General features: G+C 59.3%; 100 protein-coding genes and 7 pseudogenes (2 of these 107 cut by a window edge). 52 read left to right on the top strand and 55 right to left on the bottom strand.

What is annotated here, in order from left to right:
• The 6 genes from B0G81_RS43315 to B0G81_RS43290 form a co-directional block, all read right to left on the bottom strand.
• On the bottom strand, positions 1-410 hold the beginning of the coding sequence (locus B0G81_RS43315; RefSeq protein WP_134144078.1) for a LysR family transcriptional regulator. 499 nt of this gene lie to the left of the window's left edge; 410 of the gene's 909 nt are visible here — the first part of the coding sequence; it begins with the start codon at positions 408-410; the stop codon falls past the left edge of the window.
• 481 nt (positions 411-891) lie between these two features.
• Positions 892-2,013, bottom strand: coding sequence for a porin (locus tag B0G81_RS43310; RefSeq protein WP_243856945.1), 1,122 nt, complete (start codon positions 2,011-2,013; stop codon positions 892-894).
• Positions 2,014-2,107: 94 nt separating this feature from the next.
• A complete protein-coding gene (locus B0G81_RS43305) occupies positions 2,108-2,410 on the bottom strand; it encodes a zinc ribbon domain-containing protein (protein ID WP_134144077.1) in 303 nt (100 codons plus the stop codon).
• The gene (locus B0G81_RS43300) at positions 2,407-3,573 is read right to left on the bottom strand and encodes a thiolase family protein (RefSeq protein WP_134144076.1); all 1,167 of its coding nucleotides are present in this window, start codon (positions 3,571-3,573) and stop codon (positions 2,407-2,409) included. Before B0G81_RS43300 ends, B0G81_RS43305 begins: the two co-directional genes overlap by 4 nt.
• A gap of 14 nt (positions 3,574-3,587) precedes the next feature.
• Positions 3,588-4,913 (bottom strand): MFS transporter, encoded by a 1,326-nt coding sequence (locus B0G81_RS43295; RefSeq protein WP_134144075.1) that lies wholly within the window; start codon positions 4,911-4,913, stop codon positions 3,588-3,590.
• 144 nt (positions 4,914-5,057) lie between these two features.
• Positions 5,058-6,683 carry an ATP-dependent acyl-CoA ligase gene (locus B0G81_RS43290; protein WP_134144074.1) on the bottom strand — a complete coding sequence of 542 codons (1,626 nt, stop codon included), beginning with the start codon at positions 6,681-6,683 and terminating at the stop codon, positions 5,058-5,060.
• 285 nt (positions 6,684-6,968) lie between these two features.
• On the opposite strand from B0G81_RS43290, the gene B0G81_RS43285 reads away from it, so the two are divergent.
• The 3 genes from B0G81_RS43285 (at position 6,969) to B0G81_RS43275 (ending at position 10,225) form a co-directional block, all read left to right on the top strand.
• Positions 6,969-8,351: an IS4 family transposase gene (locus tag B0G81_RS43285; protein WP_134144121.1), complete on the top strand. Its 1,383-nt coding sequence runs from the start codon at positions 6,969-6,971 to the stop codon at positions 8,349-8,351.
• 86 nt (positions 8,352-8,437) lie between these two features.
• A complete protein-coding gene (locus tag B0G81_RS43280) occupies positions 8,438-8,875 on the top strand; it encodes an ISAs1 family transposase (protein ID WP_243856944.1) in 438 nt (145 codons plus the stop codon).
• Between the two features lie 519 nt (positions 8,876-9,394).
• Entirely contained in the window at positions 9,395-10,225 is an 831-nt protein-coding gene (locus B0G81_RS43275) for a transporter substrate-binding domain-containing protein (RefSeq protein ID WP_166679232.1), read from the top strand.
• Between the two features lie 138 nt (positions 10,226-10,363).
• Here the strand turns inward: B0G81_RS43275 and B0G81_RS43270 are convergent, their stop codons facing one another.
• The 3 genes from B0G81_RS43270 to betC all read right to left on the bottom strand — a co-directional run bounded on the left by B0G81_RS43270 (position 10,364) and on the right by betC (position 13,755).
• Positions 10,364-11,197, bottom strand: a complete 834-nt coding sequence (locus B0G81_RS43270; RefSeq protein ID WP_120293611.1) for a transporter substrate-binding domain-containing protein — start codon at positions 11,195-11,197, stop codon at positions 10,364-10,366.
• Positions 11,198-11,388: 191 nt separating this feature from the next.
• A complete protein-coding gene (locus B0G81_RS43265) occupies positions 11,389-12,102 on the bottom strand; it encodes a GntR family transcriptional regulator (protein WP_166679231.1) in 714 nt (237 codons plus the stop codon).
• Between the two features lie 102 nt (positions 12,103-12,204).
• Positions 12,205-13,755 (bottom strand): choline-sulfatase, encoded by a 1,551-nt coding sequence (gene betC / locus B0G81_RS43260; RefSeq protein WP_134144072.1) that lies wholly within the window; start codon positions 13,753-13,755, stop codon positions 12,205-12,207.
• A 418-nt stretch (positions 13,756-14,173) separates the two neighbouring features.
• On the opposite strand from betC, the gene B0G81_RS43255 reads away from it, so the two are divergent.
• The 10 genes from B0G81_RS43255 (at position 14,174) to B0G81_RS43210 (ending at position 23,642) form a co-directional block, all read left to right on the top strand.
• The gene (locus tag B0G81_RS43255) at positions 14,174-15,304 is read left to right on the top strand and encodes a porin (RefSeq protein ID WP_134144071.1); all 1,131 of its coding nucleotides are present in this window, start codon (positions 14,174-14,176) and stop codon (positions 15,302-15,304) included.
• A gap of 352 nt (positions 15,305-15,656) precedes the next feature.
• A complete protein-coding gene (locus B0G81_RS43250; protein ID WP_134144070.1) occupies positions 15,657-16,487 on the top strand; it encodes an amino acid ABC transporter ATP-binding protein in 831 nt (276 codons plus the stop codon).
• Positions 16,488-16,497: 10 nt separating this feature from the next.
• A complete protein-coding gene (locus B0G81_RS43245; RefSeq protein WP_134144069.1) occupies positions 16,498-17,169 on the top strand; it encodes an amino acid ABC transporter permease in 672 nt (223 codons plus the stop codon).
• An 8-nt stretch (positions 17,170-17,177) separates the two neighbouring features.
• Positions 17,178-17,843, top strand: a complete 666-nt coding sequence (locus B0G81_RS43240) for an amino acid ABC transporter permease (protein WP_134144068.1) — start codon at positions 17,178-17,180, stop codon at positions 17,841-17,843.
• A gap of 30 nt (positions 17,844-17,873) precedes the next feature.
• A complete protein-coding gene (gene dapA / locus B0G81_RS43235; protein ID WP_134144067.1) occupies positions 17,874-18,752 on the top strand; it encodes a 4-hydroxy-tetrahydrodipicolinate synthase in 879 nt (292 codons plus the stop codon).
• Positions 18,703-19,038, top strand: coding sequence for a proline racemase family protein (locus B0G81_RS43230; protein ID WP_134144066.1), 336 nt, complete (start codon positions 18,703-18,705; stop codon positions 19,036-19,038). Before dapA ends, B0G81_RS43230 begins: the two co-directional genes overlap by 50 nt.
• Positions 19,035-20,327, top strand: coding sequence for an FAD-binding oxidoreductase (locus B0G81_RS43225; RefSeq protein WP_134144065.1), 1,293 nt, complete (start codon positions 19,035-19,037; stop codon positions 20,325-20,327). The genes B0G81_RS43230 and B0G81_RS43225 overlap by 4 nt, the downstream gene beginning before the upstream one ends.
• A gap of 12 nt (positions 20,328-20,339) precedes the next feature.
• Positions 20,340-21,821 (top strand): aldehyde dehydrogenase family protein, encoded by a 1,482-nt coding sequence (locus B0G81_RS43220; protein ID WP_134144064.1) that lies wholly within the window; start codon positions 20,340-20,342, stop codon positions 21,819-21,821.
• A 12-nt stretch (positions 21,822-21,833) separates the two neighbouring features.
• Positions 21,834-22,865, top strand: a complete 1,032-nt coding sequence (locus tag B0G81_RS43215) for a proline racemase family protein (RefSeq protein WP_134144063.1) — start codon at positions 21,834-21,836, stop codon at positions 22,863-22,865.
• A gap of 15 nt (positions 22,866-22,880) precedes the next feature.
• Positions 22,881-23,642: a GntR family transcriptional regulator gene (locus B0G81_RS43210; protein ID WP_243856943.1), complete on the top strand. Its 762-nt coding sequence runs from the start codon at positions 22,881-22,883 to the stop codon at positions 23,640-23,642.
• Positions 23,643-24,319: 677 nt separating this feature from the next.
• Here the strand turns inward: B0G81_RS43210 and B0G81_RS43205 are convergent.
• Both B0G81_RS43205 and B0G81_RS43200 read right to left on the bottom strand, forming a co-directional pair.
• Positions 24,320-24,706, bottom strand: a complete 387-nt coding sequence (locus B0G81_RS43205; RefSeq protein ID WP_106285643.1) for a hypothetical protein — start codon at positions 24,704-24,706, stop codon at positions 24,320-24,322.
• 312 nt (positions 24,707-25,018) lie between these two features.
• The gene (locus tag B0G81_RS43200) at positions 25,019-27,856 is read right to left on the bottom strand and encodes an AAA family ATPase (protein WP_134144062.1); all 2,838 of its coding nucleotides are present in this window, start codon (positions 27,854-27,856) and stop codon (positions 25,019-25,021) included.
• Between the two features lie 172 nt (positions 27,857-28,028).
• Between B0G81_RS43200 and B0G81_RS43195 the strand changes: the two genes are divergently transcribed.
• Complete coding sequence (locus B0G81_RS43195; RefSeq protein WP_166679230.1) at positions 28,029-28,556, top strand: conjugal transfer protein TraD; 528 nt, start codon at positions 28,029-28,031, stop codon at positions 28,554-28,556.
• 259 nt (positions 28,557-28,815) lie between these two features.
• On the opposite strand, the gene B0G81_RS43190 is transcribed toward B0G81_RS43195, so the two are convergent.
• Both B0G81_RS43190 and B0G81_RS43185 read right to left on the bottom strand, forming a co-directional pair.
• A complete protein-coding gene (locus B0G81_RS43190) occupies positions 28,816-30,252 on the bottom strand; it encodes a chromosome partitioning protein ParB (protein ID WP_134144060.1) in 1,437 nt (478 codons plus the stop codon).
• The gene (locus B0G81_RS43185; protein WP_166679229.1) at positions 30,249-30,791 is read right to left on the bottom strand and encodes a ParB/Srx family N-terminal domain-containing protein; all 543 of its coding nucleotides are present in this window, start codon (positions 30,789-30,791) and stop codon (positions 30,249-30,251) included. Before B0G81_RS43185 ends, B0G81_RS43190 begins: the two co-directional genes overlap by 4 nt.
• 224 nt (positions 30,792-31,015) lie before the next feature.
• On the opposite strand from B0G81_RS43185, the gene B0G81_RS43180 reads away from it, so the two are divergent.
• From B0G81_RS43180 to B0G81_RS43155, 7 genes are all read left to right on the top strand, one after another.
• Positions 31,016-31,429, top strand: a complete 414-nt coding sequence (locus B0G81_RS43180; protein WP_134144058.1) for an antirestriction protein — start codon at positions 31,016-31,018, stop codon at positions 31,427-31,429.
• A gap of 52 nt (positions 31,430-31,481) precedes the next feature.
• A complete protein-coding gene (locus B0G81_RS43175; RefSeq protein WP_134144057.1) occupies positions 31,482-32,315 on the top strand; it encodes a DUF932 domain-containing protein in 834 nt (277 codons plus the stop codon).
• Between the two features lie 65 nt (positions 32,316-32,380).
• Entirely contained in the window at positions 32,381-32,707 is a 327-nt protein-coding gene (locus tag B0G81_RS43170; protein ID WP_106285634.1) for a hypothetical protein, read from the top strand.
• A 20-nt stretch (positions 32,708-32,727) separates the two neighbouring features.
• Positions 32,728-32,877 carry a hypothetical protein gene (locus B0G81_RS44105; RefSeq protein ID WP_166679228.1) on the top strand — a complete coding sequence of 50 codons (150 nt, stop codon included), beginning with the start codon at positions 32,728-32,730 and terminating at the stop codon, positions 32,875-32,877.
• 160 nt (positions 32,878-33,037) lie between these two features.
• Complete coding sequence (locus tag B0G81_RS43165; protein ID WP_106285632.1) at positions 33,038-33,400, top strand: single-stranded DNA-binding protein; 363 nt, start codon at positions 33,038-33,040, stop codon at positions 33,398-33,400.
• 689 nt (positions 33,401-34,089) lie between these two features.
• Positions 34,090-34,800 (top strand): hypothetical protein, encoded by a 711-nt coding sequence (locus B0G81_RS43160; protein ID WP_134144056.1) that lies wholly within the window; start codon positions 34,090-34,092, stop codon positions 34,798-34,800.
• Between the two features lie 27 nt (positions 34,801-34,827).
• A complete protein-coding gene (locus B0G81_RS43155; protein ID WP_134144055.1) occupies positions 34,828-35,088 on the top strand; it encodes an XRE family transcriptional regulator in 261 nt (86 codons plus the stop codon).
• Between the two features lie 257 nt (positions 35,089-35,345).
• Here B0G81_RS43155 and B0G81_RS43150 read toward each other — a convergent pair whose 3' ends face one another.
• A complete protein-coding gene (locus tag B0G81_RS43150; protein ID WP_134144054.1) occupies positions 35,346-35,987 on the bottom strand; it encodes a DNA methyltransferase in 642 nt (213 codons plus the stop codon).
• A 786-nt stretch (positions 35,988-36,773) separates the two neighbouring features.
• Here B0G81_RS43150 and B0G81_RS43145 point away from each other — a divergent pair.
• The 14 genes from B0G81_RS43145 to B0G81_RS43080 all read left to right on the top strand — a co-directional run bounded on the left by B0G81_RS43145 (position 36,774) and on the right by B0G81_RS43080 (position 52,055).
• Positions 36,774-37,592 (top strand): LuxR C-terminal-related transcriptional regulator, encoded by an 819-nt coding sequence (locus tag B0G81_RS43145; RefSeq protein WP_134144118.1) that lies wholly within the window; start codon positions 36,774-36,776, stop codon positions 37,590-37,592.
• A gap of 228 nt (positions 37,593-37,820) precedes the next feature.
• Positions 37,821-39,212: an MFS transporter gene (locus B0G81_RS43140; RefSeq protein WP_243856942.1), complete on the top strand. Its 1,392-nt coding sequence runs from the start codon at positions 37,821-37,823 to the stop codon at positions 39,210-39,212.
• A gap of 97 nt (positions 39,213-39,309) precedes the next feature.
• Positions 39,310-41,007, top strand: a complete 1,698-nt coding sequence (locus B0G81_RS43135; protein ID WP_134144053.1) for an FAD-dependent oxidoreductase — start codon at positions 39,310-39,312, stop codon at positions 41,005-41,007.
• A gap of 29 nt (positions 41,008-41,036) precedes the next feature.
• Positions 41,037-41,216, top strand: coding sequence for a hypothetical protein (locus tag B0G81_RS43130; protein ID WP_134144052.1), 180 nt, complete (start codon positions 41,037-41,039; stop codon positions 41,214-41,216).
• Between the two features lie 82 nt (positions 41,217-41,298).
• The gene (gene hmgA, locus B0G81_RS43125) at positions 41,299-42,594 is read left to right on the top strand and encodes a homogentisate 1,2-dioxygenase (protein WP_134144051.1); all 1,296 of its coding nucleotides are present in this window, start codon (positions 41,299-41,301) and stop codon (positions 42,592-42,594) included.
• A 21-nt stretch (positions 42,595-42,615) separates the two neighbouring features.
• Positions 42,616-43,884 carry a fumarylacetoacetase gene (gene fahA, locus B0G81_RS43120; protein ID WP_134144050.1) on the top strand — a complete coding sequence of 423 codons (1,269 nt, stop codon included), beginning with the start codon at positions 42,616-42,618 and terminating at the stop codon, positions 43,882-43,884.
• A 13-nt stretch (positions 43,885-43,897) separates the two neighbouring features.
• On the top strand, positions 43,898-44,584 hold the full coding sequence (gene maiA, locus B0G81_RS43115; RefSeq protein ID WP_134144049.1) for a maleylacetoacetate isomerase: 687 nt from the start codon (positions 43,898-43,900) through the stop codon (positions 44,582-44,584).
• Positions 44,585-44,868: 284 nt separating this feature from the next.
• Complete coding sequence (locus B0G81_RS43110) at positions 44,869-45,678, top strand: site-specific integrase (RefSeq protein ID WP_134144048.1); 810 nt, start codon at positions 44,869-44,871, stop codon at positions 45,676-45,678.
• A gap of 107 nt (positions 45,679-45,785) precedes the next feature.
• On the top strand, positions 45,786-47,033 hold the full coding sequence (locus tag B0G81_RS43105) for a site-specific integrase (protein ID WP_134144047.1): 1,248 nt from the start codon (positions 45,786-45,788) through the stop codon (positions 47,031-47,033).
• Entirely contained in the window at positions 47,030-47,968 is a 939-nt protein-coding gene (locus tag B0G81_RS43100) for a tyrosine-type recombinase/integrase (RefSeq protein ID WP_134144046.1), read from the top strand. The genes B0G81_RS43105 and B0G81_RS43100 overlap by 4 nt, the downstream gene beginning before the upstream one ends.
• Positions 47,965-48,786 (top strand): tyrosine-type recombinase/integrase, encoded by an 822-nt coding sequence (locus tag B0G81_RS43095; RefSeq protein ID WP_134144045.1) that lies wholly within the window; start codon positions 47,965-47,967, stop codon positions 48,784-48,786. Before B0G81_RS43100 ends, B0G81_RS43095 begins: the two co-directional genes overlap by 4 nt.
• A gap of 94 nt (positions 48,787-48,880) precedes the next feature.
• A complete protein-coding gene (locus B0G81_RS43090; RefSeq protein WP_134144044.1) occupies positions 48,881-50,119 on the top strand; it encodes a site-specific integrase in 1,239 nt (412 codons plus the stop codon).
• Positions 50,116-51,060 (top strand): tyrosine-type recombinase/integrase, encoded by a 945-nt coding sequence (locus B0G81_RS43085; protein ID WP_134144043.1) that lies wholly within the window; start codon positions 50,116-50,118, stop codon positions 51,058-51,060. Before B0G81_RS43090 ends, B0G81_RS43085 begins: the two co-directional genes overlap by 4 nt.
• The gene (locus tag B0G81_RS43080) at positions 51,057-52,055 is read left to right on the top strand and encodes a site-specific integrase (RefSeq protein ID WP_134144042.1); all 999 of its coding nucleotides are present in this window, start codon (positions 51,057-51,059) and stop codon (positions 52,053-52,055) included. The genes B0G81_RS43085 and B0G81_RS43080 overlap by 4 nt, the downstream gene beginning before the upstream one ends.
• Before the next feature lie 10 nt (positions 52,056-52,065).
• Here B0G81_RS43080 and B0G81_RS43075 read toward each other — a convergent pair whose 3' ends face one another.
• The 9 genes and pseudogenes from B0G81_RS43075 to B0G81_RS43030 form a co-directional block, all read right to left on the bottom strand.
• Positions 52,066-52,944, bottom strand: coding sequence for a tyrosine-type recombinase/integrase (locus B0G81_RS43075; RefSeq protein WP_134144041.1), 879 nt, complete (start codon positions 52,942-52,944; stop codon positions 52,066-52,068).
• Positions 52,941-53,849, bottom strand: a complete 909-nt coding sequence (locus B0G81_RS43070) for a tyrosine-type recombinase/integrase (protein ID WP_116120079.1) — start codon at positions 53,847-53,849, stop codon at positions 52,941-52,943. Before B0G81_RS43070 ends, B0G81_RS43075 begins: the two co-directional genes overlap by 4 nt.
• Positions 53,846-55,093 carry a tyrosine-type recombinase/integrase gene (locus tag B0G81_RS43065; RefSeq protein ID WP_208328661.1) on the bottom strand — a complete coding sequence of 416 codons (1,248 nt, stop codon included), beginning with the start codon at positions 55,091-55,093 and terminating at the stop codon, positions 53,846-53,848. The genes B0G81_RS43070 and B0G81_RS43065 overlap by 4 nt, the downstream gene beginning before the upstream one ends.
• Positions 55,094-55,252: 159 nt before the next feature.
• A complete protein-coding gene (locus B0G81_RS43060; RefSeq protein ID WP_116146006.1) occupies positions 55,253-56,059 on the bottom strand; it encodes an IS5 family transposase in 807 nt (268 codons plus the stop codon).
• 63 nt (positions 56,060-56,122) lie between these two features.
• A pseudogene (locus B0G81_RS43055) lies at positions 56,123-56,302 on the bottom strand (transposase zinc-binding domain-containing protein); the annotation flags it as partial.
• A gap of 21 nt (positions 56,303-56,323) precedes the next feature.
• Positions 56,324-56,701 (bottom strand): annotated as a pseudogene (locus B0G81_RS43050) (tyrosine-type recombinase/integrase); the annotation flags it as partial.
• A 332-nt stretch (positions 56,702-57,033) separates the two neighbouring features.
• A complete protein-coding gene (locus B0G81_RS43045) occupies positions 57,034-58,734 on the bottom strand; it encodes a hypothetical protein (RefSeq protein WP_134144039.1) in 1,701 nt (566 codons plus the stop codon).
• 486 nt (positions 58,735-59,220) lie between these two features.
• A complete protein-coding gene (locus B0G81_RS43040) occupies positions 59,221-60,912 on the bottom strand; it encodes a DNA repair protein (RefSeq protein ID WP_208328660.1) in 1,692 nt (563 codons plus the stop codon).
• Positions 60,913-61,865: 953 nt separating this feature from the next.
• Positions 61,866-62,150, bottom strand: coding sequence for a hypothetical protein (locus B0G81_RS43030; protein ID WP_134144037.1), 285 nt, complete (start codon positions 62,148-62,150; stop codon positions 61,866-61,868).
• A gap of 87 nt (positions 62,151-62,237) precedes the next feature.
• Between B0G81_RS43030 and imuA the strand changes: the two genes are divergently transcribed.
• From imuA to B0G81_RS42995, 7 genes and pseudogenes are all read left to right on the top strand, one after another.
• A complete protein-coding gene (gene imuA / locus B0G81_RS43025) occupies positions 62,238-62,945 on the top strand; it encodes a translesion DNA synthesis-associated protein ImuA (protein WP_243856941.1) in 708 nt (235 codons plus the stop codon).
• Positions 62,875-64,344 (top strand): DNA polymerase Y family protein, encoded by a 1,470-nt coding sequence (locus B0G81_RS43020; RefSeq protein WP_243856940.1) that lies wholly within the window; start codon positions 62,875-62,877, stop codon positions 64,342-64,344. The genes imuA and B0G81_RS43020 overlap by 71 nt, the downstream gene beginning before the upstream one ends.
• A gap of 6 nt (positions 64,345-64,350) precedes the next feature.
• Positions 64,351-66,925: pseudogene (locus tag B0G81_RS43015) on the top strand (error-prone DNA polymerase).
• A gap of 46 nt (positions 66,926-66,971) precedes the next feature.
• Positions 66,972-67,406 (top strand): annotated as a pseudogene (locus B0G81_RS43010) (hypothetical protein); the annotation flags it as partial.
• Between the two features lie 63 nt (positions 67,407-67,469).
• Positions 67,470-68,786 carry an IS701 family transposase gene (locus tag B0G81_RS43005; RefSeq protein WP_134135296.1) on the top strand — a complete coding sequence of 439 codons (1,317 nt, stop codon included), beginning with the start codon at positions 67,470-67,472 and terminating at the stop codon, positions 68,784-68,786.
• A gap of 106 nt (positions 68,787-68,892) precedes the next feature.
• A pseudogene (locus B0G81_RS43000) lies at positions 68,893-69,435 on the top strand (SOS response-associated peptidase family protein); the annotation flags it as partial.
• A 101-nt stretch (positions 69,436-69,536) separates the two neighbouring features.
• On the top strand, positions 69,537-70,232 hold the full coding sequence (locus tag B0G81_RS42995) for a helix-turn-helix transcriptional regulator (RefSeq protein WP_134144034.1): 696 nt from the start codon (positions 69,537-69,539) through the stop codon (positions 70,230-70,232).
• Between the two features lie 45 nt (positions 70,233-70,277).
• Here B0G81_RS42995 and B0G81_RS42990 read toward each other — a convergent pair whose 3' ends face one another.
• On the bottom strand, positions 70,278-70,523 hold the full coding sequence (locus B0G81_RS42990; protein WP_134144033.1) for a hypothetical protein: 246 nt from the start codon (positions 70,521-70,523) through the stop codon (positions 70,278-70,280).
• A gap of 227 nt (positions 70,524-70,750) precedes the next feature.
• Here B0G81_RS42990 and B0G81_RS42985 point away from each other — a divergent pair, with 227 nt between their 5' ends.
• The 3 genes from B0G81_RS42985 (at position 70,751) to B0G81_RS42975 (ending at position 72,750) form a co-directional block, all read left to right on the top strand.
• Positions 70,751-70,948, top strand: a complete 198-nt coding sequence (locus tag B0G81_RS42985) for a hypothetical protein (RefSeq protein ID WP_134144032.1) — start codon at positions 70,751-70,753, stop codon at positions 70,946-70,948.
• 70 nt (positions 70,949-71,018) lie between these two features.
• Positions 71,019-71,969: a tyrosine-type recombinase/integrase gene (locus tag B0G81_RS42980; RefSeq protein ID WP_134144031.1), complete on the top strand. Its 951-nt coding sequence runs from the start codon at positions 71,019-71,021 to the stop codon at positions 71,967-71,969.
• Between the two features lie 442 nt (positions 71,970-72,411).
• Positions 72,412-72,750 carry a hypothetical protein gene (locus B0G81_RS42975; RefSeq protein WP_134144030.1) on the top strand — a complete coding sequence of 113 codons (339 nt, stop codon included), beginning with the start codon at positions 72,412-72,414 and terminating at the stop codon, positions 72,748-72,750.
• 461 nt (positions 72,751-73,211) lie between these two features.
• Here the strand turns inward: B0G81_RS42975 and B0G81_RS42970 are convergent, their stop codons facing one another.
• The 14 genes from B0G81_RS42970 to B0G81_RS42905 form a co-directional block, all read right to left on the bottom strand.
• Positions 73,212-74,216: a hypothetical protein gene (locus B0G81_RS42970; RefSeq protein WP_134144029.1), complete on the bottom strand. Its 1,005-nt coding sequence runs from the start codon at positions 74,214-74,216 to the stop codon at positions 73,212-73,214.
• A 100-nt stretch (positions 74,217-74,316) separates the two neighbouring features.
• Positions 74,317-75,453, bottom strand: coding sequence for a hypothetical protein (locus tag B0G81_RS42965; protein ID WP_134144028.1), 1,137 nt, complete (start codon positions 75,451-75,453; stop codon positions 74,317-74,319).
• Between the two features lie 51 nt (positions 75,454-75,504).
• Entirely contained in the window at positions 75,505-77,379 is a 1,875-nt protein-coding gene (locus B0G81_RS42960; RefSeq protein WP_134144027.1) for a hypothetical protein, read from the bottom strand.
• Positions 77,380-78,119: 740 nt separating this feature from the next.
• Entirely contained in the window at positions 78,120-79,040 is a 921-nt protein-coding gene (locus tag B0G81_RS42955; protein WP_166679227.1) for a hypothetical protein, read from the bottom strand.
• A gap of 2 nt (positions 79,041-79,042) precedes the next feature.
• A complete protein-coding gene (locus B0G81_RS42950; protein WP_134144025.1) occupies positions 79,043-80,968 on the bottom strand; it encodes a hypothetical protein in 1,926 nt (641 codons plus the stop codon).
• Complete coding sequence (locus B0G81_RS42945) at positions 80,965-82,176, bottom strand: metallophosphoesterase (protein WP_166679226.1); 1,212 nt, start codon at positions 82,174-82,176, stop codon at positions 80,965-80,967. Before B0G81_RS42945 ends, B0G81_RS42950 begins: the two co-directional genes overlap by 4 nt.
• 45 nt (positions 82,177-82,221) lie before the next feature.
• Positions 82,222-83,022, bottom strand: a complete 801-nt coding sequence (locus B0G81_RS42940) for a Dam family site-specific DNA-(adenine-N6)-methyltransferase (RefSeq protein WP_166679225.1) — start codon at positions 83,020-83,022, stop codon at positions 82,222-82,224.
• Between the two features lie 369 nt (positions 83,023-83,391).
• Positions 83,392-83,703, bottom strand: a complete 312-nt coding sequence (locus tag B0G81_RS42935; protein ID WP_134144022.1) for a hypothetical protein — start codon at positions 83,701-83,703, stop codon at positions 83,392-83,394.
• A gap of 59 nt (positions 83,704-83,762) precedes the next feature.
• Positions 83,763-84,041 (bottom strand): HU family DNA-binding protein, encoded by a 279-nt coding sequence (locus B0G81_RS42930; RefSeq protein WP_134144021.1) that lies wholly within the window; start codon positions 84,039-84,041, stop codon positions 83,763-83,765.
• Between the two features lie 279 nt (positions 84,042-84,320).
• The gene (locus B0G81_RS42925) at positions 84,321-85,160 is read right to left on the bottom strand and encodes a hypothetical protein (protein WP_134144020.1); all 840 of its coding nucleotides are present in this window, start codon (positions 85,158-85,160) and stop codon (positions 84,321-84,323) included.
• Positions 85,161-85,181: 21 nt separating this feature from the next.
• Positions 85,182-85,538, bottom strand: coding sequence for a hypothetical protein (locus tag B0G81_RS42920; RefSeq protein ID WP_134144019.1), 357 nt, complete (start codon positions 85,536-85,538; stop codon positions 85,182-85,184).
• Between the two features lie 389 nt (positions 85,539-85,927).
• A complete protein-coding gene (locus B0G81_RS42915; RefSeq protein ID WP_243856939.1) occupies positions 85,928-86,818 on the bottom strand; it encodes a hypothetical protein in 891 nt (296 codons plus the stop codon).
• Between the two features lie 23 nt (positions 86,819-86,841).
• Entirely contained in the window at positions 86,842-87,057 is a 216-nt protein-coding gene (locus B0G81_RS42910) for a hypothetical protein (RefSeq protein WP_121325512.1), read from the bottom strand.
• 5 nt (positions 87,058-87,062) lie between these two features.
• Positions 87,063-88,139, bottom strand: coding sequence for a DNA-binding protein (locus tag B0G81_RS42905; protein WP_134144017.1), 1,077 nt, complete (start codon positions 88,137-88,139; stop codon positions 87,063-87,065).
• A gap of 242 nt (positions 88,140-88,381) precedes the next feature.
• Here B0G81_RS42905 and B0G81_RS42900 point away from each other — a divergent pair, with 242 nt between their 5' ends.
• Complete coding sequence (locus B0G81_RS42900) at positions 88,382-90,013, top strand: NAD-dependent succinate-semialdehyde dehydrogenase (RefSeq protein WP_243856938.1); 1,632 nt, start codon at positions 88,382-88,384, stop codon at positions 90,011-90,013.
• Between the two features lie 10 nt (positions 90,014-90,023).
• Entirely contained in the window at positions 90,024-91,421 is a 1,398-nt protein-coding gene (locus tag B0G81_RS42895) for an aminotransferase (RefSeq protein WP_208328659.1), read from the top strand.
• 81 nt (positions 91,422-91,502) lie between these two features.
• Here the strand turns inward: B0G81_RS42895 and B0G81_RS42890 are convergent, their stop codons facing one another.
• From B0G81_RS42890 to B0G81_RS42835, 12 genes are all read right to left on the bottom strand, one after another.
• On the bottom strand, positions 91,503-91,979 hold the full coding sequence (locus tag B0G81_RS42890; RefSeq protein WP_134144015.1) for an Lrp/AsnC family transcriptional regulator: 477 nt from the start codon (positions 91,977-91,979) through the stop codon (positions 91,503-91,505).
• A 286-nt stretch (positions 91,980-92,265) separates the two neighbouring features.
• Positions 92,266-93,762: an IS5 family transposase gene (locus B0G81_RS42885; protein WP_243856640.1), complete on the bottom strand. Its 1,497-nt coding sequence runs from the start codon at positions 93,760-93,762 to the stop codon at positions 92,266-92,268.
• Positions 93,763-93,885: 123 nt separating this feature from the next.
• Positions 93,886-94,665 carry an ATP-binding cassette domain-containing protein gene (locus B0G81_RS42880; RefSeq protein ID WP_134144014.1) on the bottom strand — a complete coding sequence of 260 codons (780 nt, stop codon included), beginning with the start codon at positions 94,663-94,665 and terminating at the stop codon, positions 93,886-93,888.
• A gap of 15 nt (positions 94,666-94,680) precedes the next feature.
• Complete coding sequence (locus B0G81_RS42875; RefSeq protein ID WP_134144013.1) at positions 94,681-95,394, bottom strand: ABC transporter permease; 714 nt, start codon at positions 95,392-95,394, stop codon at positions 94,681-94,683.
• Positions 95,391-96,080: a histidine ABC transporter permease HisQ gene (hisQ, locus tag B0G81_RS42870; RefSeq protein ID WP_134144012.1), complete on the bottom strand. Its 690-nt coding sequence runs from the start codon at positions 96,078-96,080 to the stop codon at positions 95,391-95,393. Before hisQ ends, B0G81_RS42875 begins: the two co-directional genes overlap by 4 nt.
• Before the next feature lie 27 nt (positions 96,081-96,107).
• Complete coding sequence (locus B0G81_RS42865; protein WP_134144011.1) at positions 96,108-97,196, bottom strand: succinylglutamate desuccinylase/aspartoacylase family protein; 1,089 nt, start codon at positions 97,194-97,196, stop codon at positions 96,108-96,110.
• A 209-nt stretch (positions 97,197-97,405) separates the two neighbouring features.
• Positions 97,406-98,176, bottom strand: a complete 771-nt coding sequence (locus B0G81_RS42860) for an ABC transporter substrate-binding protein (RefSeq protein ID WP_134144114.1) — start codon at positions 98,174-98,176, stop codon at positions 97,406-97,408.
• 185 nt (positions 98,177-98,361) lie between these two features.
• Positions 98,362-99,534 carry an aminotransferase class V-fold PLP-dependent enzyme gene (locus B0G81_RS42855; RefSeq protein ID WP_134144010.1) on the bottom strand — a complete coding sequence of 391 codons (1,173 nt, stop codon included), beginning with the start codon at positions 99,532-99,534 and terminating at the stop codon, positions 98,362-98,364.
• Between the two features lie 20 nt (positions 99,535-99,554).
• Complete coding sequence (locus B0G81_RS42850; RefSeq protein ID WP_134144009.1) at positions 99,555-100,829, bottom strand: dicarboxylate/amino acid:cation symporter; 1,275 nt, start codon at positions 100,827-100,829, stop codon at positions 99,555-99,557.
• A gap of 66 nt (positions 100,830-100,895) precedes the next feature.
• Positions 100,896-101,744, bottom strand: a complete 849-nt coding sequence (fghA, locus tag B0G81_RS42845; protein WP_134144008.1) for an S-formylglutathione hydrolase — start codon at positions 101,742-101,744, stop codon at positions 100,896-100,898.
• An 80-nt stretch (positions 101,745-101,824) separates the two neighbouring features.
• The gene (locus B0G81_RS42840) at positions 101,825-102,421 is read right to left on the bottom strand and encodes a glutathione S-transferase (protein WP_134144007.1); all 597 of its coding nucleotides are present in this window, start codon (positions 102,419-102,421) and stop codon (positions 101,825-101,827) included.
• A gap of 39 nt (positions 102,422-102,460) precedes the next feature.
• Positions 102,461-103,570 (bottom strand): S-(hydroxymethyl)glutathione dehydrogenase/class III alcohol dehydrogenase, encoded by a 1,110-nt coding sequence (locus tag B0G81_RS42835; protein ID WP_134144006.1) that lies wholly within the window; start codon positions 103,568-103,570, stop codon positions 102,461-102,463.
• A 573-nt stretch (positions 103,571-104,143) separates the two neighbouring features.
• Here B0G81_RS42835 and B0G81_RS42830 point away from each other — a divergent pair.
• On the top strand, positions 104,144-104,986 hold the full coding sequence (locus tag B0G81_RS42830; protein ID WP_134144005.1) for an IclR family transcriptional regulator: 843 nt from the start codon (positions 104,144-104,146) through the stop codon (positions 104,984-104,986).
• 154 nt (positions 104,987-105,140) lie between these two features.
• On the opposite strand, the pseudogene B0G81_RS42825 reads toward B0G81_RS42830, so the two are convergent.
• Positions 105,141-105,413, bottom strand: a pseudogene (locus B0G81_RS42825) (integrase core domain-containing protein); the annotation flags it as partial.
• 84 nt (positions 105,414-105,497) lie between these two features.
• Between B0G81_RS42825 and B0G81_RS42820 the strand changes: the two are divergent.
• A pseudogene (locus B0G81_RS42820) lies at positions 105,498-106,674 on the top strand (tyrosine-type recombinase/integrase).
• 330 nt (positions 106,675-107,004) lie between these two features.
• Here the strand turns inward: B0G81_RS42820 and B0G81_RS42815 are convergent.
• The 4 genes from B0G81_RS42815 to B0G81_RS42800 are packed head-to-tail and all read right to left on the bottom strand — an operon-like array spanning position 107,005 to position 112,229.
• Positions 107,005-108,612, bottom strand: coding sequence for a hypothetical protein (locus B0G81_RS42815; protein WP_134144004.1), 1,608 nt, complete (start codon positions 108,610-108,612; stop codon positions 107,005-107,007).
• Positions 108,609-109,601 (bottom strand): ATP-binding protein, encoded by a 993-nt coding sequence (locus B0G81_RS42810; RefSeq protein ID WP_106285509.1) that lies wholly within the window; start codon positions 109,599-109,601, stop codon positions 108,609-108,611. The genes B0G81_RS42815 and B0G81_RS42810 overlap by 4 nt, the downstream gene beginning before the upstream one ends.
• A 4-nt stretch (positions 109,602-109,605) precedes the next feature.
• Complete coding sequence (locus tag B0G81_RS42805; protein WP_208328658.1) at positions 109,606-111,591, bottom strand: hypothetical protein; 1,986 nt, start codon at positions 111,589-111,591, stop codon at positions 109,606-109,608.
• Entirely contained in the window at positions 111,588-112,229 is a 642-nt protein-coding gene (locus B0G81_RS42800) for a hypothetical protein (protein WP_134144003.1), read from the bottom strand. The genes B0G81_RS42805 and B0G81_RS42800 overlap by 4 nt, the downstream gene beginning before the upstream one ends.
• A 572-nt stretch (positions 112,230-112,801) precedes the next feature.
• Here B0G81_RS42800 and B0G81_RS42795 point away from each other — a divergent pair.
• From B0G81_RS42795 to B0G81_RS42785, 3 genes are all read left to right on the top strand, one after another.
• Positions 112,802-113,563: a cyclodeaminase/cyclohydrolase family protein gene (locus B0G81_RS42795; protein ID WP_166679224.1), complete on the top strand. Its 762-nt coding sequence runs from the start codon at positions 112,802-112,804 to the stop codon at positions 113,561-113,563.
• Entirely contained in the window at positions 113,560-114,009 is a 450-nt protein-coding gene (locus B0G81_RS42790; protein ID WP_106285506.1) for a hypothetical protein, read from the top strand. The genes B0G81_RS42795 and B0G81_RS42790 overlap by 4 nt, the downstream gene beginning before the upstream one ends.
• Before the next feature lie 142 nt (positions 114,010-114,151).
• On the top strand, positions 114,152-115,343 hold the 5' portion of the coding sequence (locus B0G81_RS42785) for a hypothetical protein (protein ID WP_243856937.1). 65 nt of this gene lie beyond the right edge of the window; the window shows 1,192 of its 1,257 coding nt (coding positions 1-1,192); it begins with the start codon at positions 114,152-114,154; its stop codon lies beyond the right edge, outside the window.

Raw genomic sequence — 115,343 nt, 5'->3', positions numbered from 1 at the left:
GCAATGGGAATCTGTTGTACTGAAAGCCTGACGGCAGGTGCGGTTTGCTGAAGCTTCGTGCATAAAATCGGCAGAAATACCTGTTCACCGACATCGGACATCGATAGATGAAACTCCCGGCAGCTCGCGGCCGGATCAAAGCGGTCGCCGTGACGGAAAACCTCGCGCAGCGAAGAGATCGCCCGGTTGACAGGCGCCGCTAGCTCCGTCGCGGTGGGCGTAGGTAGCATCTCCCCGGTCGTGCGCACGAAGAGCGGGTCGTCGAAGAGTGAGCGAAGCCTCCCGAGCGAGTAACTGACTGCCGGCTGTGACAGACCTAGCCGCTGCCCGGCACGCGTCAGACTGCGCTCCTCCAGAATCGCCTGAAAGACACGCAGAAGGTTCAGGTCAACGTCGTTGAAGTCCACCACAATGGATTCCTCGCTCGGAAAGATCACTCGCGTGACAGATTGACGCCCGTACCTGTTCCGAACGCCGAGGGCGGCCCCCAATCAGGGACCTCCTGCAATGGGAAATGGCGGGCCGACGCACGCCGTTATTGTAGGCGCACCGAGCGATTGCAGGGCCGTATGATCGGACAACGAGCGCCTGGTTGCAAACAGGCGTGTGCCGATGATGCCGACCGGTTGTCCGCGCCAGGATATCCGTGCGGCAACCGTATCACGTGGCATCGCTTTGCTGATTTCTACGCAATTCGCAGCATGGGAATGAGGCTCGCCAATGCATTTCGTCGTTTTCGCAACATGACCGACGAGTCGCGACTCGGGTCATGCTGACTTTTTCATTGCGAGCAGGCGTGGAAGCGCAGGCCTTCTTCGCTCTCATTCCAACGAATGATACGCGCTAGCGTCGTCGATCGACGCTAGCGCGAATGCCTCCTCACGCGAAAACTCAGAATTTCTTCCGGATCCCGATGCGCACTGCCACCTGGTTGACTGAGTTCGATGCCGCCAGCACAGGAGCGAGGTCGGCAACCGCACCGCCTCCCGCTCGCATATAGGTCGCGCTGGCGTAGACATCGGTCGTCTTCGACAGGAAATAGTCCGCGCTGGCGTCCGCCTCGTGGTAGTGCGGCGCTTGCCCGGTTGCGGACACGTTGCCTTCGGTGTAGCTGTACGCAACACCGAGTTGCAATGTGGGCGTGACCATATAGCTGCCCACGATTTCGGCGATGTTGAAGGTCACGTGGCCGCCGATCTTCGCACCCAGGGCGGGGTCGAGATTGCCGAACTGTGTGTGAGTCCAGTCCGCCGCAACGCGCGCAGGTCCCATGGTATAGGCCGCGCCTACACCGAACACCTTGTAGCTGCCCGCCGCGAGACCGTAGTTGCCGTCCACCGTGTTCGAGGCGGTCCATACGCCATCCGGCACGGCCGTGGCCGGGTGGTCGATGGACGTGTACGCGCCGACGAGCTGAAGGTTGCCGGTCGCGTATTGCAACGCGAACGACTTCGCACTGTTGCTGGCGAAATTGCCCGCGACGCCACCGAAGCTATATATTCCGACGCCCGTGAGGCCCGCGAAGGTCGGCGACACGTACTTGACCGCGTTTTGCAGACGAAAGTCGATACCGTTGTTGTCAAGGTCCCCCGGGTGCGGGAACAGAATCCCGCCGGGCAACGTTCCGTTGGCCGACAGCGCGCCGATATAGTCGCCGATCGCTTCGCCCTGGCGGCCGAGCGTCAGCGTACCGTAACCGTCGTTCGACAGCCCTACATAGGCGAGACGCCCGAACTCACGCCCGCCCTGGCTGAGCGCGCCGGTGTTGATGTTGAAACCGTTCTCGAGCCGGAACAGCGCGGAGCTGCCGCCGCCGAGATCCTCGACGCCTTTCATCCCCCAACGATCGCCCTGCGAGATGCTGCCTTGCATTTGCCATGCGCTGTGACCGCCCTGGTTGCTGGACCAGGTAAGCCCATTGTCAATGATGCCGTAGATCGTCACGCTGCTCTGCGCATGCGCAGCCTGGCATATTGATAGTATACCTAATGAATAGACGAGCAGCTTTTTCATAAAATCTCCAATTCCCGGTTTGCGTTTTTAGAGTGGTGTAAAGAAACGGCTAGTATCACCGCGCGCCGCCGCGAAAACGGCGCGCGGCAACATGTCAATCGCGGCGAGCGACGATTCGGTGCTGTGCATCCAATGCGAGATTGACCGTATCGCCAATCTCCGCCGGCGAGTCGAGGCGCGCGACGACAATCGGACCGGCTTGCGTGGCAACGCTTGCCAGCGGAACGCCGCCGCTGCTATCCGCACCCACTCGATACCGGACGACCGTCGCCGCCGTCACGGTGCCGCTCTCCGCGTCGAGCGCCGACCATTCGGCGCCGCCACAGGACGGGCACAGGTAGCGAGCCGGAAACAGCGTGGCGCCGCATTGCGTGCAGCGGAAAACTTTTATGCTCATTGCGCGCCTCGATCGAAAACTTCCAGCACCACCGCATTGGCACACATGCCGTAGCGATACTCGACCATGCCGTAACCGCTGACAAGCGCTCGCCGAGCATCCGCGATCTGACGCTCGCCGGCCTCGCCGCGCAACTGCGTCACGGCCTCGACAAGCCCATGCATTCCGCCGGCCGCGCCTGCCTGCCCTGCCGACAATTGTCCGCCCGACGTATTGACCGGCAAGGCTTCCGACGCAATACGTGTGATTAGCCCGCGCATGTCCCCGTCCGGTGCAAAGCCGAGGTCGGCGAGTTGAACAAGCACCATCACCGGATAGTCGTCGTACACGGAAACCAGATCCATGTCGGCTGGCGTCATGCCCGCGTCGCGCCACAAAGTCGGAGCCAGTTCCGCGAGCGAAGTCTGCAGTCCGTCCGCCATCTGATGATCGGGGTTGTAGCCGCACCGCAACGCGCGCACCGCGACATGCCGGCCGTGCTTCGCGAGATCCGCCCGTGTGAGGACGATCGCGTTCGCGCCGCTGACCACCGGGACGCAGTCGAAGCGTCCTAGTGGTTCGGCTATGAGCGGCGCGTTCAGATACGCGTCGACGGTTAGTGGCGCACGATAGACCGCTTGCGGGTTGCGCGACGCCCACGCGCGCTGCGCAACGCACAGCGCGCCGTAATCCTCACGCGACAGAGCGTGACGCCGCGCGTGCAACTGCGTCATCATGGCGAATAGCGCGTTTGGGCCACCGCTTTCGAGGGGGCGCAGCCAGGTGCGCGTCGTCAGGTTGTAATGGTCGACGAGTTGTTTGAAATCCGCCGGTTCGAAGCGATCCCCCGATACGAGCACAATCACGTTGGCGTCGCCACACTGGATCGCGCGCACCGCATGCTGCAACAGGTTGATCGCGCTGGCGCCGCCGTGGCAATCGTCCATACACCAGCGCGGCGAAAGTCCAAGGCGCCAGGCAACGTCGATCGCGTGGTCTGGAGCGAGGGTAAACGACGCAACGCCCAGCCCGTCTACTTCATGTGCGGCGAAGCCCGATTGCGCCAGGGCCGCGGCGAAAGCCTCGGCGAGCAGATCGCCTGTCGTGCCTTCGGGAGCCTGCCGGCGATAGGGCACTTCCACCCCGCCGCAGACCAACACCCCTGTATAGTCGCGTGACTGCATGGTCGGTCTCCCCTTTAGCGCGCCACGCGGTGCGCTGTTTCCCGCGCACAAAGCAGCGCCACGACGGTAATCGCGCCCATCACCATCAGCATCAGCGCGACAGGCCACGCCGCGTGGTACTTCGCGAGCAGCGCGGTGGCGACGAGCGGCGAGAGTCCGCCCGCGAACACCGAGGCGATTTCGTGCCCCAGCGCCATGCCCGAGTAGCGAACCTCCGTGCTGAACAGTTCACCCATCAGACTCGGCTGGGTGCCGATCATCGCGCCATGACAGACGCCGTTGGCCAGCAGGAAAGCGAGCCAGATGAGGCCAGGCACCTTCGTGTCGATCAACCAGAAAAACGGCAGCGCGATAATGATGAGCCCCACCGCGCCGATCATGTACACGGGCTTGCGGCCGATGCGATCGGATAGCCGGCCCCACACCAGCATCATGCCCAGCTCGACGGTCATCGACACCATCACCCCCGCGAGCATGATCGAACTCGGCACGCCGATGAACTTCCCGTACACCAGCGAGAACGCAAGGAAGATATAAGAGCCGCCGTTCTCGGCTACACGCAGGCCCATTGCGATCAGCAATTCCTTCGGATGACGGCGGATCGCTTCGAGTACCGGCGTGTGGGTCGTCTTGCCCGCGGCCTCGGCTTTCGCGAATTCAGTGCTTTCCGGCAACGTCGAGCGGATATAGACGCCGACGCCGAAGATCACGATCGACAGCAGAAAAGGGACACGCCAACCCCAGCTCATGAACGCGTCGTGCGGCAGCTTCTGCACGACGAAAAAAACCGCTGCCGACAGCACAAATCCCCCGCCCACGCCGATCTGACTCCACGACGCGTACATACCACGCTTTTCCGGTGGTGCCGACTCGCTGATCATCAGCACGCCGCCGCCCCATTCGCCGCCCGACGCGACACCTTGCAGCACACGCAGCACCAGTAGAAGCGCCGGCGCCCACAGCCCGGCCTGCGCGTAGCTCGGCAGCAGGCCGATCAGAAATGTCGCGCCGCCCATGATCGACAACGTCCACACGAGCGCGCCCCTGCGTCCGTAGCGATCGCCGATGTGGCCGAACAGCACGCCGCCGAACGGCCGTGCTGCAAAACCAACGGCAAAGCCCGCGAATGCGGCGAGCGTGCCGATCAGCGGGTCAGTGCCTTTCGGAAAGAACAGTTCACCGAATACCAGCGCCGCTGCCGTGCTGTAGAGAAAGAAGTCATACCATTCAAGCGCATTACCTGCGACTGACGCCATTACGATACGCCGCAACGACTTCTGATCGGTCCCACCGCTGACGGCTCGTGAGTCAGGAGAGGGAAAGGTTTGCGTGCTAGCCATACTGCCTCCGGTGTGCCGCTGTGCAGCACAAAATTGAGTTGGTGCGACGATCTGTATGCTGTGGAACGGCTGTGCGTGTGCGGCTCGTATCGCGCGAGCGCGGCAGGCAAATGGCGTGGAGGGGTCAATCGACAGGCTGTGTCGCTAGGAACGCCTGAGCCGGTATCCGGATTTCTCGAGGTCCCACGTGTTCTCCGTCACGCCGGCCTCGCGCAATTTGTACTTCTCGATCTTGCCGTTTTCCGTTCGGGGCAGTTCTCGCACGAAGTCGAGAAAACGCGGCACGGCGAAGTACGGCAGACGTGGCTCGCAGTACTGGATCAGATCCAGTGGCTCCAGCGTCGCGTCGTCGCGCAGCACGAGCGCGGCCATCACTTCGTCTTCAGCCAGTTCGGAACGCACCGCGAACACCGCGACGATTTCAACTGACGGATGGCTCAGCAAAACCTGTTCAACTTCGTAAGACGAAATGTTTTCGCCGCGCCGCCGGATCGCATCCTTCTGCCGATCGACGAAACGGAAATAGCCGTCAGCTTCGCGTACGACGCGGTCTCCGGTGTGAAACCATAGATTGCGCCACGCTTCGACCGTCTTCTCCTCCATGCCGAAGTAGCCGCTCGCAAACGCGCAGGGTCTGTCAGCCCGCACAATCAGTTCGCCGGCCTCGCCGTCCGGCACGGGATGATCGTGTTCGTCGACGACCCGCGCTTCGAAACCCGCTGTCAGCTTGCCCATGAAGCCGGGACGCTGCGCGTCGATGTCGGCGCCGATCACAAAGTTCGTTTCCGTCGAACCGTAACCGTCCAGCAATGCGATGCCGCACCGTTCGGTAAATTCACGCTGGAACTGGCCCGGCACGCCCGGCGCAAGCGCAATGCGTACCCGGTGTGCGCGTTCGTTCGCCGACACCGCGCGGCCGAGCAGAATCGGCACCATCGCACCCAGCACGGACGTGATAGTCGCCTGGGTCTCGACCAGCGCGTCGAAGAAGCCGCTCGCCGAAAAGCGGCGATCGACGACCAGTTCGGCATCGCATGTCAGAGCCTGAAAGAAGAAATTCAGTGCGTTCGTGTGAAAAAGCGGCAAGCAGGTATAAAGCACGTCGCCGGCCGTGACACCGAGATAGTCGGCCGTATGCTTGCCCCACCAATAGAACTGCGCGTGCGTGCAGATCACACCCTTTGACAATCCCGACGTCCCCGATGTGTACAGAATCGCAAACGGATCGCTGTCGGCAAGCTCCGCAACTGCGGCCGGCTCGCCCAGCGGCGGCAACAGCACGAACCGAACTCCGTGAGCCGGTGCCGCGCTCTGCGTCTCGCCGATCAACCATACCGATTCGACCGGCAGAACGCCGGGATCGAGTGCGAAAACGGCGTCGACGAGGTGGCCTTCGGCAACGACCAGCCGAGCGCCCGAGTTGCGCAGAATGTGTTCGAGCTGCAAACCGCGCGAGGCCGTATTGATAGGCACCGCGATCGCACCGAGCCATGCGCATCCAAGCACGATTTCCATGAACTCGCTGCGATTCGTGCAAAGCAGCGCGACCCGGTCGCCGCGCCCTACTCCGTGGGCGGCCAGTGAACCCGCACGGCGCGCAGCGATATCGAGCGCCTCGGCGCCGGTCCAGTGCGTTAAGCGATCCGAGAAAAGCACCGCGTTCGGGTTACGCGCCGCGCGCGCTGCCAGCATGGCAGGCAGCGTGAATGCCGCCGCGTTTTTCCCTGGCGCCTGACTGTTGACTACAGCCGGGAGGTGGATGTTGCTCATGTCTTCCCCGCCTGAATGATATGCAGACGAGTCTATGTTTCGCGTCGAATATGTGTCAAATCCATCAATTTTGCCCCTCCAATCAATCTGGTGGATTTTGCACGGGTCTATTGGGCGTTGCTGCGGTTGCGGAAATTTATCGCGGTAGGAATGTCCATTGCTGGACACCCCCCGCACATCTCAGGATTCCCCACAACTTTTTGTGTGGCAGGAGTGAATGATCGCTTGTAAACGGTCGGCGTCGATGTTAACTTTGGCCCATTCTGTTCGCGACGGCAGTTGGAATTGGTCGACGGAAACGATACTGACGACTGGGCGAGTGCCGAATTCAGCGAGGCGAATCTGGGGGACGCGCGCCTTGCACAACGTCTTGTTGCGTTGGCTCGCCGCCTCGCGCACAGTCCGCAGGGTTCGTTTCCCCAGTCACTCAAGCCAGCCGAACTGAAGGCCGCCTACCGCTTCTTCGATAATGAGCAGGTGGACACAAACGGGATCCTTGCGCCTCATATTGCACAAACGCTCGATCGCATGAGGCAGGTGCCGGTCGTGCTGGCAATTCAGGACACAACGGAGTTCAACCTGTCGCATCTGCCCGCGACTGAAGGCCTGGGTCGCGGCACCGGCAACAATGAGCAAGGCTTCCTGATGCACAGCCTGCTGGCGGTCACGCCCGAGGGCTTGCCGCTAGGGGTGCTGGGCATGAAGACCTGGGTGCGCCCCCAAGAGGTGTTCGGCAAGAGGGCCCCTGCGGTTACGCGCCCGATCGAACAGAAGGAAAGTAACAAATGGCTTGAAGGAATCGACCATCTCGCGGCACTCAAGGTACGTTGTACGCAGACGCGGTTTGTCTGTGTTGGAGACCGCGAGAGCGACCTGTACGAGCTATTTGTCGCCGAACGCCCCGACGGGGTGGACTGGTTGATCCGCGCAGTACACAACCGCGTGGCGCGTCACCCGCAAGGCTACCTTTGGGAGGCTGTTCTAGCCACCCTGCCTCTTGGCGACACTGAACTGCGGGTGCCAGCCAGGGGCACACTTCCTCAGCGCACAGCACGGCTGACTTTGCGTTGTGCGAGCGTGCGACTACACTCTCCAAGAGCGCGCGCCAGCCGCCGAAGCCTGCCTGAGATTGACGTCTTTGCGATTCACGCCATTGAAGATAACCCCCCGGATGGCGTTGAACCGCTTGAATGGATGCTGCTGAGTTCGGTGCCCACGACCTCGCTTGATGAAGTTCTCGAACGGCTGGCCTGGTACGCACGGCGCTGGACCATCGAGACGTGGCATCGCGTGCTCAAAAGCGGCTGCCGTATCGAGGCGCGCCAGTTCGGCACGCTCGACCGGTTCGTGAGAGCGACAGCTCTGTTTGCCGTCATCGCGTGGCACATCCTGTATGCAACACTGCTCGCGCGAACTGATACGCAGCTATGCTGCGAAGTACTGCTTCAACCCGTCGAATGGCAGGCGCTCTATTGCCACACCCACCGAACGACGCAACTGCCAGAGCAGGTTCCGACGCTGCAGCAAACCATCGTGTGGATAGGTATGCTCGGCGGTTATCTGAATCGTAAGCATGACCGGCCACCAGGACCGACCGTCATATGGCGCGGGTTTCTCGTCCTTCACGAAATTACGAAGCTGTATCAGCTCTTCAAGCAAAGCGGATAGCACGGCCTCTCAACTTTGTGGGTAAACCTGAGCCCGCACATAGGTGAGTAGCCCACGGGAATCAGCCTGCCTTGCATGAAGCAATCGTGCAGCTGTTCGATGCACAGCGCACACAGCCTCTGCGCAGCGTGCGCTTCGTTGAGCACTGTCAGACAGGCAGGAAAGTGCACGGAAGAATCGAGACGCGCCGGTGCGTTGCGACCGACATGATTGACTGGCTGGATGAGGACGGTAAATGGGCCGGCCTGCGTTCGGTGGCGATGGTTGAGGCCACCCGCGAGATCGACGGCCGCGTTTCGCTGGAGCGGCGGTACTACATCAACAGCCTGCCCGCTGACCCGAAACGGATCAACGAGACGGTGCGCGCTCACTGGGCCATCGAAAACAGCATTGGGTGCTCGATGTCGCCTTTGGCGAGGATCAATGTCGTGCCCGGGTGGACAATGCAGCACAAAACTTCGCGATCCGGCGCCGCATCGTGTCGAATCTACTGCGCGCTGACAAAGCCACCAAGGTCGGCATAAAGAACAAGCGGCTCAAGGCCGGATTCGATGCACACTATCGGGCTCGACTTCTTGGAATGCTGGTCTCCTGATGCGATTGCCTTGATTTGCTCCCTTCTACACCTACCTCGCTTTGACCCCTTCTGCTAACGGCACGCTCTGTCTGCCGTGCTCTTCAACGCTTGTCTAGAGGTTTCTCAACGGCCCTCACGCGACGCATACCCCGCAACGCCGACCACAACAGCCCGCAAAAGGTTGTGCCCCGCGCCGCCCGCCAACGGTCAAAGCGAAAACCTATGCGGCCATCAAAGAGAGTGCGCGGCATGATATTTCATATGACAAAAGATGCATGCCCTGCGGTTTTCCGGACTTCGGAAGCGTTGTGAAATCAGTTTGCTGTGCGACCTGGGGCAATCGCCTGTTGACACAAGGAATTTTGAATTCATAGACTGCGTGCACCGCTGCACACATATAAACACACATACTTGTGTGGTAGACGTGTATACGCGCGCGGAGTCTTACCCCTAACGGAGATTCAAAATGCTCAAGCTGTCCCGATTTTCGCTTCGCGCAATCGCGTCGCTCGCAATTGTTGGTTTTGCGGTCGCCAGCGCCCCGGTACACGCCGACGACTCCTGGCAGAGCGTGAAAAAAGCGGGCGTTCTCCGCTGCGGTGCGGCAGTCGCGCCCCCGTATGTCATGCGCGACCCAAAGACCGGCGAGTACAGCGGTTTCTTTTCTGACCTGTGCCGCGACTTCGGGCAGAAGGTCTTGAAAGTGAAGGTTGAATTCGTCGATACCAGCTGGGACAACATCGTCGCGGGCCTGCAGTCGGATAAGTGGGACCTGTCCATGGCGTTGAACGACACGCCAGAGCGTGAAAAAGCAGTCTCGTTTTCGTCGCCGGTGACGCCGTACAATGTTTCGTTCGCCTACAACAAGAACAATCCCAAGATTCCCAAGGGTGCCAAGGGCGTGTCCGATTTCGACAAGCCGGGCGTGACGGTTGCTGTGATGTCCGGGTCTGCACAGGACAAAGCAATTTCGGCTTTGCTGAAGCAAGCTCAGATAATGCGGCTACCTGGTAACGACGACACGCGCATGGCGTTAATGTCCAAACGGGCTGACCTTCTGGCTGATGCCAACATCACCAACATGCTTCTGACGGAGTCACACCCGGACTGGGCCGGCGCTATCCAGCCGTCTCCCGCAATTGCGCAGCAGGAGGTCGCTTTCGGCGTGCGTAAAGACACGACGGCCGGTGACATGAAGGTGCTAAATTCGTTTATCAACGACCAGGTCAAAACCGGCGCCGTCGACAAGTTGGTCAAGTCGTCCGTGCAACAAATGCTTGCTGCAACGGCCAAGTAGGAAGTCGACCGCGGTCGGTAGGCTCGCAGCGAAGCAGTTGCGAGCCAGTCAACCGACCCTTTCCAGTCCAGAATCATTCCGTCGCCGTGATGCCAAGGCTGGTCCGTTCACATGGACAGACCAGCCGGCATTGCGGCCTCACTTTGCTGCTTCCAGCATCTGCTGGATTGCCCCCTTCACGAGTTTGTCGACCTGGCCCGTCTTGACCTGCTGTTCAATGAAAGTATTGAGCACGGCAACGTCGGCCGCTGGGGTGTCTTTCCGAATTCCGAAGGCGACGTCCTGGTGCGCGAGCGGCGGATTCGGATTGAAGCTGGCAGCCCAGTCCGGGTGGGCTTGCGTCAGTAGCATGTTCGTGATGCTCGGGTCCGCCACCATGTCCACACGCCGGGATAGCAGGGCGAGTCGCACTTCGTCGTCGCCCGGCAACCGGACGATGTTAGCCTGCTTGAGTGCTGCGCTAATCGCCTTGTCCGCCGCCGTTCCAGACATCACCGCAACGGTCACATCTTTTCGGTCCATGTCCGCCAACGTCTTGACCCCGTTCGCAAACTTCGGATTCTTCTTGTTGTAGGCGAACGAAACGGTGTAATCAATAGCCGGCTTCGAGAAGCTGATGGCTTCGCGGCGTGCAGGCGTGTCGTTGAGTGCAAGCGACAGGTCCCATTTCTCGGACTGCAGGCCAGCGACGATGTTGTCCCACGTCGTGTTGACGAACTCGACTTTGACCTTCAAAACGTTCTCGCCAAACTCGCGGCACAACTCGCTGAAGAAGCCGTTGTACTTCCCGGTCGCCGGGTCGCGCATGACATATGGAGGGGCTGTAGCCGCGCCGCAACGCAGCACGCCGGCCTTCTTCACGCTCTGCCAGACGGCAGTATCGTCAGCCCTCGCAAAAGGGCTATGCAAGGAAATCGCTGCAAGGAGCGCCGCGAACGCGACGCCGATAATCGAGGGGGAAGTGCGTAGCATTACAGCCTCCGGGAGACTCGTCGTCTTCGAAAATTCTGCCAACAATGATGTTGCACAGAACAGGTTTGAAATGTGGGTATAACTGTAGTATTCCTAACATTATGTAAATCATTCTTGCTGCTATCGCCCTGTCCTTCCCTTTACGGGAGAGGCCGGACGCGAATCAGATAACATTAACCTGGTTCACCATCTCACGGAACATAGACAGATTTGCCCAGGTCGATGGCCGCTATCTGGTCGGTTCGCATGAACTCCAGAAAGCTCTCCCGAAACTGTCGCGTCTGGTCAAGTGCGAGATTGTCCGCAAGGTCGGGCTCACCAGAGCGAACGGCCTTGAGCATCAGGTCGTGCTGCTGGTACAAGTGGGTCGCCAGGTGCGACTTGCCGAGATGCTCGATGTGAAGGTTGAACATACGTCGACGCTCGTCCAGCAAACGCTCGTAGAACGCCGCCAGATATGGATTGCGACCTGCACGTGCGACAGCCATATTGCATGACTTGTTTGCCGCTGAAACCAGCAGATAATCTTCCGTCGCAATGCACTCAAGCAGATATCCGTTCGTTGACGCCATTGCCTCCAAATCATCGTCTGTCCGGTTTTCTGCGGCGAGTCTGCAGTTCAGACGGTGGGCTACGCCAAGCGCTTCCACGTACTTGGGGAAAGCCTCAAGGTCGATAGGCGAAACAATGGTGCTTCTGTTTGACAGCACGGCGGCCAGACCGTCCCCAACGAGTCGTATCAGCGCCTCCCTGATAGGTGAACGGGAGAGCTGAAACCGGTCAGCAAGGGTCGCCTCGTCGAGAAGTCGTCCCGGGCGCTGGACAAGATTCAGAATCTCGTCGCGCAAGGTGTCGTATACAACTTTTGAGCTCGGCCCCTTACCGCGGCGGTCGTCGTCGTTCACGTTGCTATTCATTTGGTCACAGATTCCTGGCGAAGCAGTGCAGCGCGAGCGCTGGCTTCGAATCTTCGAACGGGGAGCGACGGGCGCAATCCACTCCTCGACTCAATCGCTGTCGGGAAGTCGAAGGTACGAACGCTGTTCGACCTCCGGGAAATACTCCCCGCGCCGGACAAATTTCGTATGTTCGCGAATGGCGTTGGGATATGTTTCCCAATCCATGACCTTGCCTGTCTGCAATGCGCGCAAGATGAACTGACGGGTACGCTGGCTTGCGACGACCTCGTCCCGCAAGTGACCAAGGTCCCAGGTCTTCGACAAAATCCGCTTGAGTTCCTCGAAGACGGCACGGTAGTCCGGGTTCTCGGCCAGATTCAGCCGCTCGCCGGGGTCGTCCGCCAGATTATAAAGCTGCGGCGGATAGGCTTTCGAATACACGAGCTTGTAGTCGCCCTTGCGCACCATCACCCGAGGCGCTTTCGTCCCGCCATCAAGGTGCTCTGCGAGCACAACCCGCTCAGGCTCGTCCTTACACATAAGGGGGAGAAGGCTACTGCCCTCAAACGGGGTAACAATTGCGTCTTCGCTTCCGGTTGCGATATCGACCAGGGTCGGCAACACGTCAACAAGCGAGACCGGCGCCTTTACTCGGTTCAAGCCCTGTTTGCGGGGGTCGAAATAAAGGAGCGGAACGGAGAGCGCCGGGTTGAAGAGATTCTTTTTGAACCACAAGCCTCGCTCGCCAAGCATATCTCCATGGTCCGAAGTGAACATCAGGATGGTGTCTTTCGCCATCCCTGTCGCCTCCAGCGCCGCACGAATCTCGCCCACGCGCTTGTCGATGTACGAAATCATCGCGTAGTAGCCGTGGCGCGCCCGCCGATATACGTCTTCGGTGACGTTGAACTTGTCGAGGCCGTAGTGGAAGAAGAGTCCGCGGCTGTGCGGGTCCATCTGCTCGAGAGGAATCTTCGCAACACGAGGCGCATCGATGTCCTCATCTTTGTACAGGTCCCAGAACTCTGGCGTCGATACGTACGGGTCGTGCGGCTGCGCGAACGAAACCGTCATGAATAGCGGCCGTCCATCACCATAGCGGCGCCAGTCATAAATCTGCTGAACAGCTCGACGCGCCACCTCGTCGTCGTAGTCAATTTGCAGGGACCGCGCGACGGCACTTGCATCTGCGACTGTCTCGACGCTCGATACACCCTGAGTCTTCACATGCGTAGTCGGCTTCTCCGGGTCGCCCACTTCGTCGTAGGTCAACGGCGTCCAACTGAAATCGGCCGGATAAATCTCAGTCGTGAGTCGGTCTTCGAAACCGTGATGCTGGTCGGGACCCACGAAATGCATTTTTCCGGACAGACAGGTGTAGTAACCAGCGTCTCGCAAATAGTGCGCGAACGTCGGCACTGCTGCCGGGAATTCAGCTGCGTTGTCGTACGCGCCAATTCTCGAAGGAAGCCTTCCAGCCATCAGTGCGAAGCGGGACGGGGCACACAGCGGATAAGGACAGTAGGCGTTCTCGAACACCGTGCCTTCGGCGGCAAGGCGGTCAAGGTTGGGCGTTTTCGTGACCTTATTCCCGTAGGCCGACAACGCGTAGGCAGTCATCTGGTCGGCCATGATGAAGACAATGTTCGGCTTTTTCATTCACACGATTCCTGTTCAGCGGCGAATGTCGCTACTGCGAGGCGAGATTTGGGCTGGCCCGCGGCGACGCTTGATTAGAAGTTTGTCGAAAATAAAACGACAATGCAAGCGGTTTGTCATACGCCCACGACAATTCTGCTTATCGTTAACCATGGTTTTACCGATATTTTTGGGTGTCTGGCCTCATTCTGTGTTTTTGGTGGCTTGACCTTGTCGAAAATACGGCGACATAATCGGTTCACTGCACACTGCTTTGTATACAGTTAGTGCGGTTAGTTGGTGAGCTGGCGACGTGAATGGGGAGTCGCCATCAATCAGCAGATGACGAGCGCAGCCAGTGGCGGGTGATTCGCCAGGCTGCGTGAATAAAGGCGTTAGACAACCCAGGTTCGTTGCATCCTACAATTAGGAATCCACAATGAAGACTTCTAGGCTTGTCGCGGCAGCAAGTACATTGCTCCTCGCGAGTGCTGCTCAAGCACAAAGTAGCGTGACCCTCTACGGCATCATCGACGCGGGGTTCAACTACGTCAGCAATCTCAAAACCGGCAACGGGGGTCATGCGTTCACCCTATCCGACGGACCGCCGCAGGCGAGCCGCTTCGGGCTTAAGGGTGCTGAAGACATTGGTGGCGGCAACAAGGTCATCTTTACGCTCGAAAACGGATTCAGTGTTACGAACGGCAACCTGGGCCAGGGCGGCAGAATGTTTGGACGCCTCGCGTGGATTGGAGCGACCGGCCAGAACTGGGGCAAGTTGACGATGGGGCGCCAGTACGACCCGGTGGTCGACTATCTTTATCCGTTGACTTCGTGCGGGACGTACGGCGGCGGCTACATGTGCCATCCGTTCGATAGCGACAACATCGGCAACGACTTCCGTACGAACAACTCGGTCAAGTACACAAGCCCAACCTGGAACGGCCTCACGTTCGGCACGATATACGGCTTCAGTAATCAGGCTGGCGGGTTCAAGCAGAACCGGTCGTTCAGCGTTGGAGGCTCGTATGCAAACGGTCCGTTGTACCTGGCCGCGGCCTTTGAGCAATTGGACAATCCGGGCAAAAACACGGACGGCGCGGTCTCTTCAACTGCCGACGCACCTTTCGTGGCTGGACGGCAGCGAATTTACGGGGCGGGCGGTACGTACACTATCGGCAGCCTGAAACTGGCTGCGTCGTGGGCACGCACTGTGTTGGACGGAATAACGTCGGGCCCCATCGTCTCGAGCTATCTCCGGCTCGACAACTATGAAGTGAATGCCACGTACACGATTACGCCCCAACTGTCGCTCTCGGGCGGCTACTTCTTCACGAATGGCAAACAGGCATCAGCGACCGGGGACCTTAAGCCGAAGTGGCACGAAGCCAATCTGATGCTCGACTACAACCTGTCGAAGCGAACTGACGTCTTTGCCATGGGAATTTTTCAGAAAGCCGCTGGCGATGCGACCTTCGCGACCATCTACGCAATCGGACCGACCTCCACAGAAGCACCGGGTAGCGCTCGTCAAACCGTCGTCCGCCTCGGCATTCGCCACAGGTTCTAACCCGGCGTACGTCGCACATTCTAAGGCTGTCACCGGGCGCTTTAACCGTCGCCCCGTCTGTGACTATTGTTCAGTCATACGGGGGTCAGCGCCCACCGCACTGACTATCGGACTCACGTGGCGCTAGTAGTCGTTCCTGCAGCGCGCGAACGGTACAAAGAAAGCGTGCGGGATTTCCCTGACCACGGCATTTGTTGGTTGACAAAGAGAATTTTGACTTCCTACTATGTGTACATAGTTGCACACATTTAGCCACACAGCACTGCATCCGATTCGACCTCGGTCTTTCTGGCGGCGAACGTGGCACCACCGCATCGAAGCGTCCGCGGGGCGCATTGCTGGAGACTTTTCAATGTTGTCACCTCAAACCATGGCCCTTAATCCGAACCGGCAATCTGCTGGCTACGACCTTCCCGTTCAAACCACTGGCGACTTCGTGCAGTTCCGCCAGGTCTACAAATCCTACGGCGAGAACCTGGTCGTCATGGACCATCTGGACCTCGACATGCGAGCCGACGACCGGCTCGTCATCATTGGTCCCAGTGGCAGCGGAAAAAGCTCCCTCCTGCGCGTCATGATGGGCCTCGAAGGCATGCAATCCGGCGAAATCGGCTTCCAGGGTCAGACGTACATCCGCGGTGAGAAGAGCGGCGGCAAGCGCATCGACGTGCGCTTGCAAAAGCAGATTGGGATGGTCTTCCAGCACTACACGCTCTTTCCCCATCTTTCCGTGCTGGGCAACCTCATCCTGGCGCCGATGAAGACCGCAGGGATGTCGAAGGCCCAAGCCACCGAGCGAGCCCGCATGTACCTCGCTCGCCTGGGTCTCGAAAGCAAGCTCAACGCATACCCAAGCCAGCTCTCCGGCGGTCAGAAGCAGCGGGTGGCAATCGCTCGTGCACTCATGCTCGAACCCAAGCTGATGCTGTTCGACGAAGTGACGAGCGCGCTGGACCCCGAAATGGTCGTCGAAGTGCAGAACGTGATGATGCAGCTGGCCGAGCAGAAGATGGCCATGATTATCGTGACCCACGACATGCATTTTGCCCGCGACATTGGCACGCGCGTGGTCTTCTGCGCCAGCGGAAAAATCGTCGAACAAGGGGCGCCGGCCCAGATGTTCAAGTCGCCGAAGGAAACCCGCACGCGCGAATTCCTCGAAAAAGTCCTGCATCTCGACTGAAGGCGAAGCCATGAACTATCACTTTGACTTCAGTTTTCTCGAAGGCAACATCGGCCAGTTGCTTTCAGGACTGCGAGTGACTCTCGAGCTGGCAATCGCGTCCAACGCCATTGGACTCACCTTCGGCTTCCTGCTCTGCCTGCTCGCAATGAGCCGCCTGGTGTTGCTTCGCTGGCCGGCACAGCTTTTCATCGAGTTCTTCCGTTGCACGCCGGCGCTTTTGCAGATTGTCTGGTTCTTCTACTGCATCCCGATGCTCTTCGACGTGTTCATTGACCCGCTCACCATGGGGGTCCTGGCACTCGGGCTGAACCTGACCGCCTTCAATGCAGAGGCCTATCGTGCCGGAGTTCAGGCAGTGCCGAAGGAGCACCTTGATGCATGCGTAGCGCTGGGCTTGCGTCCCTGGCAACGGACTATTTACGTTGTGCTGCCGCAGGCGCTGCGAAACGCAATGCCCGTCCTGATGACCAACGGTATCGGCAGCTTGCAGCAGAGCGCTTTGGTGGCAATCGTTGCGGTAGCGGACTTGATGTACGTCGGGAAGAGCCTGGCAACTGAGGCCTACCGTCCTTTGGAGACGTACTCGGTTATTGCGCTCATCTATTTCGCTCTCACTTTGCCCATCTCGAAGCTGGTCCATGTTGTTGAGCGTCGTCAAGACGCGGCCGTTCAGCGTTGAGGTTCACGATGACTTTCGATTTTTCTTCCATCCTCCCCTACTGGGCCGTGCTTCTCAAGGGCCTCGGTATCACGATTGCCTTCACGAGCAGCTGTGCAGTTATGGGCAGTGTTGCCGGCTTCATTCTTAGCTTGCTACGGATGTCGACGAACCCGTTCATCAAAGGTGTGACAACGTTTTACGTGCAGTTCTTCCGAGGCACGCCACTGCTCATTCAGCTCTTCTGGGTGTTCTTCTGCTTCCCTGTTGTGTTTCACGTGGCAATTCCGCCCTACGCGTCGGTGGTCATTTCTCTGACTATGTACATGGCGGCAGTTACCAGCGAAACCTTCCGCGGAGCACTGAAGTCGATTTCGTCCGAACAACACGACGCGTGTATCGCATTGAGCCTGCCGCCGCAAGCGAAGATTCTCTACGTGATTTTTCCGCAAGCGCTGCTGCGCGCTATCCCGCCGTTGCTCTCGAACATCGTCAGCCTCTTCAAGGAGAGCGCGCTGATTTCGTCGGTCGGTATCGCTGACCTCATGTTCGTCGGCCAGAGCATTTCGAATGCAACCGCACGCCCGGTGGAGTTCCTGACCGCAGTTGCAATCATCTACTTCCTTGTGGCGTTCCCCTTGACCCGTCTGGTTGGCTTTATCGAATCGCGCTTTCTCAGACGCTTCGCCTATTAACTTACCTGCTGAACAGTTGGAGAAACTCAAATGCAAATGAAAGGCATCCTGCCCGCACTCGTCACGCCGTTCAACGCAGCTGGCGCAGTCGACCACGACACGCTCGCGAACATTCTCGAATTCCAGTTGAAGGCCGGCGTCAACGGCTTCGTGCCCCTCGGCTCGACGGGTGAATACTACGCCTTGACGCATGACGAACGTCGCGCGATTCTCAAGACGGTCCTCGAGGTCGTCGGTGACCGCGGCATGCTCATTGGCGGCGCAAACGGCTCGTGCACGCGCGAAGTCATCGAACAGGTTCAACTCGTTCGCGACGCTGGCTACAAAAACGTTCTCATCGCTCCGCCGTATTACGCTCTGCCGTCGCAGGAAGAACTCATCGGTCACTACGATGCGATTCTGAAGGCAGTTCCGGACGTCGACATTGTTCTCTACAACTATCCGGTTCGCACGAACGTGGAAGTCGGCTTCGGTGTGCTGGAGGCGTTCAAGGACCATCCGCGCGTCATCGGCATCAAGGAAAGCAGCGGCAACCTGCTCCGCGCAATCGAAATCGGTGAGAAGTACAAGGACAACTATCAACTATCCTGCGGTTCCGACGACCAGGCCCTTGACTTCTTCCTTTGGGGCGCGAGCAGCTGGATTTGCGGCCCGGCGAACTGCTTTGTGAAGCCTGTCGTGGATTTCTACAGCAAGTTCACCGCGGGCGACATCCGCGGCGCCCAGGAAGTGATGCGCTCGCTCTTCCCCGTCATGGCGACCATGGAAGCTGGCAAGTTCGTGCAAAAAGTGAAGTACGGCTGTGAGCTTGCTGGCTTCAAGGTTGGTGCGGCCCGCATGCCCCTCCAGCCGCTCACGGATGAAGAGAAAGCCGACTTCCGCAAGGTCTTCGAAGGCGCTCAGGCGTAACGCGAAGCCGGCGAAGCGATTCGTCGGCACTCTTTCCGGGCAACTCGATGGCACACGGCGGCAGGCACGCGGCCATGTCGGCCTTGGACAGCTTTTTCGCCATCAGAGCCGGATTGGAAGTTGCTTCACCGGTCGGGTGGAAGCAACAACAAAATTAAAAAGCGGTCTGGACGCGGTCCTCCCCAGTGTTGAAGGACGTGCGTGGATTACGGGGCGAGCGGACCACTATGTTGACGACTCACAGCCATACGCTCATGGCTTCAGCTTGCAGGAGTATGTGAATTGAACGCAGTTCCTCGCGAGTTTTCTTCGCGTAACCCACTTCCCTCCAACGAGGAGTCCGCTGTCGTCATTGGGGGCGGTATCGTTGGTGTGTGCTGCGCGCTATATCTCCAACGCGGCGGCTACGCAGTCACGCTCATCGACCCGGCGGTCCCGGGAAACAGCACGGCGAAGTGGAGTTGCGGCCAGATGGCGGTGAGTGAAATCATTCCGCTGTCGAAGCCGGGCATCCTCATGAAGATTCCATGCTGGCTGATAGACCAGAAGGGGCCGCTTGCGCTTCGCCCGAGCGCTCTTCCGGGAATCATTCCGTGGTTCTTCCGGTTCATGATGAACGCAAGGCACGCGAAGATTGTTGACATCGCGCAGGCCATGGCGACACTGACGCACGACGTCTACGATGACTATGCCCCGCTGCTCGACGCTTGTGACGACAAGACCCTGATGGGCGAACGTCCCATCCTGGAAGTCTTCGACGACCCGAAAGGACTGACTCACGAATTGCCCTACCTCGAACTTCGCCAGTCGCTTGGATTCAAGTCACAACGCATTAACGCGCAGGAAATCGGTGACCTTGAGCCTGCTCTTGCCGGCAAGTTTTCACATGGCCTCATCTTCCCCGACTGGCGTGCAGTCAGCGACACGATGGGTTTCATCGCCGCGTTGACCGGAAGCTTTATCGCGCAAGGGGGCCGGCGAGTTCGAACCGAAGCGAAAAGCATCGACGAGTCCAACGGTCGTGCGACCGGGGTCACGCTCGCCAATGGAGAACGGGTTGCAGCTCAACACGTTGTGGTCGCCGCAGGTACGGGCGTGAGGCGTTTCTTTAAATCGCTCGGCGTAAGCGTCCCGCTTGAGGGTATTGCTGGCTACCAGGTGGTTGTCACAAATCCAGGCGTCGAGATTCGTCACTCCACCATTTACGCGGACGGTGGTTTCTGCTTCGCACCGATGACACGGGGCTTGCAGATTGGCGGCACTATCGAATTCGCCGGAGACGGCGCAAAGCCGAACTTCAAGCGTGCGGACATCATCCTCGAGAAAGCCAAGCGGGTGCTGCCAGAGTTGCAGACATCGCAGGTTGAGTACGGGGTTGGATACCGTCCGTTCCTTCCCGACACGAAACCCATCATCGACCGGTCCCGGAGACTTGGAAACGTCTTCATGGCGTTCGGTCATGGGCAACTGGGCCTTACCCTCGGCGCGACGACTGGCAAACTCATCGCAGACATGGTCGCCGGACTGCCTACCAAGCAAAATCTCGCGCCGTTCAGCGCATACCGCTTCTCCTGAAGAGACGAATACATGGAATCGTACGAACGACTTTTTATTGACGGCCAGTGGGTGGCGCCAGTCAAAAACGGAACCTTCGACACTATCGACCCGAGCAATGAACAGGTCATTGCGAAGGTAGCGGCTGCGACAGCGGAGGACGTAGACCTTGCGGTCAAGGCGGCTCGCAATGCGTTCGACGAAGGGCCGTGGGCGCGGACGAGTGGCGCCGGCCGCGCGGTTATTCTTCGCCGCATCGGCAAGGGCATCAGGGACCGCCTGCAGGAGCTTGCCGAAATTGAGGTCCGGGATAACGGCAAGCCACTTCCTGAAGCACTTTGGGACCTGGGCGATGCGGCAGGCTGTTTCGAATACTACGCAAACCTGGCCGAGCAGCTTGATGAAAGCGCTGAGAAACCCGTCACGCTCTCTGATGACCGCTTCAGCTCGATTACGCGCAAAGAGCCTGTCGGCGTTGCCGGCGCCATCATTCCCTGGAACTTCCCGATGCTGATGGCGGCCTGGAAAGTCGCCCCGGCATTAGCAGCGGGTTGCACGATGGTCCTGAAGCCGTCCGAGCTTACCCCGCTCACAGCACTCGAGTTGGCCAACATTGCAGCTGCTGCTGACCTGCCGCCGGGCGTCCTGAACGTTGTTACGGGGCTCGGCGCAGACGCAGGTGCGCCGCTGTCCGAGCATCCCGACATCGACAAGCTCGCCTTCACGGGCAGCGTTCCCACGGGTAGCCGCATCATGAAGGCCGCCGCGCGCGACATCAAGAACATCAGCCTTGAGTTGGGTGGCAAGTCACCCTTTATCGTCTTCGATGACAGCGACATCGACGCGGCGGTTGAGTGGATTATGTTCGGTATCTTCTGGAACCAGGGTGAAGTCTGCTCCGCGACTTCCCGCGTACTCGTGCAGCGTGGAATCTATGACCGACTGCTCGGGCGTCTGAAAGCGGAGACCCAGAAACTTACCATCGGTAATGGCCTGCAGGACGGCGTCCTCCTCGGACCAATTGTCAGCAAGGGGCAGTATGACAAGGTCCGCGAGGCTGTCGAGCGTGGGACGACCGAAGGCGCACGACTCGTGGTCGGTGGCGGCCGACCTGCCCACCTGGACAAGGGCTACTTCATGGAGCCGGTCGTGTTCGCGGACGTTCCCGCTGACAGCTGGGTCTGGAATGAGGAAATCTTTGGACCGGTTGTCTGCATCCGGCCGTTCGACGACGAAGCTGAGGCGGTGCGTTCGGCGAATAACTCTCGCTTTGGCCTTGCAGCGGCGGTTATGTCGCGCGACAGCGCGCGCTGTGAACGCGTCGCGAGAGCATTGCGCGCCGGTATTGTATGGATTAACTGCAGCCAACCCACTTTCACCGAAGCTCCGTGGGGCGGTTACAAGCAAAGCGGCATCGGCCGTGAGCTTGGCGAATGGGGATTGAACAACTATCTCGAAACCAAGCAAATCACGCGTTACGACAGTGCCAAGCCCTGGGGCTGGTACATCAAGTAAGGTCTGTCAATCATGCGCTGGAAGAAGACTCTGCAAATCGTTGACGTACACTGCGAAGGCGAAATTGGAAAGGTCATCACCGCTGGAGTCGTCGGAATCCCCGGTGAGACAATGCTCGACAAGATGAACTACATCAACGAGGTTGACGACAGCCTGCGAAGACTTGTTGTCCTTGAGCCGAGAGGCTGCCTCCAGATGTCGGTGAACCTGCTATTGCCGCCGACCCGACCTGAGGCTCACGCAGGCTTCATCGTGCTACAGGCCGACAAGGCACATCCGATGTCCGGCAGCAACGCCATCTGTGTTGTGACGGCTTTGCTGGAATTGGGCATGCTGGAGATGCAAGAGCCCGAAACAACTGTCGTTCTCGACACCCCCGCGGGTCTTGTAACCGCTCACGCGGACTGCAAGGACGGTCGATGCACAGGCGTATCGCTCGACATGGTGCCCTCGTTCGTCGAACAGCTCGACTTCACCGTTGAGACCTCGAAGTTCGGGAAAATCAAGGCAGATATTGCTTTCGGCGGAGTCTATTACGCGCTCGTGGATGTCGATCAGGTCGGATTGCAGATTGCGCCGGAAAACGCACGAGAACTCGCTGAACTTGGTGTTGCGCTTAAGGGCGTAGTCAATGGGCAAATCAAGATTCAGCACCCGCTATTTCCAGAAATAAACGAAGTCGCGTACGTCATGTTCCGCAACCGCGTGAGCGATGAGCTTTATCAGACCTGTACGACACTTCCGCCTGGCCGCGTTGACAGGTCGCCGTGCGGGACGGGAAGCTCCGCCAATCTGGCGACGCTGTCAGCCCGAGGCCTCGTCGACGTTGGTAGTCGGCTGAAGTCGCGCTCGACCATCGGGGGCGAGTTCAACGTCGAGATGCGCGGGAAGACTGAAGTCGGTGGCAAGGCCGCTGTTTTGCCGCGGGTCCACGGCCGCGCCTGGGTTTACGGAATCCAGCAGATTGGTGTCGACCCGAACGACCCTCTGTCCGCCGGTTTCATGCTGAGTGATACGTGGGGGTCGGGTTTCCCGGCCGTCTGAGGTGGAGCGCGCACGATGATAAACTTGAATGCGCGCCCCTCCTTGGGGGCCCACAACGACGGCGGTGAAACGATGAGCAAAGGAACGGAGACAGAATCCACTGTCCGCAGACACGGCGGACGATACGTTTATGAGGAATTGCGAAAGCAGATTCTTACTTTGCAGCTCAAGCCCGGCGCGCCCCTGGACGAAGTTTCGCTGGCCGCTCAGTTTGGGCTTTCGCGCTCGCCGGTGCGGGATGCGCTTGCCCGTCTCATAAGCGAAGGTCTCGTCACGATTCTGCCGAATCGCACTACGCTCGTCACACCGTTCGAAATCGAAGAATTTCCGAAGTACATCTCGGCGTTAGACCTTATCCAGCGCGCCGTCACCCGCCTCGCCGCACAACATCGAACGGAAGCTGACCTCAAGCATATCCGCAAGGCGGACGAGGACTATATGCATGCGGTCGAAAGCGGCGATTTTCAGGCGATGTCCGAGACGAACAAGGCCTTCCATATGGCCATTGCGCATGCGGCGAACAATCCCTACTTTGTTGGCTATTACGAGCGCCTGCTAGGCGAAGGCCAGCGGCTACTCCACCTGCACTTCGACTATACCGTCACGTCGCCGACAGCGACCAAGCTCGGGCGCGACCACACCGAACTTATCGAGGTAATTGAGCGCAAAGACGCTGGAATGGCCGAGAAGTTGGCGCACGAGCACACCATGTTGTTCCAGAAACGCTTTCTCGACTACATGCGACAGAACATGACTGAATCGATGGCTATTCTCTAAGACATCCCTTGACGGCAGCTGTCTATGTCGAATGCTCCGGCATTCTGGCAGCATGGGACACCAAAGACGAAGCCGCGCCCCCGTGCTTTTGAGCGCGTCGTCCAGTTTTCGCCCGGAGAAAGCCGCTCGTCGTATATCGCGTGACCCCTTCGACTTTCTTCTCAGCCTCTACTCCCGATTGCACCTGTGCGCCGCAGACCGGCGAATTCGCACGCTGCTTACCACAATCGGATGGAGCGGCGTCGGGTGGCGCAGATCGCTGCCGGGCCGCGCACCGCGTTGACGGGGAAATGATGATCCACGCCCGGTCCCACCCCGGCGTCGTGCAAGGTAAGGAGAGTTACCGATGCCATGTCGATGCGGACACGTGCCCCCTCACAAGGGTGCGCGCCCACGATCAGTGAGGATGTGTTTACGAAAAACGTGCGCGCAAATAGCACTCTTAATATAAGTTTTCTTGCATTAATAGCGAGGTTGACACAAATCAAATGATCAACCTTTTAAGCATTCCTAATATATAACACCGATGCTCAAGTGTTCAACGACGTTAGCGCTCCGCCTTGTGCGCATCTGAACGTGGTGAGCGGTGGCCTCGCGCTGCTAACGATCACTATTCACACCCAGGGATGTCGTAGCCTGAACTCATACATCCACAAGCCGGTGCAGCGGCGCGAGAGTTACTCCTCGACGACGATAGGCGAGCTTTCCGTTCCCGCGAGAAAATCCCTGAGCAGCCCTTCGGCGTGACGTACCGCATGCAGTGGTGCGCGGGCAAGTTGCGCGTCATACAACGCTATCAGTTCTTCAAAGTCACCGATGACGTCCGGCGTCAGACGCCATTCGCCCGTCTCATGTGCATGCGCCAGCGTCACCTCCACAGCGCACTCGGCGACCTTGAAGTGCTCGGCTGGATGCTTTCCGTAGCCCGCGCGTTGCAAAAAATAAGCAAGATAGACGGCGCGCATCAGTTCGTTGATCAGGTGACTATTGGCCTGGCACTCACGACATGCGACCAGCGCCAGATGCAGCCTCAGGGACTGTTCGCTAGCAGACGCACGATCCATCGGTAGTAACAGCGCCTTTGTCAGCGGCCGGCGTGGCTGGCTGGCCCGGGAGCGGCTTCGTTTGACGGACATCTATTGGGAATGGAGGTGTGAAAAGGTAGTCTGATTATAGCGAAGCTGTTTGGCGGTTCACTTCGGTGGTCACGCCACCGGCTTATGCGTCCAGGTATTGGAATCGGAGTGTATCCGCAAAAAGTTGTAAAAAAGCCGTGCTCCTGAATGTGCCAACCGGTCCGCAGCAGTTCAATTAATCCGGATTTCCCGCAAATCATCCCGCGCTTCAGTTTTACTTTGTAATTCCAATAACCGAAGTCATTTACCGATTTCCGGACCGCCTCGACCGCGCGATTCTGACCTTTCACGCAATGAACTGCTTGGCTCGACCATCTGACCCGCCGCCTCGCGGAGCTGCGCTTTGAACTCATTGCGCCGGTCCTGCCGCTCCTCGGGTGTCATGTCGGCAAAACGTCGGGATGCTCCGCTTCCGGGCGTCGGTTGCGAGAGCCCGGCGGCCTCATCATTGATTCCTGAGCGCTGTGCCCGCGCAGCTCTCACCTCGTTGACGAGCGCTGCTGCCCGCGCGGCGCCGCTGAGCTCAACGAGTGCGTGCCACGCGCGATCATCCCGTTCCACCACGTGGCGAATCTCGCGACGCATCGCGGAATCGGCCCTGTCCAGTTCCGCGCCCGTCCGCTTCAGCGCCGCGCGATCTTTCGCCGGTACCGGCCTGCCCGCCCGGGTTGCGGCCACCGCCGCAGAGAGGGCGTCGGCATACTGCCTGACGGTACGATTGAGGGTCTTTTCCGGGCGTTGTGGCCGCGGTGCGTTAGAGTACTCGACGCGTCGCTGGTTCAACGTGTGCCGGTAGCCCAGCTCCGGCTGGCGGTCACGCTCCGGTCGCAGCTCATGCTGTGCGCTGAACGATTTTTCGTCGGCGCGCGCAAGACTGCGCATCAGCGCCTCGCCATCCGCGAACTCGTCCCGACCAGCCGCCACCACCAGCTTTTCCTTGTGCCGCGTCATCGCCACATAGGCCAGCTCGGCATGCATGCCCTTCGTGGCCAGCACGTACGCGCGATCGACCGTCACCCCCTGGCTCTTGTGGATCGTCAGCGCGTAGCCGTGATCGAAATGGCCATACTGCGCGGTATTGACCGCGAGTTGCCGGCCATCATCGAGCCGCACCTGCAGGACGGCGCCGGCCGCTGTCCTGTCACCCGCCGCATCGATCCGTTCGACAGTTGCCAGCGTTCCGTTCTTCACCTGCATCACGTACTCGTTCTGCAGGAACATGATCCGTTCACCAGCGGCGATCGCAATATGCCGGTCTCCCGTCCCCACGATCGGCACGGTCTGTTCATCACCGAGCTCGCCAGCGATCCGCCGCAATTCGCGCACGCGTGCATTCAGCGCGCACCGCTCGTCGTTGGTGTGTGTCAACAGTAGCTGGGACAGGCCGGGGACTTTCCGGCGATCGTCCTGCCATTTAGCAATCAGCTGCTCGCGTGCGTGAGCAACGGTCGAAAATAGCTGCACGCCACCGCGCTCCGCATACGCGGACACCGCCGATTGCACGTCGTGCCGGGCCAACGCCGACGTGGCTTCGCGCTGCCAGGCCTCCTTCTGTCGCATGATTCCGGTCAGACTTTCGAGTTGACCGGCGGCACCCGCTTCGCGCGACACCGCGCGAAAAGCATCGCCTGCGTCGACCGCATGCAGCTGCCACGCGTCACCGACCAGGCGCACACGCGCGCCGGCCTCCTGCGCGTGGCCCAGCAGTTTTTCCATCTGCCGTGAGCCGACCATGCCGGCTTCGTCGACCACCAGCACCGTTTTCGGATCGAGCGTGACCGTACCGCGTTCGATACCCGACAGCAGGCTGTGCAGCGTCCGGCTGGCGATGCCGGTGTCGCGCTGCATGTCGTCCGCCGTCTTGCCCTGCAGCGCCGCACCCATTACGCGCGACCCATCCACCTCGAGCGCTTCGCGCGCCGCAGCAAGCACGTAGCTCTTGCCGGTCCCGGCCGCACCATTCACCACCACGAGCTGGGCACGCCCGGCGAGCGCCACAAAAGCGGCCTCCTGTCCTGGATTGAACTTCCGGGCTGCGCGTACCGTTTCGCGCACCACAACGTCGCCCGCTATCCCGTCAGCGGTACGACTCATCGTGCGTGCGCGTTCGACCAGGCGCAACTCAATCGCGCGCAAATCTGTTGACGTGAACCATTCGCCCTGACGACCGGAATCGCTGAGCGCGAGCAGTTCCTTCGAATTCATCAGGCGGGCATAAACCTGCCGGAACTGTTCCGCCCCGTCGGTGTTGCGGAACACGAACTGCTCGACATCGCGCCGTGAGAAGGTGGATTGATGGATCGTCAGCGCGGCGACGCCGATCGCCGGATTGATCAGCAGTCGCTGACCGTTGCGGAAAGCGCGCTGGCGATTCTCTTCCAGCACACTGGCCATCACGCCACGCTCGCCCGCATAGCGCGCCACGCCCACCTTGACGGACGGTTCCAGCTCAATCCCCAGCGTCCGGTAACTGCGGTGGTCAATGCGGGCCTCGATGCCCGCCTGTGCCATAAAGTGATTGGCGGTGACCGCCCACTCTTCGCGCACGTCGCGAACAAACTGCCGGCTGCTCAGATAGCGATCCTTGCCGGCACCGCCCTTTTCCGGGTCCGCCGCGTTCCAGCGCCTGAAATAATGCTCCGGATCGCGCGCGATGCCGTCGTTCACCCGCTCCGTAAACATGATGTGCGCGTGTGGCTGTTCCAGCCCGTCGCTGGCGGCCGGATTGTGGATCGCCCAGGTGTACGCGTGGCGCTCGCCGAGCGTGTGTTCAACAAATTCACGCACCAGTGCGACGCGCTGTTCGTCGTCCAGTTCTCGCGGAATCGATACCTCGATTTCGGTGTACGGCCGGCCATTGACCCGTTCATGGGTGTCCGCGGCCTGCCAGAAGAGGCTCGCGTCATGCGCGGCCCATGCCGGCATATTGCCGCTCTCGGTCATCTTCAGGTCGCCACGCGCTTCGAACTTGCCGCCGCGGGAAATGTAGGCGTAGTGATCCTCCCGCGCAATGTACTTCGCGTGCTCGCCAGCGGCGGCTTTCCTGCCTGCTTTGACGCTCAGATGGTACGTTGGCATGGGCGGTGTGCTTTCGTCTTACCATAAGCTGTTTCCATGCTAGCATGGAAACGCGGAAGCGCACTTTGACCCGCCCTGCTCACCAGGGCCTGCGGCGTCCCCCTCCCTGCTGGCCGCTTTTGCATTTTTCATGATCCGGAATGGTGTCACAGGCAGGGCCGATGCCCGGCCTGTGCTGCCGCTCGATGCAACGTCAATCTGCTTCAGGAGAAAGATGATGGCAAAGAACGAATGGCTCACGGAACACATTCAGTACATCCAGGGTTTGAAGTCCCCTACGGCCACGCAGACCCTGCTGGTCGAACTCGCGACGATCCCGGCTCCCACCGCGCAGGAGTCCCGCCAGCTGGACAAGCTGGTCCGGCTTGAAAAGATCAACCAGAAGGCAGACTCGATGAAAGCGGAAGCCGCCCGCATGTTGAGTGAGCGACGCGAAAACCAGCGCAGGGCCCACACGCGCGAACTGATCGAACTCGGCGGCATCGTCCCGATGGTCGATTTTCCGGTGGATCGCGGCACGCTGACCGGCGCGTTGCTGTGGGCGCTCGATCAGTTCAGGACGGACGGTGACTTGCAGCGCACGCTGAAGAAGCGGGGCGACGCATTCATCGCCGAGCGGGAAAATGACAAGAAACCGGAGACACAAGCCAGCGCCGGGGTAGCGGCTGAAGCGGCTACGGCGGAGAAGGCGCCCGCGTAACGGGTCGTATCGAACCGGATCGCCCCTGTGCTTTGCTCCGGGTCGGCGTTGTCAACGATCTGCGGCGCGGCGAGGTACCTGCCGACTCGCGCTCCTCGTCAGAATGCGACGGCGCGCGCAACATGCGGGAGCGGATTGGACGCGTGAAAACGGGCTTGCCGGACGACGGAGCTTCAGATCCGCACTACGAAAAACGGGCCGCGCGACTGGCGGCCCGGCAGGTGTCGCCCGGACCACCTGGCCCGGGCTTTGTGTGACGTTAGCGTGTTTTTCCGCGCTTCGTTTCGCTCATTGCACGGTTCCTCAGCACTTCCGGCAACCAGCCGCTTTCTGCCATCCGGAGCTCGGCAGCCGCAGCGGCATCGCCCTTCTTCATGCCTTGCAGTTCTGCCGCTGATTCCAACGAAACGGCTTCGCTCACCACGTCGATGATCCGTGCTTTGGAGACGTGATTCAGGTAGCTTTGCTGCGTTGGCTTCCAGTAGAACGCCATATCAATCTGCATCACGTCGGCGAGCGCGCTGATCGGGTGGGCACTATCAGTCGCGCTGATACCGTCGAGCGTCGCGGCCACGCAAAATGCGAACAGGCTCGCCATGACGTCGGTTTCCTGATTGAGCAGCCAGGGCAACAGGTCGTCCACTTTTTTCGGCAGCAGTTTCACCCATTTCGCGCGGTCGGCTTCGATCTGTTCAAAGGCCACACTCGATTCCATGTCGTCGGCCTCGCGCACCAGCGAATCGCGCGATTTGTGCGCGTCGATCTTCACGGCGCTCCCGGCATAAGCGAAGTGATAACGCTCGTCGAACACGGTGGGAATTACCCGGTTCATTAGCGCGGCCAGTGCTACGACAGGGCGGCGGGAAAGTTCAGCCTGCACCGCAGCGGTCCGGTGCGCCGTCAGACGGCGGCACAGCTTTTCGCTGTGCACTGGCTTTTCTTTGGCCTGCGGTACGGTGGCCGTCATGTCTCCCTCGCCATCGTTCGCGCCCTCCTCCGGATACACACGTGCCACATCCTCGCGCTTGACCAGTCCGCGCTCGATGTTGAGCTCCCCCTCCTGGTCTATCGTGATGAACACCCCGCCCAGTTTCATGTCGTCGTCCGCCCAGGTCTCAAGCCGCTCCCCGAACGCGTCGACCTGGTCGCTCAGCGCATACGCTTGCTGTTCCAGTTGCTCGCGTCGTTCGTCATCCTCGACCACTTCCCCATCCTCGCAACCGTTCAGCTTTGCGTCGGCCTCGTCGCGTTTCACGATGAGCGCATCAAGCTCGGCCTGCTCGTCAGCCGTCAGTTCGCGCGAAAATGAGGGCAAGCGGCCATACGCCATGACTTCGCCATAGTCGCGCTTCGTTCGCGTTTCGACCCAACCCCATCCTTCCGCTGCGACTTCCTGCGACGCGGCGACCAGCCGTTCGGCGGCCAGCCGGTGCAGCAGGTCCGGGTCGGCAATATACCCGGCATTCTCCGCATCACTGAAAAGGTCCCGCCTTATGTAACCGCCTGCGGCCGCATAAGCGTCCAGCCCGACAAATCGGGCGAGGTGGCTGCGGCTCGCGTCAATCTCGGTGCCGGTGATCGCAGCACGCAATTCCCGCGGTTCGCGTTGCCATGCCTCGCTCGCCTCCAACCACACGCGCTCCTGCAAATCGTGATCGTCGGCCAGCGCCAGCGCTGTCACCTGCTCGATATTCATTTCGTCGTTGCGGAACAGGTCAAGCAGCTTGGTGAGACGTTCGCCAGTTTCAGACGCCGACGTACCATCAGATGTGAAATCCTGAAAAGCGCGGCGATGTATTCGACGCTCCGGCCTTCCTCAGCCAGCATCCGGAACGCCTCGCACTGGTCCGCCGGATGCATCGTTTCATGCTGGTTTTCCAGCAGTGACGCGGCAACGGCTTCGGCCTCGCTGACTACCTTCACCGGCACCGGATGGTCTGATGCAATCTTGCCCTGCGCGAATAGCAGGTCGAGCGCAGCCAGACGACGCTGACCGGCGCATACGCCAAGTTTCGGTTTCTTCGCGCGCGAGCCCTTTATGGCGTGCACGACCAGGTTCTGCATCAGGCCTTTGGCTTCAATCGTGATCGCCAGTTCTTCAATTCCAGTCGGGGCTTTCCTGCGGACGTTTGACGGCGACCTGCAAAGCAGCCCGTAAGGCACATATTCGATTCTCGTTTCATTGCCGAAATTCGTTTCGAGTCCAGTTTCGGTAATTCTGTTTTCAACAGACACAGTCACGGTTTATCTCCGGTTTCGGACCACAACGGAATGTCGGGCCACGTCTTAATAATAGGTCTTATAGACCGCAATACAAGGAATATTCAGATTGATATTGTTAACTGATATTTATGGGTAATTGATATTATTGATGAGTTATTTTTGATATGCGGGTCTTTTAGACCTAATATATACACGTGGCCCGACATTCCGTTGTGGTCCGAAACCGGAGATAAACCGTGATTGATAACGAATTCAAGGTGTCGTCGAACGTCGTTCCGGAAGAACTGCGCCTTAACTTCCTCCCTCACTACCTTGGGGCGCACTACCTGCAGGGTGAGGCAATGGTGTACGACTGGGCGCGCCGTCTCTGCCGCGCCTACAACGGCGGATCATGGAACTTCTTCCAGCTGTCCAACGGGGGCTTTTACATGGCCCCTGAACGGTGCGGGCAAATGCACGTCCGGTGGCACATGAACGGCTACAACGACATGATGGGAGCCGACGCCTTCGGCATCGTCGTCACGCTGTTTGCCTTGTGCCACCTGCTGGAGAAGTGCGGCGATGACCGGATCGCCGACCACTACCACGCGCTACGCGCCTACGCGGCGCATCACGTGGAAGCCGCCAACATCCTCCGCGCGATCGACTAACCGACCCGCCCCGGCCTGCGGGCTGGGGCTGATCCCGACATTGGGGAACAGCATGGACACCACTTACCTGGCAAACCGCTTCAGCCGCAACGCAGTTGGCACACGTTCGGATCGCCCGCTGACGAATGACGAGATTGCAGAGGTTGCCCCGTCGATCTTCGCGCTATCCGCGCACGAAAGCCGCTCTGAACGGTACACCTACATTCCAACCAGCGATGTACTGGACGGCCTGCGCAAGGAAGGTTTTCAGCCCTTCATGGCCTGCCAGACCCGAGTGCGCACTGACGACAAGCGCGTCCACACCAAACACATGGTCCGCCTGCGCCACGCCGACCAGATTACTGGCCGTGAAGCCAACGAAATCATCCTTCTGAACAGCCACGACGGCACCAGCAGCTACCAGATGATCGGCGGCATGTTCCGGTTTGTCTGCCAGAACGGCATGGTCTGCGGAGACACCGTTGGCGATATCCGCGTGCCCCACAAGGGCGATGTGATCGGCGAGGTGATCGAGGGGGCATTCAGGGTGCTCGACGGCTTCGAGTCGGCGACCCGGCAGCGCGAAGGGATGGCCGGTGTGGCGCTGACCGACGGCGAACAGACCGCTTTCGCGCGGGCCGCGCTTGCGCTGCGGTACGACGACGACAAGCCAGCGCCCATCACTGAACGACAACTCCTGACACCGCATCGCATGGAGGATCGCTCTCCGGACCTGTGGACGACGTTCAATCGCGTGCAGGAAAACATGATCAATGGCGGCTTGCGTGGTCGCAATGCGAATGGCCGGACCACCACGACCCGCGCCGTGACCGGCATTGACCAGAACATCCGACTCAATCGCGCCCTCTGGGTCCTTGCTGACGAACTGCGCCGCCTGCGCGGCTAACGGGTACGCCCCGACCCGCCGGTCGGGGCCTGCTCTCACGACATCAAATACGATAGGGACATCAAATGGATACCGTTCATATCCGGCCAACGTGGCTGACCGCCCTCTTCCCCCTGCTGGCTGTCTGGCAGTATGGCGACCGGTCGGTAGTGCGCGCCGAACTGCTGCGCATGGCGCTGTCGGCCGACGCGGCCGCAAGGTCAGCCGAAGCGCTCACCCGCATTGCGAACATGCTTGACCGCGATGGTCACGCGATCGAGATGCACCGCGACGAACTCCGTGCAATCGCCCGGACCGCCCTGTCCGAGTTCGACCGGGTGCCACCGCGCGCCCCGCTGCCGACCTCCGCCGACGCGGATCTTTACCACGCCTGTTCCGTCCAGCCCTGCTGACATCTTCCGGAGATCACACCATGCATGAAGCAACCGACACAATGGTTCACGGCGTAGACGGCGCGCTCGCGCTGCGCCGGGGTATCGCCGCGCTCGCCCGTCTCGACGTGTTCGATGAAGATGGCGACATCCTGCTGTTCAGCGCCCCTGCCGACTGGTTGCCCGGATAGATCAATGTCGCCGTCCAGGCCTACCAGCGCGGCGCCAGCCACGGTGAACTGCATGGCGAGCGCAAGGCGCGCTATGATCCGGCGGGCGCTCGGCATTCACCAGTAGCACAGCATGTTCCGCATGCCCCCATCCCCGCGTAGACATATAGGAGTACGCATCATGAACCAGCTTTTCTTTACCGGCCGTGTTGCTGCAACCCCGGTCCTCTCGAATCACGGTGATTCAAAGGTGGCAAAATTCACTCTGATTTCCAACGAGTATGCCGGTCGCGACGAAAGCAGCGGCGAAGCGAAAGAGCGTCAGCTGCGGATCCAGTTTACTGCGTTCGGTTCACGCGGCGAGGTCATTGCCAGAAACGTCCTGAAGGGCGATCAGTTGATCGTTGAAGCGAAGCTGTCGAACAACGACTACCTGGACGGCCAGGGTGTCGAGCGCTACGGCTACAACTTCACTGTTGATAACTTCGAATTCGGCGCACCTGGCGAACTCAGGCGGGCGCAACTCGCGCGGCGTCAGGAATAATCCACGTCGGCACCGGTTCATGCTGGGGCCGTTGACCAGAACAGGCGATGACGTGGCAACCGTGGGCGGCGGCGATATTTCGTACGGCCTCGCATCTGCCGGGAAATGGCATGAATTGCGTGCCCGTCCCAGCCGTCCGGAAAGGTAGCCCCTTCCTGCCAAGCCCTGTGCCCGGCTAACCGCAGGCGTCACGCGCGCGCCGGCGCGCCCGGATCGAGGCGCACGGGGACCCGCGCCAGCAGGCGTGGGGAGAGCGCCGGCGAGGCGCAATAGCGCCGGGACGATCCGGTACGGCACAAACAGACCGTGGCCGGGGTCGTCAAGCAGCCGCAGGCTGCGTGTTTCCCCCGCGGCGAAGCCGTGGGGGCTGGACCCAGGACCGGTACGGCCTGAGCTGTCGTACGATCCGGTACAGGAACTGAATCATCAGGAGCAGATATTGGAAGGCTGAACGCTTTACGCCCGCGCCGAGGGACTGGAGCGTCCTAAGGCACATAGGGTTGTGGCCTGGCGCGAACGGCAGCAACGCACTGGCGTTGACTACAGCGGCGTATATTTCTGCGGTATGGTTTCAGGGCTTGCACTGCTCGAAGCCCTGGATGCGACGTTGTCGTTCGGCGTCGCCTCTTCTATCACCGAACACGGATGTAAGGTCGAAGCCCCCCACTCCGGACAAGCAAGGTAACACCATGAGCATCCCGCCCCGCCCGAAAACACACCGGATTACCAGCGACGTGCCCGAGCACCTCCTCGAGGCGTTCCAGCACACCATCACGGAGTTTTTTGCGAACGCGCACGGCGGCCAGACCCCGGCGCAGCGTGCCGCGGAGATTCGCGCCGGCGATCGTGACCGTGGCCTCGATTCGCTCCTGCAGCTCGTCGACGTGGCCGAAGGTGACACCGTACAGGCAGAGGCCGTCGCAGAATTGCTCGCAGGCCTGTACAACGGGACGGACTACCGTTTCGATCTCACAGCGTTGCGGGCACTGGACGACGATCTTTTCGAGCACTGCCTGGCCGTACTGCGGCTCGATCATCGTCCGGACGTTGAGGTACATCAATATTTCCCCGACGGACAGCAGCGATGGCAGCAGATAATCTCACGCTGGAATCTTGACAAACGTCCAGCGCCAGAACCGCCGCCGGTTCGCGGCGAACGCTATCAGGCGCGCTATGTGACGCATTCTGAAGCGCCCGGCTATCGCGACATCACGCTGGTTGTCGCGATCGACGGTGACCCGGCCCACGAGTTGCCGATCGAGCTGCACTTTTCGGCTGCAGATTCCGAAAGCATGGCTCGCGACCTGGTCGATCTGCATCGCCGAGCGTGGACGCCTCGTGAGCACCGCGTCGCCCCGCTCGACGCGAAAGAAGGCGAGCGGCGACCTCAGTGGCTTTAAAATTCGATCGCGAGCAAAGGAGCGAACATGACAATAGAGGTTCAAATAAAGATTCGCCCGGAATGCCTGCAACCGGCCGTCAGCTGGATGGAGCCTACCGGGGCGGAGATACAGGAAGTGATTCGCCTGGCGGGATTCTCCGGCAGGCAGGCCGCTGATTTCCTGGGGCTCGCAGACAAGAGCGGCCGCCAGCTTAGACGCTGGATAAGCGGGGACGCAGGCATTCCCTATTCGGCATGGGCGCTGCTCTGCGCTGCGGCCGGGTTAGGCCAGATATGGGAGTGCTGAATTCGATCCTGATCGCCGTTACGCCCAGCATCACGACGGAATGCCTGTGGACTGATACTGCCAGGCAATTCGACGAAGACGATATTCACGTAGAAGCACATGGCACGCACGTTGATCGATCCTCGTCTGAATCGAGGTCGGATAGCCAGGAGCAGGAAGACGCTGGGAGGCAGTGGCGTCGGGATCCACGACAGATTCCAGTCCATGATGAGAAACCGTCAATGGCGCCCGTGACGCAACGTCGCGGGCGCGGAACGTCATTCAGCAATTACATCGCACTTGTTCAGGCGGGCTTGCGCAGCGGCATACCACGTCGCGTCCAGATCGATGCCAATGTATCGGCGATCCAGTTGCTGCGCGGCCACGCAGGTCGAGCCGGAACCTGCGAACGGGTCGAGTACGACCTCGCCGGGTTGAGTAAAAGCCTCGATGAGAGGCCTCAGGCAGCCCAGAGGCTTTTCGGTCGGGTGATGGCGGTTGCCGGAGTACTTCCATGGAATGACGTCAGGCACGGGCAGCATTGGCACCGCGGGCGAACCTTTTGCAAGGAGGTAGGCGGATTCGTGCTGATATTTGACGAACCGCGCTCTGGATGCGTACGGCTTGGCGAACACGATGTGCCCCACGATCCGGAAGCCGGCGCGCTTCCATGCGTCAAAAAACAGTTCGGTCCGGGTCCATCCATATAAGCTCGCGCACAACGCATCATTTTTGAGTACGCGATACGTTTCAGCAAAAGCGGGTGCAAGCCAGTCCGCATGAACATCAGTCGCGATCGAGCGCCCGCTACGATCGTCATAGTTAACCAGGTATGGCGGATCGGTGAGGACGAAGTCGACGATCGCGTCTGGAATTTCCGGCAAAACGTCGAGACAGTCGCCGTGCATGAGATAGCTCATCCTTGCTCTCCAGGAAGTTAAGGGAGTGGGTAGCAAGGCGACGCGTGCGGCCACACAGTTTCACTGCCCGGCGCTGGCGAGCGCCGGGCGAGTTCCGGCGGTCAGGGGACCGTGGAATAAATGGGAGGCAGGCCGTAGGCAGGCACCGTTTATGCCGCGAAAGCCCTTGAAGGGGTGGGCTGCCGTGCGACACTCGGTGCGCGCGCCAGCACACACCGTCCGCCGGATCCCGGCCCGCGATTGTTGGCGACGGGTAGTGAAAGCTCCCTTGAAACAACCAATTTTTTTAGGAAACCTCACTTGATTCTGACGATGCCGCCCGGACACGCGGGCGGTGGTGCGTTGCTTTTTGACATGAGATAGACGGATGTGACCGTGCAGCGGGCGTTCAAATGGATACGCATCCTCTACCGCTGCTGGCAGACTGGGACACGATACGACGAAAGCGTCTATCTAAACGCGCTGAGGGGGCGAGGCTCACCCCTTCTTGCAAACCTCACGGTTCCCCTTCTCAAAGCTTGACTGAGTGACTCAGGGCGTGAAGCGGCCGCACAACTCACGTCGACATAACTGACCGCTTCCGGATTCCAACGGGTCATCCGATCCACTCACTCATCGACAGTGCTCAACCAGGACTCGCGATGGTGCCAATGCTCGAGAGTATTATGGGTATGATCGCATCGTGTTGTCCGCCTGTTTTATCCGAAACATTCGGCGAGAACGAAAGCGAATGATGCCTCCGTGCAGCGCGTAGAATCGTCTTATTCGAACTCTCCAAAGCCAATCATGCGCTCATGGCGGATCGAACGTCCCATTCTCTCAGGAAACCTGGATCTTTCGCGGGCGACGAGCCTGGTATCAGCCATTGGGTCCGATGATGCCAACGCGTTTGCCGCGGAAGTCTTGAAGTTACTAGGGGATGCCGCGGGCATCTCGCAGTGCACCGTATTTGCGTACGAATTCAACAATCGCCCTCGAACGGTCTCCGTGGCAGACCACCGCGGCGGCCGATTCCTGCGCAATGTGGCGGATACATATGCCAAGACCTTCTACGCGCTGGACGGCAACCAGACGATTATCTCGGCGGCCCGTCCTGAGAAACTCGATTCAGCGGTCCTCCTCCACCAGCAAGCCATCGAAGACATCTCGCATGAGGGATATCGAGCCGCCTGTTATCACCAACCTGACGTGTCGGGCCGACTCTCCCTTTTACTGCAGCCGTCGCAGGACATCTGGCTCTCCGTCAATCTCTACCGCGACCGCAGGCGCGGAAATTTTCACCCGAGCGAAATCGCGCTGATCGAAGCCTTTTCCCCGCTCATCGCTCAATCCGCCAAACACCATTACGCGCTGTGCGGCCAAATTCAGACCGGCATTCCGCAGTTGATGTTGGCGCGCGTCCGTGGGATCTGCCCGGATTTATCGAAGCGAGAACTCGATGTGCTCTGCGGTGTTTTGGAGGGCCGCACCGCGCAGGAAATCGGCGAACTGATGGGCGTCAAGGCGTCCAGCGTCGTGACCTATCAGAAGCGCGCTTATCGCCGCCTTGGCATCTCAAGCCAGCGTCAGTTGTTCGCCCTTTGCCTGGCTCCAGGTAAAAGCTGATCCCGCGCTGCCCCTTCCATCCGACATCGGCCGCTTATGCGGTCGCCTAGCGCCAAGGGTTTCCCCTAGTCCTTTCGTCCTCCAAGTCGTACCCAATTTGGGGACAGCGCCTGTCGGGGGTACTCGCATACTCCAGTCATCGCCATACCTCGCCTCCCTGACGAGCCTGACGCGATTGCATTGAGTGCTGTGGCACTCGACATAGACTTGATTCTGGAGACGACTCACATGGAAACGACTCCGTTGGCTGACCGTAGCCCACTTCCTGGCGGCCCGGAAAACGGTTCTGGATCGGGCGCTTCAACGCAAGAGCAGCATGTCATCGCCAAGGTATCTCGACACCTGCTCTGGTTTCTCTTCATCCTGTTCTTCGTCTCGTTTCTGGATCGAATCAATATCGGATTCGCTGGACTAACGATGATGAAAGATCTTGGTCTTTCGGGAGTCCAGTTCGGTCTGGCCACGACGTTGTTCTATATCGCCTACATTGCGTTCGGCATTCCGAGCAACATCGTTTTGGCACGGATCGGTGCGCGAAAATGGATCGGGACCATCATGATTGCATGGGGTCTGGCCTCCACGGCGACCATGTTTGCGTCGAGTCCGGGCACGCTTTACCTGCTGCGCATTTTGGTCGGCGTGACGGAGGCCGGCTTTCTGCCGGGCATCCTGCTTTACATGACATACTGGTTTCCGAGTGCATATCGCGCGAGAGCAAATGCCATGTTCATGATCGCGATGCCGGTGACGGCCGCGGTCGGCTCTGCGCTCTCGGGATACATCCTGGGATTGGACGGGACGCTCGGACTCAAAGGGTGGCAATGGTTGTTCTTTCTGGAAGGCTTGCCTTCGGCGATCCTGGGCCTGGTCGTATTCGGTTATCTGCGCGACGGCCCTGAAAAGGCAACCTGGCTCAGCACCGATGAAAAGCGCACGCTCTCGCAGACGCTCGCTGCCGAGCACAAAGCCGATCCCGTGCCGCGCACGCCGGCCACTGAAGAGAAAAGCCTGTTCAGCGAGCTCTTCTCGCCGACCGTCATCAAGTTCGCACTCGCTTATTTCTGTCTCGTCAACACGCTCGCCATGGTTGCCGTGTGGACGCCGCTGATCGTAAAGAGCTTCAGCGCCGACGCGAGCAATCGCACCGTTGGTCTCCTGGCTGCGATCCCGCAAATCTGCACGATTGTCGCAATGATCTGGTGGGGAAGGCGCTCCGATCGCAAGCAGGAACGCAGATGGCATCTGATGCTGCCGATGCTTTTCTCCGCTGCTGGCTGGCTCTGCACGGCCTACTCGACGCTGCCGGTGGTCCAAATGGTGGGCATCTGTCTAGCTTCGGCGGGATCGTACACCGCCATGTCGATCTTCTGGACGACCCCCGATCACGCGCTGAGCTTCCGTGCCCGTGCCGTCGGCATCGCGGTGATCAACGCCACCGGCAACATAGGCTCGGCCTTGAATCCACTGGTGGTGGGCTGGTTGAAAGATCTGACGCATAGCTTCTCGGCCGGATTGCTCTATGCAGCAGCACTGCTCGTAATTGGCGCCATCGTGGTTGCGGTGTTGCCGATTCAGGCTAAGCGCCCGCGCCATGCCGAATTATCAAATAACGCTAGTTAGTGCTTGTCGCCTTTGCGCAAGCCAGACGATGGCGGGATGCCAGCAATGAAAACCGGTCCCGCATGGTCCCCATGCATATTAGTTCCAGGAGCAAACGATGGAATTCAAGACTTATCCCTTCACTGCGAAAAAGTACGCTGCCGCCGTGCCGATGCTTGACAACGGCATCGAGACGAAACGACACGCAGTGACGATCGTTGGCGGTGGGCCAGTCGGACTGGCAGTGGCGCTCGGCCTCGCCAATCATGGTGTTCCTTCTGTTTTGATCGAAGCCGACGATTCCGTTTGCTATGGGAGCCGGGCCATCTGTATCTCGCGCCGGAGCCTCGAAATCATCGAGCGCCTGGGTGCAGTGGACGGATTTCTGAAGACAGGGCTGCCTTGGGCCGGTGGGCGCAGCTTCTACCGCGACACCGAAGTGCTGCATTTCAAGATGCCGCAGGACGACAACCAGAAACTGCCGCCCATGGTGAACCTTGCGCAATATCACATCGAGCAGTTTCTCCTGGACGCTGCGCAACGGAGGTCTGACCTTATCGATATTCGTTGGCAGACCCGGGTGAGCGCCATCGATTCTCGCCCAGACGGCGCCACGCTCCGCCTCGTGACGCCTGAAGGCGACTATTCGCTCGACACGGACTGGGTCGTCGCCTGCGATGGCGGACGCAGCGCCATTCGCGACGCGTTAGGTCTGCAGCTCAAAGGAACGAGCTACGAGGGCCGCTATGTCATCGTCGATATCGAGCTCGAGAGCGACCGGCCGACCGAACGTCTTGCCTACTTCGATCCGTCGTCCAACCCGGGCTCCACCGTGCTGGTCCACAAACAGCCTGACAACGTTTGGCGCATCGACTACCAATTGCGTGACGGTGAGGACGCCGAAGAAGCGGTGAAGCCGGAAAACGTCATGCCGCGGGTGCAAAGTCTGTTGGACATGATGGGCGAGCGCGGCGCTTGGTCGCCTATCTGGATCACGATCTACAAGGCTAATGCCCTGACGTTGGATAGCTACCGACACGGGCGCGTACTTTTTGGCGGCGATGCAGCCCACCTGGTCCCGATCTTTGGAGTGCGCGGCGCGAATTCAGGTATTGACGATGCGGACAATCTTGCGTGGAAGCTCGCCTTCGTGGTCCGCGGCCTGGCGTCCGAAGGATTACTCGACAGCTATTCGGACGAGCGAGTCTTTGCTGCCCACGAAAACCTCAGGCATGGCACCAAGAGCACAGAATTCATGGCGCCGCCGTCATTCGCCTTCGAGTTGATGCGTAAAGCCGTGTTGAGTCTGGCGATCAAACATGAACGCGTGCGCTCTCTGATCAACCCGCGGCAGACATCGGCCATCACTTATACGGCGTCGCCGCTCAATACCTCTGAAGCGGAGCCGGGCGCATTTGTGACAGGTCCCGTGCCGGGGGCTGCCCTCGCGGAGTGTCCGTTGACGATTGTCGAAGGCGGCAACGCACGAGAAGCTTATTTGACAGACCTAATCGCCCCCTGCTTCACAGCGTTGCACTTTAGCGAAGACGGTCGGGTCCCTGAAGGATTCACCGAACTCGGCGCGGCACTTCGAAATGAGAAGCTGCCTTTCAAGCTTATCCCTGTGACGCCGCATCTGCACCCTGAGACCACGAACGATCACAACTGGGACCATACGGGTCGGCTGTTTGCCATGTACGGCGCGAAACCCGGCACCGTCTATCTGGTTCGCCCGGACGGTCATGTACTGGGACGCTGGCACGCGCCAGCCGCCGCTGACATTGCGGTAGCAATCCACGACGCACTCAACACGTGAGCACGACCAACCTGATTAAGGAGAACGCCATGACCGACAGCGACCTCGATAACGTCTATACCCGACTGTGCAAGGCCATGACCCAAGTGGGCGAGGCAAACACCCCACTGTTTCTCGCGCGGTTCGCGATGCTCGCGATCGATACGATTGACAATTCGGCCATCGCACTGAACCTGATCGACGATGCAAGCGAAGGGATGCCTGAGTAAGTGCATAAGCGGAGCCCCCATGCAAGCGAGGCCTTATATCCGTGCTTCTGGCGCCCAATGTCCTTCGTGAGAGATCGAAACCATGACACTCAACTATCAAACCGGCTTCGCCAATGAATTCGCTACCGAAGCCCTGCCCGGCGCGCTTCCGGTGGGGCGTAACTCTCCGCAACGAGCGCCTTATGGCCTGTACGCCGAGCAACTCTCGGGCACCGCATTCACTGCTCCGCGCCACAGCAACCGTCGTTCGTGGTTATACCGGATTCGCCCGGCGGCCATGCACTTGCCGTTCGAGCGTATCGAGAACGCGCGCCTGCTAAGCCGCTTCGACGAAGTACCGACACCGCCAAATCAGTTGCGCTGGGATCCCCTCCCGATGCCCGATGCGCCGACCGATTTCGTGTCGGGCCTGGTGACCATGGCCGGCAATGGTGCGCCCGACGCGGGCAGAGGATGCGGTATCCACCTCTACGCCTCAAACTGCTCGATGACCGAGCGTTTCTTTTACAACGCCGACGGCGAGTTGCTCATCGTGCCGCAGCAAGGACGGCTGCGCGTAGCAACCGAAATGGGTCTGCTGGAGGTCGAACCGCAGGAAATCGTTGTCATCCCGCGAGGCGTACGTTTCCGGGTGGAATTGCCGGATGGTGAAGCACGCGGGTATGTTTGCGAGAACTATGGCGCGCTATTCAGGCTGCCGGACCTTGGCGTGATCGGCTCCAACGGTCTGGCTAACCCGCGTGACTTTCTCACCCCGGTTGCATCGTATGAAGACCGCGAAGGCGAGTTTGAGCTGGTTGCAAAGTTCCATGGCAATCTCTGGCGCGCCCATATCGACCATTCCCCGCTCGACGTGGTTGCGTGGCACGGCAACTACGCGCCTTACAAATACGACTTGCGTTGCTTCAACACGATCGGTTCGATCAGCTACGACCATCCTGACCCATCGATTTTCCTGGTGCTACAAGCCCCAACCGACACGCCCGGCGTCGACGCCATCGACTTCGTTATTTTTCCGCCGCGCTGGCTCTCGATGGAAAACACTTTCCGTCCGCCGTGGTTCCACCGTAATTTCGCCAGCGAGTTCATGGGGCTGATTCATGGCGCCTATGACGCAAAGGCAGAAGGCTTCGCGCCGGGAGGTGCATCCCTTCACAATTGCATGAGCGGCCATGGCCCGGATGCCGATACGTTCGCCAAGGCGAGCGAAGCGGACACGACTCGGCCTGATCGGGTCACGAATACCATGGCGTTCATGTTCGAAACGCCCGCCGTGATTCAACCTACGCGCTACGCACTCGAATCGTCCCAACTGCAAGGCGAGTACTACCGATGCTGGCAAGGCCTGAAAAAGCATTTCAACCCGTCACAGGTCTGAATTCGCACAAGGAGAAATCGCATGTCATTGATCAATGAATCGCACGACCCGGCTCTGAAGAGTTGGGTGGAGCAGGCAAACCAGCGGGGAAGCGATTTCCCGATCCAGAACCTTCCATTCGGTCGTTATCGACGCATTGGCACGGACGAGGACTTCAAGATCGGTGTCGCAATTGGCGACCAGATCCTGGATCTGCAAGGCACACGCCTGATCGACAGCCCGGACATGAACGCGTTGATGGCACTCGATACGGCCGCGCGACTGGGTTTGCGTCACGACATTTCTCGAGGGTTAGCGCAGAGTAGCGCGCAACAGCAGGCATGGTCGAAGCTGCTCATCGAGCAGAGCGCGGTGGAGATGGCAGTGCCTTGCCGGATCGGAGACTACACGGATTTTTACACGGGAATTCACCACGCCACGTCCGTCGGCAAGCTGTTCAGGCCCGACCAGCCTCTGATGCCGAACTACAAATGGGTGCCGATTGGTTACCACGGCCGGTCTTCATCCATTCGCGCGAGCGGCCAAACCTTTCGGCGGCCACGCGGGCAGACCAAGGCGCCGGACGCCGTGCAACCGAGCTTCGGTCCCAGCGGAAAACTCGACTACGAACTCGAACTCGGCTATTTCGTCGGCCGTGGCAACGAGTTGGGGCAACCCGTCTCCATCGACGATGCGGAGAGTCGTCTGTTCGGGGTGACATTGCTTAACGACTGGTCGGCGCGCGATATCCAGGCGTGGGAGTATCAGCCACTCGGCCCGTTCCTGTCGAAGAACTTCGCGTCGACCGTCTCGCCTTGGCTGGTCACGACCGAGGCGCTCGCGCCTTTCCGCGCGCCATTGACGCGTCCGGAAGGCGACCCGCAGCCGCTTCCTTACCTGGATGGCGACTTCAATCGCAAGACAGGAATGTTCGACATCATGCTTGAAGTCCTGATACTGACGGAGCGCATGGCCAAGTCCGGTCTCGCACCCGAACGCCTGACGCTGGGCAACGCCGGCACCGCGGCCTACTGGACGGCGGCACAACTGCTCACGCACCACACGGTCAACGGCTGCAATCTCCAGTCCGGCGATCTACTTGGTTCGGGCACGTTGTCCGGTCCCGCAGCGGACGAAGCCGGCTCGCTGCTCGAATTAACCGAGGGCAGCAAAAAGCCGATCAAGCTGTCCAACGGCGAACAGCGGACCTTCCTGGAGGACGGCGACACGCTGATTATGCGTGGCTGGTGCGAACGTCCCGGTGCGGTCCGCATCGGTCTCGGCGAAGTCCGTGGCACCGTGCTGGCATAAGAACAAACCATCGATGAGAGAGTCCATCAAACCGGAAGCCGCAGTCTCAGAACGCGTCGTTTACACGTATTTCCGCAGTTCTGCGGCATACCGAGTGCGCATTGCGCTCAACCTGAAAGGTCTCGACTACCGCGCAGTGCCGGTTCACTTGCTTCGTGATGGCGGACAGCAACATCAGCCCGAATACCGCGCGGTTAATCCTTTCGGGCTCGTGCCTAGCTACCGCGAGGACGGTCGAACCATCCGTCAATCGTTGGCCATCATCGAATACCTCGACGAATGCCACCCCGAACCGCCATTGCTGCCCGCCACCCCTTTTGGGCGCGCCGAGGTAAGGCAGTTGGCGCTATCGATCGCTTGTGAAATTCATCCGATCAATAATCCGCGGATTCTGAAATACTTGGAGCGCGAGCTACACGTCGATGAGGCTGCAAGGCTTGCATGGATGCGACACTGGATCGGGACCGGGCTTCAGGCGCTGGAAGCTCTGCTGGAGGACATGGGTTCATCCGGGCGTTTCTGCCATGGCAATCAACCTACGTTGGCAGACTGCTGTCTCGTACCTCAACTATTCAACGCACGTCGGTTCGAAGTCGATCTTTCTAAAATTCCGCGTTTGATAGAAATCGACGACGCCTGCGGCGCCTTGCGGGCCTTCCAAGACGCACATCCGAGCAAGCAACCAGACGCCGCGATGTAAAGTCTGGTCGGCGAGCCTTTCGACAGCGCGAAATGGGCGGCCTTATGTTTTGCGCCTAATTTCTAGGTAGTTTGTGACGTGAAGTTTCGCCGTTTCGTCACTGCCGGTTGCGTCTGACATCATGATCAGGCGTCTGGAGAGTAAGGTCTGACTCGGTTCGCAGAACGAAACCGCTCGCGCGGTAGGGGGCTGCGGTCCGACGCTGGAGGTCAGGGAGGGGCCGGTCGCGCGGTTTATGTTGGCGAATGAGGCAATCCGCCTCGTTCTTCAACAGGAGCCGCATCATGACCTCCTCTCAACCGGCCGTCAGCCCGTTGCGCCAGCGCATGATCGACGACATGCGTATGCGCCAGCTTTCCCCGAAGACGCAAGCCAACTATCTGCGCATCGTCCGCGAGTTCGCCCGATACCTCGGGCGCTCGCCTGATACCGCCACGGTCGAGGACCTGCGAACCTACCAGCTGCATCTGGTCGATCATGGCACGTCACCGATATCACTGAACGCCGCGATCACCGGGCTGAAGTTCTTCTTCGAGACCACGCTCCACGAGTCCGAACTGATGGCCCGGATGCAGCCCGTGCGCGTGCCCCGTACGTTACCGGTCGTGCTCAGCCCCGATGAAGTACGGCGGCTCATCGCCGCCACAGGCAACCTGAAGCACCAGACGGCTCTCTCGGTTGCCTACGGCACCGGGCTGCGCGTCAGCGAAGTGGTGGCGCTGAAGGTCACAGACATCGACAGCCAGCGCATGACGCTGCGTGTCGAGCAGGGCAAGGGCCGCAAGGATCGCTACGCGATGCTCTCACCGGTGCTGCTCGAACGCCTGCGCGTCTGGTGGCGTGTGGCCCGTGCCCAGGGCAGGATGCCCGACGGCGGGTGGCTGTTTCCCGGGCTCGACCCCATCGATCCCCTCACGCCGAGGCAACTCAACCGTGCCATCCGTGCGGCCGCCGAGGCCGCGCAGATCGACAAGCGCGTGTCGATGCACACGCTGCGCCACAGCTTTGCCACGCACCTGCTCGAACAGAAGGTCGACATCCGCGTGATCCAGGTGCTGCTTGGCCACAAGAAGCTGGACTATGTCCCGCGTTGAACTATGTCCCGTGATTGGTGGGAGCGTCAGCCGATAGTGGATTTCCGGCATGGTCGCTAGACATTGGCATTCTCCCTTGTAGGCACTTTGCCTGAAAGGAGAAGCTCGTGGAACATTCTTACGAGAGCGCGGACGCGCTGGTCCGCGCCGTCCGAAGCGGAACTGCGGAACCCCTTGTAGAGTTCGTTGGCTCGCTGATCAAGCAGCAATACGCGCTCAGCTACGTATGCCAACTGGCACAGCACGCACTTGCATTTGAACGCTGGTGCGAGGATCGTCGCATTTCCTTCCATGCCTTGAAGGACGACGACATCGCACGGTATCAGCGATTTCGCTCGCGACATCGATCGCGATGCTTCGAGACGCGACGCCGTGAACTGCACGCGTTAGAACTGTTGATAGACTACTTGCGTGACCGTGGAGTATGTCCGGCCGCGCCAGCACACGCTACTGCCGCTGACGTGGTTGTCGAGGAGTTCGTGCGGTCCTTACGGCGCGATCAGGGGTTAGCCGTTATGACCATCGAGTCCTACGCGAGGATGGCCCGCAAATTCCTGGTGTGGCGTTTCGGTCACGGAGATGTCTGTCTGCGTGACGTTCGCGCGGTCGACGCATACGCCTTCATTCAGAGCGAGGCAAAGCGCATGGGGCCACCTGCCCTTAAGACCGTTGTCACGGCATTGAGGTCTTTCCTTCGTTACGCGCAGTTCCGTGGAGAAGTCACGGCAGGGCTCGCCTTGAGCGTGCCCGCGGTGGCAGGCTGGACGAGTACGCCCCAAATCCCACGGGCCATCTCGGCCGAACACGCACAGCGCGCAGTTGACAGTTGCGACCGTCAGACTCCGGTGGGGCGACGCGATCGCGCCGTGCTGCTGATTCTGGCACGACTGGGGCTACGAGCCTGCGAGATCGTCAGGCTGACGCTGGACGACGTCGACTGGGACCACGCCCAATTGCGTGTGTGTGGAAAGGGCGGACGGGAGAGTTTCCTGCCATTGACCGCCGACGTGGGCGAGGCGCTCGCCGCCTATCTCAGGCATGGGCGTCCCACGAGTCCAGACCGGCATCTCTTCCTTCGATCCGTCGCGCCGATACGCGGGCTGATGGAAGGTTCTGACGGGATCGGCACGATTGTGCGCCACGCCCTCATTCGTGCCCAGGTCGACGCGCCGCACCACGGCTCTCACCAGTTCCGACATGCCCTGGCTGTCCGCATGTTACAGCTCGGCGCGTCGCTGCCTGAGATCGGACGGGTGCTTCGTCATCGTAGCCCGCAGTCCACCAGCCTTTATGCGAAGGTCGATCTCTGCAAACTCCGAACGTTAGCCATGGCCTGGCCAGGGGGTGTGCGATGAACACACTTCGCGAGGCACTCCAGGAGTACTTTGAACTGCGCCGCAGCCTGGGCTTCAAGATGCGCGATGCCGGTTTGCTGTTGCCCCGGTTCGTCAGTTTCATGGAGGCGCGGCAAGCCGAGCATATCAGCACCGGTCTCGCTCTCGAGTGGGCGCAACATCCGTCGGTGCAACCCGCAGAATGGGCCAGGCGCCTCTGTTTCGTGCGCGGCTTTGCCCGCCACCGCAGCGCCACCGACAGCCGTACGGAAATTCCGCCGGTCGGCCTCTTGCCCCATCGGTCTACTCGAGCCAGACCTTATTTATACACAGAAACAGAAGTACAGCGCTTGCTGGAAGCGGCATTGGTACTGCCGGTTGCCTGGCCGTCGACGCCGCTGCGGCCCTGGGTGTTCCATTGCCTGATCGGCTTGCTCAGCGTCACTGGCCTGCGTATTAGCGAAGCGCTTAACCTGGAGCTTGGTGACGTAGACCTTGAAGAGGCCGTGCTGATGATTCGCGGTACCAAGCTCGGTCGATCGCGCCTGGTTCCCATTCATCCGACAACCTGTGCCGTCATGGCTGACTACCTCAGGCGCCGCCAGCAGTTCCTCGGTCGCCAGGTCTCGTCCTATGTCTTCGTCACGAATCGCGGAACCCGACTCGACATGGGGCGCGTTCATCGGACGTTCTACGCGCTGTCGAGGCAAACGGGACTGCGTGCCGAAGGCGCAAGCAAGGGGCCGCGGCTACATGACTTCCGGCATCGCTTCGCCGTTGAAGTGCTGACACATTGGTATCAGTCCGGACAGGACGCATGGCGCCTGTTGCCGGTGTTGTCGACCTATCTTGGGCACATCTACGTGGCCGGCACATACTGGTATCTGAGCGGCTCGCCCGAATTGATGGCGCAAGCGATGGCTCGCCTGGAACGCCGTTGGGGAGAGTCACCATGACGAGGGAACCCAGCTTCGCCACCTTACTGGAGAAGTTCTTCATCCAGCGCCTGATGCACCAGCGTCAAGCCAGCGTTCACACAATTGCTTCGTACCGCGACACATTCCGGTTACTACTGGAGTTTGTACAGCGACGTCGGCATAAAGCGCCATCAACTCTTGCGCTGGAAGACATTGATGCGCCGCTGGTCATGGACTTCCTCGATGAACAGGAGCAGGTGCGTGGCGTCACGGCTCGAACGCGTAACCTGCGCCTGACTGCAGTGCACTCGTTCTTCCGGTACGTGGCCTTCGAGATGCCATCACACGCTGCGCACATCCAGCGAGTGCTGGCCATCCCGGCCAAACGGTTTAGCCGCGCATTGGTCCCCTTCCTGAGCCGGCAGGAGGTCGATGCATTGCTGGCCGCACCTGACCAACACACCTGGTCAGGTCGCCGCGATCACGCCCTGTTGTTGCTGGCGGTTCAGACGGGGTTACGCCTGTCTGAGCTGACCGGCCTTCGGCGCGAGGACCTCCACATTGGCGCTGGCGCACATGTCCGCGTGTTCGGTAAGGGGCGCAAAGAGCGTTGCACGCCGTTGAGCAAGAACACTCGTGCCGTCTTGGCCGCGTGGGTTCGGGAGCCGCCGCGGGCCGCGAATCAGCCGCTGTTCCCAAATGCACGTGGGGGCCGGCTGAGCGCACACGGCATGCACTACCTGCTTCGCAAGTATGTCGTGGCCGCAGCAGACAGATGCCCGTCGCTGACGAACAAGCGCGTGAGCCCGCATGTCTTGCGACACTATGTGCCCTTCCTGACTATGTCTTGTAGTTGAACAATAGCCCGCATTTCGTGTGCAAATGCGTGTTGTGAGATAGAGATAGTCTTGATTCCTTCCAGCAGCCCCGGCGTCCGGGAAGGAGTCCATCATGAAGTGCACGATTCGTGACCATATCGTTTTGTCTCGCTCTCCAGGGGGACCGATCGCGGCCCATATCGTCGCCTTTGCGAATTCGATAGCTGAGCAGGGGTATAGTGTGCAGTCACTGCGGTACAAGGTTCGGCTCGCTGCCTCTTTTAGCCGCTGGCTTGAACGAACAGGAATTGATTTGCGCAGCGTCTGCCCTGATCACGCAGTGCGATATTTGCGCTATCGTGCTCGGCGTGCACGACCTTGTCCTGGGGATCGTGCCGCGCTCAGACACCTCATTGACTTTCTGGATCGTGAGGGTTTGATTTCCAGGCAGAAGATACCGGCGCGACGACCTACCCCTGTCGAGTCCTGCGTACAAGAATACGAGGAGTACCTGCGCGAGGCACGCGCCCTGGCCGAAGCAACGATCGTCAACTACGTGCCGTTCATCAAGGATTTTCTCGAAGACTGCTTTGGCGGCGGTCGCGTCAGGCTCTCGCACTTGCGGGCGGGCGACGTAGTGAGATTCGTGCAACGTCAGGCGGCACGGCTGCATTTGAAGCGTGCCAAGCTCATGACCACTGCGCTGCGATCCTTTTTACGCTACGCCTGCTATCGGGGCGACATTACGCTCGATCTGGCCGCTGCCGTTCCGGTCGTGGCCAACTGGTCGATGCCGTCAATCCCCCGTGCGATTCCACCAGAACAGATACGGCAATTGCTGGCCAGTATCGACCGACGGACCGCCGTCGGTCGTCGTGATTACGCCATTGTGCTGTTGCTTGCGCGACTTGGGTTGCGTTCTGGAGAAGTGGCATATCTCAAACTTGAGGATATTGACTGGAACACCGGACATTTACGCGTGCGCGGCAAGAGTGGTCAGCATAACGGGCTGCCTTTACCCACCGATGTCGGCAAGGCGATTGCCGCATACCTTCAATACGGGCGACCGCATAGCACGAGTCGTCGTGTATTTTTGCGCGCAAAGGCGCCCGTCACTGGCTTCCGCGGCGCAAGTGGCGTGGGCTCTATCGTTCGGCATGCGCTCCAGCGCGCCAGCATTGATGCGCCAACCATGGGCGCACACCAGTTTCGTCATGGGCTGGCCAGCGAGATGCTGCGCCATGGCGCGTCACTCGGCGAGATAGGTGAACTGTTGGGACACCATCATCCGCAGACCACGACGATCTACACGAAGGTCGACATCAAGGCATTGCGTACACTGGCCGTTCCGTGGCCAGGAGGTGTGCGATGAACACGCTCCGGCAGGCCGTTCAGGAGTATCTCAGCCTGAGGAGAAGCCTGGGATTCAAGCTTGAAGAAGCCGGCAAGGTCTTGCCGGATTTCGTCGCGTTCATGGAACGGCACCGCGCTTCCTGCATCACCCAGGCATTGGCTCTCAGGTGGGCCCAGCAACCTTCAAACGTCCAACCTGCAAACTGGGCGCGACGCCTAAGTTTCGTGCGCCAGTTCGCACGTCATCGTAGCGCGACCGACCCACGCACGCAGATTCCTGCACCTGGCCTGCTGCCCTTCGCGCCGAAACGTGCCCGACCCTACCTGTACTCGGACGGCGAGATTCGCAGGTTACTCCATGCCGCGCTCCAAATACCTTGCCGCTTCCAGCGTGATGAACTGCAACCATGGACCTATCATTGCCTGTTTGGCTTGTTGAGCGTATCGGGCATGCGTCTGGGTGAAGCGCGCAATCTGGAGCTTCAGGACGTGGATCTGGCAGCGGCAGTATTGACCGTTCGCGGTGCCAAGTTTGGCAAGTCCAGACTCATCCCCCTGCATGTCTCGACCTGCAAAGTACTTGCCGACTACATTGCGCGCCGCGAACGCCATTGGGCGAATCGACGGGTGTCCTCCTATCTGTTCGTTTCCAACCAGGGGAATCGTCTGGACGGCGGCGAGATTCATCGCCACTTCTATGCGTTGTCCCGGCAGATAGGCTTGCGGGGTCCAGCGGACAGTCATGGCCCACGTCTGCACGACATGAGGCACGTGTTTGCAACAAATACGCTTGTACGCTGGTACCGTTCAGGACAGGATCCCGAGCGCCGCCTGCCCATCCTGTCAGCCTACCTCGGTCATGTCCACGTCGCCGATACCCAATGGTATCTGAGCGCGTCGCCGGAACTGATGCGCGAGGCTATGCGCCGACTCGAGCAGCGCTGGGAGAACCGGTCATGAACGCGTTACCCGCCTTTGCTCCGCTGCTGGAGAATTTCTTTACACAGCGCCTGATGCAGCAGCGCCAGGCGAGTCCTCACACGATCTGCTCCTACCGCGATACCTTCCGTCAATTTCTGAAGTTCGCGCAACAACGTCTGCACAAGCAGCCCGCACGTATGAATTTCGAGGAAATCGATGCCCCTTTGATCGTTGCATTTCTGGACGACCTGGAGAAGCGTCAGGGCTTGAGCGTTCGCAGCCGGAATCTGCGCCTCACAGCGATTCACTCCTTCTTTCGTTACGCGGCGCTCGAGACACCAGCGCATTCCGCGCAGATCCAGCGGGTACTCGCCATCCCCAGCAAGCGTTTTACCCGCACCCTGGTGCCGTTCCTGACACGTCCCGAAGTCGATGCCTTGCTCGCTGCGCCGGATCAGCGCACCTGGTCTGGCCGACGTGATCACGCCTTCATGCTGGTCGCCGTGCAGACAGGCCTGCGCCTCTCCGAGATGACCGGGCTCAAACGCGATGACCTGATTCTCGGAGTTGGCGCACACATGCGCGTGATCGGCAAGGGGCGAAAGGAACGCTGCACGCCCATCGCCAAATCTACACTCGCTGTATTGAAAGCGTGGCTGCGAGAACCGCAGCGCGGTGACGGTGATTTGCTGTTTCCCAGCGCAAGGGGAGAACGCCTCACTGTCCATGGCGTGCAGTATCTGCTAAACAAGCATCGCGAAATGGCGTCCGGAGTTTGCCCGTCGCTGAAGCAGAAACGGGTCACCGTTCACCGTTTGAGACACACGATGGCCATGGACCTTCTGCAAGCGGGCGTTCGTCGTTCTGTGATTGCGCTGTGGCTCGGACATGAATCGGTGGAAACCACGCAGATCTATGTCGAAGCGACACTCGCAATGAAGGAGGAAGCTCTTGCGAAGACATCTCCGCCCCGCGGCAGGCAAGGACGCTACCGGCCGGCAGACCAGCTTCTCGACTTCCTGAATAGCTTGTAGGACCGGAAAACTATGTCGGGTGAATGGCCGGGTACATCGCCGCCCAGCACACACTGCCAAGGTGATCAAGGAACCCATCCGTATGACCCGACATAGTCAGGAAGGGCACATAGTGCCTCAAGACGTGCGGTGATACCTGCTTCTTCGACAGCGAGGGGCACTTATGACTAGCCGTCGCAGTGTGGCATTTAAGGACATACGCGAAACCCCAACGGCTCATCGCTTCGCCCCGTGCATTAACGAACAGTTCCGGTACTGCGACACTTCCCCGTATCACCATCCAGGCACGCAACGCGTTAGCGGTCGTTTTCCACAGGGGCAACGCGCGCTCCCGCCGGCCCTTGCCGTGAACACGGATGCTCAACGACGGGAGGACAACATCGGCGGTATGCAATCCCGTCAGCTCCGATACACGCAGGCCGCCGCAGATGGCCAGATGCAGCATCGCCCGGTCCCGAATACCCTCGCGCGTTGACGGATCTGGCGCATCGAGCAGAGCCCGAACCTCATCCTCGAGCAGATATGGCACCAGACGGGAATCGGTTTTCTTATAGGGAATGCCCAGGATTCGTCGCGCTTGCTCAAGAATCGCGGGCTCGCGATACTCAAGGAAGTGGAAGAATGACCTGATTGCAGCCAGCCGGACATTACGCGTCTCAGGCGAATTGTGGCGCGCGTCTTCGAGATATTCCAGGAAGTCGCTGATCAGCCTCGCATCGAGCTGCTCCAGTGCTAGCGACGAGGGCGTCACCTTGAGTCGCCTGGCGGCGAACTCGAACAGAAGCTGGAAGGTGCAAGCATAGGAGTCGCAGGTGTGTTGGCTGGCGCCTCTCTCATGGGCAAGGTTTTGACGAAGGAATGCAACAATGTGCGGCGCGATCGGCATCATTTCTGTTCTCCGGTGAGAAACCCCTCTGCGGCGACAGCAATGTCGCGCAGGAGCGCGGGCGTGGCCTCGAGATACCAATAGGTGGCGTTGATGTTGACGTGTCCCATGTAGGTCGCAAGGGCCAACATGTGCCGCCCGACCCGGTCTCGGCCTTCCGGGCTTGCCTCCAGTGCCCTGACGGCGAACGTGTGTCTGAGCTCATGCAAGCGGGGACGGTGGCCGTTGTGGGTGGTGCCGATGCCGGCAAACTTCAGCAGCTTCTGGAACATCCAGTAAGTAACCGTGTATCTGAGCGCGTGACCGTCGTCATCAACGAACACATGGTCGTCACCCGGGCAGGCTCGTCGCCGCAGTGCTAAATACCTCTGCAAACCCGCCACCGCTGTCTCGTGCAGTGGAACTAGACGGGTCTTCTGGAATTTGCTCTTTCGAATCAGCAGTCCTTCGGAAGTCATGTCGGCAAGGCGCAGGTTCAGGGCCTCCGAGATCCGCATGCCCGTGGCTAGCAGCAGGGCAATTAATGTCGCATACGTTTGTGGTTGCAACGTGCCCCGAGGGCCCGATTGCAAGGCTGTGTTTATCAAGCGCTCAATGTCAGCGCAGGTGTAGATGAACGGAACGCGACGCGTCTTTCGGTAACCAAAGTGGCGGGCGGGTGGTAGTTCATGGTTTTGATCCTCCATACGCATGTACCGGGCGAACCGACACACGGTCTTTAGCCTTGCGTCACGCTGGGCCACCGACGCAGCCTCGCCGGCCCAGTCGATTGCTGTCTGCGTGCAAACGTGCATTTCACCGCGTTTGACAGCAAAGCACGCGAAACTGCGCAACAGGTAGTCTGCGTTCAGCAGTTTGAATCCGGCGGCACGCCGCGCGGCAAGATAGGACTCCACGGCCGGCATCATTTCGCCACCTCCGGCCATGGCCGAGCGATTTGGCTGAGCAGCGCTACGTCGACCTTGGCGTAATACGCCGTGGTATCAATGCCGCGATGCCTCAGGATCAGGCCAACCTGGTCGAGGGGAAGCCCGTGGCGCAACATCTCAGTCGCCGCCGTGTGGCGCAGCAGATGTGCACCTTTGGCGGGCGAACTCACCCCGGCCCGTTTTAGTGCGCGCTTCACTATCGAAGATATGCCGTCGCTTGAGATATGCGGCTTGACGGGTGCGATGTTTCTAACAAAGACATGGTCGCTGCCGGCAACCCGAGGTCGCGATTCGAGATACCGCAGAAGTGCCTCGCCAGCATCCTGCGGCAGCGGAAGGCGAACTTCATAGCGCCCCTTTCCCAAGACACGTAGCGTCCCGGAGTCCCACTCCATATCGCTCAAGCGAAGGTTCGCCAGGTCACCTGCGCGAACCCCAAGTCGCACAAGCAGGAGGACGATCGCACGATCGCGAAGACGCCTGCGTGAATCGTCATCGCATGCGGCGATCAGGCGGTCAACTTCGTCAGCGCTCAGACACCTTGGCAGTGACGCCAGGCGCCAATGCGCCAGCGACGGAACCGCCTGATCGAGACCCGGCCGACACAGATCGTGAACCCCGAGGTAGCGTAAGAAGGCTCGCGCGCTAGTGACCCGCTTTTCAGCGGTACCAGCACCACAACTGCAGGCACTGTTCAGCAGGAACGTACGTATCTGCTTCGGATCCCACTGGCTGGCGTCATCGCCAAGCACTTTCAGCATCACTGCGGCATCACGACAGTAGAGCCGAATGGTTGGATCCTTCGCACCCCGGTGCTTTTGCAACCATCGCCGGAAACCACCTACGATTGCCGGTTCCCGAATCTCTGCAATCGAAGGCTTGTCGTCCGGGCAGACGCCGATCTCGATCAGGTATTCGCGAAAGCGTTTGGCGCCGAAATAGACGTGGTGGCCGGTCCTGCCACCTTTTACTTCCGGGCAAGTGCAAGTTGGCAGATGACGAAAGAAGGTTTCCGGGGTTTGTGGACCAGTATCGGCCAGGGTACCGCCGTGTGCCAGCATGAAGCGACCAAGATGGTCGGCAGCTCGCAGGTAACGTATGGCACTGGCCGCGGAATATCCGTCTCGTTCAAGCGCGTCAGCAAAGTCGTCAATGAAGACTCCGCTGGGTCCCGAGCGCAGGCGTTTCAAGGTTTTGGGTGCTACCAGGTAGGTGTCCAGCATCACATCCTCCTATGAGGGTTGCCTGGGAAGGCCCAACCACCATAGCAAAGGAGGACCGCGATTTTATGGGGTGTTAAATGGCGACCGGCCAGATACAAAACCAGATACGCCCGGTAGGTTTCGCGCCGAACCTGATCTGCAACTCCCCGTTAGAGGGTGTTAGGCACTTTTGTTAAGGGCTGCAAAGTGGACAAGCATAAGCACGGAGAATACGACGAAGTGCAAACCAGCCAAGGTTTCGGGCAATCGCTCGTAGTCTCTGGCCAGCCGGCGGAAGCGGTTGAGCCAGCCGAAGCTGCGCTCGACCACCCAGCGGCGCGGCAACAGCACGAAGCCCTTTTTCGCCTCCGACAGCTTGATTACCTGAAGCTCGATTCCTTCGTCGAGTGCTGCCTGCGCAGGCTCTTCGCCGGTATATCCCTGATCGGCGAACGCCACCTTGACCGTCTGGCCCGTGGCCTGCTGAACCTGACGCGCCAGTTCTCCGACCTGCGCACGTTCCTGTTCGTTGGCCGGCGTAACATGCACAGCAAGCAATTGCCCCAACGTATCAACCGCCATGTGGACCTTGCTGCCACGTTTGCGTTTGTAGCCGTCGTAACCGGCGCGAGGTCCACTCTCGCAGGTCGACTGCAGGGTCCGCCCATCGAGAATGACCGCGCTGGGTTGACCACGACGCTCCTGGGCGATCCGGATGATCGAACGCAGGTCATTCACCATGGCCTCGAAACAGCCGGCCTGAATCCAGCGTTGCGTCTGCTGGTAGACCAGTTCCCACGGTGGAAAGTCATTGGGCAACAAACGCCACGGTGCACCCGCGCGTACGATCCAGCGAAGCGCGTTGAACATCTCACGCAGTTCGTAGCGGCGCTGCGGTGCGTCCTTGTTCATCAAGGTCAGGTACGGAGCGGCGAAGTACCACTCTTCATCCGATACATCCGTTGGGTAAGGCCTGCGTTTTTTCATCCCACCAGGATACCAGGTCCGACAAAAAGTGCCTAACACCCTCTAGACAGAACTTCCCATAATGCATGAGTTGAAGGACACCTCTGAGCTTGCGCAGCCTGAACAGCGCAGCACATGTCCGCCCAGTGCCGCCGTGCGGCACCGTTCGATGGCCGACATGACCTTCAGCTGCCCCAGGCTCAGGTGTGCGCTGGCTCGCCACACTGGCCCGTGGCTGCGGAAGATGTCCGCAACCTCCAGCATGAGGCGCTGCAGCGCGCGGGCCTACTCGGAGGGCAGACGGTCCAGCGGACTGGTGACCTCGCGCAGCAGGTCGGTGGCCACCTGGACGTAGAGCGCGGTGTTCTCGAGCTTGGCATGGCCGAGCAGCACCTGGATCACGCGGATGTCTACCTTCTGTTCAAGGAGGTGTGTCGCGAAGCTGTGCCTCAGCGTGTGCATGGATACACGTTTGTCGATGTGCGCAGCCTCGGCGGCGGCATGAATGGCGCGGTTCAGTTGCCGCGTGCTCAACTGATCGAGCGGATCGAGCCCGGGAAACAGCCACCCACCATCGGGCATCTTGCCCTGCGCACGGGCCACGCGCCACCACACACGCAGACGCTCGAGCAGCACCGGCGAGAGCATGGCGTAGATGTCCTGCGTCTTGGGGGCAAGCTGGCGCATGCGCATGTCGTCGATCATGCGCTGGCGCAATGGGCTGACGTTTGCTGGTAAGGAGGTCATGATTCGGCTCCTGCTGAAGAACGAGGCGGATTGCCTCATTCGCCAACATAAAGCCGCGTGACCGGCCTCTCCCTCACCTCCAGCGTCAGACCGTAGCCCCTACCGCGCGAGCGGTTTAGTCCTGCGGCCAATAAGCGTCGCTCGCGCGACACTGAAAGCCGCTGTTCCTATGACCGATGTACCCTGGAAGCAGCCGGACATAGGACAGGCGTCTTACGGCGTGTTTAGATCGGCGCTTGCAAGCTGGCTTACGGAAACGCCTCAGAGTTTGCCCGGAGCATCTCGACTATGAATTCGGCGGCGATCTTGGCCGCGATCTCCTGATATTCATCCTTCTGTGTCTCCGAGTCTTTGTTCCCATCGGCCCAATCGCAAACGGCCTTTACCAGCAGCCAATGGACGTTTGCAAGCTGACTCGCAGCATATAGTCCTGCGCCCTCCATCTCGCCACCTATGGCTTCTGGGGCAACTTTTACTAGCTGGTCTCGATAGTCTCGGTTGTCGATTAATTTTTCGCCACTTAGGACGAGTCCTTTTCTGATCTTTGCACTGCTTTGACACCAAGTTATCTCGGCATGTGATACCCAGTTCAAAAGCATCCCTGACGCGGTTACCTTATCGCCACGAAGCGTGATCGATCCATCTGCGTTGACTCGTTGCAGGTCGTAAGTTTGGATCTGCTTTGCCACCAGAATTGTGCCAATAGGCTGCTTTTCTGGCTTAACACCGAATGCAATGCCAACCATCAGAACGGCTTGCGGTTTCACGGCTTCGATGCTGCGCCGAATGGACTCTTGCGAGCCGTCAATGCCGCCTGAGCCCATGCCAGAAATTTGATGGAAAACCTCGAAATCTCCGACTCTTCCAAAGTTCTGATACGAGAAGCCATTGATTTTCTTCAGCGTAGGCTCACGACCGATCGAACGGAGCGCATTATGCAGCGCTCGAGTTTCAGGAGGCGTGACGGTAAAAAGAAGTACCCGAATCGGCTCGGGCTGTGATGAGGTAGACATTGGTAGCGCCTGAGACGTTTGCGAGGACTCGCTGGGCAGTGACCTCTTGCCGAGCCAAATTGACAACGAAAATTCTATGACGAATAAAGACCAGACTCTGCTTCCTGAGACGCTCGAGGTGACCGTTTCTCTCGGGTAAAGAATCGCCGCTCTTTCGTCATCTGTTATCGCAGCGCCCGAGCGTAACTTGAGCCGGAGCACCGCAGCAAGTTGGAGCATGGCGGTCGCGCTTTCGAATCTGGCAAGACTTGCACGCGCAGCAGACGCGCTTGTGTTGCGAGGTACAAAGGCTGAGATACCTTGTTTGTCGACCAATAGTCGAGTCAAGTCGAGTTGATGAGGCTCATTCTTCTCTACGACTGAATCGACGATCTCTTGGCTAACTTCGGCGTGTCCGGTAACGAGACTCACGAGTTGCGCGAGCCACTCTGTCTCAACTGCCTCCATCGCCTTGATGTGTATTGCGGGAAGGACTTGTGGCTCTCTTCGAAGAGAAGCATCCCCCTTCTTCACCAAAGCTAGAGCTGAAATCTTTCTCGTGAGAGACCAAAGCGCCTTGTGTTTCTTAAGATCCGAGATCTGCGCCAAGTCAGCGATTGTGCCTCGAAAGATGACGGGATCTAACCGAACGGTTACGCAGAGAATAGGACCGTGGCACTGGAGCGCGAAGTTCACGCGTAGACCATCTGCCGTCCGGTACGGAAAGCGATGCCCCTCAATGCCGAACTCCGCCTTCACCACTCCAAGAGCTTTATGGAGCAAGTCCGTAGGCGACAGTACGACGGGAGGCGTCTCTAATTGGAAATCTCCACCCAACGAGCGCGCAAAGGTTTTCCCACCCGATAGGTTGAAGAATTTGCTGTCGCTAGTAGTAGGATCAAAGTCGCTGTTGAAGGGTAATAACACCTTCCAGCGCAGATGTACGAGATAGCTCATAATCCTCGTGGGTTGACAGGAGGGGGATCGAACCCCTGTTCTCCAAGATCCCAGACCCCGGACTCTACCTTTAGACCTGTCAACTGGAAGCCGACACTATATCTGCATTTCCCCAGCTATGCCATTCATCGACGACTACTTAAAATTAGTACATTTTGGTCTCGCGAATTGAGAACGACGCTCGCACATTTGCAATCGCGACCGCGGCGCGAAAATCGACACGCTAACGTTGGGCGTCAGCGATACGTCGATTGGGACGATGGTCGCATGCGGAGGGTAGCTTTGCGGATTCAAACACGGCCGCTGGGATGACGATTCACGCAACGGCGGTTCAGGGTCGCGTGCTGCCGCTCGTGGCAAGGCTCCTGCCGATCGTACGGCGAGCGGCAAGATTCGGCTGGGACGTTCGAATGCCGGCTCCGCTCAGGAAACGGACCTTGTCCGAGGACGGCTCAGTCGCGCTGTTTTCTGCTCCGATAGACTGAATTAGTCGCCTGCGACCCTAACTCCGAGAGTTCGCCAAAAAGTGGGGTGAATTGCTACGACAGAGTTGCCATCGAGCGAACCAGGGCTCGGAACTTCATTACTGTGGAAGGACCAAAAGGTTCCAGACGTTGAATCGGGCTTTAGGCCTATCAATCCTACAACGTAGAAAACTGGTAGAATCGCTCGAAGAAAATCGAGCAGCGTACCATTCCCGCTTAAAACTAAATTCGTCGCCGCCGCGAAGACACGGTCACCACTTTCCAAATCGTGTGCAAAATCGGTGTAATAGAGTTGTTCTACCGAGGTCCGATCGATACTTGATACCTTGAAAGTACTTTTTCTATGAAGTAGCAATTTAGAATAACGAGTCAAGTTGGGAAAGGTCGCACCCCATTCCTCTTGCAATGAAATTAGCCGTTTCCTAGAGTATTCACCCTCGGCTGCGGAGACGATTTGCGCTGTTAGCCTATTTTTACCTTCCGCTTGTTCCAGACAGGCATTCAAAAACAAAATAGCATCCCGGGGCCTGTAGAAGGTTCTTTCAACAAGGTAGTCGACAAATGTGGTGCGACCAACCCTTGCCGGAAACAGGTCGTCCACACTAATCCGGATTTTAGTGTATCGCTGACTGATAAGCTTTGCGACTCTCCGATTCAAGAGATCTTCGATCTGTTGCTTTGTCCATCGGAGCTTTAAGTAAAGCGATTCGTATTTTTCTTCTTGGAACCCCGCATCCCTTGTCGCTTCGATCACTCTATTGAGGAGATCCAAGCGGATCGAAATTACAATTTTAACGTATTTTACTTTGCGAAATGACCGCACGGTCTCAATGAGCGCTCTAATCAGCTTATAACGCAAGGGCTCTGCAACCCACGAGTCATCGAGATCATCTATAGTAAGAAAGTAAGTATCTTGAGGGTCGTTAAAAATATCATCGGATAGTAACCGAATAACGTCAGCGAGCGCCTTGATTTGGATTTCGTTTACCACTTTGGTTCCGCGCTGAATAACCTCCTGCTTTTGTTCTTCAGTCAGTTTCTTCCCGCCACTTGCGTCCAGCTTAACACCGTTGAAACCCACACCGACTGATGCTTTTAGATCCGTCTCGACCTTTGTCGTGAGTTCTTTAACGCGATACTCCGTTTCGTCCCAAAAACGCTCCCCCCATTCTCTTAGATAGGCAATTGCTTGCTCTTTTGACCGATCTTTCTTGGGGCCACCAAACAGATTCGAAAGGAAAGATTGTTTTTGCACCTCATTGTCTATTTTGAACTTATATTTTAGCAACTCCACAGTAATGACGTGGCGCCATAGCAGCTGATAAAATACATCCAGACTGACGCCCGCCGTTTCGAAGAAATTTATAATATCGGAATTGGCAATATAACTGAGCGACAAATTCTGTGGTGGTATTTCGATAACGTTGCCTTCGACTTCCTTGAGCCGTCTGATGAGCGCGCTTTTGCCGGAACCAGTCCTCCCTACGATTACTCGCTTAGGGTCGTCGCAATCCCGCAACGCATCCAAATCGCCGGTGTCGACAAAGCACTCAGACAGGAAGCGGTCATCTGTCTCGGCGTCAGCGGTGCCTACTGTGTCATTGCGCCGAAACCGAAATTCTGCCCCGTGCTCGAAATCTCTCATTTTCTTAAATTTTGGTTGTTTAACAATTTTATTGCGATTGCGGCGCACCGGTCAAAAGGTCTGTTTGCTGCGCACGGAAGAAAGTACATCAAAAGGCTTTGCCGAAGCAAGTCGGGGCAAGACGGACCATGGCAATCCTTCGCCCATTCGCAATCGATGCCCAATTTAGAAGTTGTCACCTTCCAAGCCCGTAGTTCGCGTGTGAAGCGGGCAATCGACGTCGAGGTACGAAAGGCTGGTGCACCTCGGAAGCCGCCGTTCACGTCGCGGCAGATCCAACGGCTGGAGAGGGTCGGGAGTGTGAGTTCGCTGAGTGGAAAGCTGCCGTAGGATTGTTCGATGCCGCCACCGTCAGCAGTCCTCCACATTGCCGACGTAGAACCCAAGCCACGCCAATGTCGGCAAAGGCCGATGAAGCAACATCCGTCCTCGCGAATTGAATGAGCGCTTGCTGGATGCATACGACGTCCGAACGTCTGAGCAACGGTGCGGGCGCATGACGCTTCATGGGCCCCGCTGAGACAGATGATGACGGACGGAGCTCGCCCCTCTTCTGCCGTTCGTGACCGACTACGTGAAGGATTTATTCTTCTCGATCAGAGAGGGGCCTTCCTGGACGGACTTTTTCTAATGGACTACCTCGACCAGCGCTCCCCCGTCGTGCACGCGGAGCACATTTCCTTCGGGCGTCATTATTCGGGGAAGGTCTGTCGCGCGCGGCGTCGCAGTTTTGCCAGGCCCATTCCCCACGCGTTTGTTCGGCAAGGACTTCGTTACCGGGTCTGCGACCCGGCGCGGTGAAGCTTTCGATACGTGATGTGAGAGCACCGCAATCTTGCCTGGTCTCGGCTTGCCCTTCCCGGACGGCTGCAGCCTCGCTTCAGGAGGATTCCAGATTTCAACGTAGTGTTCGCCTGCGACTACAGTCGAAGCAACAGCAAGCAGCATTGCGCCCGCCCACAAAGATCGAAACATATCGACTCCGTATGACTTCATGTCGCTCACGCCCGGCACGATTTCGCGGTGCCGACACATGAACCGTCGCAGCCAGCGCAGTAGTGACGGTCTCGCACCGCCCCGTCAACACGCCAGACGTTGGCTTGCGTTGGCGCAGGGGTGCCAATAGTGCGGCCATTTTCGCACGCGTAAAACGTCGGTTCTCCCGCCCTGCTGCGGCGGATGGCTTCATCGATTTCCGGCTCGCCGAACGCTGCTTTCATCCTGGCAACAAACGCCGCAATTTCCGGCATGGGATGGCCGACAGTCTTGCGAACGCGTATGTCCATCTGGGCGCCTCCGAAAAAAATGCCTGTTCGTCGCTACGGATTTCCGTGTAGGATACTGTACATATATACAGGTATTTGCGCAATCCAATGACCGTCCCATCACCCGTCCCGGAAGCCATACACCCGTCCCTGTGGCGGGCGTCGCAGCTTGCGCGCGGCCGGGGCAGGACGGTCGATACTGGCTACCCGGCCCTTTCAGCCGAGCTGCCCGGCGGCGGATGGCCGATCGGTGCGCTCATTGACCTGCTGATCCAGCAGGCCGGCGTGGGAGAGATGCGGTTGCTTCGGCCTGCGCTCAGCACACTTGGCAAACGGCCAGTTGCGATGGTTCAGCCACCGCACGTTCCGAACGGCCCCGGTCTTGAGTACATCGGTCTTTCCCCAGAACAGCTGCTGCAGATCCGCGCCGCGAAGACGGCCGATGCTTTGTGGTCAGCCGAGCAGATTCTGCGTGCCGGAAGCTGCGGCGCACTCCTGTTCTGGACGCAGTACGTCCAGACGTCTTCACTGCGGCGGCTTCATCTGGCCGCCCAGTCTTCGGAAACGCTTTTTTTCATGGTTCGCCCATTGGCGGCCGCGCAGGATGCGTCCCCCGCCGTTTTACGACTGGCGCTAAGGCCAGAGCGCGACGGCCTGACCGTCGATATTGCAAAGCGACGAGGTCCAGCACGCGCAGACCCTCTGTCCATTCCTCTTCAACCAACCCCTGTTCTGTTTTCGCACCATGCGCGTATTTCTCGCCGTCCACTTGCCCCGGTTGCAGCTCGAGGTCTTCCGGCCACGGTGGCTGCCTGAACCTGCGCACGGCTGCGTGGTCCTGGATCGCGACAAGGTGCTCATTGCCGACGGGGTTGCGAGGTCAGCGGGCGTACGGGTCGGCATGAAACGCGGCGGAGTGCTGACGCTCGCGCCGGAAGTGGCGATGCACGAGCGCGACCCCAGCCGGGAATATGCGGCACAACGCGAGGTCGCTGTTGCGCTCATGCAATTTTCGCCAGATGTCGCCCTGCTCGACGAGGCTGTCGTGGTTGTCGACATCGGCGCGAGCCTGCGTCTGTTCGGCGGTCTGCTTGCGGTGTGCCGCCACGCCAAAGCGATTCTCGAAGCGATCGGGCTGACCGCACGCATCAGCGCGGCACCGACCGGGCAAGGTGCATGGTTGCTCGCGAAGCACCGCAACCGGCGCGTCCTCAAGATCGACTCGCTTGAGCGGCAACTATCCGCATTGTCATTTCTGTCAGTGCCGGAAATACGGCCGTTTGCGGACTGGTTCACGGGACTTGGCTGCGAAACGATTGCCGACGTGCGACGGCTTCCGCGTGCCGGACTGCAACGCCGTTGCGGCGAGCACCTTCTTGATTCGCTGGACCGGGCTTTCGGCACAGCACCTGAACTCTTTGACTGGCTGGAACTGCCGCCGACGTTCTCCGCACGCATTGAAATGCCCGACCGCATCGAACATGCGGAAGCGGCGCTCTTCGGTGCGCATCGGCTCATCGCGCAGCTATGTGGCTGGCTGTGCGCAAAACAGCTGGCGCTGACAGGCGCAACCCTCCTGCTGGAGCACGAGCGCGGCAGACAGGCGATTGAGCCGACGCCAATCGAAATCGCGCTGGGCGAGCCGACCTGGCGCGAGGACCATCTTGTCCGGCTCATCAGGGAGCGCCTTGGACGGATCGAACTGACCGCGCCAGTCATTGCGCTGCGGCTCGATGCGGCCAGTGTGCAACCTGCGGCGCCCGCATCGGACACGCTGTTTCCAGAACCTGGCGGCTCAGCTGAGGATCACGCCCGTCTGGTCGAATTGCTGGTTGCACGGCTCGGTGAAGGGAACGTACTCCGGCCAGCGCCAACCGCAGATTACCGGCCGGAGATTGCCAATCGGTGGGTACCTGTCGCCAGCGCATCGAAAGGCACGGTGCCGCCTGAAGGGCTTGCGCGACCCACATGGCTTCTGGAAAAACCGGTGCGTCTGCTTATGCGCAAACACCGGCCGTTTTACGGCTCGCCACTGCGCATGGTGTCGCCGGGCGAACGCATCGAGGCCGGGTGGTTTGATGGCGAACTGGTGACCCGGGACTACTTCGTCGCCCAGGGCGAAGACCAGAGCTGCGTCTGGATATACCGCGAGCGCGTTAGTAGCCGGGACGCTGAAGAAGACCAGCGGTGGTTCCTGCATGGCCTGTTCGGATGACACGCCATGGACTCCACCTTTTCCACCCTGCCGGCGTATGCCGAGCTGTTCTGCTTTTCCAACTTCACCTTTCTGCACGGCGCCTCCCATGCGGAAGAACTGGCTGAACGCGCGGAGCAGCTGGGCTATTCAGCGCTGGCCGTCACCGACGAGTGTTCTCTGGCAGGCGTCGTGCGCGCACACGTTGCAGCGAAGGAAGCCCGCACTTGCCGCAACCATTGATATTGCAGGCCGCTGTACTTTTTCACTGGATGAACTGCGCTACGAGTATCCCGACGAACTTGTTCCAACCGGCTTCACCCCGGCCGCCTATCTGCGGCAGGAAACGTACATTGGCGCACAACGACGCTTTCCGTCCGGTATTCCGCACAAGGCGCAGGAACAGATTGAGCACGAGCTTGAGCTGATAGCGGAGCTGCAATACGAGCCGTACTTTCTCACGGTGTACGACATCGTGCGGTTTGCGCGTAGCCAGAGCATCCTCTGTCAGGGGCGCGGCTCTGCGGCTAACTCTGCCGTCTGCTATTGCCTGGGCGTAACCGAGGTGGATCCGGCCCGCGGCAACATGCTTTTTGAGCGTTTCATCTCGAAGGAGCGCGGCGAGCCGCCGGACATCGACGTCGACTTTGAGCACCAGCGTCGCGAAGAGGTCATCCAGTACATCTATCGCAAGTATGGCCGCGACCGCGCAGCAATCGCGGCGGCAGTCTCGACATACCGACCGCGCGGTGCGCTGCGTGAAACCGGCAAGGCGCTCGGCGTTGATCCCCAGATCGTTGATGTCGTCGCAAAGTCGCACCACTGGTTTGATACGAGTCAGGATCTGCTTGCGCGATTCAGGGAATCAGGCCTCGACCCGGAAAAACCGCTTATTCAGGCGTGGGCGAAGCTCGCATCGCAACTGCTTGGCTTCCCACGGCACCTCTCCCAGCACTCGGGTGGCTTTGTCATCAGTCGCGGCAAGCTGACGCGTCTCGTGCCGGTCGAGAATGCCGCCATGGAGGACAGGTCTGTCATCGAATGGGACAAGGACGACCTCGAGGCGCTTGGCCTGCTGAAAATCGACGTCCTTGCACTCGGTATGCTCTCGGCCATCCGGCGCACACTTGATATTGTGTCGGAGCAGCGCGGCGAACGTTTCGAAATGCAGGACATCCCGGCAGAGGATCCTGCGACCTACGAGATGATTTCGGCGGCCGACACAGTCGGTGTGTTCCAGATCGAATCGCGTGCCCAGATGAGCATGCTGCCGCGGATGCAGCCCCGGACATTCTACGATCTCGTGATCGAGGTGGCGATCGTCCGCCCGGGACCGATCCAGGGGGGTGCCGTGCATCCCTACCTGCAGCGGCGCCAGGGATTCGAGCCGGTCTCCTATCCCAGTGACGCGCTGAAAACCGCACTGGGACGAACCCTCGGCGTTCCGATCTTTCAGGAGCAGGTGATGCAGGTCGCGATTCTTGCGGCAGGCTTTACCGCCGGCGAAGCCGACCAGTTGCGTCGGGCGATGGCCGCGTGGAAACGTAAAGGCGGACTGGAAAAATATTACGACCGGATCGTTCATGGCATGCAGGAGCGCGGATACGACCTCGCCTTCGCCGAATCCATCTTTGAGCAGATCAAGGGCTTTGGCGAATACGGTTTTCCGGAAAGTCACGCGGCCAGTTTTGCGTTGCTGGTGTACGCCAGCAGCTGGTTGAAGTGCCACGAGCCGGAGGCATTTCTCGCGGCGATGCTGAATTCCCAGCCGATGGGTTTCTACTCGCCGTCGCAACTCGTGCAGGACGCACAACGCCACGGCGTCAAAGTCCTGCCGGTCGACGTAACCATCAGTGGCTGGGAGTCTGCCTTGGTGAGTTTACCTAGCGGCGGGAGGCCTGCCGTCCGGCTCGGCATGTCGCTACTGCGAGGCATGAAAGACGGCGCTGCGGAACGCATAGAGAACGCGCGCGCGGTGCGGCCATTCGAAAGCGTCAACGACCTTGCCCGCCGCGCGCAACTGGACCGCAAGGATCTTCATGTGCTGGCTGATGCCAACTCGCTCGCCTCCCTTGCCGGTAATCGCCGTGAAGCGCTGTGGCAGTCGGTTGCGGCGGTACCAGACAGGGACATGCTCGCGACAGCAGCCGTTCAGGACGAGACGCCAGCGCTCGGTGCGCCAACTGAGGCAAACGACATCGTTGCTGATTACCGCTCGGCGGGCCTGACGCTGGGCCGACACCCCCTTGAGCTGCTCAGGCCGCAACTACTCGCCAACAGGCTGATGCCGGCGTCGACGCTGCGCACCTATCGCGATGGGCAACTCGCGCGTGGCTGCGGGCTCGTCACCGTGCGTCAGCGTCCGGGCACGGCCAAGGGCGTGATGTTCGTGACGCTCGAGGACGAGACCGGCAACGTAAACGTGATCGTGTGGCCCAGTCTGCTTGAAAAACAGCGACAGGAAGCGCTGAGTGCCTCACTGCTCGCTGTCTATGGCACCTGGCAGTGCCAGGGGGAGGTACGACACCTGGTTGCACAGCGACTGGTTGACATGTCACACCTGCTCGGCTCGCTCGTCACGTCGACGCGAAACTTCCATTAGGAACCGGCGTACCATGTTGACGCACCTTTCTTCAGGGAGAGCAATCATGTGCTACTCAGCCCAGATCCAGGCGGACTACCGCAAGTACGTCAGGATGTTTGGCGCGCACATGAGTATCCGGGAGTTCGCGCAGCTGTACTGGGAACGCGCCGAGGGCAGCAATGTCAGGATTCCGAAGGCGATGGACGCCGCGTTCTCGGTTCCCAAGACCGACGAGGAACAGCGGATCAAGGAAGCGATCGAACGGTTCAACGGCGAGCAGGCGGCCAGGCTGGAGCAGGAACTGTTCAAGCAGCGCGCGCGACTCGCCGACGCGGAACGCACCCTTCAGGGCAAAACGACGAAGGCGGCCACCGAAAGCAAACGGATCGCGACCGACAAGATCGAGGCGATGCTGCGCAGGCTCGATGACGTCCGGCGAACGGAATTGAAAGAACGCGATGCGCGAATCTTTCCGGGACACTACTCTGACTGTGTCATAAAGAATATTCGCAGTGGCGTGGTACCTGGTACTATTGAATAATGCAAACTCCGGGCGATCGCGATGAGAGAAGATGTCGACGAATTTGATTCGTATCTTAACCATCTGACGCAGGTATTGGGTCACGCCGATCGCCATGCCGGCCTCAAGGGCTACTGTTCGGGCCTGGTATTGCCGTTGTCACGCAAGAGTGTCGAACCGATGGCCGCGCATATTGACCCACTTCACGCGAGTGCGAAGCACCAGTCACTCCACCACTTTGTGGCCAAGGCAGAATGGTCTGACCGGGCTGTCTTGCAGCGGGTGCACGAATGGGTGATGCCCGCGTTAGACGCGCACGCTGCAGAAGAAACCGGCTACTACTGGATCGTTGACGACACAGGCTTTCCAAAGAAGGGGCGTCATTCGGTCGGGGTGACACGTCAGTACTGTGGGCAACTCGGCAAACAAGACAACTGTCAGGTCGCCGTGAGCCTGTCGATTGCGACGCAACGCGGCAGCCTGCCGATCGCCTGGCAGCTGTATGTCCCCCAGGAATGGATTGACGACCGGGAACGAGCCCGTCGTGCGGGCATTCCCGACGATCTGGCCTTCGAGACCAAGCCCGAGATTGCGCTGGCCCAACTTCGGGAGGCTATAGCATCCGGCGTTGCACCGGGCATCGTGCTGGCCGATGCTGGGTACGGCGACGAAACCGCTTTCCGCGATGGCATCACTGAACTGGGTTTGTTGTACGCGGTAGGGATCCGGCCTGGCACCTCTGTGTGGGCGCGCGGTACGGCGCCACTTCCGCCCAAACCCTGGAGCGGGCGCGGCAAGCCGCCGACACTGTTGCGCCGTGCACCCGGCCACGAACCGCTCGCGGTGAAGGAACTGGCCATGCAATTGCCCGTGAACGCCTGGCAAACCGTAACCTGGCGGGAAGGCAGCAACTCAGCACTTTCCTCACGCTTTGCCGCCGTACGGGTTCGTCCCGCACATCGCGACTACTGGCGAAGTACCGTTCGCGACGAAGAATGGCTGCTCATTGAATGGCCTGACGGCGATGCGGAGCCACTCAAGTACTTTTTCACTACCGCCCCTGAGGAGGCGACACTTGAGCAGCTCGTGTTCGTAACCAAGATGCGCTGGCGCATCGAGCGCGACTACCAGGACCTGAAACAGGAGTTCGGACTCGGCCATTACGAAGGGCGAGGCTGGCGTGGCTTTCACCACCACGCCACGCTGAGTATCGCTGCATATGGGTTTCTGATGGCTCAGCGACTCAGGATGCGCTCGGATGAACGCGGTAAAAAAAACGTCGCTGAACGCACGCTGCCTTCCCTTCCCCCGGATTACATCCCCCGGGGCAGTCCAGCGCGCTCAACGTCACGTTCCTGATTCCATAACTACGTTGCGCATCCTGCTTGGACTACGGCTCATGCGGCGATGGCACTCTTCCTGGGTAGCGAAAGACCACACAACAACTTATGTGACACAGTAAGACTACGCGCCCGTGATGATGATGGAGAACGGTCAACGCGTCGTGAAGCCGATGCGCTACCAGTGCCGGCCCGCAGGCAAGCCGGCGAACTACGACGTGCGTTTCCCCGGTCTTTACAATGCCAGGCTTGACAACCTGGAAGGCTTCTGGAAGGGCCTTTTTGGGTACTCGCACGGTCTTATCGTCGCGAATGCGTTCTATGAAAACGTGAAGCGACATCGCCTCGAAGGGCGTGAGCTCGCTGAAGGCGAACCGGAGGAAAACGTGGTCCTGGAGTTCAAGCCGCAGCCCGCTCAGGACATGCTCGTCGCCTGCCTGTGGTCGCACTGGCAAAGCCCTGGCGAGCCTGATCTGCTCTCCTTCGCCGCCATCACCGATGAGCCGCCGCCTGAGATTGCTGCCGCGGGCCATGACCGCTGCATCATCCCGATCAAGCCGGAAAATATCGACGCCTGGCTTTGCCCCGAGCCCAACAATCTCGCGGCACAGTACGCGATTCTGGACGACCGCCATAGACCGTACTACGAACACCGGATGGCGGCCTGAGTTTTTCTCGAGCCGATCTGTCGGCCGGATGTCGGGTCGCTGTCGTGTCGTCGTTGCAGGCGCCGTCGCATCATTATCCCGTCTACTTTCTGGAGATCACGATGGCAACCACCGAACAAACCCAGCCGCGCCTGCTGACCGAAGGCGAACTCGCTGTAGTGGTCAAGTTCTTTCGCGAAAGCCGGCAATGGTCGCAGGAGCAGCTTGCAGACCTATCCGGCTTGAGCGTGCGGACAATACAGCGTGTCGAACGGAGCGATACATCCGGTTTTGACACACGTCGAGCAATCGCGCGAGCCTTCGAGTTCGAAGATATCGACGCCTTGAACAAACCGCTTTCCATCCCGTCGGCCGAGGAAACGCAGGCCGCAAAAGAGAAGTTTGACCGCGAACACATCACGCTCATGGCGCTGCCGCTTCAGACCGGAAAGCAGCTGGCGAAGCTTGCCGAAGTCCACAGCATGGATCTTTCCACGCCAGGGTTCGAGATGCCTCGTGAGGCCGATGAAGAGTTTGCCGGGCTGATCGATTACATGCGCGAGTATCGCGATTGCAGCGAGTTCTATTCAGAAGTGCAGAAGTTCGATATCTACGACGACCTGCAGCGGCACATCGACGAACTGAACACGCAGGGTGTTTCGCTGCGCTATGCAGAGCGCAAGGTCAGGTTGAAGTTCAACAGCGACGAGGCAGACGCAAAGCCCTTTGATACCGGTGTGCTTTACGTTGTCGCTTTTCCGGTAGGCAAGGAACCGGAAGAATTTGCGACGCCGCGTTCTGTCGGTATTGGGCGTTGAGAAAAAAGCCCCGGCAAATGCAGCCGGGGCTCTCGCCTTCATCAATTACATCTCGGCCACTTCGATCGCTTCACGATAACCCGCTTCGGTTAGGCGCAGAAACCTGAGCCGCGCGACGTCGTCGATACAACCGTCGTCGATGAGCTGCGCGAGTGCCTGCCGGTACGAGTCGCCATACGTCGCGACGAGGTCGAAGAACGCCACGTGATTGCGGCATTGCCCGGGCAGTGCACCAAGTCCCACAAATCGGACGAGGATAGCGACACGTGCTTCGTTACTAAATTCCATCATGGTGATTTTCTCCATCGAGTGAGATCGTTGCCCGAACACCGATGGCGCTCGGGTCGTCTCACACATGAAATTGGTAAACGCGCGGTGCCAAACCCCCGAAATCATCATTAAATTTATTTATCATAATTCCAAGGTAATAGATGCATCCATGACGACCCGTTACTATTGATAAAATATGTTATCAATAGTTGTGGCCATCCGGCCGCTAACAAACTGGAGCAGTGAGAATGGCTAACTACGACGTCGATTTTTCGTACAGCAAGGTCGGGACGCCCGACGACATCGATACCCATTGCGTGATGTATTCGGTGCTGGGGATGCCGGACGATCTTGAGGGGGACGCGCTGCTCGATCGCATCGAAGCGTATCTGCGCCGGACCATTCCGGGCATCGCGACGATGGAAGGCCTCCGCATCCGGGGCTAGGTCGCAGCAGGGCCGGTCGGCGGCGCTTCGCCGCCATCACTTCACGGTGGAGCTTTGACGGGAGATTGCGATGCCCGCAGGTATCGAGCTAATAGAGTCCGGCCGGCGCCTGACGGCCGCGCAGTTTCATCAGCTCGCGGACGTGCCCCCCGAAGCCGAATGGTTTGCCAATCTGGACAACCCGCGCACGCGCCGCGCCTATCAGGCCGATCTACGGGACTTCATGAGTTTTATCGCCATCACGCGGCCCGAAGACTTTCGCATCGTCACGCGCGCGCATGTGCTGGCCTGGCGCAAGGTGCTTGAAGACCGAGCACTCTCGGGCGCCACCATCCGCCGCAAGCTGGCAGCCCTTTCTTCGCTGTTCGAATACCTCTGCGAAAAGAATGCGGTGGACTTCAATCCCGTCAAGGGTGCCAAGCGGCCGAAGGTGGAGAGCAACGAAGGCAAGACGCCCGCGCTCGGTGACCACCAGGCACGGGCGCTGCTCGATGCGCCCGACCCGTCCACGCTTAAGGGGAAACGCGACCGCGCGCTGCTATCGGTACTGCTGTATCACGGCCTGCGCCGCGAAGAGCTGTGCCAGCTCAAGGTCCGTGACATTCATGCGCGCCGTGGCGTACTGCATCTGCGCGTGCACGGCAAAGGCAACAAGCTGCGTTACCTGCCGCTGCACGCGGGTAGCGCAGAACGCATCCACGCTTACCTCGAAGTGGCAGCGCACGGCGAAACACCCGATGCCCCGCTCTTCCAGCCGGCCCGCAGGAAGACAAATGCGGCATTGACGGCTGATGGCGTCTACAAGATCGTGCTCGCGTATGCCAACGACGCGAAAATCGAGGTGCAGGGCTTCGGCGTGCACAGTCTTCGGGCGACGGCGGCGACCAATGCGCTGGAACATGAAGCCGATATCGCCAGGGTTCAGGAGTGGCTGGGTCACGCCAACATCTCCACGACCCGTATTTACGACCGTCGCAAAAGTCGCCCGGAAGACTCGCCGACATTCAGGGTTGCATATTAAGCAAAGACTGTCATCGGCCACAGTTGCTGACGTTCGCCCGAGCCAAGCAGCGGTCACTCGAACGACTGGTCCGCTCCGAAACTCGCCAGATACTCAATGCACGCTTGTCGGCCGAAGTGGTAAGTCGACAATGCTCATCGAACGTCGGGTTTGTAGTGCCGACGTCGGAAAGAAGCGTCCGAGTGGCTAGACGGCGTTTGAAATGGCATCGGCCCATTTTCGGAAGATCGTCTGAAACCTAGGCCGGACAACCGAATGACTTTTCCTGCTCAAATACGTTGTTCACAAGCGGTCCGGACGTCGCTCGCTCGGCTAATGCTTCACCAATTGCCTTAAGGCTCAATAAATCGGTCGATGTAATAGTTGTTTGGTCGGCCTTTCTGGCCGGAGGGACGATATCGTTTTATGTCACAATGCGTTGCCACTTATTTAAGGAGAAGATATGGTTACGGGGTCTAAAAAAATTAATTTTCCTACGCCGGGTGCGACCAAGGAAAAAGAGCAGGTTGTGACGATCGACGCTGAGCGCATGCTGATTCACTTCAACCAGGATCATCCTGATTTGGCGAAGCCGGCACAACGCATCACACCGAAGATCGTAGACCATACAAGTCAGAAGGCTAAAGAGGCCGGATGGGCCGGGGCGGCGGTCGCCAAAGATGCGATCACCGGGCACACATCGGGAATGTTGCTTCTACGCGCGAGAAAGACCACGATTTCGGTAGATGCTGTGGATGAGCATGTTGTATCCGCCAAGCCACTGTCGGGTCCGTCAGAGTAACAATCTAATCTGGCGACAGTCGGTGTCCTGTGCGAGCGTGCCAAGGCTGACTTTCTTCCAGCCGTTGCTTCGAAAGGCTATGGGCATATCGTGTCGTAGATTAAACTTGGCCGGCGGGGTCACGTGTCACAAAAGACGGATTTGCAAAATCGCTATGGCCCTCAAGCGTCATGGCGGTGTCGTTCGGCAAAGCGGTCCCCGCCCTCCACTTCAATCCCGCAAAGAGACAGCACTACCGCGTTAGCAAAATAAACGGACATTCGAGCGTGCAGACGTTGCCGAAACACAACGCCTAGAAAAGTGTTCGAAACGGCCGCTATGCCTTATTTCATGCGGCTCAAAGTCCAATATTACATTAGCGCAATCTACAGACACGATTAGCGATTTTGAAGGACTTCAACAGCCGCACCGTGCATGGCTTCGCATGCATATCGCGCTTTGCGCACTATTGTTCGGCCACGTCAAACGGCGATACCCTTCGGACGTGGTGATGCATCAGCAGGGCCGCGCTCGTACGCTTCAATCCAGATCATCCTGCGTTGGGAACGGTTTGATCCGTATGCCTGGAGCTTGAAATGTCCGTCCACCTGTTGCCGCTCAGTCAACGACCAGCTGGCTGAAATGGTTGACGGGGGACGGCCAAGCTTTGGTGACGGCTGCAGGCGGGTCACTGCAAACAAGCTTTGCCCGTTTCTAGGCTTACCTTTATTGAGTCGTTCAGTTGGCGTAACGGCGACCGGCTCTCGCGACTCGTGCGGACCGAAAAAATAATAGGCCATCACAAGCCTGAAAAAAGTGCCGGCGTAACCGGCAACTGCCTTATGCACTTCTGGATGGGCGTGTGGGGGCAGTAACGCTTCGTCGCATGCGAGCCGGCCGTTCTCGTTTCCGTTAAGGGTAACCTTTCCTTCGGGCGTGAGAACGGCAGCAATCCGTCCAAGCCCGCGCTCGGATCCCGGAGCGGTAACCTGAATCAACAACTGCGTGTGACCAGGCATCGAAAATGGAAGGTAGGGCGCGGCGAGGATCGCCCTGACATGGAGTACATCGGTTGTCGATGGGTCGAGTCGCAAAGTCATTGCGCCTGGCGGTACATCAACGTATACATGTCGTCGGGAGCCCAGCGGCTCACGCCACAGGTCGTCGGCAATATCGAGCGGCTTCGCTGAGGCCAAAATTCCCGCTGTCTGTCGTGAAAGAATCAGTCCCAGCGGTCGCTCAAAAGCCGTTCCGTCTGAAAAGGTCATAGTGGCTCCCGCCGGAGCATACGGGGCTACGAACGGAACCAGAAGGGTATAGAAGATTTCGTCCAGTATGCCGTTTGGAAAGCCAAATCGCCCGTCCTGCACGGCCTTTGAGATACGGCCTATGCTCAGTGCAAGCGCGGTTCGCGGATCGGTCGTACGATCGCGTTCGGTCAAAGAACTGAGCGCCTGATGCGCCAGGAAATCGAGCCAGGTGAGCACTACGCAATCCTCCTGTGTATCGGTCAATGGAGCGGCATGGTTATGTACGCTTGCGAGCTTGAAAGGCCCCGTTGACCAAAGTGCGACAATGCCGCGCCGGTCAGCTTTTCCGCGCCCGCCATTCTTCATGCTCCGCGCGCAGCCCGTGCTCGATCGCCGCGATCTCGCCGTCATGGTCAAAATTGATATCAGCGCCGGCCACCGCATCGGACAGATGTCGAATCAACGACCAAGCGACATAGTCGTGAAAGGGGTTCAGTCCGATCATGTTGCCGAGCGTTGTGGTTCGAGGCTCGGGTGCATTGATCAGGGTGATCAGCTTCTCGACCGCGAGGTCCGTCGACCATCCGGATACGTTGAGCAGCAGCGCACAGAGCGCCATGAGCGCCCGCATGCGATCATCAACGCCGACATCGTAGAGCTGTCTTTGTGAGATCGCTAGCGCTGGATAATGGCTCGCAGCAAAGCGCACGAGCGATATCGTTTGAGCGTAGTAGGACTGCAGCGAGGCGGGATCGAAGACGCGCTGGTTCGCATGTTTGATGATCAACGCTTTCGCGCGGCCTGCTTCCTTCGGCCATCCGTACACGCGAAGCGGCGATGCGACCAGTTGCGCATGCCGCTCCCGAAGGCGCTGCCGGGCAGCCTGTTTCCAGTCGAGGCGGGCCAGTTCACCGTGGACGGGGCGAAAGGGCAAACCAGACGATGCATAAGCCATGAGCTTGCTGTACCAGTCGACGGCCTCAGGCGTTAGTGCGAGGTCGAAACGGTTCTGCAGCCGTTTTTCAAAGAACCACTTTCGCAGATCCCGCATCGCGATCTGATCGAAAACGCCCAGCTCGATTCCTGAGCAGACCAGCTTGCGGACCGCGCGTGCGAGAGCGCTTTTGTCGGATCCGAAGTCAACCGCGTGCTCGTTTCTCGATGCGGGAGCACCCGAATGATAGAAGTCGCAAAGTGGATGGTGAGCGTCCTGCCCATCGCTGCCGATGAAACGGAAATGTGCCTGTCGCAACGCCTTTCCGGTTCGCGTCGAGCGCGCGCCGCGCACGAGCACCGCGCCGCGCACGAAGCACGACGGGCATTCGACATCGGTCCGGATATGCTCCAGCCAGGCGGGCGGCACGGGATCGATGGTGTCTGACTGGTCGATGCCGCTGCCGAGTTTCATCAACTCGAGAAGCTGTTCGACATCCAGCTCGCGGGCGAAGTGGTGAGAGAATCCGGTCGCTGACACTCGGGTTATCCTGTTGTGGGAAGTTGCTAAGGTCGAGCTGCGAACTGGCACTCACGGAAGCGCGGCCACAGCATCCCTGCTGGCCAGCAATGCGGTCAGGCTTGCGTTCTGGTTGGCCTTGAGTTCTTTCGTTATCTGCCCAAGCGCATGCTGCTGCCGGTCGAAAAACTCACGGGGGCTGCGCAAGGTCGGGTGGCGGTGAAATGCATCAAGGAACGCCGACAAGACCGTCTTCAGGTAAAACTCCAGGTTCGCGCAGAGCAGCGTCGCGTCAACTACACGCTGCGCACTGTGCACAATGTCGCAGCGTGCACGGTAGATCCGTTGGACATGCCAGCGCAGCCGCCGTTCGTGATTGTTTAGCGCGTCGGCCACCTTCTGGTGGGTGGCAATCATTGCAAGAAAGCGCCGGGTCCGGAACCAGATGAAGGGGTGCGCCCTGCACGCGTCTTCCACCGCGCGCTTCATCGCGGCGTCCTGCAGGAGAGCGTAGAACGCTGACAGGCCCATGCTGCCCAGTTCCAGCGGCTCGCCCGCGGCGTCGCGCAGATCAATCTTGAGATCGACCAGCGCGGAGCGCAGCGCCGCGAGGTGCTTAGGCAGATAGGACATGGCCACCGTCGGCGCCAGCGAGTTTTCAACACCGTCGCCTATGCCTCCCCCACCACTGCCAATCCCCTTGACCAAGAACTCAACGGCCGTCCACCAGTTGACCAGCTTGTTCTCGAAATTCGACGTCTCGGCACCGACGCGATACAGCCTGAAAGTCGAATAGATGCGGTCCTTCGCGTCCGCTGAAAGCGTTCCGCTGCCAACCAGCTCCTGAAGACGGCGCATGAACTCTTCCAGTTGCTCCGCGGTGAGCGACGAGTCGGGATTGGGAACCGTGCCAGGCAGGGGCAGCAGCATGTGCTTGTCCTCCTTGGCCAGAAGGAAACTGGTGGCCAGCTGGACATTTTTCCGCTCGTAGTCGTAACGCACAACATCGAGGACCTGACCGATCCGGTCGCTTGCGACCGAACCCGCCATGCGGCCATCCTGCGCGTGCGCCGTCGTCGTGGCGAACAGCCGTCCGCCACGAGCCGATGCGTAGCGTCGGGCATAGTTGCTCGATCTCGGCCCGATCTCCGGCGGCTGCGTGGTGAACTCGATGTCGCCCACGCGGGCAGGGAAATGGTCAGGCTTGCTGACGTTACTGATCGAAAAGGTTACCCGGTAGGGTTTTGGCTGTGCGCCAAGCCGCTGGAATACCTCGTCAAGCGCTTCACTGAAGACGTATTCCGGCGTAGCTGCCGCCCTCTCCACGTTGGGCAGCAACATGAGGCGGTACAGCATGAAGAGCGACTCAAAACTCCAGCCCCGGTTAATCAGGGTGCTCAACAATGTCGACGTTACGTTTTCGATTTCGCCGAGCTTTGTCTCGAAGTTTTCAAGCTCAGGCGGGTCGCCCTGCACGGAAAGCTCACGCTCCAGCCATGCCACGCAGCGGGCGACAAAATGGTCGTCAAGCGCCTTTTCCAGTTCCCTGCCGAATGCGTCGATCAGCGAATGATGTCGTGCGAGCGCAGCGCCCCAGGCCTTCAGCGCCTTCGACTCGTCGGCGTCCTGGCCGCCTTGCTTCGGCTTTGCTTCAGTCAGAATGGAAACGAGGTGGCCAGCCGATACGCGAAATGCATTGTCCGACATGATGATCGGGTCGGACAGGATTTCCACCGCCTCGGCCGTGACCCGGCCGACATCGCTTTCGTTTGCATGTCCGCCGTCGACCATCTTGAGCAGTTCGCGTACGATGTTCAACGGGTTCATTGCGCGCACACGATACGCATCCAGCGACGCCTCGTGCACGAGGTTAAACCAGCACTCGCAAAAGAAATGCTGACGTGCCGTCAGGCCATGCTGCTGCACGATCCGCTGATCAATTCGCATCGACTTGCCGCCAGAAAGGAAAGGAGCTATTCTAGCGGCTCAGTCGGCTGACAGTCGCCGGCAACAGAAAAAAGGGGTCAGGGCTTGTTGGCCTGGACGTGTTCCGCAGCATTCTCCGCCCCGCCTATGTAACGGTCCGCTCAAATAGCGGACCGTTTTTTTCGCCCAATCGGAAGACTGGCGCACAAAACGTCCGTGTACGCACGCCTCCTTTCCTCTCGAGAGATGCGATAGAGGGTGGCTTTACACCGAAAGCGGTTTGGGGGTAATGTCTCAGTGCGGCCGATTGCCCGAACGGTCGCACTACGCGCTTTCATTTCTTCCGATCATCGCGTAGACGGACGTTGCTCGGTACGCGCGCCTCTTGGTAACCGCTCCGCATGTTTCGCAGGCACATGCATGCGCTGCCGTTGCAGCGGGACTTCGCCATTAAGCTCGATGCCTGAGGCTTCCGCCTGCATACGTACGAAGCCTCGCCGCATCTTTTCCCGATACGTGTACCAGCCCTGCAGTTGGGGCACTGCCTCAAGCAAAGCAGGGGTATTCGGCCCTTCCGTGCCAAACCTGGCGCTTTGATCGTGAAAGCCGTTCCTGTTCAATGACTCGAGCAATCTCAGTTTTCTTAGCCAGTTTCCGACGCGCAGGGCCTTGCTGCGAGCGGCCTTGCGCGATGGTATCGCCAGATTTAGCCCGAACGGGACGATAACCCCAGTGACGGCGAATGATGGCGTCTCGCCCGCCTATTGAAACTTGGCTTGGAAACCGATGACGCACCCAGACGCTCGTCGGTCGACCGCCGGCGCTGTCCTCTCGCCTGAAACAGCCCAAACCCCGGCCTGTGCATGTTCATAGCTTTGAAGCAGACTCAAAGTGAAAAACATCTTCGGCCCAAACGGGAGTAGCACAGGATTCGAACGGCGTGATAAGTCCGAAACAAGAAGCTCCAGTTGTCCGTACGTTCCGGCGGGGTCATCCAATTGATATTCGACTAAGCGATTTGACCTTCTCGCGCGTTCCACAAGTCCTTCATTGTTCTGCTCGACGGCATCGCGAAACTCCCGGATAGGTGAATTTGGAACGAAGAGCCATTGTTCGCTCGCGTCCAAAAACTCAGCCGCGCCTTCAGCCTTATGAGGCTCGTAACCCAGTCCCACGACAAGGCTTGTCGGCTGCGACGCGGAGGGCCAGCCAGCGAATCTGCTTGCTACGGGAGCGATATATTCGTTGGGCGGAAAATCGGTAGGAGGGGCAGAAAATTCAGCCAGCGAATAGCAGACGTACAAGTTCAGCTCAATACTTGGAGTCAGCTTCAAGAACCACGCGAAAAGGCGCGCCATGACTTCTCTCGACATGCATGAGATGTCGACAATTGCATCCAAGCTAGCCTTCTCCAACGATGCAATGCTCGCTTCGAGGGCGGCCTCCAAGACAGTCTCATTGACCTTAGCGAAATCCAGGTTCTGCAGACAGCTCTCGCTCTCCGCGAAGGATGGCAACGGAGATTCGTGCTCCACGATTGCAAGGCGAGTGCGCGCACTGAGAGACGCCTTTCCAAAGACGTTGGTGCACCTGCTCTCTACGGATAGCGACGCCACTATCAAGTCCGCCGCAGCGGGGAGGTCTTCCGGAACTCGAATATTTTGGAATAGTTGAATTGTCATGGCTAGAACAGTGATGACTGACTATCGTCCGATGGCCGCTCGACATCGACGTTCTTCACTTGTGGTCTCGAATCGGAACGTGAAACATCGACGTTTGCCGACAGTGCTGAACTCATGGCAATTGACCGCGTTGAATGCACCGGAAGTCGGAATTTTGGCGCCAGTCGATGACACAGGCGAACTCGCTTGCCTACTAAGCCTCCCGCACCTAAATCTGGCGGACCATCGTCCGTGGCTCCCGCAGTCATGAGAATAAAGACTCCTAGTTGGACGCATGTCTCGATAAATCTCCCGTGGCTCTCATAGGCTGCTTGGTCAATCGTGAATGAGAGCGAGGGATCAGCAGAGAAGGCGTCTTCCAAGAGTTTGGACGACAGGTAAGTCCCAAGTCGTTCTACAAAGTCAAAAAGTGTGGTCGGTCGGCGAGATAGCGGTTGTTCAATAGGATATACACGCAGCAACGACGCAAAGCGTTCATAGAACGTCTCAATAGCACCGGATTGAACACCCACCGCCTTAATGTCCTTCTCTCGCTTCTCCGCCTCAGCAGCTAGTTCGTCGGCAAGATTCAAAACCCAACGAGGATTTCCTTCGGTTAAATCAAGCAGAACTGGGTAGCCCGAGTAAAGCTGCATTCCAACGGCACCTCGTGCTATGACTCTTCCGTCGTCACCTGCGTTTCGTCGATAGTGATTGCGAAAGACCACAAGCGGATATATTTTTCGAACAAACCAAGCCCGCTTATCGTTCTCTTTAAAACTCAGATTCGCAGGGTCGATGCCCTTTTTATTCAACGCATTTGCAAACGACTCGTCTTTAGCAGCAAGCTCTTGAAATACTTTCTGCCGAGCAAGTACCGCTCGACTCTGCGTTCCCTCATCCGCTACTTCGAGCGCGGGCTGGAAGATAGAAGGCCCCATCACTGATAGCAAGTCGTCAGCTGAAGCTGAGATACCTTTGCGCGTCAAAGCGGACGCCATAAGCTGCGCGGAGAATCGCCTCGTTTGAGACTTCTCGGCATAGCCAAGCGTGATTGTTTTGAAGTCGTTGCCGTGCGTAGGGCCGTACTGCTCGACATTCGAAAGCACCATCGCCCCTGCGCCGCTTGGACTCAGCGCGAGCTTGAAAATGAGGTTTGGAGATGACGACCTAAGTGGCATCAAGATGCTTCGCAGCAACGTCTCCGGAACAATCTCAAGCTCGTCCAATAGAAGAGCCCATCGTTGAGTTTTGCTCCCGATCTTTTCATTGATTGTATCCAATGCCGCTACAAGTGCATCCAGCCAAGCCATTCCAATAAAAGGCTGTGCAGCTACAACTGACGCTAACGACTCTCCGCTAACGAGTCTCGCTGCCAATATCGGCAAATCTGTTTGACTAAAACGTAACGCTTGACGCAGCCCTAGCAGCGACGGCACTTCGACTTCCATTCGCCATAGCTTCGCAAGCGAATTGACCAATTCAGATTCTGCTTTCCGGTCAAACGCGAATGCTGAATAAATCTGTAAATCGGACCCGGTCCGTGCGACGGAGATACAATTTTCCAATGTCTCCAACAATGCCAAGCACACGGCATGACAGAAAGCCGATGTTTGGAGCGCAATTCGGCCAGCCTCGGCCGCAATTCCACGGGTATGAAAGTCAAGTTGCATGGACCAGCGAACGTCCGCTGGGACAAAGATGCCAATAAAGCCCGCGTACTCCCGGCGGTTCTCTCGATGCGTGGGCAACCACTTCTGAAGAGCTTCGAGTTGAAGCATCTTCAAAAGAGTAGTCTTGCCGCTTCCTCGCGGACCAACCATTAAGCAATGGTCCAGTCCAAGTAGTCGCAAGAACCCCGGCGGTGCGATGAAGTCTTCAGCAACCTGCGCGGGAGTCAGGTAGCGCGCATTGAAGGCATCATTCAGGAGTTTGGTGGCTTCGCTCATGACGCAGACATTGAAAGCTGGGAAGGGAAGAGGTTATCGCCGTCGAGGAAATTGATGCTCGCCCGACGCATCATGCCCTTGAGCGCGATGACCTGCTCCGGCATCAGGAAACGCAATTGCGGAAGCTGCGTGACCACCTCCGGCCACTCGAGAAATTGGCCGTCCAACGTTTGCAAGAGATTTCGCATGCCCACGGCGAGCGCCGAGAGGTCCACGGTCTGCGAAGTGAAGCCGCACCCATTCGGAAGACCCCAAGATATGTCTGTAGTTTCTTCCCAGCCACTATTCGACCAATGGAGCGCTTGAATGCTGCCTGACAGGCAGTCGGCGTCAAGGGCGTCCTTGGTGGTTTCGAGCGTGATGATGTAGAACTGATTGCGCGTTCGCCGCGCCATGTCGCCGCGCAGCATCGCGCCGAAACTGGCAGCTCCGAAGACGAAGGGTTGAAACACCTCCCCATCTGCTCGAACGAGCCGATGATGGTGCTTGTGTCCGTGAATGACGAGCCAATCCAAACCAGTGGCGCGCAACGCCTTCATCAACGCCGGACCGTTGTGCATGGGCGTACGACCGAGGTCCAGTCCCGTCTCTTCGTGCGGCAAAGGCGGATGATGCACCACCAACAACCGAAATGGGCGGTCCGTCGCCAGTTTCTTCAAGTCCTGCTGCAGGTTTTCGAGCGCGGCATCGCTGATTCGGCCGCGTTCGAATTCGTTATCCTGCAACGTCACGTGGTAGTGACAGCTGTTCACGATGACGACCACGGACGTCTCGTCACACAGGATCTCGTAGCCCCGCCCCCAATAAACCCACTTCTGATGCGGCAGAGGAAAGTCCGTTGGATACCCTGGGGTGTTGACGAGGCACTCCACAGGGTCGATTGCGTGTTCGGCATTTCCCGGAGCCACCGGGTCGCCTTTCAAACGCGATTGAACTTCGTGGTTTCCCGTCGCCGCGAGGGATCGCTTGACGCCAAGTGCAGTGCCGAGCCGGTTCAACTGCCTCCAGCCAGCTGCGAAGGCGACCGGATTAGCTCTATCCGTGATATCGCCTGGACAGACCAAGATGTCGGCCGACGGGTTCTCTGGTTGAAACCGCTTAATGAGCTCTTCCATCGGGTCGAGACCGCCCGCAGAAGCCGCCTGAGGCAGACACTGGTCCTTCACCTGGGTGTAGTGCAAATCGCTTAGCACGGCAACTCGCAGCATGGCGCACATCTCGCTTACCCTCGTCTGGCGATGACAACATCGCTTCTAGTAGTTGGTAATCAACAATTCCTGGACGTCTCGACGTCCGTGAAGGAAGCCCGATACATTGCGCCCTACGGTCAGCTCAGTGACCCGCCAGTCTCGAAACGCCTCTCGTACGACCGTCACGTCGCCGTACGAAACGAGAATTTTAGCGCCGCGGTTCGACGCGATTTCGAGCGAATGGCGAAGTCGAACGACGTCTACCTCGGCAAACGAGTTGGCACCATACTCGCCTCGGTTCCGAACGCCACGTCCTGCGTAAGGCGGGTCGAGATAGACGAAGTCTTTCGCGCCGCACTCGGCGAGAGTGGACTCGAAATCACCCACACGTACTTCCGCTCCGCGCAGGGTTCGTCCAAACGTGGCTATCTCTTCGAGCGACGGCAGAGCGCCGACGCGCACTCCCCTCGGAACGTTGAACGCTCCTGCGCGGTTGGTGCGATAGACCCCATTGAAGCAGAAACGGTTCAGATACAAGAACCTTGCGGCACGGTCGTTCGCGCCCATGGTGGTCGGCTCGACTGCACGCAAATCGTAGTAGAAGCGCTCCGTCGTCGGCATGGAATGAAACAGCTCGCCGACTTTGTTCGGATGCGCTCGAACTCTTTTGTAAAAGTGAACCAGCTCGTAGTTGATGTCACCCAGCAGCCCGAGCTTGGGCGCGAGTTCAAGATAAAAGCACGCCGAGCCGCAGAAAGGCTCAACGTACCGCGAGAACTGCGCCGGCGCAGCTTGCCGCAGTACAGGCAAGAGCTTTCGCTTACTTCCGGCCCACCGTAGCAACGGCTTGACTGATTGTTTCAAAGGACGCGATTGCTGGATGGGTTGAGGAACCGGTGGCCCCGGAATTTGCACGGTCGCGCCAGACCCCGCGTGACTGTTGGGCAGATTATAAGCCCGTTCGCCTCCCGTCACGGTCGCCCGAGTTTTGCGCGCTCTTGCATCAAATCTCGCCTGGGTTTTTTTCTTAAAGACGTTAAAAGACGTTGAAGGGTGTCTGTGGGTAGCGCGACGGATTTCTTTTCGAGCATGGTGCGCTTGTTCTTAGACAACAGCGTGCGCGTGTAGAACTGGCCGTCCATCTGGCGCTAGATCTGTCGCACACTCTAGCCACCGCGCGCAAGGCTTCGGCTTCGCAGAACTGCCGTTCTTCCGGTGAGCGCGTCCGTCGCATTAGGCGAACATAGCGCGTCCATGACAGGGGAAAGCGCGTGGCCAGCTGGAGGAGTAAAAAATCCGAACCGGTGTTTCGGTTTTTCCAGGCGACGGCAGCGCCCCCGAATCCCGAACCGTCGATCGGGGAATCTCCCTGGACGGATAGCTCTGGTAGAACGGCCGCATCAGTGCAAGGTTGTCCTCGCCATTACTACGCCCGAAACTACGCCCGAACTGCCAGGTCAGGCCGCCCGACAGACGCTCGAGCAGCGCCACCACGTCACGGAGCGTCTCGCTGTAATCGCCCTCAAGCGGCATCACATCAGTCACCACATTCTCAATTGGCGTCTGACCCGGTCACGTGGCCACTCACGTGATCCCGGAGGGGGTCACACCCGGTTCACCGAACCCCTGAACGCCTTGCCGCCAGTGAACTTCACCGTTTTCGCCGCCGCGATCTGAATCTCTGCGCCGGTCGACGGATTGCGGCCCACCCTGGCGGCCCGCGTACCCGTTGAGAACGATCCGAAGCCGATCAGCTGGACCGCCTCACCACGGGTGACCGCGCGTGTCACGGTCGCGAGGAGCGCATCGATCGACGCGCCGGTCGCGGTCTTGCTGTCGCCGGTGGCCGCCGCGACCGCGTCGATCCGTTCCTGTCTGTTCATCTGCTACCCGTGGAGTTAAGGAAACATGCACACACTACCGCAGCGCACGGCCGACAGACAAATCGCAGGCAGCCCATCGTCCCGCCGGATTACCGCTGACCGCTCCGCCCTCCCCGGTGTTCTCCGCACATCGACACGGCGGGAAAGCCCGCCGGCACAAATCCGCCACATCTGATAACTGGAGTTATCGCGAACCGTCAATGACGCGAACGTCGGGCTGCCGGCCGGAACCCACGTTCAGGCCCGATGGGCCGCGCAGCACGCCGGCGTCCTGCGTGCTCAGCGACTCGTGGGCGGTCGGCTTGACAGGGTGCGCCGGTACTGATCGACCTCCAGCAGCAGATGGTCAATCCGCTCACGCAGCTGGCCGTTCTGCGCGCGCAGCGCGTCCGCCTCGCCGCTCGCCTGCAGCCGGACGGCATCGTTCTGCATCTTGAGGAAGCGTTCGGTGCCGGCCAGCTGTGCGGCCGTCTGCGCGAGGGTCGTCGTGCCCAGGCCGGCACGTTCGATCGACGCGTACAGCTCACCGAGCAGCCGGTTCACGTGTTCCCCGGCCAGATCCCGCGCGGCCTGCGCTTCGCCGAGTTCGCGGTGCAGCTGGGCGTTCGCCTGCTCAAGCCGCCGGATCCGCGCATGCGCATCTTCCAGCGCCGCCTGAAGCAGCGCGGGGGCCGGCTGGTGGGTCTCGCCCTCACCGCCTGCGTCGCGCGTCGTGACCGCCCCGTGATCGGCGGCCCGCTCGCGCTGGGACGCGTACAGCGGCGCGAGCGCCTCGCGCACCACCGGGGCCAGCGCCTGTCGCATCAGTTCGAGATCGACCGGCCGGTTCTCCGCACTGCCCGGCTGTGAGACCGGCGCGAGCGCCTGCGCGCGCAGGATCGCCTGCTGGAGCGTCGGTGCGCTCGGATGGCGCTGGACGCCAACCTGCGGCGCGACATCGCGCAGCAGCCTGCTGTAGGTGGTGGCGCCAAACACGCGGCCGGTAATCGCCCGGACTTCGGCGACCAGTCCATCCAGAAAGCGCGCGTTGTCGCGCGGAAAATCCCGGTCGGTCGCCGCGATGCCGTTCATGATCGCGAGCAGTTGCGCGTCGCTCCATTCAATCCGGGGTCGGCCCATTTTTCAGTCCTCCAGGGTCCGTCAGAAAAGCGCGCCCTGCCGCAGATCGCGTGCCGGCGGTTTCGACGTCTTCGCCGGCCGCGCCGGGCGCCGGCGTTTCGGGATCCGGCGCAGATGGGCAACCAGACGCACCTCATTCCCATCAACGGTCACGGTCAGGCTGAAGTGGCCGGTTTCACCAGGCGCACTCGCGCCCGGGTTGCCCCCTGCGGCGCGCAGCGACGGCTGAAGCGCATGCCGGCGGGCGCGCGCGACGAGCTGCGCGCGGCTCATCCCGGGCCAGCAGTCCGCGAGCAGCCGCCTCACTGCCGGCGGCAGCGACCCGGGCGCGCAGTCGGCCGGCAGGGCCAGCGCAACCAGTTCGAACGGGTCAGCCATCGGCGCCCTGCCCCGCTGTCGTCGCAATCATCAACCGGGCACGCCCGTCAGGCCTCGCCTCAATCCGCCCGTTCATGTACCTGCCCGCTCCGTGCGTTCGTGTGATGCCGCCGATTCTGCCATATCCAGCGTTATTTTTACTATCGTATTTATTACTGTCATTTCCTCTACTGGACATTACCGCCATAATGTTCAGTAGTTTTGATATAGTGCCCAAACGCTGGAGACCCACCATCGCGGGCTCCGCCGCCACTCACCGGAGCCGCAATTGCACAACGACCCGGACCACCACCCCGGTCTTTTCCCTGCTCGGTGGGCGCATCGCCGTCCGACGAAGGAAAAGTAGAATCGTTCCGGAAGTAAATCTGGCAGCGGCAAAGAAGGCGCACTCATCGGTGCTGCACTTTCCGCGTGGCCATGTAGGCGCCGAACAGGCCAGCGTGCCACTGCCTGAGTTCTTGACGCAGAGTGACCAGTTCGTGCTGGTCGCCTTCCTGCTCCCGGCGCAGGATTTCCCCCAGCAGGGCCGTCGCGCGTGACGCTGCCTGGTCACGCCGCACGCGCGCCTCGCCCAGCCGGCCCGCGAGCGCCGGCTTGACCACCAGCAGCCATGCCGGAAACCAGGCGTAATCGTCCACCTCGCCCGTGCCCGGAAACTCCGCATCGAAGCGCCGGCGTAGCGCGTCAAGCGAAGCGTCGCCCAGTCCGGGCAGCAATGCCGCGAACCGCGCGGGCGCCAGCCACGCCAGTTCCGCGAGCAGCGGCCACGCGACATCCAGCCCACCCGCTCTGTAGCGCGCCTCGGTCATCCACGCGAGCGGTGCCGGAATGCGCCACCACGACTCAATGGTCTCGACCGCTTCGCTGGCGAGCACCCAGTCGGCCGCCAGCAGCCAGAGCGGCGCAGCATGGCTGTCGGCATCGGCGCCCCGAAATTCCAGGGCCGCGGCCCGCTGGGCCAGCGATCGCCAGCACGGTGCGAGCCAGGCGAGAACGGTGTGCGCGGGCAGTACCCGTGAGGCGGCGGGCGCCACCTCGTCGTCCAGGTGCCGGCGCGCGATGGCCAAGGCCACATGGTCAGCGAGCGGCGCTGTCGATGCGCGCCCGAGTTCGCGAACCAGCACGACCATTGCCGGCAGCGCGCCATCGTCCGGAAATTCGACGCGCAGCAGATCCAGTGCAACGCGCGCGGCGGCCACATGGCGCCGCTGCAACTGCTCCAGCACGTCGTTGCGTAACATGACGTCCCGACTGTCGGCGAAGATGTCGAGCTGCTGCATGGTCTGCGGTAGGGTCATCGCGCTCAGAAAAGTTGATCGTGAAGAGCGCTCAGGCTAGCCCATTTCACGGTGCTGCGGAAGGCGCGGCCGTCCTCGTTGACCGATTCGATGATCACGCGCTGGCCGCTGGCTTCGGCGACCACCCGCACGATCCGTTCGCCATAACGCATCAGCGCGCTGATCGGCGGGCAGGCCGGGGCTTTGCGGCCTTTCCGCCGGCGGCTGTTCCTGTCTTCCATCGTGCCTACCCCCGCTTGCGACGCACCACGGGCTTGTCTTCCGTCGCTGGTGACGCCGGTGTTGCCGATGCCCTGCGCGAGCGGCCTGGCGTGGCCGCCGACCGCAAGGCACGCGTCAGCGCAGGTGCCGCCGTTGGGCGAGCAGGCGCGGCCTTCGCACGGGCTGGGCGGGCATCGTCCCCACGCGCTGCCGCGAGCTGTTGCTGCAGCGTCACGTTCGCGGCCTCGACGGCATCGAGTCGCCCCTGCAGGACGCCTCCCTGATGGCGTGCGTCACCGAGCTGCGCCTGCAGGCCCTCGACCACGCTGCGGTGATCCGCCTCGCGTCGGTCGGCGCGCTTCGTCGCCTCATCGAGCTCCTTCTGCAGCTTCGCAGCCGCACCCCGCTCGCGGTCGATCTCCAGCAGCGCCCGCTTTTCCGACGCACGCAGGCGCTCTTCGGCGCGCTCCGCGCTCTCGCGCAGCTTCTCCAGATCCCGCGAGAAGCCTTCCCGCACCTTTGTGAGTTCGCGGTCGCGCGCGACCACCTCATCCTTGAGCCGCCCGATCTCGGCCTCGCCCGTCTGCCGTGCCGCGTGCTCCTCGGCCTGAGCCTTGTCCAGTTCACGGACCTCGACCTGCGCGGCCAGCAGCGCGGCAGTGCGCTGCTCAAGCGCGGTCTCGACACGACCCAGTTCATCACGGGCGACGACGACCGATTGCTGCGCCTCAATCCGCCGCAGTTCGACCTCGTCGCGCAGCACGTCCAGCGAGCCCGCAGCCGCGGCGCTCGCGCGGGTCCAGAGGGTGGCGACGAGTTCACCGGCGGCCTCCCCGAGATCGGCGGGCAGATCCGGATGCGCGATGCGCACCCGGCTTTTCTCGCGCAGTTCGGCCCAGAATTCACCGAGCACCTGGGTCGGCGTACTCATGCTGCCCCGCTTCACCAGCTGGTAAAGCCGGTTCGCGGTCGGTGTGACCCCGAAGCGGAAGAACAGCAGCGCGCAGACCTCGCGGTACAGCTCGCGCGTCTTCGGGAATTCGGCCTTCAGGCGGTCGATTTCAGCGGCCAGGCGGGTTTCATCGGGCAGGGCGTCGGACATGGGAGTGGTTTGCGTAGAATTTGCCAAATAATACAACGTAAACCGCCCTATATCTAACGCACACGGCATCATATTTTGACATTATCCGTATAATGTTGAAATACGCGAGCATTGATACGGCAATCATCGCGTGATACCCGAAACCCGACGTATCGTCCCGCGCTGGCTCGCTGCGGCCAAGCTCGACGGCCGGCTGGGGTGTAAACCGCGCGAACGGTCACACACCGTATACCGCATTAACAATGTCAACGTTAATCCATCGTCTCATCGAAAAACTGCGTAGCCGTGAAAGCATTGCTGAAATTCGACGGCATGAGCGATCCAAATGCGGTTTTTCGGCTGAGCTTCGAAGCTACGATATTCAAATCAATAGACGAGCTTGTGAGGATAAAACCGTGAAAGAGTTGGCAAGAAATGCGCTGGCTTCCCTGAGTCGCGCAGACTTGGTCGAACACCGGTCGTATGTGAACGGTTCATGGGAAACAGGCCATGCGAAGATGGGCGTTATTGACCCCGCGACCGGCGACGTAATTGCCCAGATCGACATGCTTTCTGGGTACAAAGCGGACGCCGCGGTTGACGCCGCGCAGGATGCATTCGAAGACTGGCGAGAACTTCTGCCAGGAGCGCGTGGGGCGATCCTTCGGCGATGGGCTGCGCTGCTGCGGGGCAATTCCGAAGACCTCTCCGTAATCATCACATCGGAGCAAGGCAAGCCCATCAAAGAATCGCGCAGCGAGGTCGAGTACGCGGCAAATTTCCTCGACTGGTTCGCAGCTGAAGGTGAGCGCACATACGGGGAAACCATCCCCAGTCACCTTGCGGCTAGCCGCTTGTCGGTCACCTGGCAAGCAATCGGTGTAACGGCGGCGGTTACGCCTTGGAATTTCCCGATCGCGATGATTACGCGAAAAGCAGGTGCCGCGCTCGCAGCGGGTTGCACAATGATCGTCAAGCCCGCACCCGAAACACCGCTATCAGCGCTTGCTATTGCAAAACTGGCTGATGAAGCGGGCATGCCGGCGGGCGTGTTTCAGGTCATCAACGGCGATTCGGTCGATCTGTCAAAGCGCCTTCTTGAAGCGCCCAAAGTTCGCTCCTTCAGCTTTACCGGTTCAACCGAAGTGGGTCGACTCCTGCTGCGTCATTCAGCGGAAACTGTAAAAAAGGTATCGATGGAACTGGGCGGCCACGCGCCATTCATCGTATTCGACGACGCGTCTCTTGACGCCGCGATCAAGGGCTGTGTGGGCGCCAAGTTTGCGACGTCCGGACAGGATTGTCTCGCCGCAAACAGAATCTATGTGCAGCGATCGATCTACGCGAAATTCGTGGAAAGGTTTTCAGACGCAGTAAAGGAACTGAAGGTGGGACATGGCTTGGATCCCAGTTCCGATATCGGCCCGATGACCCGCCGATCCGTGTCAGCGAAATGTCGCGACCAGATTGGCCAGGCAGTCAGTGCGGGAGCACGCGTCGTATTGGGAGGAGGCTATTCTTCGCTCGGCGACCAATTCATACCTCCGACGATTTTGGCTGACGTGGCAGACGACATGGATATTGCGAACGAGGAGACGTTCGGCCCAGTAGCCGCCATCCTGCCGTTTGATACCGAAGCCGAAGTCCTGTTACGCGCGAACAATTCCGAATACGGCCTTGCTGCGTATGTCTACACGAGCAGCCTGAATCGCGCGATGCGTATGTCTGATCACCTGGAATACGGGATGGTGGCCGTCAATACGCCGAAGTTCACGGGCGCGCCGATTCCCTTCGGGGGCTGGAAGCAGTCGGGCCTTGGGCGAGAAGGATCGCGCTACGGCATGGCTGATTACATGGAACAGAAGTACACCTGTTTCGGAAACCTGAAAGATTAAGGAGGTGACTATGGATATCAAAACGATTTCGGAAATGGATCGCAACTCGGTTCTCCATCCATTCACACAGCTTCACGACTTCGCCGCCGGGAAAGCCGGAGATCCCACGATCATTGAAGGCGGCAAAGGAATCCGTATTCGCGACGCCGAAGGCCGTGAGTATATCGACGGATTCGCAGGACTTTACTGCGTCAATATTGGTTACGGCCGCGAGGAAGTGGCCGAAGCGATTGCACGCCAGGCATACAAACTCGCCTATTACCATACGTACGCCGCACATACGACCGAGGAGCTTGCCAAGCTGTCTGAGCGACTCGTCAAGATGGCACCAGGCAAGATGAGCAAGGTGTTCTACGGCCTCTCCGGCTCCGACGCGAACGAAACGCAGGCGAAGCTTGTCTGGTATTACAACAATCTTCGCGGATTGCCGAAGAAAAAGAAGATCATCGCTCGTGAGCGCGGCTATCACGGGTGTTCGGTCGTATCCGGCTCGATGACGGGTATGAGTTTCTATCACGACTACATGGACCTGCCGATCCGGGGCATCTTGCGAACGGGCGTGCCTCACCATTATTGGGGCGCGGAGCTGGGCGAGACGGAGCTGGAGTTCTCGGCTCGTCGTGCGCGCGAACTGGAGGATCTGATTCTTCGGGAAGGTCCGGAAACGGTCGGCGCCTTCATCGCTGAACCTGTGCTCGGGACGGGCGGCATCACGCCTCCGCCGGAAGGCTACTGGGAAGCGATCCAGCCGGTTTTGGCGAAATACGATGTCCTGCTGATCGCGGACGAAGTGATCACAGGTTTCGGTCGCACTGGAGCCATGTTCGGGTCGCAAAAGTACGCGATCGAACCTGACCTGATCACCGTTGCGAAGGGCCTCACGGCGGCCTATGCACCGCTGTCGGCATGTATCGTCGGCAAGAAGGTTTATGAAGTGCTCGACGCTGGTGCACAGAAGGTCGGTGCATTCTCGCATGGCTATACGTACTCTGGCCATCCGATCGGCGTGGCCGCAGCAAACGCAGTCCTCGACATCGTTGAACGCGAGGACATCCCCGGCAATGCCGCCACCGTCGGCGGATATCTCCAAATGGCTCTGCAGGATGCGTTTAGCGATTCGCCGATCGTCGGTGAGGTTCGTGGTGTCGGTCTTATGGCGGCCGTCGAATTCGTTGCAAATCCGGCCACGAAGCAACGCTTCGACCCGCGACTAAAAGTCGGGGCGCGAGTGTCGAAGGCGGCTCGCGATCGCGGTTTGATTGCACGTGCGATGCCGCACGGTGACATCCTCGGTTTCGCGCCTCCACTAACTATCACCAAGCCGGAGATTGACGATATCGTAGGAATTACCAGGCAGGCCGTAATCCAGGTTGCAAACGAACTGGCGAAGGAGTCAGCACACGTCTAGATATCCGGGCATTCGCAAGACCCAGCGCCTTGATGTCGTTCGACATCAAGGCGCTTACTACGAGCGATACAGATCGAGTTGCTAACCCGCCGCGATTGCCGGTACCGGCAGAGTGAAACCTGCCTTAACGCGATCCATCACGACCATCGTCTTGAACGACTTTATGTCCGCGTTTTCGTAGAAAAAGCGTCTGGTAAAGAGCTCATAGTCTTCCATATTGTTCGCCGTCACCACCAGAACAAAGTCTGCATCGCCGGTAACGTAGAAACCGCTCATTACCTCAGTCGTGTTGCAGATCGCCTGCTTGAAGCGATCAACGATGTCGGCTCGTTCGCGCTCCAAGGAGACGAGGACCAGCATTGTCACATTCCGACCGATCGCTTTGGGCGACACAATTGATACGTCTGCTTCAATTACCCCGTCTGATCGCAGCCGCTTCAGTCGACGCTGGACCCCTGTTGCGGACAACCCCACCTTTCCTCCGAGCTCTTCGGTGGTCAGGCGATTGTTGCGTTGCACCAGGTCGAGAATGCGAGCGTCGATTTTGTCGAGATACATGGTCACCACGGTGTGCTACCACTAAACGGTCCTAAGGAAGCGCGATTGCGGGCTTCCTGAATCTGCGATCTTCTGCCACTGCGGCAAGCGCTTCTAGCCGCAGCTTCAACATGCTCGTCCTGAGCTAGCCGAAGCGATCGCAGCAGCTCACTGGATACCACTACTGCATCCCACCTCTTTTCTCCCCCTCGATTACGCCCCACGAGGTGCAATACGGGGGGGCCGAGACGCGTTTGCAAGGCGTGATGCGTAGCCTGCGGAGCTTACTTCGTCGGACCTGCAAAATTCAGTTTGCTTGATGCACGACGCCGATGGGACATTTTGTCGGAGCGGGCAGGCTAAGCGGCCGGAAGCATTGCCGGTGCGCAAGCAGCGGATGCGACGGGACTTTGACGATCCAATGGAGCCAGGCGAGGATAAAAAAGATGGGCCGCAGACCCAGGCGAACAATCGCACGCAACAGCCAGCGCAGATTGTAGCCCGTGGCGCACAGCACGGCATGCAGCGCATCGCCGGTTTGCCCTTTGAGCCAGCAACGACGCATACCGTGGTCGTGCTTCACATGGCCGATGATCGGTTCAATCGCCTGTCGTCGCTTGAGCCAGCGACGCTGCGTGCTGGTCAGCGTCTTGTGTTTGCCGCGATGAATCAGGTGTACTGACGATAATTCCGCGTCGACGCCGCGAAACCCGAGATCGACCAATATGGTCTTCGGCTGCGGTGTACCGGGCAGATCCTGCAGCAGAATGGAGCTCTGTTCGAGTTGCTCGGCAAGCGTATGGCCGTCATAGGGGTTGCCGGGGAACGCCCGGGCACCGACGATCAACCCGTGTTTCTCCGTGATCGCGAGGCTCACCTTGACGCCGAACTCGTAGGGCTGGCGTGCCTTTCCTTTCCCAATGCATTCAACTTCAGGCGCATGCAGTGCGTAGAGCTTGTTCTTGTCCTTTGGACGTTGGCGGCAAATGCGCCAGGCCCGCTCAAGCCAGACGCGCAGTTGTGCCTGCCGTTCGTCCGAAGCTCCGGAGAGCTTGCGTTCGATATCGCGCAGCAACCGTCCCAATACTGTGCGCTGACGTTTGAGTACACGACGCAGGCGCTTGAACTGCTTCGCATGGGCATAGCCGCCTGCGCGGCGCCGCAGCCGCTTGCCCTCACGCTCGTAAGTTTGCTTCAACGCCAACCCGGCGCGTTGCGCCAACTGAACGAGTCTGGCCCGCGCCACCTCCAGCAGACGGCTGTCGGTCGGATACGCAATCGCCTTCTCTTGCACCGTGGTGTCGACAATCACGCGCTCGAATTCGACCGGCGTCACCGCCTTCATCTGCACCGCAGCCGCGATCGTCGCCGCGAGCAGCTCCTCGACACCGGCTTCGCCCAGCGCCTGCCGAAAGCGCACCAGGTTGGTCGGGTCGCACGGCAGACGCGGCTGGAAATACTCCTCGCCACAGAAGAACTGGAAGTACACGTCCTGCGCCCAGCGCTCGCACACGGTTTCGTCACTCTCGTTGTAGGCGTGCTTCAGGTACAGCAGACCCACCATCAGCCGCATAGGCAAGCGCGGACGTCCAGCCGCACTGACGCCACCGGCAAATTCCAGCGAGTTCGAGCCAAACAGGTCAAGCCCTTCGCTTACCCGTCCATCGCGTGAGCGCCGCTCGAACAGGGGACCAAGCGTCGCTTCGATTGAAGCCCACGACATCTTCGTTGCCAACACGGCAAGCGGGTGACGTAAATCAATCATCGCGTCCAGACGGCTACGAAAGAAATCAGGCGTGCTCATTGGCGACCACTCCAAAACTCCCAGAATTTTTATCAGATCGATATTCGTTCTGGGAGTTCTATTACCCGCCAACTAGCTGCATCGCCAAGCCAGGCGAGGCCTCATGAACTTCTGCAAGGCCGACTACTTCAGGCTGCCCGACAGGAATTGCTTCAGGCGCTCAGTCCGCGTATTACCGAAAACCTCCGCCGGCGCCCCCTCTTCTTCGACGCGCCCCTGATGCAAGAACAGCACGTGGTTCGATACGTTTCGCGCGAAGCCCATTTCGTGCGTGACGACAATCATCGTGCGGCCTTCTCCAGCCAATCTCTGCATAACCTTCAGCACTTCGCCGACGAGCTCCGGGTCGAGTGCCGACGTCGGCTCGTCGAACAGCATCACGTCTGGATGCATCGCAAGCGCCCGCGCTATCGCGACCCGCTGCTGCTGCCCTCCCGAGAGATGCGACGGATACTGCTTCTCCGTGCGCGGGGCTAGTCCGACCTTTTCGAGATACTCTCGCGCCCGCTCCTCCGCTTCGCGCCTTGAGAGCCCTAACACGTGCACCGGCGCTTCCATCACGTTTTCGAGAACATTCATATGCGCCCACAGATTGAAGTGCTGGAACACCATCGCGAGCTTCGTGCGCACACGGCGCAGTTGGCCAGTGTCCGTCGCCTTGAGGGTGCCCGTCTTGTCTCTATGAGTTCGCACTTCCTCACCGTCGACGAAGATGCGTCCCGCGTTGGGCTGCTCCAGGAAATTGATACAACGAAGCATCGTGCTTTTTCCCGATCCGGATGACCCGATGACGCTGATCACGTCGCCCGCATTCGCCCGCAGTGAAACGCCCTTCAGCACTTCGACGCTACCGTACTGCTTATGCAGATCTTCGATAAATATCTTGTGAATCTGATTGTTCATGGTGTAGTTCGTAAATCACGTGCCCTGTGGGCGAAGATAGGCAAGCCAGTGATGCTCGGCGCGACGGAACATACCAACCAGAGCAAATGAGATCGCCAGGTAAAGAAGCGCCGCGGTGCCGAACGCCTCGAATGACATGTACGTTTCCGAATTCACATCGCGCGCAATCTTAAGGAGGTCCGGTACCGTTGCTGTAAATGCGACAGACGTCGAGTGAAGCATCACGATTACCTCGTTACTGTATAGGGGCAGAGAGCGACGCAATGCAGATGGCAGAATCACCCGCCGATACATCGTAAGCGTGCTCATCCCGTACGCTCTCGCGGCTTCGATTTCGCCAAACGACGCCGCCTTGATTGCGCGCGCAAAGATCTCGGTTGTATACGCGCAGGTATTCAGCGCGAATGCGAGCAGCGTGCAATTCATCCCGCTCCGGAAGAACTCGTCTAGGAGCGGCTCACCGCGGATGACCTGCAGGCTGTAGAGCCCCGTGTAGCAAAGCAGCAGTTGCAAGTAGAGTGGCGTGCCACGGAATGCATATGTGTAGAGCCAAACCATTCTGGAGAGCCATTTCCGCTTTGACACCCGTGCCACGGCAAGCGGAACGGACAGACCGAAGCCGATTCCTACCGAAACGACGAGGAGCCACAATGTAATAACAACGCCCGTGAAGCGGTATCCATCGCTATATAGATAGTTGCGCCAGTACTCCTGAATAACTTCGATCATAGTTCTGCTCTCCGGACGCCAGTCGAATATCGCCTCTCGAGCCAGATCAAACAAAGATTCGAGAGCGTCGTAATAAGGAGATAAATCGCTCCCGCGATCAGGGTGAAGAAGAAGAATCGCAGAGTGCCCTTGCCTGCATCCTGAGACGCCTTCACGACATCGACTAGCCCAATTATCGAGACGAGCGCTGTCGATTTGACAAGCACCTGCCAGTTGTTTCCAATGCCGGGCAACGCAAAGCGCATCATTTGAGGAAACATGATTCGCGAGAAAACCTGCCAACCGGACATGCCGTACGCACTACCGGCCTCGAGCTGACCACGCGGGACGGACAGAAACGCACCCCGAAACGTTTCCGTGAAATATGCACCGTAGATGAAGCCGAGCACGAACACGCCCGCTCCGAAGGGGTCGATGTCAATCTGTTGCCAGGCCAACGCGTCAGTCACTTGGTTTAGCCAGATCTGCAGGCTATAGAAGAGCAGCAGCATCAGCACGAGATCGGGCACGCCCCGAACAAGCGTCGTGTAGGCCGTACTGAGGCCACATGTGAAGCGGTTCCTTGACAATTTCGCTGCCGCGCCGAGCAGTCCGAGCACGAACGACAACGTGAGCGACAACAGTGACAACTTGATGGTCTGCGAAGTGCCCGCAAGAATTATCGGGCCATAGCCTTGTAAGAACATACTCGGTCTCCAACTGCATCGTCTGAGCTAAACTGCTGGCCTTCCCGTTACCCGTCCAATTTCCGCTCCGGCCGTTGCAAACCGGATGGCATGGCGCATGTAGAAGACACCTCTAGTTCTGCTCTTTACTGTGGTGACCTTCTCATCCAAGGGATCAACAATATCGAACAGAGGATCCCCCTCATCCACGAGAATGCCAACTTTCGCGAGATAAACGACTATGCCACTATGAGGAGCGTGGTACTCCTCTCGTGAAGCCCACAAGGTCGCCGAGTGCGGCAAGGGCGGCAACGGCTTTACCTCTCCTTCAATCACGCCCTGGTACGTCAGGTAATCTATGATCGCATCCGCGTCCTTGCTGGCATAGGCATAAGATACGTCCCGCTCACCTCTGAGCTCCACCGTAGCAGCTACCGCACCGTCAGGGACGGCTTTCGAAATGCCGCATTGATTGCGGAGTTCGCACCAGAAGCTGCCAATCGTCTCGTCGAAGGTGCCCCCTTCGAATTCATTTCCCAAAAGCTGAGTGGTAGAACCGAGATATCGGGCAAGAGGCTCTATCTGAGACCATCCTGAAATATTTGTGTAGATATGAACGTCAGCCTCGAGTGAACAGTGAAGATCCAGGACGATATCCGCGTCACAGGCCAGCTTCAAAAGCGTCAACTGTAGCGAATCGAATTCCGTCCTGGGAACTTCAAGGTCGATGCCCTCCCGGAGAACTGATCGAATTAGATTCATATTTCCCGCCTTGTCATTGGAAAGCAGCGGCTCGATCTTGGGCACCAGGTGCCTTAATGGATAGAATTGGCGATTAAAGTTTCGGGACGTATTCATCTCGAAACAGCCGAGAAATTGCCCGAGCAGATGCTGATTCAGGCTGATCGGATTGGCCACAGGTACAAGTGTGATCTCTCCTCTGATTTTTCCCGAACTCTCCAATTCCTGGAGACGTTTCTGGAGCATTACGCTCACCAACATTGCAGGGATCTCGTCAGCGTGCAACGATGATTGAAGATACACCTTCTTCTCAGCTGGCTTACCGAACGTCAAGGCCACCACCTCGCGTTGGGTCCCAACCGCCGGCGAGACCAAGGGGAATTTATGCTTTTTCATAGATACTCACCACCTTTCAGTATTCTGTAGAGACAGAAGCGTGCGGCACAGGGTACTCTACGTTTTGCCATCAAGTACCGTCACCGCACTCGGCATCGCGAAGTGTCACTACGCATTTTTAAACGACAGCCGGCAGCGCCTCGTCGCAAGAAAGCTCATTACGCAGGCGAACACACGTCATCGCATTGCCACAACGCACACGAATATCATCAGCTACCGTATGGATTAAATTCGAAATACTTCTTTGCGATTCTAGAATAAGTCCCATCAGCCAGCATTCCCTCAATAGCTTTATTTATTCTATTTTCCAGATCAACGTCACTCTTTCTCAAACCGATCCCCGCCCCGTTACTCGAATAAATGTCTCCGCCAGAGAATTCGAAATTCTTTCCATTCTGCGTCTTCAGGAGGCCATATTCTGTCGTCACCGCGTCCTGAAATGCTCCATCAAGTCTCCCGGAAATCAAATCGGCGTAGACCTGATCCGGGGTCTGATAGGACACGACAATTGCACCCGCTGGCTCCCAATATTTCTTTGCGTACGTCTCCTGGATGGAGCCTTGTTGAACCCCGATTTTTTTTCCCTTTAATGACGTGGGGGTCGGCTCCAGACCTGAACCTTTTCGTACAACCAGGCGATTTGGGGTCTTATACAGCCTCGAGGAAAAATCTATTTGTTGACGTCGCTTTTCCGTCATTGACATCGAGGACAGAATAGCATCGAATTTTCTCGCCGCAAGCGCGGGAATCAGACCATCAAATTCATTTTCCACCCATACGCATTTCGCATGCAAACGCGCACATATCTCCGTTCCAAGATCGATATCAAATCCGATCAGAGTGCCACTCGGCGTTTTTGATTCGAACGGCGGAGAAGTTGGATCCACTCCAAACCTGATCGTCGACCAATCTTCAGCGGACGCGACGCTCGAAAAGCAAGCGATCGCAAGGGAAATAGCCACAAGAAATATCTTCTTCATCAATGCACCCATTCATAAATGATCGTCAGTTATCGAAAACAATCCCGCCTTCGAACTCGCAATTCCACCGCCTCCAATCCAGCATTTTGAAATCGAACCTGCGTCGTTTAATCATGGAACCGCAAGCTCTTGCCCGAATTGGGTAATGACGATCCATTCCACCGGTCCGTCGCTGCCCTCTTCCATTAGTCCATGTTTTCGAACTTTGCCAGCGAGCCCTCCTTGAGGCCGTTGCGAACGATCTCCGCAAAACGGTCAACGTCGTCGGCACTGTTGAACAATGCAAACGAGACGCGGATGCCACCACGTTCCGGTGACACACGCACGTCATTGCGGGCGAAATAGGTCGCCCACGTTTCGACCGGCAGCGCGAGGACATAGATATGATTGCGTTGACCATGGTCGCGTGGCCCTACGAGCCTCACGCCAAGACGGTCGAGATGTTCGATCAGGCAGTCTCCCAGCGCCGTCACATGTTGCTGGATAGCAGCCACGCCGACGTCTTCGATCATCTCGAGCGACGCGGATAGTGCATGCAGATCCGGGAGATTGACATTTCCGAACTCGAATCGCCCGGCGTCTTTTCTCACATCAAGGTCGTCTGGCCGAGCGATGTAGTCGGAAGGCGGACGCGCCATGCTCGACATCGCCAGATATGCAGGTTGCAGTTCATCCAACCCGTCGGCCACGTAGAGAATACCGAGGCCTTGGGGTACGAGAAGCCCCTTGTGCGTTCCTGCGGCTAGTACCGAGACACCAAGCGCCTTGACGTCGATCGGGATCACACCGACCGACTGCATCGCGTCAACAACGAGGTAGACCCCGCGCTCCTTGCACAACTTGCCGATGCTGGCCAAGTCGTGCACTTGCCCTGCATGAAAGCTCACGTGGGAGAGCGTCACGACCTTTGTCCGCTCGTCAATGTATGGAGCAAACGTCTGCGCATTGGCAATCTCACCATCCCGCAGTTTCGCGAATCGGACTTCAATGCCCTTGCGTTTCATGTTCAACCATGCGTACGCATTGTTTGGATGGTCCCCCTCGATCAGTACGACGTTGTCGCCAGCCTGCAGCGGCACTGCGTTTGCGGCAATGTTCAGGCCCTCCGAAGTATTTTTCGTAAATGCAATTTCGCTGGAAGTCGCATTCAGGAGAGCCGCAACGCGAGCGCGTGCCTGTTCCACACGACGCAACCAGACAGGTTTTGGGCCAGCCATCTGATGGCCTTCTGCAATGAATTCCTCGAGCGCCTCGCGCACACTGGTGGGCATCGGCGTCTGATGCGCAGAGTCCAGATACAACATGCGTTTGGTAACAGGAAATTGGCGTCGAATAGTAGTGAGCTGGTCGGCATTCATAGTGTTTGTCTTCAAAAAATCTACCGGTGAATCTGAGCAGGATTGGTGGATGCCTGTACGGCGTCGTTTGCGCGGCGGAGCTCCCATCTGGCAATCACTGCCGACGCGATGCTGTTTCCAACTACGTTGGTGACGGTTCGCCCCATGTCAACGAACGTGTCGGCCGCGAGAAGAAGCACAATTCCTTCAGCCGGGACGCCGAAAAGCGGGAGCGTGGCAGCTACTACCACGATCGATGCACGCGGAACGCCGGCGATACCCTTGCTTGAAATCAGCATGACAAAAAGCATCCCGATTTGCCCAACGAAGCTCACGTGAATGCCGTAGGCCTGCAACAAAAACACCGTTGCGAACGCCTGGTACATCATGGAGCCATCTGCATTGAACGAGTAAGCGAGAGGAAGAATGAATGCAGCAATCTTGTTCGATATTCCGAACTTCTCGAGCTGCTCAAGCATCTTCGGAAAGGTCGCTTCGCTGCTCGAGGTCGAGAACGCGATTAGCATGGGCTCCTTGACCAATCCCAACAGGCGGAACACGTCCGGGCCGATGAAAAGAAAACCGATGCCGGTCAGAATCAGGCATAAGATAATCATCCCGCCATAGACGCTGCCAATGAATTTACCGTAGACGCTGAGCACCCCCAAACCCTGCAAAGTAACCACGGACGCTACCGCAGCAAAAACGCCCAGTGGCGCAAAGCGCATTACGTAATCGGTCACCTTCAGCATGACTTTAAAGGCACCTTCAATCGTCGAACTCAGCCCAGCAAGGGCCGGTTCACGTTCACGAAGGGTCGAAATTGCAAAGCCGAAGAAAACAGCGAACACGAGAATCGCGATGATGTCGTTCTGAGACATCGCGAGGAAAATACTCTGCGGAACAAGATGAGAAACGAAGTTTCGCAAATTAAAGGCCTCGGTGCTAACGCCCGATCCCGTCGCGCTATGCGGCAGTTCGACGCCGATTCCAAGACCGAGTGCATTCGAGAGCAGCAATCCGAGCACCAGCGAGAGGATCGACGCAGCCACGAACCAAAGAATGGCTCGCCCCCCGATGCGGCCGACCTCTCCGGGACTGTCGGTATGCCCCATACCCGCGACGACACCCGTAAAAACAAGTGGTGCAATAATCATCTTGATTAGTCGCAGGAAAACGTCCGTCAGCATGGACAGGTAGCCAGCGATCTGTTTGTTGAGTTCAGTCGATCCGGTCGCAGAATGGACGATCGCCCCAACAATCAGACCCGTGACAAGGCCCGCGAGAATCCAGGTGGAGAGTCGAGTACGCTTCATGATGCACCCCGTTTCGGAACATTCGGCCGGACCACCCCGGCCCGAGATATCGTTGCAATTAATCGCTCATCCGCCCGCGCTCAAATGGCGCGCGTGATGCCCCAGATGCTCATCGATAAACGTCGACACGAAGTAGTAGCTGTGGTCGTAGCCGGCGTGTACGCGCAACCGCAACGGCACATCGGCGCGCTCGGCAGCTCCCTGCAACAACTCAGGCTTGAGTTGCGAATGCAGGAATTCGTCCTCCGCGCCCTGGTCGACGAGGATGTCGGGGCCGCGCCACCCTCGGTCGGCTATCAACTCGACGGCGTCGTACTTTCTCCATTCCACTTCGTTAGTCCCGAGGTATCCAGAGAACGCCTTTTTCCCCCACTCACATTGAGTCGGAGCGGAAACAGGCGAAAATGCGGAAACAGTGCGGAACAGGGTTGGATTCCTCAGCGCAATGGTCAATGCTCCATGCCCGCCCATGGAATGACCCGCAATGCCGATCCGCGCGGCGTCGACAGGAAGATACTTAGTGATAAGGCGTGGCAGTTCGTCAACGATGTACGAGTACATCCTGTAGTTGACCGACCAAGGTGCCTGCGTTGCATCGACATAGAAGCTGGCACCGCACCCGAAATCGTATGCCTCCTCATCCGGCACACGGGGCCCACGCGGACTCGTATCGGGTGCGATGATGGCTAACCCGAGGGCACTTGCGGCACGCTGTGCCCCCGCTTTCGTGATGAAGTTCTGCTCGGTGCAGGTGAGTCCCGACAGCCAGAACAGCGCTGGCACTCGCTCGATTCCAGACATTGGCGGAAGGTAAATGGCGAACCGCATGTGGCAGTGCAACGCGATGGAACGATGCCGATAGACACTCTGAGTGCCGTCGAAGCACTGGAAACTCGACAGGAGTTCGGGATTCATGACTGCCCTGCTAGATCAAATAACCGCGGTGACGTTGATTGGCCGCGAGGCGGAGCACATTGACCTCGCGGCGCACTGACTTAAATACCGGGCATGGCGATGAATCCCGGAAGCCTCTTCATGCGCTCGATCCATGCGAGCACGTTCGGATAGGGCTTCAGATCGATGCCGCCCTCGCCAGCGAGCGCGGTGTAGGGAAAGCACGCGATATCGCCAATGGTCGGATGATCCAGTTCAAGCCAGTCTCGACTCGCAAGCTGATCGTCGAGGATCTCGAAAACACGGTTGGCACCAGCCTGAAGTTTCTCGAGGTCAAGCGGGTAGCCCAGGATCTTCACGAGTCGCGCACCGGCGGCGTTCATGACTTCGCCTCCGCCAGTGGAAAGCCATTGATTGATCCGGCCCATCGATTCGGGAGTATTGGGATACCACGTGCCGCTTTTGTCGTATTTGCTAGCCAGGTAGACCATGATCGCCTGCGCATCACGCAGACGCAGCTCACCGTCCTCGAAAATCGGTATTTCGCCGAACGGATTGAGCGCCGTGTACTTCTCCGTCTTGTGTTCCTTGCGCACGAAGTCGACCGAAACTGCCTCGTATTGCACACCGAGAATGTTGGCCAGCAAGCGGATCTTGTAGCAACTACCGGACAACTCGAAATCGTAGAGTTTGATCATGTGAGTTCCTGTTTTGTCGTTTGGGGTGGGAGAAATGCCTTAGAACGTGACGACGGAGCGGATCGACTTGCCCTCGCGCATGAGCTCGAACGCCTCATTGATGCGCTCCAGCGGCATGACGTGCGTGATCAGGTCATCGATGTTGATCTTGCCTTCCATGTACCAATCGACGATCTTCGGAACGTCCGTGCGGCCTCGCGCGCCACCGAAGGCCGATCCCCTCCAGACCCGACCGGTCACGAGCTGGAACGGGCGAGTCGAAATCTCCTGACCCGCGCCAGCAACGCCGATCACAGTACTGACGCCCCAACCCTTATGGCAGGCCTCCAAGGCCTGGCGCATCAGCGTCGGATTTCCGACGCACTCGAAGGTATAGTCCGCACCGCCTCCGGTCAGGCCGATCAGGTACTGGACGATGTCGCCATCAATTTCCTTCGGATTCACGAAGTGCGTCATGCCGAATTTCTCAGCCAGCGCCTTGCGCGCAGGATTAATGTCAACGCCGACAATCATGTCGGCGCCGGCAAGTCGCGCGCCCTGAATGACGTTCAAGCCAATGCCGCCAAGGCCAAATACAATGACTCTCGATCCGACCTCAACTTTTGCCGTATAGAGCACCGCGCCAATGCCGGTTGTTACGCCGCAACCGATGTAACAGACCTTGTCGAACGGCGCGTCTTCCCGGATCTTCGCAAGGGCGATTTCCGGGACGACCGTGTAGTTGGCGAAAGTCGATGTTCCCATGTAGTGCAGGACAGGCTCACCGTTCAGCGTGAAGCGGCTGGTGCCATCGGGCATCAATCCACGCCCCTGAGTCGAGCGAATTGCCTGACACAGATTCGTCTTGCGCGACAGACAGAACTCGCACTGACGACATTCGGGCGTGTAAAGCGGAATAACGTGGTCGCCAGGCTTGAGCGACTTAACGCCATCGCCCACCTCAACCACAACACCCGCTCCCTCGTGGCCGAGGATGGCCGGAAACATTCCTTCGGGGTCATCGCCCGACAGCGTGAAGGCGTCGGTATGACATACACCGGTAGCCTTGATTTCAACTAGCACTTCCCCCGCACGCGGACCGGCAAGTTGCACTGTCTCTATGCTCAGAGGAGCCCCGGACTTCAGGGCCACGGCTGCTCGTACGTCCATACTTTTCTCTCATTGATGTGGTGAAGGCCAGCGCGGCATGACGCGTTGACATTGTCCCAATTTTTGGTTCTCATAATTCCATTGTCAAGGACATATAAACACCTAGACAGAGGCTCATCCATACAGATGACTGTCTCAGACTGTCACGTTATCCTTTGATAACGTGCATATTTTCTTCAAAACCGCCTTGTCACTCTCGAGTAGCCCTATGGAAAACCCCTAGCTAACCACGCGAAGCGGATTATTATTTGTTCCAAATTCCGGAACCACGTTTTAAAATGGGGCTCGAACGATGGTTCCAGCAATCGGGCAATACGGAAAGGGCTGGAACGATGGAGCCAGCAGGAGGCGGTCTTCGGGTCGACCAAGATGGGGCAATTTCCAATCAACAGCACTTGAGCGAATTAACTTGCCGATCCGCATAGCAAGCAGCGGTGCCGTAACGTGGTATGCGGGCGGGCGCAGCGCGACGACGTCGCGACCCAGTTGATTCATGTATCCTTACGCGTCCCTATCTCACATTAGCCAGTCTCGTACCAGGCGTCGACGTCTGGCAAACGGCGTAAGGCAGCCATGCGCAAGGTTGAAATCCCCGTTCCGAAAATGGCAGAACCCGAGGTCTCCCCTACCGAGAGAGCCTTCCACATCATCGAGATGACGGCTCAACTGGGACGGGTGTCGACCGTGGATATCATCACTGCACTCGGCATCCCGAAGACGACGGCTCACCGTCTCGTGAGCAATCTTGAGGAACTCGGCTTTCTCGAGCACGGCATCGAACGCGGGCGCTATCAGGTTGGTCCGAGATTACTGGAGCTCGCGACCAACGTACTCACCACTGCGTTTTCGCACGGCCCCGTCCACGCACTTCTCATGGAGCTTTCAAGGCGGACTTCGGAGACCGTGAGTCTTGGCGTCATGCGCGGCTCGGAGGTGGTCTACGTCGATAGCGCAATCGGCAACTCGCCTCTGACACTCAATTTCCAGAAGGGGCATCGTACGCCTTTACACTGCACGTCCAGCGGCCGCGTGTTCCTCGCCAACATGGATCAGAAGCAACTCGACGCTTATATGTTGAGCGGTCCTTGGGAACCAATTACTCCTTACACGATTGTCGACCCGGATCGGTTAAGACAGGAAATCGATATGGTTCGCACGCAGGGCTATGCGACCAACGACTCGGAGTTCGCTATTGGTGTCGTTGGTGCAGCGGTACCGATTGCAGCCCGCAATGGGCGCGTCATTGCGTGTTTGAGCATTTCTGCACCGAAGGCGCGAAAGTCGCTCGAAGACATCACACTGTTCGTACCGACGTTACAAGCCGCAGCCTTGCGAATCACGAAGATCCTGAGCGTGACCAAGAGTGACGATGTCCGCGAAGAGGCTGAAGGCGCCGATGGACGAAGGCGGAGTTGACGTCTAAATTGGCGGCAAACTTGAACCGCCTATAAGGACTTCCCGGTTTTGATAAGCGGGTTTTAGTGCGTCACTGGTCAAGCTCCGTTGTCCTTCGAGACGTTGGTGGTGTGGACGGCGGCGAGACAGACTGCATGCCTATAAACGGCCTGAGTCACGCCCCGATGGCGGACCAAGCAAGTTTTGAATCATAAGCGGCTTCTGCCTCGGCAGGTGGAATGTTGCCGATGGGACCGAAGAGTCGACGATTGTTGAACCAGTCCACACATTCGAGCGTCGCCATTTCAACGGCCTGCAGATTGCGCCACGGTCCGAGGCGATGGATCACGTCTGCCTTGTACAAGCCGTTGATCGTTTCAGCCAGTGCGTTATCGTAGGAGTCGCTCACGCTGCCCACTGACGGCTCGATGCTACGTTTCGATTTTTGGACATTATGGCTGTAGTGTCAAAGGCTCTTCCGCGCGTGCGACAATTGCGGTGACCTGTGCCCCCACCGATCCACGTTCAGACCATGACGACGACCCTGATCGCTCCGCGCCCGCTCGACGCGCTCGACCTGCCGCCCGACCTTGACGGTCGCCACGGCGTCAACCGGGCGAACGGTCGTAAGCAGATCACCGCAGCAGACGACCTGAGCGCGATACGTGCGTGGCTCGCCCGTGTCGTCGATACGAAGACCACTTTCGAAAACTACCGGAAGGAAGCCGAGCGGCTCCTGTTGTGGTCCATCGTACAGCTGGGCAAGCCTTTGTCATCGCTCACGCACGAGGACCTGCTCGCCTACAGGCTGTTCCTGGAGGATCCACAACCGTGTTCGCGCTGGGTGTCGGATGGCGGGCGCAAGTTCCCGCGTCACGATCCGCGCTGGCGGCCGTTTTACGGGCCGCTGGCAATCTCAAGCCAGCGCCAGGCGATGGTGATCCTCAATGCGCTGTTTGCGTGGCTGGTCGAAGCTGGCTACCTGGCCGGCAACCCGCTGTCGCTATCGCGCCAGCGGTCCCGTCGTCTGGCGCCTCGCATCACCCGATACCTCGAACGCGACCTCTGGCAGGAGGTCAAGGTCTATATCGACGGCCTGCCCCGTGATAGCGATCGGGAACAGGAACGTTACTGGCGCGCTCGATGGCTCTTTACTTTGCTCTACCTGGGCGGCCTGCGGATTTCGGAGGTCGGTGGCAACACGATGGGCAAGTTTTTTTGCCGGCGTGACAACGAGGGGCGCGAACGGTGGTGGCTGGAGGTGCTTGGCAAAGGTGACAAGGAGCGACTCGTCCCCGCCTCCGTCGAGATGATGGTCGAACTCGCGCGCTATAGGCGCGCGCGCGGGGCTCGCACCGCTCCCGTCCTCGCGCGAGGACACGCCGCTGGTGTTGCCGCTCGGCAAATCCATGAAGCCTCTCACGCGGGCCGCGCTGCACTCGATCATCAAAGGCATCTTTGCTGGCGCAGCGGACAAATTAAGGCTTCGCGGTGAAGACTATGCCGCGCGTGCTACGCATCTCGAGCGCGCATCCGCACACTGGCTGAGGCACAGTGCCGGGTCGCACATGGCCGACGGCAACCTCGATCTGCGACTCGTGCGAGACAACCTTGGACATGCATCGATTTCGACGACGAGCATCTATCTTCATAGCGACGACGATACCCGTCACCGCGAGACAGAAGAGAAGCATCGTCTGGACTGGTGAAGTGCGGATTTCGGGCCGGACAGCAATTTCACGGGAAAGCGAGACGGCTCCAGCCGGACCTCTGTGCGTGCCGCTGCGGAAAGGATAGGCTTGGGGCCGACTATCTGGACTATCCGTGTAAGCACGAACGACCATGCAAATAATTCGGAATCCTTAATTATGATTGCCGTGCAATGCCAATACGGTCGGCGTGCAGATTGTTCAGTATGATTGGTACCGCTCCCCGAGCCGGCAATCGGTGTCGATCTCGGCGACCGATTGCTCCAGCGCTCATCTCTCCGCCCTGGAAGCAAAACAAGGCACGGCGTCCAGGCAGTCTCCCCGCCTGCCCTATTCGGTATCTGATGCCAACAGGACTGCGACCACCATCGCAGTAACACTGATGTCGCCACTACGATGCACACGCAAGGGGTCGGTCACTGCAAGGTCGCTGTCAGAACTCACATCGCGCCTGCGCCCCGTGGGCGTCAGCCGTTCTGATGGCGCCAGGTTTTCATTCAGCACGCACAGATGCCGCTGCCGGTGATGTTCGCCATTGAGCTGTGGCTGTGCTTTTTTAACGATGCGGTCCGTTCGACCACGGGCGACGACTAATCGTAGAGGCTCGGCCTTCCCTTCCGAATCCCGGTCCAGCACCACCCATTCCCGTTCCGGAAAGTCCACCACGGGAAACGGCATCCACACAGGCCTCGATCTGCCGGTGACGTCGTCGGCTTCGCGCAGATAGCAAAAAAAGCTGTCAAGACACGCGCGAGCGAGCGCATGGAGAATTACCCAGCGATCCGCCGCCGTGCTCCAATGTGCGAGGCCGACTGGCGCAAGAAGCGAGAGCCAGGCCAGAATTCCCAGCGGCCCGTGTTCACTCCGAGCTAACAGATGGGATGGAATGCGGACGCCTTCCCATTTTGTTCGCCATCTGAGCATCGCGTGCGCAACCGGACAGAATAGTGTCGTTGTTCTGGCATCAAGGCACCAGGTCAAATGGCGGGCTGCCCTGACAGAACAGGAGCGATGCCCGCCTCCGACACAGCGAACGACGTACCGCTTTATCGCCTTATAGCAGGCGAGCGCGTCGATCGTAATGTCCTCGCCGGGATGTGAGCGAGGCGCGCCGCTCCCGGACGCGCCGTCACGGTCGTAATATCGTGCCAGTACATGCTGGCTGGCGTCGGTATCGTCCCGAATGAGCCGCTCGCAGAAGTCCCCACCGGTATCCAGGCGGCTCCCACAATGCGGCGCTGAAGCGAGCCATGAAAGCCGTTCCGCGGTTTGACCGGGCAATCGCAACAGTCGCGCTACGTTTGGAGACCGGCGTCCAAACCAGCCCCGGCAGAGACCCTGTGCCAGGCTCTGCCGATAGGCGGAAGACAATCGTAAAGCGTGGTCGTCAAGCCTACGAAGCGCCGGCGCCCAATCATGTCCGCACGACGGACAACTGAACGGCGCACGAAAAAGGCTGGCCCGCAGGCGATACACGGCCATCGCCTCCCCACATTGCGCACAGCGATCACGAAGGGCGCAACCGTGAAGAGGACACGTATTGCAGCCGGTGAACTGGAATGCGGTAAGGTGGACACCTTTCGACGCGCACTGCGTACACCAGCGCAGTGACGGACCGCGCGTCGCACCGGTCCGTTGAAAGCGTGGCGGAAAGGCAGCGGCGACATCGGGTAGGGACATGTGCATCAGGTTCGACATCTGAACGAGATCGAACTTCTCCGCATCGTGTAAATCGACATCACGCTGAAGTCCCGTTGTACCAGGGTTACGCAGGAACATCATCGCGACCGCTGTACATGACAGGCTGTTGAGCTGCTGGAATTTGGCGAGCAGCATGAAGGCTGACTGTCCGGATACATTCCAGTCGTCCCGCCAGCACCATTCCGCCGACGAGGTTTCATTGGCGAGTGGTAGCAGGATCTCGAAGCGCCGTTTCATGGACCGGCCGGGCTGTCAACGAACACGATGCGCAGATCCTCCAGCGCCGCGGCATAATCCGACTCCTCCACGGCCAGCGCCCACAACGCCGGACTAAGCGCGAATCCCGGCGCATCATGTTCCAGATTATCGCCAAGCACGATTTCCACCGCACGGGCGACATATTCCATCGGCAGTTCCATCGTGAAGTCGAAGCGCGCGTTCCTGTGCGCCTGACCGAACGCTTCCCAAACCAGCTCACTCTGGTGTCCGAGCCGGAAGCCTGAGTCGTACGCATGCTGCAGGAAAAACCTGGTGAAGGTCCAGTCGCTTCCTTCCGGAAACACCGACTCGTCGTACGCGCTGAGCGATACTTCGAGATCAGCGGCGGACTGGAAGCCCTGGAAGCGCATCTCCTCGATCATGAACCGCGACACGATCTGCGATGTATCGATGCTCTGTCGGAATGAAGTCTTGCGATTCAGGATGCTCGGCTGACCCACCAGGAACGTGTACATCCGGATGCCCCGGCGCTCCATCTCGTCCTGCACGTCGCGCAGCCACTCATAGTGTTCGAGTTCAAGACGTTGGGCCTCGTCAACGAACACGACAAGCGACTTGCCCGATGCACGCTCCACGATTTCGGTCAACCTGTTGTAAAGACGGAAACGTCGCTGCAGGGCCGAGCCACTATCGGGACGTTCATGCCGGGCGGCCGCCAGAAGCATCCCGAAAAACAGGCTTTCTGAACGGCTTGGGTTTTGCGGCATGCCCAGATGGAAGATCGCGACTCGGGGTAACTCGTCGCGCAGCAGGCGCTCGCAATACCGGATCGCGTACGTTTTCCCCCAACGGGTATGCCCGTAGATCATGGCGCCGGATACGCCACGCCGGATGCAACGGAGAATACACATGTACATCGCGCCGATCGACGGCGTCGGCACCATGTAGCCCCTGTTCAGCAGCGGATGGGCGTCGGGCGCAAGAGGACGCGTCGTCGAGAGAAGCATGCCGTCAGGAAAACGTGAAGATCTGCGTCAGTCGGAGCGCTGGCCGGGCGATACGTGATTGCCTTTGCCTCTCAGTCGCCAAAGGTTGCGGCAGCGTGTCCGGTGATGGGGGGGCGGAGAAAGCCGTTCCCGTCGTGTGTGACTTCGCCCGATCCGTAAGCATGCGGGCAAGATCGTTTGCACTGCGCTGGTGATGGGTCGCTTCGGACTTCTTGTAGGCAAACCACGCCTCGACCGGGTCTTCTCCATCCCGGTACGCCATCTTGCGCTGATGGACGAGGCTGAAGATCTCCTGTCGCACACGCAACGAGTGCTGGGAAAAACACCATGGCCGTACTGCGGTCAGCATGCCCACTTCAGAACCATCCATGAAAAAGGCATGGATATGCCGGATGTCCTTCACATTGAAGTAGACACGCAATTGCTGACCGATCAGCGATGCATTACTTGAGAGGACACTGTTGGAGTAGCGTACATACTCGAAGTTGATGTGCGGACGCACGCCCCGCTTCGCACTGCCGCGTATCGTGACGACCCGAGCCTCCTGCAGCAGGCACAATGTGCTGCGGCGGGCAATGGGTAAGGTCTGGATGAGACCGGAACCGCGTTCAAGAAAAAAACGCATCGCCTCGAGCGGTGTGCGACCACCCAGGCCGGTGTGCGGCTCGCCATTGTAATCGGCGAGCACCACATCAATGACATCTTCGAGTTCATCAAGGCTCATCAGCAACGACAAATTCCCGCCCACGTCATTGAGCGCGCGTTCCACCGCCTGCGGCGCCCGTCCCGTTGTTCCGGGCAGCCGATGCGCAAAGTGAGACGCGATGTGGTCAAAGAACCGCTCGACGAACGCCCGCTCATTTTTTTCGCAAAGCGGCCCGTTATCGGTCCAGCAGCCGACCACGCCAGTCAGTCGATCAAGCGTCGCCTTCGCGAAATGCGCCTTTGCAGCGTCGAATCGCAAGGTGCTCCAGCACGCCCACGCAGTCGCGGGGATGGTTTCTGAGGGGAACCCGCCGCCTGCGCGCACGCGCAGGCCGGGAATGCGGTACGCCCGCGTTTCGTGCGGCTTCAGGGTCGCCTGCAACGCTTCAGCAATATCGTCCTTGTTGTATTCCCTACCTAACGCAAGGCTGTAGCCGATCACTGCACGCGTCGCGACATCAAGCAGAATCAGGATCCAGATCCGGTGAAGCGCGAGAAGGGTTTCGAAGCCGAGCGGGTCATCGATTCTTAGCGTGATGCGCAGGTCGATCCTGTGACCGTCGAATTCGACAACATCAAATGGCCGGGCAGCGGACTTGCGCACATGTTCGCCAGTATCGTTCCAGGGATGGCCGATCTGTGCTGCGCCGGCTGCCTGCGCCGACCCATCAAAATGCCGGTCTGCGAGGCGTCGAATGTGAGTCGCCAGCGAACGCTCGCCGAGATGCTGCTGGTTAAACGGATAGTCGTTTGCGCCGACACCTGACCGCCGACACTGGTCGAGAAAGTCGCGATGCAGACGCCGGAGACTTCTCAGTACCTCGCGTCGTCCGCCGTTCTTTCGGCCACGCTCGTCGACTTTGCGCTCGATCCATTGCGAGATCACCGGATATCGTTGCAACAGTTGTGCGAACGCCCCGGTCGCCCCGCCTCGGACACCATCGCGGGAAAGAACGACAACGGCCGTGCGCTGGTACCCGCGAATATGGCTGTAGGGGATCAGCGCGCGCACACCGAAAATCCTTCCGTCGTCATGGACCGCAGTGCACCGCTCGAACAGTCTGTAGAGGTCGTTGAACCGTACTCCAGTCAAGCGACCGATTTCGCGCAACGACGTCTGCCGGTCAATAAAGAGCGTTATCGCCTGAATGCGCCTTCGCAGCAGATCACGATCGGCACTGGACAAGCCGCTGTCATCTGCGGATGGCCACTTCGCAATATCGCTCAATTCCTCTGGTATCGATTGCCGGTCGAAGCGAAGGTCGCCGAAGGCCATTATCTTCATCCGCGCACCAGCAGGGTATGTCGACCGATTGGCTCAAGGGCAAGAGTTGGACAGCGTAGGCGACCGTCGAGGACCAGCATGAATGCGACAGTCCGTGCCAGCACGGGGTCTTGGGGGCACAGTCTGCCTTCGAGCTCAAGCAGGCTCGCGCCTCCCCCGCTCGAGTCAAGCGCGTGCTGCTTCATCCTCTCCGAGACGAAAGCGTGCCCTGCCGCAACGTGGTGAAGTATGGCGGCCTGATTGCGACGCAGTACCTCACCTGTCGCAGCTTCTTCCGGCTCGACAAGACAAACCTCCATTCGGGACTTCGCGGCCCACGCTTCAAATGCCGCGAACCAGCGCGGGGGCATCGTGGCCCATTGCAGTTCCGAAGTCCGAAGCAGGATGACAAGGCGCTCGGTGTCATTGGCTTTCGCCCAGAAATCTATCCGACGAGCCGGGAACGCACCAGGAGCACGCAGCGGGCGTTCGCAATAGCTGACGATATCGGGATCGAACTCAAGCTGCAGCCACGCGTTCAACGCTCGATGGCCGAACAGTGTCAGGCGACGGTCAATCTTCAGGCCATAGACATCGTAGCGATGCACTCCGTAGGGACGCGCATCGTCGACCGGACAGACGTACCGCGGGTTGGCCATTGCGGCCCCCAGTTTCCTGAGACGACTATGGAGTTGTAGTACAAAAACGAGGGAAAGCGAGAAGGAGTGAGTCGACGCCCCGCCCCGCCGATAGCGCGCGCACTCGCGCTGCCGGCAGCGCGCGGACCCTCCTATATCCCGGAAGGTGCAAAAAGCATTGATGTACGGATACTACACTTTACGTAATGAAACATACGTTCGGTGTGACGACTCCCGCCGCATAGCTTGTGCTCGCCGGAAAGTCCGCAACTAAACGCGTCCAGGTGGCGGTATGCCGATTTTTCCGTGAAACATTTTCATGCAATCGCCCGGCAAAGCCGTGGTGGACGACGATCTGACGGAAACAGCTTTTGTTCCCCGATGTTTCACGGATTCTGCGAGCCTCCTATGGCAATGCAGGAGTAGGCCCGAGTCGAGTCCTTTACACGGCCGCAGCAATTTAATAGTCCTAAGTTTATAACTTTCAATTCGACTTTTCGCCATTTCAAACTTTTGCTTCGTTTCGACCGCAAGCAATTCTAGAAGCAAGGCGCCCCCGAAGCCTTATAAATAGGAGGTTCGAGCTTCCGGCGGTGCTGATTCTTTTACTTCAACGGACGACACTGCTGGCCCAGTCGGCCAATCAACTGCTCGACGCATTCGGCTCCGGCAGGGCGTCGCCCGGCTCCGGAAGCGCGGCCGCCATGATGGGGCTGCTCGCCGTGAAGCTGATCTGCACGGTGTGTCTCAAGAGCCTCGAAAAGGAAAGCTGCCGCTCTGCGGAAGCGACGCTGCGCCACATCCGCGACCGCATGGTCGAGATCGATCCCCTGTTGCGCGTGCTGTTCGAAAAGGATGCGCGCGAATTCGAAGAGGTCATCCGGCTCATCGGCGAGCGGGAAAGCGCAACCACACCGGAAGCGAAAGGCGCCCTGTCCCGGCAGATCAACGCCATGCTCGAAGGTGCAACGGACAACGTGTTCGAGATTATCGACCTGTGCCTGCCGCTGATCGACCACGGCGTGACTGTGTTCAAAAACGGCTGGGGTACGGTCCGCGGTGACTCCGGCGCGGCCATCAGCTCGGCGATTGCCGCGGTCACGTCGGGGCTCTTCATTGCGAACCTGAACATCAAGTGGCTGAAAGGCAGACGCTACGCGCGAGACAACATTGGCCGGGGAACTGCATTGCTGACAACCCTGCAGCAGAAGCAGCTCGCCGCGAATGCCTGCATTACGTCCCTGAACTCCGAAGCACTCGCCTCCATCGAGGTCGAGGCCACCGACGACCGACAGCTGCCACTCGAGCTTGACGACAACGTCAGCGCGGCGCCCGCGAGCGGGGAATCGCCGTGACCCCTCTCCTACGCACCACCCCGCCCGGCAATCCGTTCGACGCGCTGGGCGCCGCCCTGCTCGCCAGGCTGGCTACGGAGCAGGCGGATTTTCCGATGCTGTGCGGCGACCAGCTGCTCGGTTTCCATCCAGTGCCGAACCAGTGTCACGACAATGCCGACCGCTGGGTGAACGATCACCGGGGCGACTTGGTTCTGCGCGGCTGGCTGCTCGATGCCGAGGGCGATCCGGACACGCACCGCCCCTATCGCTTCGTCGCCCACTCGGTCGTGCTGACCACGCTCGGCCGGATGCTTGACGTGACACTGCCGTCAAACGAACGGCCGCGGCGTTTTCTCGTGCATCCGTACAACGTGTGCGGCTTCTTCGGGATTCTCTGCAGTCCGCCGTTGGCGAACTCGCTGCAGGTGTATGTCACCGCCACCACGCCGGAGGACGCGTCGTGAGCGCTTGTGTCCCGCGGTCCGAACCGACCGCCCTCCCCTACAAATCGCCGTTCGCCCGCGCGAGCGGGCAAGGGCGGGCGGATTGCGCGCAGACCGTTAGTTGCGTCGTGCGCGGCACTCATGTTCGCGCAGGAGGATTCCGATGAACGCGGTGGGCCGCATCGAGCCGGACTCCGTCGTCCCGGCCAACGTTCCGCAGGCGGTCGTCGGCCACCGGCCCAATCGGCTCGAGAGCCCGATCCTGCCGCCGTGCCTGTCCGACGAGGAGGTGGTCGGCCGCTGGCTTGCGGCCAAGGCGACCGGTCGCGGGCGGCTTGCCACAACCACACTTGCGCAGTACCGCACCGAGGCCGAGCGTCTGTTCTGGTTTGCGCGACAGACCGGCACGCCGATCTCGTGCTGGGGGCTGGATGAGTTTTCCGCCTACATCGGCTTCCTGCAGGCGCCGGCCCCGTGGGCGATTCGCAAGCCTGGCGTACGGCGCGGCTCACCCGGCTGGCGACCTTTTCTCCGACCACTCAGCGACCGCTCGGCCGGCCAGACCCAGAAAATCGTCACATCGCTGTTCGACTGGCTGCGCGACGTCGGCTACCTGCAACTGAATCCGGCCACCGGGCTGCCGAAGGTCGGCCGGCGCGAGCCGGAAAAGCAGGCGCGTTTTCTGTCCCCGGACGACACGGCGCTGCTGCGCGAGACGATTGCTGCCCGCTCGGGCGCCGAGTCCGGCCGCGAGGCGCGCCTGACGAATGCGCGCGACCTGTTCGCGGTGGACCTGTTTGAACGGACCGGCCTGCGCACCACCGAGGTGGTGCAATGCCGGATGGGCCATGTACGCATCGAACCGGTGCCGCAGGCACTGCGCCGCGAGTTTCCGGACGCCCCGCCCTTCCAGTGGCTGCTGCGCGTCGAGCGCGGCAAGGGCGGCAAGGGCGGCAAGGGCGGCAAGGGCGGCAAGGCCCGTTGGGTACCATGCGACGAGATTTCACTGTCGCTGCAAGCCTACCGGATCGCGTTTGGCCTGCCACCTGTGCCGCTGCCGGACGAAGACCTGCCGCTGCTGCTGTCGGTGCGACGCTCCCGCTGGGGTGAACTCAAGGGCGTCCGCAGCCGCACTGCGATCTGGAAACTGGTCACTGGGCTGTGCAGCGAGGCACTCGCCTACGCACGCGCTCACGGCCGGCGCGTCGACGCCGACCGGTTTGAACGCGCATCCACGCACTGGCTGCGCCATACCTACGCCAAAGGGCTCGCGCAGGCGGTCCGCGATGGTCTGGACGCCTCTGCGGCGCTCGAGAACATGGGCCACAGTGATCTGCGTACCTTTCGCCAGTACG

This window comes from Paraburkholderia sp. BL6665CI2N2, assembly GCF_004366535.1.
Classification (GTDB): Bacteria; Pseudomonadota; Gammaproteobacteria; order Burkholderiales; family Burkholderiaceae; genus Paraburkholderia.
This window is presented reverse-complemented; position numbering and strand designations above follow the sequence as displayed.

Excerpts from the sequence above, each read along its gene's own strand:
- B0G81_RS42835 (WP_134144006.1), bottom strand. The coding sequence starts at position 103,570 with ATGGACGTACGAGCAGCCGTGGCCCTGAAGTCCGGGGCTCCTCTGAGC.
- B0G81_RS43070 (WP_116120079.1), bottom strand. The coding sequence starts at position 53,849 with ATGATGCCGGCCGTGGAGTCCTATCTTGCCGCGCGGCGTGCCGCCGGA.
- B0G81_RS43150 (WP_134144054.1), bottom strand. The coding sequence starts at position 35,987 with ATGAGCTATCTCATGCACGGCGACTGTCTCGACGTTTTGCCGGAAATT.
- B0G81_RS43160 (WP_134144056.1), top strand. The coding sequence starts at position 34,090 with ATGAGCATCCCGCCCCGCCCGAAAACACACCGGATTACCAGCGACGTG.
- B0G81_RS42855 (WP_134144010.1), bottom strand. The coding sequence starts at position 99,534 with ATGAATGCCGACCAGCTCACTACTATTCGACGCCAATTTCCTGTTACC.
- B0G81_RS42930 (WP_134144021.1), bottom strand. The coding sequence starts at position 84,041 with ATGAACAGACAGGAACGGATCGACGCGGTCGCGGCGGCCACCGGCGAC.
- B0G81_RS43190 (WP_134144060.1), bottom strand. The coding sequence starts at position 30,252 with ATGAATATCGAGCAGGTGACAGCGCTGGCGCTGGCCGACGATCACGAT.
- B0G81_RS42810 (WP_106285509.1), bottom strand. The coding sequence starts at position 109,601 with ATGCTTCTCTCGACGACGCGTCCTCTTGCGCCCGACGCCCATCCGCTG.
- B0G81_RS43300 (WP_134144076.1), bottom strand. The coding sequence starts at position 3,573 with ATGCAGTCACGCGACTATACAGGGGTGTTGGTCTGCGGCGGGGTGGAA.
- B0G81_RS43240 (WP_134144068.1), top strand. The coding sequence starts at position 17,178 with ATGACTTTCGATTTTTCTTCCATCCTCCCCTACTGGGCCGTGCTTCTC.
- hmgA (WP_134144051.1), top strand. The coding sequence starts at position 41,299 with ATGACACTCAACTATCAAACCGGCTTCGCCAATGAATTCGCTACCGAA.
- B0G81_RS43255 (WP_134144071.1), top strand. The coding sequence starts at position 14,174 with ATGAAGACTTCTAGGCTTGTCGCGGCAGCAAGTACATTGCTCCTCGCG.
- B0G81_RS42990 (WP_134144033.1), bottom strand. The coding sequence starts at position 70,523 with ATGATGGAATTTAGTAACGAAGCACGTGTCGCTATCCTCGTCCGATTT.
- B0G81_RS42805 (WP_208328658.1), bottom strand. The coding sequence starts at position 111,591 with ATGAAGATAATGGCCTTCGGCGACCTTCGCTTCGACCGGCAATCGATA.
- B0G81_RS43030 (WP_134144037.1), bottom strand. The coding sequence starts at position 62,150 with ATGGACATACGCGTTCGCAAGACTGTCGGCCATCCCATGCCGGAAATT.
- B0G81_RS43245 (WP_134144069.1), top strand. The coding sequence starts at position 16,498 with ATGAACTATCACTTTGACTTCAGTTTTCTCGAAGGCAACATCGGCCAG.
- B0G81_RS43130 (WP_134144052.1), top strand. The coding sequence starts at position 41,037 with ATGACCGACAGCGACCTCGATAACGTCTATACCCGACTGTGCAAGGCC.
- B0G81_RS43140 (WP_243856942.1), top strand. The coding sequence starts at position 37,821 with ATGGAAACGACTCCGTTGGCTGACCGTAGCCCACTTCCTGGCGGCCCG.
- B0G81_RS42955 (WP_166679227.1), bottom strand. The coding sequence starts at position 79,040 with ATGACAATTCAACTATTCCAAAATATTCGAGTTCCGGAAGACCTCCCC.
- B0G81_RS43005 (WP_134135296.1), top strand. The coding sequence starts at position 67,470 with ATGAGAGAAGATGTCGACGAATTTGATTCGTATCTTAACCATCTGACG.
- B0G81_RS43085 (WP_134144043.1), top strand. The coding sequence starts at position 50,116 with ATGAACACGCTCCGGCAGGCCGTTCAGGAGTATCTCAGCCTGAGGAGA.
- hisQ (WP_134144012.1), bottom strand. The coding sequence starts at position 96,080 with ATGTTCTTACAAGGCTATGGCCCGATAATTCTTGCGGGCACTTCGCAG.
- B0G81_RS42985 (WP_134144032.1), top strand. The coding sequence starts at position 70,751 with ATGGCTAACTACGACGTCGATTTTTCGTACAGCAAGGTCGGGACGCCC.
- B0G81_RS43295 (WP_134144075.1), bottom strand. The coding sequence starts at position 4,913 with ATGGCTAGCACGCAAACCTTTCCCTCTCCTGACTCACGAGCCGTCAGC.
- B0G81_RS43250 (WP_134144070.1), top strand. The coding sequence starts at position 15,657 with ATGTTGTCACCTCAAACCATGGCCCTTAATCCGAACCGGCAATCTGCT.
- B0G81_RS42980 (WP_134144031.1), top strand. The coding sequence starts at position 71,019 with ATGCCCGCAGGTATCGAGCTAATAGAGTCCGGCCGGCGCCTGACGGCC.
- B0G81_RS43220 (WP_134144064.1), top strand. The coding sequence starts at position 20,340 with ATGGAATCGTACGAACGACTTTTTATTGACGGCCAGTGGGTGGCGCCA.
- B0G81_RS42910 (WP_121325512.1), bottom strand. The coding sequence starts at position 87,057 with ATGGAAGACAGGAACAGCCGCCGGCGGAAAGGCCGCAAAGCCCCGGCC.
- betC (WP_134144072.1), bottom strand. The coding sequence starts at position 13,755 with ATGAAAAAGCCGAACATTGTCTTCATCATGGCCGACCAGATGACTGCC.
- B0G81_RS43165 (WP_106285632.1), top strand. The coding sequence starts at position 33,038 with ATGAACCAGCTTTTCTTTACCGGCCGTGTTGCTGCAACCCCGGTCCTC.
- B0G81_RS42925 (WP_134144020.1), bottom strand. The coding sequence starts at position 85,160 with ATGGGCCGACCCCGGATTGAATGGAGCGACGCGCAACTGCTCGCGATC.
- B0G81_RS42860 (WP_134144114.1), bottom strand. The coding sequence starts at position 98,176 with ATGAAGAAGATATTTCTTGTGGCTATTTCCCTTGCGATCGCTTGCTTT.
- B0G81_RS43205 (WP_106285643.1), bottom strand. The coding sequence starts at position 24,706 with ATGGATCGTGCGTCTGCTAGCGAACAGTCCCTGAGGCTGCATCTGGCG.
- B0G81_RS42875 (WP_134144013.1), bottom strand. The coding sequence starts at position 95,394 with ATGATCGAAGTTATTCAGGAGTACTGGCGCAACTATCTATATAGCGAT.
- B0G81_RS43145 (WP_134144118.1), top strand. The coding sequence starts at position 36,774 with ATGCGCTCATGGCGGATCGAACGTCCCATTCTCTCAGGAAACCTGGAT.
- B0G81_RS42945 (WP_166679226.1), bottom strand. The coding sequence starts at position 82,176 with ATGCTGCGAGTTGCCGTGCTAAGCGATTTGCACTACACCCAGGTGAAG.
- maiA (WP_134144049.1), top strand. The coding sequence starts at position 43,898 with ATGAGAGAGTCCATCAAACCGGAAGCCGCAGTCTCAGAACGCGTCGTT.
- B0G81_RS42915 (WP_243856939.1), bottom strand. The coding sequence starts at position 86,818 with ATGCAGCAGCTCGACATCTTCGCCGACAGTCGGGACGTCATGTTACGC.
- B0G81_RS43100 (WP_134144046.1), top strand. The coding sequence starts at position 47,030 with ATGAACACACTTCGCGAGGCACTCCAGGAGTACTTTGAACTGCGCCGC.
- B0G81_RS42920 (WP_134144019.1), bottom strand. The coding sequence starts at position 85,538 with ATGGCTGACCCGTTCGAACTGGTTGCGCTGGCCCTGCCGGCCGACTGC.
- B0G81_RS43135 (WP_134144053.1), top strand. The coding sequence starts at position 39,310 with ATGGAATTCAAGACTTATCCCTTCACTGCGAAAAAGTACGCTGCCGCC.
- B0G81_RS42950 (WP_134144025.1), bottom strand. The coding sequence starts at position 80,968 with ATGAGCGAAGCCACCAAACTCCTGAATGATGCCTTCAATGCGCGCTAC.
- B0G81_RS43275 (WP_166679232.1), top strand. The coding sequence starts at position 9,395 with ATGCTCAAGCTGTCCCGATTTTCGCTTCGCGCAATCGCGTCGCTCGCA.
- B0G81_RS42840 (WP_134144007.1), bottom strand. The coding sequence starts at position 102,421 with ATGATCAAACTCTACGATTTCGAGTTGTCCGGTAGTTGCTACAAGATC.
- B0G81_RS42850 (WP_134144009.1), bottom strand. The coding sequence starts at position 100,829 with ATGAAGCGTACTCGACTCTCCACCTGGATTCTCGCGGGCCTTGTCACG.
- fghA (WP_134144008.1), bottom strand. The coding sequence starts at position 101,744 with ATGAATCCCGAACTCCTGTCGAGTTTCCAGTGCTTCGACGGCACTCAG.
- B0G81_RS43155 (WP_134144055.1), top strand. The coding sequence starts at position 34,828 with ATGACAATAGAGGTTCAAATAAAGATTCGCCCGGAATGCCTGCAACCG.
- B0G81_RS42865 (WP_134144011.1), bottom strand. The coding sequence starts at position 97,196 with ATGAAAAAGCATAAATTCCCCTTGGTCTCGCCGGCGGTTGGGACCCAA.
- B0G81_RS42975 (WP_134144030.1), top strand. The coding sequence starts at position 72,412 with ATGGTTACGGGGTCTAAAAAAATTAATTTTCCTACGCCGGGTGCGACC.
- B0G81_RS43230 (WP_134144066.1), top strand. The coding sequence starts at position 18,703 with ATGAAGAGAAAGCCGACTTCCGCAAGGTCTTCGAAGGCGCTCAGGCGT.
- dapA (WP_134144067.1), top strand. The coding sequence starts at position 17,874 with ATGCAAATGAAAGGCATCCTGCCCGCACTCGTCACGCCGTTCAACGCA.
- B0G81_RS42895 (WP_208328659.1), top strand. The coding sequence starts at position 90,024 with ATGGATATCAAAACGATTTCGGAAATGGATCGCAACTCGGTTCTCCAT.
- B0G81_RS43310 (WP_243856945.1), bottom strand. The coding sequence starts at position 2,013 with ATGAAAAAGCTGCTCGTCTATTCATTAGGTATACTATCAATATGCCAG.
- imuA (WP_243856941.1), top strand. The coding sequence starts at position 62,238 with ATGACCGTCCCATCACCCGTCCCGGAAGCCATACACCCGTCCCTGTGG.
- B0G81_RS43210 (WP_243856943.1), top strand. The coding sequence starts at position 22,881 with ATGATAAACTTGAATGCGCGCCCCTCCTTGGGGGCCCACAACGACGGC.
- B0G81_RS43270 (WP_120293611.1), bottom strand. The coding sequence starts at position 11,197 with ATGCTACGCACTTCCCCCTCGATTATCGGCGTCGCGTTCGCGGCGCTC.
- B0G81_RS44105 (WP_166679228.1), top strand. The coding sequence starts at position 32,728 with ATGCATGAAGCAACCGACACAATGGTTCACGGCGTAGACGGCGCGCTC.
- B0G81_RS43090 (WP_134144044.1), top strand. The coding sequence starts at position 48,881 with ATGAAGTGCACGATTCGTGACCATATCGTTTTGTCTCGCTCTCCAGGG.
- B0G81_RS43020 (WP_243856940.1), top strand. The coding sequence starts at position 62,875 with ATGCGCGTATTTCTCGCCGTCCACTTGCCCCGGTTGCAGCTCGAGGTC.
- B0G81_RS43215 (WP_134144063.1), top strand. The coding sequence starts at position 21,834 with ATGCGCTGGAAGAAGACTCTGCAAATCGTTGACGTACACTGCGAAGGC.
- B0G81_RS42890 (WP_134144015.1), bottom strand. The coding sequence starts at position 91,979 with ATGTATCTCGACAAAATCGACGCTCGCATTCTCGACCTGGTGCAACGC.
- B0G81_RS42900 (WP_243856938.1), top strand. The coding sequence starts at position 88,382 with ATGTCAACGTTAATCCATCGTCTCATCGAAAAACTGCGTAGCCGTGAA.
- B0G81_RS42815 (WP_134144004.1), bottom strand. The coding sequence starts at position 108,612 with ATGAAACGGCGCTTCGAGATCCTGCTACCACTCGCCAATGAAACCTCG.
- B0G81_RS43290 (WP_134144074.1), bottom strand. The coding sequence starts at position 6,683 with ATGAGCAACATCCACCTCCCGGCTGTAGTCAACAGTCAGGCGCCAGGG.
- fahA (WP_134144050.1), top strand. The coding sequence starts at position 42,616 with ATGTCATTGATCAATGAATCGCACGACCCGGCTCTGAAGAGTTGGGTG.
- B0G81_RS43080 (WP_134144042.1), top strand. The coding sequence starts at position 51,057 with ATGAACGCGTTACCCGCCTTTGCTCCGCTGCTGGAGAATTTCTTTACA.
- B0G81_RS43065 (WP_208328661.1), bottom strand. The coding sequence starts at position 55,093 with ATGCTGGACACCTACCTGGTAGCACCCAAAACCTTGAAACGCCTGCGC.
- B0G81_RS43060 (WP_116146006.1), bottom strand. The coding sequence starts at position 56,059 with ATGAAAAAACGCAGGCCTTACCCAACGGATGTATCGGATGAAGAGTGG.
- B0G81_RS43305 (WP_134144077.1), bottom strand. The coding sequence starts at position 2,410 with ATGAGCATAAAAGTTTTCCGCTGCACGCAATGCGGCGCCACGCTGTTT.
- B0G81_RS43110 (WP_134144048.1), top strand. The coding sequence starts at position 44,869 with ATGACCTCCTCTCAACCGGCCGTCAGCCCGTTGCGCCAGCGCATGATC.
- B0G81_RS42885 (WP_243856640.1), bottom strand. The coding sequence starts at position 93,762 with ATGAGCACGCCTGATTTCTTTCGTAGCCGTCTGGACGCGATGATTGAT.
- B0G81_RS43045 (WP_134144039.1), bottom strand. The coding sequence starts at position 58,734 with ATGAGCTATCTCGTACATCTGCGCTGGAAGGTGTTATTACCCTTCAAC.
- B0G81_RS42830 (WP_134144005.1), top strand. The coding sequence starts at position 104,144 with ATGCGCAAGGTTGAAATCCCCGTTCCGAAAATGGCAGAACCCGAGGTC.
- B0G81_RS42800 (WP_134144003.1), bottom strand. The coding sequence starts at position 112,229 with ATGGCCAACCCGCGGTACGTCTGTCCGGTCGACGATGCGCGTCCCTAC.
- B0G81_RS42960 (WP_134144027.1), bottom strand. The coding sequence starts at position 77,379 with ATGCGAATTGATCAGCGGATCGTGCAGCAGCATGGCCTGACGGCACGT.
- B0G81_RS43075 (WP_134144041.1), bottom strand. The coding sequence starts at position 52,944 with ATGATGCCGATCGCGCCGCACATTGTTGCATTCCTTCGTCAAAACCTT.
- B0G81_RS43095 (WP_134144045.1), top strand. The coding sequence starts at position 47,965 with ATGACGAGGGAACCCAGCTTCGCCACCTTACTGGAGAAGTTCTTCATC.
- B0G81_RS42995 (WP_134144034.1), top strand. The coding sequence starts at position 69,537 with ATGGCAACCACCGAACAAACCCAGCCGCGCCTGCTGACCGAAGGCGAA.
- B0G81_RS43170 (WP_106285634.1), top strand. The coding sequence starts at position 32,381 with ATGGATACCGTTCATATCCGGCCAACGTGGCTGACCGCCCTCTTCCCC.
- B0G81_RS43200 (WP_134144062.1), bottom strand. The coding sequence starts at position 27,856 with ATGCCAACGTACCATCTGAGCGTCAAAGCAGGCAGGAAAGCCGCCGCT.
- B0G81_RS43175 (WP_134144057.1), top strand. The coding sequence starts at position 31,482 with ATGGACACCACTTACCTGGCAAACCGCTTCAGCCGCAACGCAGTTGGC.
- B0G81_RS42905 (WP_134144017.1), bottom strand. The coding sequence starts at position 88,139 with ATGTCCGACGCCCTGCCCGATGAAACCCGCCTGGCCGCTGAAATCGAC.
- B0G81_RS42880 (WP_134144014.1), bottom strand. The coding sequence starts at position 94,665 with ATGAACAATCAGATTCACAAGATATTTATCGAAGATCTGCATAAGCAG.